Source organism: Lentzea miocenica (genome assembly GCF_033949945.1).
Taxonomy (GTDB): domain Bacteria; phylum Actinomycetota; class Actinomycetes; order Mycobacteriales; family Pseudonocardiaceae; genus Lentzea; species Lentzea miocenica.
The window spans coordinates 1-113561 of the sequence record NZ_JAXAVW010000008.1; the positions used below are offsets into that span (position 1 = coordinate 1).

General features: G+C 68.4%; 114 protein-coding genes (1 of these 114 running past the window's edge). 49 read left to right on the plus strand and 65 right to left on the minus strand.

The genetic code is table 11. The features are described 5' to 3' along the window. Positions 1 to 146 precede the first annotated feature (146 nt). The 6 genes from SK803_RS11090 to SK803_RS11115 form a co-directional block, all read right to left on the minus strand. Positions 147 to 2909, minus strand: a complete 2763-nt coding sequence (locus tag SK803_RS11090; protein ID WP_319965784.1) for an AfsR/SARP family transcriptional regulator — start codon at positions 2907 to 2909, stop codon at positions 147 to 149. A gap of 84 nt (positions 2910 to 2993) precedes the next feature. After that, complete coding sequence (locus tag SK803_RS11095; RefSeq protein WP_319965786.1) at positions 2994 to 3401, minus strand: hypothetical protein; 408 nt, start codon at positions 3399 to 3401, stop codon at positions 2994 to 2996. 372 nt (positions 3402 to 3773) lie between these two features. Beyond that, positions 3774 to 4037, minus strand: a complete 264-nt coding sequence (locus SK803_RS11100; RefSeq protein ID WP_319965787.1) for a DUF397 domain-containing protein — start codon at positions 4035 to 4037, stop codon at positions 3774 to 3776. A gap of 71 nt (positions 4038 to 4108) precedes the next feature. Continuing rightward, positions 4109 to 5122, minus strand: a complete 1014-nt coding sequence (gene ilvC / locus SK803_RS11105; protein WP_319965788.1) for a ketol-acid reductoisomerase — start codon at positions 5120 to 5122, stop codon at positions 4109 to 4111. Between the two features lie 22 nt (positions 5123 to 5144). Next, the gene (gene ilvN / locus SK803_RS11110; RefSeq protein WP_045310681.1) at positions 5145 to 5651 is read right to left on the minus strand and encodes an acetolactate synthase small subunit; all 507 of its coding nucleotides are present in this window, start codon (positions 5649 to 5651) and stop codon (positions 5145 to 5147) included. After that, positions 5651 to 7483, minus strand: coding sequence for an acetolactate synthase large subunit (locus SK803_RS11115; RefSeq protein WP_319965789.1), 1833 nt, complete (start codon positions 7481 to 7483; stop codon positions 5651 to 5653). Before SK803_RS11115 ends, ilvN begins: the two co-directional genes overlap by 1 nt. 232 nt (positions 7484 to 7715) lie before the next feature. Here SK803_RS11115 and SK803_RS11120 point away from each other — a divergent pair, with 232 nt between their 5' ends. From SK803_RS11120 to ilvD, 3 genes are all read left to right on the plus strand, one after another. Beyond that, positions 7716 to 8180, plus strand: coding sequence for a PH domain-containing protein (locus SK803_RS11120; protein WP_319965791.1), 465 nt, complete (start codon positions 7716 to 7718; stop codon positions 8178 to 8180). Further along, complete coding sequence (locus SK803_RS11125) at positions 8177 to 8602, plus strand: vitamin K epoxide reductase family protein (protein WP_319965792.1); 426 nt, start codon at positions 8177 to 8179, stop codon at positions 8600 to 8602. The genes SK803_RS11120 and SK803_RS11125 overlap by 4 nt, the downstream gene beginning before the upstream one ends. 77 nt (positions 8603 to 8679) lie before the next feature. After that, positions 8680 to 10524, plus strand: coding sequence for a dihydroxy-acid dehydratase (gene ilvD / locus SK803_RS11130; protein WP_319965793.1), 1845 nt, complete (start codon positions 8680 to 8682; stop codon positions 10522 to 10524). Here the strand turns inward: ilvD and SK803_RS11135 are convergent. The 3 genes from SK803_RS11135 to SK803_RS11145 all read right to left on the minus strand — a co-directional run bounded on the left by SK803_RS11135 (position 10521) and on the right by SK803_RS11145 (position 12535). Then, positions 10521 to 10763, minus strand: a complete 243-nt coding sequence (locus SK803_RS11135) for a hypothetical protein (protein ID WP_319965794.1) — start codon at positions 10761 to 10763, stop codon at positions 10521 to 10523. The two genes, ilvD and SK803_RS11135, sit on opposite strands and share 4 nt — an antisense overlap. 10 nt (positions 10764 to 10773) lie before the next feature. Beyond that, positions 10774 to 11511, minus strand: a complete 738-nt coding sequence (locus tag SK803_RS11140; protein ID WP_319965795.1) for a DoxX family protein — start codon at positions 11509 to 11511, stop codon at positions 10774 to 10776. 79 nt (positions 11512 to 11590) lie between these two features. Further along, complete coding sequence (locus SK803_RS11145; protein ID WP_319965796.1) at positions 11591 to 12535, minus strand: 2-hydroxyacid dehydrogenase; 945 nt, start codon at positions 12533 to 12535, stop codon at positions 11591 to 11593. On the opposite strand from SK803_RS11145, the gene SK803_RS11150 reads away from it, so the two are divergent. The 3 genes from SK803_RS11150 to SK803_RS11160 all read left to right on the plus strand — a co-directional run bounded on the left by SK803_RS11150 (position 12534) and on the right by SK803_RS11160 (position 15979). Further along, complete coding sequence (locus SK803_RS11150) at positions 12534 to 13427, plus strand: alpha/beta fold hydrolase (RefSeq protein ID WP_319965798.1); 894 nt, start codon at positions 12534 to 12536, stop codon at positions 13425 to 13427. The genes SK803_RS11145 and SK803_RS11150 overlap by 2 nt on opposite strands. 93 nt (positions 13428 to 13520) lie before the next feature. Continuing rightward, positions 13521 to 14678, plus strand: coding sequence for an RNA-guided endonuclease InsQ/TnpB family protein (locus tag SK803_RS11155; RefSeq protein WP_319965799.1), 1158 nt, complete (start codon positions 13521 to 13523; stop codon positions 14676 to 14678). Between the two features lie 137 nt (positions 14679 to 14815). After that, positions 14816 to 15979, plus strand: a complete 1164-nt coding sequence (locus SK803_RS11160; protein WP_319965800.1) for a PQQ-dependent sugar dehydrogenase — start codon at positions 14816 to 14818, stop codon at positions 15977 to 15979. Between the two features lie 5 nt (positions 15980 to 15984). Here SK803_RS11160 and SK803_RS11165 read toward each other — a convergent pair whose 3' ends face one another. Then, entirely contained in the window at positions 15985 to 16926 is a 942-nt protein-coding gene (locus tag SK803_RS11165; protein ID WP_319965801.1) for a LysR family transcriptional regulator, read from the minus strand. Between the two features lie 146 nt (positions 16927 to 17072). Here SK803_RS11165 and SK803_RS11170 point away from each other — a divergent pair, with 146 nt between their 5' ends. Genes SK803_RS11170 through SK803_RS11180 form a run of 3 tightly spaced genes read left to right on the plus strand, consistent with a single transcriptional unit; the run spans position 17073 to position 18327 of the window. Continuing rightward, positions 17073 to 17597: an MPN domain-containing protein gene (locus SK803_RS11170; RefSeq protein ID WP_319965803.1), complete on the plus strand. Its 525-nt coding sequence runs from the start codon at positions 17073 to 17075 to the stop codon at positions 17595 to 17597. Continuing rightward, on the plus strand, positions 17594 to 17962 hold the full coding sequence (locus SK803_RS11175) for an SgcJ/EcaC family oxidoreductase (RefSeq protein WP_319965804.1): 369 nt from the start codon (positions 17594 to 17596) through the stop codon (positions 17960 to 17962). The genes SK803_RS11170 and SK803_RS11175 overlap by 4 nt, the downstream gene beginning before the upstream one ends. Continuing rightward, a complete protein-coding gene (locus SK803_RS11180; protein ID WP_319965805.1) occupies positions 17959 to 18327 on the plus strand; it encodes a VOC family protein in 369 nt (122 codons plus the stop codon). The genes SK803_RS11175 and SK803_RS11180 overlap by 4 nt, the downstream gene beginning before the upstream one ends. 125 nt (positions 18328 to 18452) lie before the next feature. On the opposite strand, the gene SK803_RS11185 is transcribed toward SK803_RS11180, so the two are convergent. The 7 genes from SK803_RS11185 to gatC form a co-directional block, all read right to left on the minus strand. After that, positions 18453 to 20936: a M14 family zinc carboxypeptidase gene (locus tag SK803_RS11185; RefSeq protein ID WP_319965806.1), complete on the minus strand. Its 2484-nt coding sequence runs from the start codon at positions 20934 to 20936 to the stop codon at positions 18453 to 18455. A gap of 208 nt (positions 20937 to 21144) precedes the next feature. Next, complete coding sequence (locus SK803_RS11190; RefSeq protein ID WP_319965808.1) at positions 21145 to 23718, minus strand: CHAT domain-containing protein; 2574 nt, start codon at positions 23716 to 23718, stop codon at positions 21145 to 21147. 82 nt (positions 23719 to 23800) lie between these two features. After that, positions 23801 to 24052, minus strand: coding sequence for a hypothetical protein (locus tag SK803_RS11195; protein ID WP_319965809.1), 252 nt, complete (start codon positions 24050 to 24052; stop codon positions 23801 to 23803). A gap of 185 nt (positions 24053 to 24237) precedes the next feature. Further along, positions 24238 to 25740 carry an Asp-tRNA(Asn)/Glu-tRNA(Gln) amidotransferase subunit GatB gene (gene gatB, locus SK803_RS11200; RefSeq protein ID WP_319965810.1) on the minus strand — a complete coding sequence of 501 codons (1503 nt, stop codon included), beginning with the start codon at positions 25738 to 25740 and terminating at the stop codon, positions 24238 to 24240. Continuing rightward, positions 25737 to 25934 (minus strand): hypothetical protein, encoded by a 198-nt coding sequence (locus SK803_RS11205; RefSeq protein ID WP_319965812.1) that lies wholly within the window; start codon positions 25932 to 25934, stop codon positions 25737 to 25739. Before SK803_RS11205 ends, gatB begins: the two co-directional genes overlap by 4 nt. After that, entirely contained in the window at positions 25931 to 27415 is a 1485-nt protein-coding gene (gatA, locus tag SK803_RS11210) for an Asp-tRNA(Asn)/Glu-tRNA(Gln) amidotransferase subunit GatA (RefSeq protein WP_319965813.1), read from the minus strand. Before gatA ends, SK803_RS11205 begins: the two co-directional genes overlap by 4 nt. Next, positions 27412 to 27711 carry an Asp-tRNA(Asn)/Glu-tRNA(Gln) amidotransferase subunit GatC gene (gatC, locus tag SK803_RS11215; protein ID WP_319965814.1) on the minus strand — a complete coding sequence of 100 codons (300 nt, stop codon included), beginning with the start codon at positions 27709 to 27711 and terminating at the stop codon, positions 27412 to 27414. Before gatC ends, gatA begins: the two co-directional genes overlap by 4 nt. A gap of 218 nt (positions 27712 to 27929) precedes the next feature. On the opposite strand from gatC, the gene SK803_RS11220 reads away from it, so the two are divergent. After that, positions 27930 to 28583 carry an ACT domain-containing protein gene (locus SK803_RS11220; RefSeq protein WP_319966080.1) on the plus strand — a complete coding sequence of 218 codons (654 nt, stop codon included), beginning with the start codon at positions 27930 to 27932 and terminating at the stop codon, positions 28581 to 28583. Here SK803_RS11220 and SK803_RS11225 read toward each other — a convergent pair whose 3' ends face one another. Then, complete coding sequence (locus SK803_RS11225) at positions 28584 to 29267, minus strand: 3-keto-5-aminohexanoate cleavage protein (RefSeq protein ID WP_319965815.1); 684 nt, start codon at positions 29265 to 29267, stop codon at positions 28584 to 28586. It abuts the gene before it with no gap. A gap of 60 nt (positions 29268 to 29327) precedes the next feature. Here SK803_RS11225 and SK803_RS11230 point away from each other — a divergent pair, with 60 nt between their 5' ends. Both SK803_RS11230 and SK803_RS11235 read left to right on the plus strand, forming a co-directional pair. Further along, on the plus strand, positions 29328 to 29453 hold the full coding sequence (locus SK803_RS11230) for an LPXTG cell wall anchor domain-containing protein (RefSeq protein WP_319965816.1): 126 nt from the start codon (positions 29328 to 29330) through the stop codon (positions 29451 to 29453). An 80-nt stretch (positions 29454 to 29533) separates the two neighbouring features. Continuing rightward, on the plus strand, positions 29534 to 29758 hold the full coding sequence (locus tag SK803_RS11235) for a hypothetical protein (RefSeq protein ID WP_319965817.1): 225 nt from the start codon (positions 29534 to 29536) through the stop codon (positions 29756 to 29758). On the opposite strand, the gene SK803_RS11240 is transcribed toward SK803_RS11235, so the two are convergent. After that, positions 29755 to 30189, minus strand: coding sequence for a GNAT family N-acetyltransferase (locus SK803_RS11240; RefSeq protein ID WP_319965818.1), 435 nt, complete (start codon positions 30187 to 30189; stop codon positions 29755 to 29757). The two genes, SK803_RS11235 and SK803_RS11240, sit on opposite strands and share 4 nt — an antisense overlap. Before the next feature lie 38 nt (positions 30190 to 30227). Between SK803_RS11240 and SK803_RS11245 the strand changes: the two genes are divergently transcribed. Continuing rightward, the gene (locus tag SK803_RS11245; protein WP_319965819.1) at positions 30228 to 30644 is read left to right on the plus strand and encodes an SWIM zinc finger family protein; all 417 of its coding nucleotides are present in this window, start codon (positions 30228 to 30230) and stop codon (positions 30642 to 30644) included. Here SK803_RS11245 and SK803_RS11250 read toward each other — a convergent pair. The 6 genes from SK803_RS11250 to SK803_RS11275 are packed head-to-tail and all read right to left on the minus strand — an operon-like array spanning position 30633 to position 35575. Continuing rightward, positions 30633 to 31145, minus strand: coding sequence for a hypothetical protein (locus SK803_RS11250; protein ID WP_319965820.1), 513 nt, complete (start codon positions 31143 to 31145; stop codon positions 30633 to 30635). The genes SK803_RS11245 and SK803_RS11250 overlap by 12 nt on opposite strands. Before the next feature lie 57 nt (positions 31146 to 31202). Next, a complete protein-coding gene (locus tag SK803_RS11255) occupies positions 31203 to 31706 on the minus strand; it encodes a GNAT family N-acetyltransferase (protein WP_319965821.1) in 504 nt (167 codons plus the stop codon). Next, positions 31699 to 33807, minus strand: a complete 2109-nt coding sequence (gene ligA, locus SK803_RS11260) for an NAD-dependent DNA ligase LigA (RefSeq protein ID WP_406601517.1) — start codon at positions 33805 to 33807, stop codon at positions 31699 to 31701. Before ligA ends, SK803_RS11255 begins: the two co-directional genes overlap by 8 nt. Positions 33808 to 33840: 33 nt before the next feature. Then, positions 33841 to 34494: a hypothetical protein gene (locus SK803_RS11265; RefSeq protein WP_319965822.1), complete on the minus strand. Its 654-nt coding sequence runs from the start codon at positions 34492 to 34494 to the stop codon at positions 33841 to 33843. Between the two features lie 5 nt (positions 34495 to 34499). Beyond that, positions 34500 to 35057: a YdeI/OmpD-associated family protein gene (locus tag SK803_RS11270; RefSeq protein WP_319965824.1), complete on the minus strand. Its 558-nt coding sequence runs from the start codon at positions 35055 to 35057 to the stop codon at positions 34500 to 34502. Beyond that, positions 35054 to 35575 carry an LppU/SCO3897 family protein gene (locus tag SK803_RS11275; RefSeq protein ID WP_319965826.1) on the minus strand — a complete coding sequence of 174 codons (522 nt, stop codon included), beginning with the start codon at positions 35573 to 35575 and terminating at the stop codon, positions 35054 to 35056. The genes SK803_RS11270 and SK803_RS11275 overlap by 4 nt, the downstream gene beginning before the upstream one ends. Before the next feature lie 64 nt (positions 35576 to 35639). Between SK803_RS11275 and SK803_RS11280 the strand changes: the two genes are divergently transcribed. Then, positions 35640 to 36122, plus strand: coding sequence for a GNAT family N-acetyltransferase (locus tag SK803_RS11280; protein ID WP_319965827.1), 483 nt, complete (start codon positions 35640 to 35642; stop codon positions 36120 to 36122). Here SK803_RS11280 and SK803_RS11285 read toward each other — a convergent pair. From SK803_RS11285 to SK803_RS11295, 3 genes are all read right to left on the minus strand, one after another. Continuing rightward, entirely contained in the window at positions 36109 to 37476 is a 1368-nt protein-coding gene (locus SK803_RS11285; RefSeq protein WP_319965828.1) for a hypothetical protein, read from the minus strand. The two genes, SK803_RS11280 and SK803_RS11285, sit on opposite strands and share 14 nt — an antisense overlap. Positions 37477 to 37514: 38 nt before the next feature. After that, positions 37515 to 39368, minus strand: a complete 1854-nt coding sequence (locus SK803_RS11290; protein WP_319965829.1) for a glycoside hydrolase family 9 protein — start codon at positions 39366 to 39368, stop codon at positions 37515 to 37517. 91 nt (positions 39369 to 39459) lie between these two features. After that, positions 39460 to 40509: a uroporphyrinogen decarboxylase/cobalamine-independent methonine synthase family protein gene (locus tag SK803_RS11295; protein ID WP_406601518.1), complete on the minus strand. Its 1050-nt coding sequence runs from the start codon at positions 40507 to 40509 to the stop codon at positions 39460 to 39462. A 136-nt stretch (positions 40510 to 40645) separates the two neighbouring features. Here SK803_RS11295 and SK803_RS11300 point away from each other — a divergent pair, with 136 nt between their 5' ends. Both SK803_RS11300 and paaI read left to right on the plus strand, forming a co-directional pair. Continuing rightward, positions 40646 to 41968, plus strand: coding sequence for a cellulose binding domain-containing protein (locus SK803_RS11300; protein ID WP_319965831.1), 1323 nt, complete (start codon positions 40646 to 40648; stop codon positions 41966 to 41968). A 426-nt stretch (positions 41969 to 42394) separates the two neighbouring features. Then, on the plus strand, positions 42395 to 42781 hold the full coding sequence (gene paaI / locus SK803_RS11305; RefSeq protein ID WP_319965832.1) for a hydroxyphenylacetyl-CoA thioesterase PaaI: 387 nt from the start codon (positions 42395 to 42397) through the stop codon (positions 42779 to 42781). Here the strand turns inward: paaI and SK803_RS11310 are convergent. Then, positions 42720 to 43118 (minus strand): hypothetical protein, encoded by a 399-nt coding sequence (locus SK803_RS11310; protein ID WP_319965833.1) that lies wholly within the window; start codon positions 43116 to 43118, stop codon positions 42720 to 42722. The two genes, paaI and SK803_RS11310, sit on opposite strands and share 62 nt — an antisense overlap. A 38-nt stretch (positions 43119 to 43156) precedes the next feature. Next, positions 43157 to 44299, minus strand: coding sequence for an MFS transporter (locus SK803_RS11315; RefSeq protein WP_319965834.1), 1143 nt, complete (start codon positions 44297 to 44299; stop codon positions 43157 to 43159). 36 nt (positions 44300 to 44335) lie between these two features. On the opposite strand from SK803_RS11315, the gene SK803_RS11320 reads away from it, so the two are divergent. Together SK803_RS11320 and SK803_RS11325 are read left to right on the plus strand one after the other, a co-directional pair. Next, complete coding sequence (locus tag SK803_RS11320) at positions 44336 to 44839, plus strand: DUF6584 family protein (protein ID WP_319965835.1); 504 nt, start codon at positions 44336 to 44338, stop codon at positions 44837 to 44839. Beyond that, positions 44836 to 45687 (plus strand): serine/threonine dehydratase, encoded by an 852-nt coding sequence (locus SK803_RS11325; protein WP_319965836.1) that lies wholly within the window; start codon positions 44836 to 44838, stop codon positions 45685 to 45687. The genes SK803_RS11320 and SK803_RS11325 overlap by 4 nt, the downstream gene beginning before the upstream one ends. A gap of 158 nt (positions 45688 to 45845) precedes the next feature. On the opposite strand, the gene mnmA is transcribed toward SK803_RS11325, so the two are convergent. From mnmA to SK803_RS11365, 8 genes are all read right to left on the minus strand, one after another. Next, positions 45846 to 46928: a tRNA 2-thiouridine(34) synthase MnmA gene (gene mnmA, locus SK803_RS11330; RefSeq protein WP_319965837.1), complete on the minus strand. Its 1083-nt coding sequence runs from the start codon at positions 46926 to 46928 to the stop codon at positions 45846 to 45848. Next, positions 46925 to 48100: a cysteine desulfurase family protein gene (locus SK803_RS11335; RefSeq protein WP_319965838.1), complete on the minus strand. Its 1176-nt coding sequence runs from the start codon at positions 48098 to 48100 to the stop codon at positions 46925 to 46927. The genes mnmA and SK803_RS11335 overlap by 4 nt, the downstream gene beginning before the upstream one ends. Beyond that, positions 48100 to 49443 (minus strand): MFS transporter, encoded by a 1344-nt coding sequence (locus SK803_RS11340; protein WP_319965839.1) that lies wholly within the window; start codon positions 49441 to 49443, stop codon positions 48100 to 48102. The genes SK803_RS11335 and SK803_RS11340 overlap by 1 nt, the downstream gene beginning before the upstream one ends. Then, positions 49400 to 50272, minus strand: coding sequence for a lysophospholipid acyltransferase family protein (locus SK803_RS11345; protein ID WP_319965840.1), 873 nt, complete (start codon positions 50270 to 50272; stop codon positions 49400 to 49402). Before SK803_RS11345 ends, SK803_RS11340 begins: the two co-directional genes overlap by 44 nt. Next, entirely contained in the window at positions 50269 to 51042 is a 774-nt protein-coding gene (locus SK803_RS11350; protein WP_319965841.1) for a GNAT family N-acetyltransferase, read from the minus strand. The genes SK803_RS11345 and SK803_RS11350 overlap by 4 nt, the downstream gene beginning before the upstream one ends. Positions 51043 to 51292: 250 nt before the next feature. Continuing rightward, entirely contained in the window at positions 51293 to 51709 is a 417-nt protein-coding gene (locus tag SK803_RS11355) for an Imm50 family immunity protein (protein ID WP_319965842.1), read from the minus strand. Between the two features lie 81 nt (positions 51710 to 51790). Continuing rightward, positions 51791 to 52744 (minus strand): electron transfer flavoprotein subunit alpha/FixB family protein, encoded by a 954-nt coding sequence (locus SK803_RS11360; protein ID WP_319965843.1) that lies wholly within the window; start codon positions 52742 to 52744, stop codon positions 51791 to 51793. Between the two features lie 13 nt (positions 52745 to 52757). Then, positions 52758 to 53540 (minus strand): electron transfer flavoprotein subunit beta/FixA family protein, encoded by a 783-nt coding sequence (locus tag SK803_RS11365; RefSeq protein ID WP_319965844.1) that lies wholly within the window; start codon positions 53538 to 53540, stop codon positions 52758 to 52760. Between the two features lie 217 nt (positions 53541 to 53757). Here SK803_RS11365 and SK803_RS11370 point away from each other — a divergent pair, with 217 nt between their 5' ends. Both SK803_RS11370 and SK803_RS11375 read left to right on the plus strand, forming a co-directional pair. Continuing rightward, positions 53758 to 54600 (plus strand): DegV family protein, encoded by an 843-nt coding sequence (locus SK803_RS11370; protein WP_319965845.1) that lies wholly within the window; start codon positions 53758 to 53760, stop codon positions 54598 to 54600. A gap of 63 nt (positions 54601 to 54663) precedes the next feature. Further along, positions 54664 to 54813: a hypothetical protein gene (locus tag SK803_RS11375; protein WP_170176162.1), complete on the plus strand. Its 150-nt coding sequence runs from the start codon at positions 54664 to 54666 to the stop codon at positions 54811 to 54813. Between the two features lie 24 nt (positions 54814 to 54837). Here the strand turns inward: SK803_RS11375 and SK803_RS11380 are convergent, their stop codons facing one another. The 4 genes from SK803_RS11380 to SK803_RS11395 all read right to left on the minus strand — a co-directional run bounded on the left by SK803_RS11380 (position 54838) and on the right by SK803_RS11395 (position 57902). Then, positions 54838 to 55644: an isocitrate lyase/PEP mutase family protein gene (locus tag SK803_RS11380; protein WP_319965846.1), complete on the minus strand. Its 807-nt coding sequence runs from the start codon at positions 55642 to 55644 to the stop codon at positions 54838 to 54840. 77 nt (positions 55645 to 55721) lie between these two features. Next, on the minus strand, positions 55722 to 56387 hold the full coding sequence (locus tag SK803_RS11385) for a hypothetical protein (RefSeq protein WP_319965847.1): 666 nt from the start codon (positions 56385 to 56387) through the stop codon (positions 55722 to 55724). 10 nt (positions 56388 to 56397) lie between these two features. Then, positions 56398 to 56955, minus strand: a complete 558-nt coding sequence (locus tag SK803_RS11390; RefSeq protein ID WP_319965848.1) for an OmpA family protein — start codon at positions 56953 to 56955, stop codon at positions 56398 to 56400. After that, positions 56952 to 57902, minus strand: coding sequence for a coiled-coil domain-containing protein (locus SK803_RS11395; protein ID WP_319965849.1), 951 nt, complete (start codon positions 57900 to 57902; stop codon positions 56952 to 56954). Before SK803_RS11395 ends, SK803_RS11390 begins: the two co-directional genes overlap by 4 nt. Positions 57903 to 58217: 315 nt before the next feature. Between SK803_RS11395 and SK803_RS11400 the strand changes: the two genes are divergently transcribed. Next, entirely contained in the window at positions 58218 to 59060 is an 843-nt protein-coding gene (locus SK803_RS11400; protein WP_319965851.1) for a DegV family protein, read from the plus strand. On the opposite strand, the gene SK803_RS11405 is transcribed toward SK803_RS11400, so the two are convergent. Next, the gene (locus SK803_RS11405) at positions 59061 to 59693 is read right to left on the minus strand and encodes a TetR/AcrR family transcriptional regulator (protein ID WP_319965852.1); all 633 of its coding nucleotides are present in this window, start codon (positions 59691 to 59693) and stop codon (positions 59061 to 59063) included. A 119-nt stretch (positions 59694 to 59812) separates the two neighbouring features. On the opposite strand from SK803_RS11405, the gene SK803_RS11410 reads away from it, so the two are divergent. From SK803_RS11410 to SK803_RS11430, 5 genes are read left to right on the plus strand one after another with little or no spacing between them, the layout of a single operon-like run. Continuing rightward, entirely contained in the window at positions 59813 to 60160 is a 348-nt protein-coding gene (locus SK803_RS11410; protein ID WP_319965853.1) for a hypothetical protein, read from the plus strand. Position 60161: 1 nt separating this feature from the next. Further along, positions 60162 to 60899 (plus strand): class I SAM-dependent methyltransferase, encoded by a 738-nt coding sequence (locus tag SK803_RS11415; RefSeq protein ID WP_319966082.1) that lies wholly within the window; start codon positions 60162 to 60164, stop codon positions 60897 to 60899. After that, positions 60896 to 62374 carry a glycoside hydrolase family 57 protein gene (locus tag SK803_RS11420; RefSeq protein ID WP_319965855.1) on the plus strand — a complete coding sequence of 493 codons (1479 nt, stop codon included), beginning with the start codon at positions 60896 to 60898 and terminating at the stop codon, positions 62372 to 62374. The genes SK803_RS11415 and SK803_RS11420 overlap by 4 nt, the downstream gene beginning before the upstream one ends. 4 nt (positions 62375 to 62378) lie before the next feature. Continuing rightward, positions 62379 to 63626, plus strand: a complete 1248-nt coding sequence (locus tag SK803_RS11425) for a glycosyltransferase family 4 protein (RefSeq protein ID WP_319965856.1) — start codon at positions 62379 to 62381, stop codon at positions 63624 to 63626. Positions 63627 to 63674: 48 nt separating this feature from the next. Continuing rightward, complete coding sequence (locus SK803_RS11430; RefSeq protein WP_319965857.1) at positions 63675 to 64433, plus strand: SGNH/GDSL hydrolase family protein; 759 nt, start codon at positions 63675 to 63677, stop codon at positions 64431 to 64433. Here SK803_RS11430 and SK803_RS11435 read toward each other — a convergent pair. Next, positions 64396 to 65157, minus strand: a complete 762-nt coding sequence (locus tag SK803_RS11435) for an acyltransferase (RefSeq protein ID WP_319965858.1) — start codon at positions 65155 to 65157, stop codon at positions 64396 to 64398. The genes SK803_RS11430 and SK803_RS11435 overlap by 38 nt on opposite strands. A 55-nt stretch (positions 65158 to 65212) precedes the next feature. Between SK803_RS11435 and SK803_RS11440 the strand changes: the two genes are divergently transcribed. From SK803_RS11440 to SK803_RS11475, 8 genes are all read left to right on the plus strand, one after another. Beyond that, positions 65213 to 65497, plus strand: coding sequence for a hypothetical protein (locus tag SK803_RS11440; RefSeq protein WP_319965860.1), 285 nt, complete (start codon positions 65213 to 65215; stop codon positions 65495 to 65497). A 51-nt stretch (positions 65498 to 65548) separates the two neighbouring features. Continuing rightward, positions 65549 to 65824, plus strand: a complete 276-nt coding sequence (locus SK803_RS11445) for a hypothetical protein (protein WP_319965861.1) — start codon at positions 65549 to 65551, stop codon at positions 65822 to 65824. A 4-nt stretch (positions 65825 to 65828) separates the two neighbouring features. Further along, positions 65829 to 66683 (plus strand): nucleoside hydrolase, encoded by an 855-nt coding sequence (locus SK803_RS11450; RefSeq protein WP_319965862.1) that lies wholly within the window; start codon positions 65829 to 65831, stop codon positions 66681 to 66683. 58 nt (positions 66684 to 66741) lie between these two features. Continuing rightward, positions 66742 to 69999, plus strand: a complete 3258-nt coding sequence (locus tag SK803_RS11455; protein WP_319965863.1) for a GH92 family glycosyl hydrolase — start codon at positions 66742 to 66744, stop codon at positions 69997 to 69999. A gap of 119 nt (positions 70000 to 70118) precedes the next feature. Beyond that, positions 70119 to 70829: a response regulator transcription factor gene (locus SK803_RS11460; RefSeq protein WP_319965864.1), complete on the plus strand. Its 711-nt coding sequence runs from the start codon at positions 70119 to 70121 to the stop codon at positions 70827 to 70829. A gap of 25 nt (positions 70830 to 70854) precedes the next feature. Continuing rightward, the gene (locus tag SK803_RS11465) at positions 70855 to 72864 is read left to right on the plus strand and encodes a hypothetical protein (protein ID WP_319965865.1); all 2010 of its coding nucleotides are present in this window, start codon (positions 70855 to 70857) and stop codon (positions 72862 to 72864) included. A 98-nt stretch (positions 72865 to 72962) separates the two neighbouring features. Next, positions 72963 to 74480: a peroxidase family protein gene (locus SK803_RS11470; RefSeq protein WP_319965866.1), complete on the plus strand. Its 1518-nt coding sequence runs from the start codon at positions 72963 to 72965 to the stop codon at positions 74478 to 74480. Positions 74481 to 74489: 9 nt separating this feature from the next. Further along, positions 74490 to 75215 carry a nucleotidyltransferase domain-containing protein gene (locus tag SK803_RS11475; RefSeq protein WP_319965867.1) on the plus strand — a complete coding sequence of 242 codons (726 nt, stop codon included), beginning with the start codon at positions 74490 to 74492 and terminating at the stop codon, positions 75213 to 75215. Positions 75216 to 75761: 546 nt separating this feature from the next. On the opposite strand, the gene SK803_RS11480 is transcribed toward SK803_RS11475, so the two are convergent. Then, the gene (locus SK803_RS11480; RefSeq protein ID WP_319965869.1) at positions 75762 to 76151 is read right to left on the minus strand and encodes a DUF4267 domain-containing protein; all 390 of its coding nucleotides are present in this window, start codon (positions 76149 to 76151) and stop codon (positions 75762 to 75764) included. Between the two features lie 91 nt (positions 76152 to 76242). On the opposite strand from SK803_RS11480, the gene SK803_RS11485 reads away from it, so the two are divergent. Continuing rightward, entirely contained in the window at positions 76243 to 76830 is a 588-nt protein-coding gene (locus SK803_RS11485) for a TetR/AcrR family transcriptional regulator (protein ID WP_319965870.1), read from the plus strand. On the opposite strand, the gene SK803_RS11490 is transcribed toward SK803_RS11485, so the two are convergent. Genes SK803_RS11490 through SK803_RS11505 form a run of 4 tightly spaced genes read right to left on the minus strand, consistent with a single transcriptional unit; the run spans position 76789 to position 80573 of the window. Then, a complete protein-coding gene (locus SK803_RS11490) occupies positions 76789 to 77949 on the minus strand; it encodes a THUMP-like domain-containing protein (RefSeq protein WP_319965871.1) in 1161 nt (386 codons plus the stop codon). The two genes, SK803_RS11485 and SK803_RS11490, sit on opposite strands and share 42 nt — an antisense overlap. Position 77950: 1 nt before the next feature. Next, positions 77951 to 78907: a class I SAM-dependent methyltransferase gene (locus SK803_RS11495; RefSeq protein WP_319965873.1), complete on the minus strand. Its 957-nt coding sequence runs from the start codon at positions 78905 to 78907 to the stop codon at positions 77951 to 77953. Next, complete coding sequence (locus SK803_RS11500) at positions 78897 to 79676, minus strand: enoyl-CoA hydratase/isomerase family protein (RefSeq protein ID WP_319965874.1); 780 nt, start codon at positions 79674 to 79676, stop codon at positions 78897 to 78899. Before SK803_RS11500 ends, SK803_RS11495 begins: the two co-directional genes overlap by 11 nt. 54 nt (positions 79677 to 79730) lie before the next feature. Next, positions 79731 to 80573: an ABC transporter ATP-binding protein gene (locus tag SK803_RS11505; protein WP_319965875.1), complete on the minus strand. Its 843-nt coding sequence runs from the start codon at positions 80571 to 80573 to the stop codon at positions 79731 to 79733. An 89-nt stretch (positions 80574 to 80662) separates the two neighbouring features. Between SK803_RS11505 and glgX the strand changes: the two genes are divergently transcribed. After that, positions 80663 to 82777, plus strand: coding sequence for a glycogen debranching protein GlgX (glgX, locus tag SK803_RS11510; RefSeq protein ID WP_319965876.1), 2115 nt, complete (start codon positions 80663 to 80665; stop codon positions 82775 to 82777). Here the strand turns inward: glgX and SK803_RS11515 are convergent. After that, positions 82760 to 83605: a PIG-L deacetylase family protein gene (locus SK803_RS11515; protein WP_319965878.1), complete on the minus strand. Its 846-nt coding sequence runs from the start codon at positions 83603 to 83605 to the stop codon at positions 82760 to 82762. The two genes, glgX and SK803_RS11515, sit on opposite strands and share 18 nt — an antisense overlap. A gap of 258 nt (positions 83606 to 83863) precedes the next feature. Here SK803_RS11515 and SK803_RS11520 point away from each other — a divergent pair, with 258 nt between their 5' ends. The 3 genes from SK803_RS11520 to SK803_RS11530 all read left to right on the plus strand — a co-directional run bounded on the left by SK803_RS11520 (position 83864) and on the right by SK803_RS11530 (position 86030). After that, entirely contained in the window at positions 83864 to 84451 is a 588-nt protein-coding gene (locus SK803_RS11520; protein WP_319965880.1) for a cysteine dioxygenase, read from the plus strand. Further along, entirely contained in the window at positions 84448 to 84837 is a 390-nt protein-coding gene (locus SK803_RS11525) for a rhodanese-like domain-containing protein (protein WP_319965882.1), read from the plus strand. Before SK803_RS11520 ends, SK803_RS11525 begins: the two co-directional genes overlap by 4 nt. Positions 84838 to 84908: 71 nt before the next feature. Beyond that, a complete protein-coding gene (locus SK803_RS11530) occupies positions 84909 to 86030 on the plus strand; it encodes a tetratricopeptide repeat protein (protein ID WP_319965884.1) in 1122 nt (373 codons plus the stop codon). A 77-nt stretch (positions 86031 to 86107) separates the two neighbouring features. On the opposite strand, the gene SK803_RS11535 is transcribed toward SK803_RS11530, so the two are convergent. From SK803_RS11535 to glgP, 3 genes are all read right to left on the minus strand, one after another. After that, positions 86108 to 86431, minus strand: a complete 324-nt coding sequence (locus tag SK803_RS11535) for a hypothetical protein (protein ID WP_319965885.1) — start codon at positions 86429 to 86431, stop codon at positions 86108 to 86110. 242 nt (positions 86432 to 86673) lie between these two features. Then, complete coding sequence (locus SK803_RS11540) at positions 86674 to 87219, minus strand: hypothetical protein (protein ID WP_319965886.1); 546 nt, start codon at positions 87217 to 87219, stop codon at positions 86674 to 86676. Between the two features lie 299 nt (positions 87220 to 87518). Beyond that, positions 87519 to 90110, minus strand: coding sequence for an alpha-glucan family phosphorylase (gene glgP, locus SK803_RS11545; RefSeq protein ID WP_319965887.1), 2592 nt, complete (start codon positions 90108 to 90110; stop codon positions 87519 to 87521). A gap of 108 nt (positions 90111 to 90218) precedes the next feature. Here glgP and SK803_RS11550 point away from each other — a divergent pair, with 108 nt between their 5' ends. Then, positions 90219 to 90566 carry an Imm1 family immunity protein gene (locus SK803_RS11550; RefSeq protein WP_319966083.1) on the plus strand — a complete coding sequence of 116 codons (348 nt, stop codon included), beginning with the start codon at positions 90219 to 90221 and terminating at the stop codon, positions 90564 to 90566. Here SK803_RS11550 and SK803_RS11555 read toward each other — a convergent pair. Beyond that, positions 90544 to 92085, minus strand: a complete 1542-nt coding sequence (locus SK803_RS11555) for a serine/threonine-protein kinase (protein ID WP_319965888.1) — start codon at positions 92083 to 92085, stop codon at positions 90544 to 90546. The two genes, SK803_RS11550 and SK803_RS11555, sit on opposite strands and share 23 nt — an antisense overlap. 241 nt (positions 92086 to 92326) lie before the next feature. On the opposite strand from SK803_RS11555, the gene SK803_RS11560 reads away from it, so the two are divergent. The 4 genes from SK803_RS11560 to glgB are packed head-to-tail and all read left to right on the plus strand — an operon-like array spanning position 92327 to position 99842. After that, on the plus strand, positions 92327 to 94303 hold the full coding sequence (locus tag SK803_RS11560; RefSeq protein WP_319965889.1) for an alpha-1,4-glucan--maltose-1-phosphate maltosyltransferase: 1977 nt from the start codon (positions 92327 to 92329) through the stop codon (positions 94301 to 94303). Between the two features lie 51 nt (positions 94304 to 94354). After that, positions 94355 to 96163, plus strand: a complete 1809-nt coding sequence (gene treS / locus SK803_RS11565) for a maltose alpha-D-glucosyltransferase (protein WP_319965890.1) — start codon at positions 94355 to 94357, stop codon at positions 96161 to 96163. A 7-nt stretch (positions 96164 to 96170) separates the two neighbouring features. Beyond that, positions 96171 to 97481, plus strand: coding sequence for a maltokinase N-terminal cap-like domain-containing protein (locus SK803_RS11570; protein ID WP_319965891.1), 1311 nt, complete (start codon positions 96171 to 96173; stop codon positions 97479 to 97481). Positions 97482 to 97484: 3 nt separating this feature from the next. Then, positions 97485 to 99842, plus strand: a complete 2358-nt coding sequence (glgB, locus tag SK803_RS11575; protein WP_319965892.1) for a 1,4-alpha-glucan branching protein GlgB — start codon at positions 97485 to 97487, stop codon at positions 99840 to 99842. On the opposite strand, the gene SK803_RS11580 is transcribed toward glgB, so the two are convergent. Further along, positions 99829 to 100488, minus strand: a complete 660-nt coding sequence (locus SK803_RS11580) for a DUF7850 domain-containing protein (RefSeq protein WP_319965893.1) — start codon at positions 100486 to 100488, stop codon at positions 99829 to 99831. The genes glgB and SK803_RS11580 overlap by 14 nt on opposite strands. 133 nt (positions 100489 to 100621) lie before the next feature. Here SK803_RS11580 and SK803_RS11585 point away from each other — a divergent pair, with 133 nt between their 5' ends. Beyond that, positions 100622 to 101992: a neutral zinc metallopeptidase gene (locus tag SK803_RS11585; RefSeq protein WP_319965894.1), complete on the plus strand. Its 1371-nt coding sequence runs from the start codon at positions 100622 to 100624 to the stop codon at positions 101990 to 101992. A 47-nt stretch (positions 101993 to 102039) separates the two neighbouring features. Here the strand turns inward: SK803_RS11585 and SK803_RS11590 are convergent, their stop codons facing one another. Genes SK803_RS11590 through SK803_RS11600 form a run of 3 tightly spaced genes read right to left on the minus strand, consistent with a single transcriptional unit; the run spans position 102040 to position 103804 of the window. Then, positions 102040 to 102765, minus strand: coding sequence for a hypothetical protein (locus tag SK803_RS11590; protein ID WP_319965895.1), 726 nt, complete (start codon positions 102763 to 102765; stop codon positions 102040 to 102042). Then, positions 102762 to 103223, minus strand: a complete 462-nt coding sequence (locus SK803_RS11595) for a DUF6114 domain-containing protein (protein WP_319965896.1) — start codon at positions 103221 to 103223, stop codon at positions 102762 to 102764. Before SK803_RS11595 ends, SK803_RS11590 begins: the two co-directional genes overlap by 4 nt. After that, positions 103214 to 103804, minus strand: a complete 591-nt coding sequence (locus tag SK803_RS11600; RefSeq protein ID WP_319965897.1) for a DUF6230 family protein — start codon at positions 103802 to 103804, stop codon at positions 103214 to 103216. The genes SK803_RS11595 and SK803_RS11600 overlap by 10 nt, the downstream gene beginning before the upstream one ends. Before the next feature lie 181 nt (positions 103805 to 103985). On the opposite strand from SK803_RS11600, the gene SK803_RS11605 reads away from it, so the two are divergent. Further along, the gene (locus SK803_RS11605; RefSeq protein ID WP_319965898.1) at positions 103986 to 105428 is read left to right on the plus strand and encodes a neutral zinc metallopeptidase; all 1443 of its coding nucleotides are present in this window, start codon (positions 103986 to 103988) and stop codon (positions 105426 to 105428) included. Between the two features lie 31 nt (positions 105429 to 105459). Beyond that, positions 105460 to 106254, plus strand: a complete 795-nt coding sequence (locus SK803_RS11610; RefSeq protein ID WP_406601519.1) for a helix-turn-helix domain-containing GNAT family N-acetyltransferase — start codon at positions 105460 to 105462, stop codon at positions 106252 to 106254. Positions 106255 to 106270: 16 nt separating this feature from the next. On the opposite strand, the gene SK803_RS11615 is transcribed toward SK803_RS11610, so the two are convergent. The 3 genes from SK803_RS11615 to SK803_RS11625 are packed head-to-tail and all read right to left on the minus strand — an operon-like array spanning position 106271 to position 108002. Beyond that, positions 106271 to 106750 carry a YbaB/EbfC family nucleoid-associated protein gene (locus tag SK803_RS11615; RefSeq protein ID WP_319965899.1) on the minus strand — a complete coding sequence of 160 codons (480 nt, stop codon included), beginning with the start codon at positions 106748 to 106750 and terminating at the stop codon, positions 106271 to 106273. Next, entirely contained in the window at positions 106747 to 107685 is a 939-nt protein-coding gene (locus tag SK803_RS11620) for a hypothetical protein (RefSeq protein WP_319965901.1), read from the minus strand. The genes SK803_RS11615 and SK803_RS11620 overlap by 4 nt, the downstream gene beginning before the upstream one ends. Continuing rightward, entirely contained in the window at positions 107682 to 108002 is a 321-nt protein-coding gene (locus SK803_RS11625) for a hypothetical protein (protein ID WP_319965902.1), read from the minus strand. Before SK803_RS11625 ends, SK803_RS11620 begins: the two co-directional genes overlap by 4 nt. Before the next feature lie 129 nt (positions 108003 to 108131). Between SK803_RS11625 and SK803_RS11630 the strand changes: the two genes are divergently transcribed. Then, positions 108132 to 108674 (plus strand): hypothetical protein, encoded by a 543-nt coding sequence (locus SK803_RS11630; RefSeq protein WP_319965903.1) that lies wholly within the window; start codon positions 108132 to 108134, stop codon positions 108672 to 108674. Between the two features lie 11 nt (positions 108675 to 108685). Continuing rightward, positions 108686 to 109285, plus strand: coding sequence for a hypothetical protein (locus tag SK803_RS11635; RefSeq protein WP_319965905.1), 600 nt, complete (start codon positions 108686 to 108688; stop codon positions 109283 to 109285). Between the two features lie 67 nt (positions 109286 to 109352). Here SK803_RS11635 and SK803_RS11640 read toward each other — a convergent pair whose 3' ends face one another. The 4 genes from SK803_RS11640 to SK803_RS11655 form a co-directional block, all read right to left on the minus strand. After that, positions 109353 to 109988, minus strand: a complete 636-nt coding sequence (locus SK803_RS11640; RefSeq protein ID WP_319965906.1) for a class I SAM-dependent methyltransferase — start codon at positions 109986 to 109988, stop codon at positions 109353 to 109355. 304 nt (positions 109989 to 110292) lie between these two features. Further along, positions 110293 to 111270: a tetratricopeptide repeat protein gene (locus tag SK803_RS11645; RefSeq protein WP_319965907.1), complete on the minus strand. Its 978-nt coding sequence runs from the start codon at positions 111268 to 111270 to the stop codon at positions 110293 to 110295. Next, positions 111267 to 112091 (minus strand): SCO6745 family protein, encoded by an 825-nt coding sequence (locus SK803_RS11650; protein WP_319965908.1) that lies wholly within the window; start codon positions 112089 to 112091, stop codon positions 111267 to 111269. Before SK803_RS11650 ends, SK803_RS11645 begins: the two co-directional genes overlap by 4 nt. A gap of 10 nt (positions 112092 to 112101) precedes the next feature. Further along, positions 112102 to 113561, minus strand: partial view of a WD40/YVTN/BNR-like repeat-containing protein gene (locus tag SK803_RS11655; RefSeq protein ID WP_319965910.1) — the 3' portion only. 337 nt of this gene lie beyond the right edge of the window; the window shows 1460 of its 1797 coding nt (coding positions 338-1797); its start codon lies off the right edge, out of view; the stop codon is at positions 112102 to 112104.

Below are 113561 nucleotides of genomic sequence, written 5' to 3' on the forward strand. Positions count from 1 at the left end.
CCTTCGGGTGCAGCAAGAGCTGAGGCACGACTCGTGACGGGACCACCCACCGGAACCTCCCGTTCCAAGCGTTAAAGACGCCTCGGCTTCGCCATCGGGTCGCCTCGCCTGCGGCCTCGGCGTGGGCTCGCCTACGGCATCGCGTGCTAGGTGGCGCGGTCGAGGGCGTCTAGTTGGGCCTGGATGCGTTGTGCCTCTTCGGTTCGGCCCTGCTGTTGGTAGATCTCCAGTGCTTCTTGCCAGGCCGCGCGGGCCTCGTCGTGCTGGCCCAGGGCGGCGTGTGGGGCGCCTAGGCCTGCGAGGGCTTCGGCGATTGCGTAGTCGTAGATGAGTTCGCGTTGCAGGGCCAGGGATTCGCGGTAGTGGTCCACGGCTTCCTCGTGGTCGCCTGCGAGGTGGGCGATGTAGCCGAGGCTGTCGAGCGTGCCTGCTTCGCCGGAGGGGTCGTGGTGTGCGCGGTAGAGGGACAGGGCGGCTTGGCAGTGTTCGCGGGCCTGTTCGTGGTTGCCGAGGCGGGCGTAGAACCAGCCGACGCCGTTCAGGGCCCCTGCTTGCCAGACCGGGTTGTCCAGGGAGCGGCTGAGAGTTAAGGAGTGGAGGGAGTGTTCCAGGGCTTGCTGGTCGTTGCCCTGTTGTTCGTAGGCCCTGGCCAGGACTGTGTGGGTGTGGGTTTGGGCGGTTTCGTCGCCCTGTTGTTCGGCTAGGGACAGGGCCTGTTGCAGGTGGGTCATGGCTTGCTCGTGCTGGCCCAGTTCGGCGTGGACGAGGCCTAGCTGGCGGTGGCCCAGCACTAGGACGGCTGGGGCTGGGAGGTGTTCGGCGGCGGGGAGGGCGGTTTGCCAGGTGTTGATCTGGTCGCGGTGGTGGCCGCGTAGTTGGTGGTAGGTGGAGAGGGACCAGGCCAGTTGCCACACGGGCCGGTGCCACTCCTGGGTTGCGGCGGTGTGTTGGGCGGCCAGCAGGCAGAGGTGTTCGGTTTGGAACCAGTCCATGGCCGCCGCCGCGTCTGGGAGCGGGTGGGGTGGGGAGGTTGGTGGGTCCAGTTCGATGTCTACGCGGTGCAGGTGCACCAGGCGGTCGGCGGTGTGGGCTGTGTGCAGGTAGAAGTCGATCGCGCGGCGTAGTGCTGCTTCGCGTGCGTCTGGTGGCAGGGGTTGGGACGCGGCGTAGTGGCGGATCAGGTCGTGCATGCCGTAGCGGCCGGAGGTGTCCTGGGTGATCAGGGAGGCCTGCTCCAGGGCGCGGAGCACGGTTCGGGTTTGGGGTGGAGAGAGGGCGGTCAGGGATGCGGCGGCGGGGAGGGTGATGTCGGGGCCCGGGGCGATGGACAGCAGGCGGAAGACTGTGGACTGTTCGTCGGTGAGTGCGTTGTAGGACAAGGAGAGGACGGCGGGCAGGCTTGCCACTGGGTCGCCCTCGTCCAGGACGTCGAGCAGGCTTTCGCGTAGTTCGGTGGCGATCGCGGGGAGGGACGAGCGGGAGTAGGTGTGGACTCGGCCCGCGATGATGCTCAACGCAAGCGGGAAACCGCCGCACAGGCGTACTAGTTCGTCCACCGCAGCGGGTTCGGCGGCTACTGCGGTGGTGCCGAGCCGGGCGGCCAGGAGGTTGCGGGCTGCGGGCTCGTCGAGGACGTCCACGGACACGTGCCGGGCGTTGTGGCTGGTGATCAGGCCTGGCAGGCGGTTGCGGCTGGTCACCAGGACGGTGCAGGACCTGCTGCCTGGTAGCAGTGGGGTGATCTGGGTGGTGTCGGCGGCGTTGTCGAGCAGCAGGAGCATCCGTTTGTTCGCCATCAGGCTGCGGAACAGTGCTGTCTGGGCGTGTGGGTCGACCGGGATGCGGCCGGACTCGACTCCCAGGGCGTCCAGGAAACCGCGTACTGCCACCGTCGGGTGCAGCTGGTCGCCGTCGGGGCTGAAGCCGCGCAGGTCCACGTGGAGCTGGCCGTCGGGGAAGCGGTGGGCGTGCTGGTGGGCCCAGTGCAGGGCCAGCCAGGTCTTGCCCACGCCGCCCGAACCGGCGATGGCGGTGATGACCGTCGTGGCCGAGGGGTCCAGGGCGGTGTTCAGGGCGTCCAGTTCGTCCTGACGGCCTACGAACGGTGCGGGTGGCATCGGGAGCTGGCGGGGCACGACCGGTTCCGCGAGCGTGTTGCGGAACGCGCCGGCCAGGGCGGAGTCGGCGTTCAGCAGTTGCTGGTGCAGGTCCTGCAGTGCGGCGCCGGGTTCGGTGCCCAGTTCTTCGACCAGGCGTGCGCGGACCTGGCGGTAGTGCTCCAGGGCGTCGATGGTGCGGCCTGCCTGGTGCAGGGCGAGCATGTACTGGCCCGCCACCCGCTCGTCCAGCGGCTGGTCTGCGCTGCGCGCGGACAGCTCGCTCACCAGCTGACCGCCTTTTCCGAGACGCAGCAGGGCATCGGCCAGGTCGTGCTCGGCGGCCAGCCGTTCCTGGCACAGCCGGTCGCGTTCGGCTTCGGCCCACGCACCGTCGACGCCGGTCAGCGGTTGTCCCTGCCACAGCGCCAGTGCCTCGGTCCACGCCCGCACCGCCTGGCCGTCGTCACCTCGGGCGCGCGAGCACAGATCGCGGAACTGGTGCAGGTCCGTCACCGGTTCGGCCGTGTCGGTGATCAGGGCATAACCGCCGGAGCGGCGCACGATGTTCACGTTGTCGGCGGCGGCCAGCGCGCGGCGCAGGCGGGAGATGTAGCTCTGCAGCGTCGCCCGCGACCGTTGTGCCACATCGGCACCCGACACCCGCTCGACGAGGCGGTCCACCGGCACCACGCGGCCCGCGTCCACGGCCAGCGCGGCGAGCACGCAGCGCTGCTTGGGTGTGCCGAGGTCGACGCGCCGGCCGTCGATCTCCGTGCTGACCTCGCCCAGCAGGCGCACCACCACCGCCACGCAACACCGCCCCCTCGCCTTCGTCCATGACACCACAGACGAAGGCGAGGGACGCGGGCTTTCCCCCTGGCTGGTGAGCGGAGATCACCCGCACGCCACCTTGATGCTGTTGGACGTGCGGATCCACGCGTGGGTGCCGATGCCGCTCTTGATGAGCGCGCGGTACGTCTTCGTCTTCGTGCCGTTGCAGGTGTACGTGGTGACGGCGTACTGGTTGGTCTTCCACACGCCGGACCGGACCACGTGGTCCTTCCAGCTCAGCGTCGTCTTCTCCTGGACCATGATCGTGAAGCCGGTGGTCGCCTGGTCGCAGTTGAAGAACCCGCCGAGCCCGTCGATGAAGTTGCCGCGCTTCTGCACGTGGATGTTCACGTTCTTGTCCGGGTTGCACGCGGCCTGCACGCCCAGGTCCTGCGCCGACGCGCTTCCCGGCACGAGCAGCGCCGCCGCGGTGAGCGCGGCGGCCGTGGCGGTCACGAGAATCTTCCTCAAGGCTTTCTCCCCTTCTCGGCAGGTGTGAGGCCACCTTGACCGAGGGGTCGTGCAGGTTTCTTGCACGCTTTCTGCATTGCGCAGGTCATGAACCAGGCGGAAAACCGGCTGACCACGGGCTCGCGCCTTGCTAGCTTCCGCTCATGACGCGCCTGACAGAACTCAGGAACGGATTCCTCGACGGCCTCCACGGGAGGTCCGTCCGGCAGTTCTCCACCATCGAGGAGCTCCGGGCGGAACTCGGTGCGGAGAAGGTCGTCGCGTTGATCACGGCCACCGGTGCGCGGCGGCGCGCGGATCGCGTGCGGGAAGCGGACGTGCGCAGCAGCACCGGGCCGAGGTCACGCGATCGGTTCGCCGGCCTGGGGATGCTCACCAGGGCTCGTCGAACTCCCCGTCTTTGGCGCCCGCTACGAAAGCGTCCCACTCGGCCATCGTGAACACGAGGACCGGTTCGAGCTGCTTGGAGTTGCGCATGGCGACGTAGGTGGCGCCGTCGGTGTGCGGCACGAAGGCGATCTCGACGTGGCCGTCCTCCGGTTCGGGCTCCGGCGGGCGCTTCCACTCCGCGTCGCGGAGGTCCAGGTTTCCGCGCACATGGGCTTTGTCGTCGTAGATCGGCGCGCTGTCGGTCATGCGAAAGAAACTATCGGATATGAGCGAGGGGCCCGCAGCGGCATGCTGCGGGCCCCTCGCGGGAAAGAAGATCAGGCGGTCTCGGTGATCGGCCGGTCGACCCACGACATCATGTCGCGGAGCTTCTTGCCGGTCGCTTCGATGGGGTGGTTCTCACCCTCCTGCTGAAGCTTCTTGTAGTTCGCGCGGCCGTTGTCGTCTTCGGCCACCCACTCGTTGGCGAAGGTGCCGTCCTGGATCTCGCCCAGGATCTTCTTCATCTCCTCCTTCACCGCGGGGGTGATGACGCGCGGGCCGCGGGTCAGGTCACCGAACTCGGCGGTGTCGGAGATCGAGTAGCGCATGCGGGCGATGCCGCCCTCGTACATGAGGTCGACGATCAGCTTGAGCTCGTGGAGGCACTCGAAGTACGCGACCTCGGGGGCGTAGCCCGCCTCGGTCAGCACCTCGAAGCCCGCCTGGACGAGAGCCGACGCGCCACCGCACAGAACGGCCTGCTCGCCGAAGAGGTCGGTCTCGGTCTCTTCCTTGAACGTCGTCTTGATGACGCCGGCGCGGGTGCCGCCGATGCCCTTCGCGTAGGACAGGGCGAGGGCCTGCGCGTTGCCGGAGGCGTCCTGCTCGACCGCGATGAGAGCGGGCACACCCTTGCCGTCCACGAACTGGCGGCGGACCAGGTGACCGGGACCCTTCGGCGCGACCATCGCAACGTCCACACCGGACGGTGCGGTGATGAGGCCGTAGCGGATGTTGAAGCCGTGGCCGAAGAAGATCGCGTCGCCCTGCTTGAGGTTCGCGGCGATCTCGTTCGCGTAGATGTGGCGCTGCGCGGTGTCCGGCGCCAGGATCATGATGACGTCGGCCCACTCGGAGACCTCGGCCGGCGTACCGACCTCCAGGCCCTCTTCCTCGGCCTTGGCGCGGGACTTCGAGCCCTCCTGCAGGCCGATGCGGACCTCGACGCCCGAGTCGCGCAGGGACAGCGCGTGGGCGTGGCCCTGGCTGCCGTAGCCGATCACGGCCACCTTGCGGCCCTGGATGATGCTCAGGTCGGCATCGTCGTCGTAGAAGATCTCGACGCTCACTGTAATTCCCTACTCTCTGGATTTATCGAACCGCGGTGGCGGTGATGGAACGAGCGCCACGGCCGATGGCGACCATGCCGGACTGGACGATCTCGCGAAGCCCGTAGGGCTCCAGCATGCGCAACAACGCGTCGAGTTTTTCAGACGTGCCGGTGGCCTCGATCGTGACCGCCTCGGGCGACACGTCGACGACCTTCGCGCGGAAGAGCTGAACGGTCTCGAGGACCTGGGACCGCACCGTCGCGTCGGCCCGGACCTTGATCAGAACCAGTTGCCGCTGAACGGAAGCGGCCGGCTCCAGTTCAACGATCTTGATGACGTTGATGAGCTTGTTGAGCTGCTTGGTCACCTGCTCCAGCGGCAGCTCGTCGACCGACACCACGATGGTCATGCGGGAGATGTCGGGGTACTCGGTGCGGCCGACCGCCAGCGACTCGATGTTGAAGCCACGGCGGGAGAACAGGCCGGCGACGCGCGCGAGCACACCGGGCTTGTCCTCGACCAAAACGCTCAGCGTGTGCCTGGTCATCACAGATCCTCGTCGAACAGGGGGCGGATGCCGCGGGCGGCCATGATCTCGGAGTTGCCGGTGCCCGCCGCGACCATCGGCCACACCTGGGCGTCCTTGCCGACGACGAAGTCGATCACGACCGGCCGGTCGTTGATCTCCAGCGCCTTCGCGATCACCTCGTCCACCTCCTCGCGCGACTCGGCCCGCAGGCCGACGCACCCGAGTGCCTCCGCCAGGAGCTTGAAGTCTGGGATGCGGTGCTTGTGCGTCCCCAGATCCGTGTTGGAGTACCGCTCGCCGTAGAACAGCGTCTGCCACTGCCGGACCATGCCCAGGTTGCCGTTGTTGATCACGGCGATCTTCACCGGCAGGCCCTCGATGGCGCAGGTGGCGAGCTCCTGGTTGGTCATCTGGAAGCAGCCGTCGCCGTCGATGGCCCACACCGTGCGGTCCGGCACACCGGCCTTGATGCCCATCGCGGCGGGAACCGCGAAGCCCATCGTGCCGAGGCCGCCGGAGTTGATCCAGGTGCGCGGGTGCTCGTACTTCACGAACTGCGCGGCCCACATCTGGTGCTGGCCGACGCCCGCCGTGTAGATCGTGTCGGCCGGCGACAGCACGCCGATCCGTTCGATGGCGTACTGCGGCGACAGCGTGCCGTCCTCCGGCCAGTCGTAGCCGAGCGGGAACGTCTCGCGGATCGAGTTCAGCGTCGCCCACCACGGCGCGAGGTCGACCTTCGTCGCCGTCTCGCGCTCGGTGCGCAGCGCGTCGATCAGCTCGGTGATGATCTCCTTGCAGTCACCGACGATCGGCACGTCGGCGCGGCGGTTCTTGGAGATCTCGGCCGGGTCGATGTCCGCGTGGATGATCTGCGCGTCCGGCGCGAACGAGTTCAGCTGGCCGGTGACGCGGTCGTCGAAGCGGGCGCCCAGTGCGATCAGCAGGTCCGACTTCTGCATCGCCGCGACGGCCGCGACGGTGCCGTGCATGCCGGGCATGCCCATGTGCTGCTCGTGCGAGTCCGGGAACGCGCCGCGCGCCATCAGCGTCGTGACGACCGGAATGCCGCTCTCCTCGGCGAGGCGCAGCAGTTCGGCGTGGGCGTCCGCCTTGATCACGCCGCCGCCCACGTAGAGAACGGGCTTGTGGGCGTTGACGATCAGCTTGGCGGCTTCGCGGACCTGCTTGCCGTGCGGCCGGGTCGTCGGCCGGTAACCGGGCAGGCGCATGTCGGGCGGCCACGAGAAGCTGGTCTGCTCCTGCAGCACGTCCTTCGGGATGTCGACGAGGACCGGGCCGGGTCGGCCGGTCGACGCGATGTGGAACGCCTCCGCGATCGCCCGCGGGATGTCCGCCGGGTCGGTCACGAGGACGTTGTGCTTGGTGATCGGCATCGTGATGCCGCAGATGTCCGCCTCCTGGAAGGCGTCCGTGCCGATCAGCGGCCGCGACTGCTGGCCGGTGATCGCGACGATGGGCACGGAGTCCATGTTCGCGTCCGCGATCGGGGTGACGAGGTTGGTCGCACCCGGTCCCGAGGTCGCCATGCAGACCCCGACCTTGCCGGTGGCCTGCGCGTATCCGGTCGCCGCGTGTCCAGCGCCCTGCTCGTGGCGGACGAGGATGTGCCGGACCTTCGTGGAGTCCAGCAGCGGGTCGTACGCGGGAAGGATCGTCCCGCCGGGAATGCCGAACACCACTTCGCAGCCGACCGCCTCCAGCGATCGCACAAGCGACTGAGCACCGGTTACACGAATCGGTGCGCCACTGGGCGGGGCCGGTTTGGGCCGCGGACCTGGACGTGGCGACGTGGGCTCGGAAGCCTGTCGCGATGGTGCGCTGGTCATCTCATTGCCTCGTGGGTATCGGGGTCCGGACACGAAAAAACCCTCGACAACCCGAAGTTGGGTCGTGCGAGGGTCGCGCGTCGACGCAGGCTGTTCGGCTCAGGCGTCGACGCGCCTGAGAAGTACGAGAACGAGCGTGCGCTGCATGAAGCGGACGTTATCGCCTCGCGCAAGAGTGCGTCAACTCTGCGGGATGGAATTCCCGGATCGTGGACGTGGAACAATCGTCCGGGTGAAGAAGCTGGTCTTTCGCATCCCGGCGACAGCGCTGCTCGCAGCGGGTCTGATCGCCATCTGCGTGACCCCTGTGGCGTGGGTCGCTCCGGGACTGCAAGCGCTCTACGTTCTCCCCCTCGGGTACGCGTACTGGATCCTGCGCAACCGCACGACGGTCACGGAGGACACGCTCGTCGCACGTGGCGTCTTCGGCTCGACGACGCTGAAGTGGTCCGAGGTGAAGTCCATCCGCCTGGTGCGGAAGGGCTGGCTCAAGGCCGTCAAGGAGGACGACACCGAGGTGACGCTGCCCGCGGTGCGGTTCATGCACCTGCCGGCGCTGTCACTGGTGAGCGGTGGGCGGGTGCCGGACCCGACGATCAAAGAAGTGCCGGAAGCCGTCGCCGAGGACGTCACCGAAGACGCGGCCGACGAGGTTGCGGAAGAAGTCGTGGAAGAGTCCGTACAGTCGGAGAAGTGATCAAACGGGTTCCGCTGCTGAGCCTGCTGCTGTCCATCGCAGGCCTGCTGACCTCGGCTTATCTGACGTACACGCACTTCAACGCGAGTGCGCTGCTGTGCTCGGCGGACGCGGTCATCGACTGTGAGACCGTGACCACGAGCGATCAGTCGGAGCTGCTGGGCATCCCCGTCGCGTTCCTCGGTCTGGCGTTCTTCGCGTTCCTGACCGTCATCTGCCTCCCGTTCGCGTGGCGGATCGACGCGCTGAGGTGGGTGCGGCTGGGAGCGGTCGGCGTCGGCGTGCTGATGGTCGTGTACCTGGTCGCCGCCGAGATCCTCATCATCGGCAAGATCTGCCTGTGGTGCACCGTCGTGCACGTGATCACGCTCGCACTGGCCTATCTGCTGGTGGCCGCGAGTCTGCGCACAAGTAACCTTTGAGGCACCGCTCCCAGACTGATGGACGCCCTCACCCCCGCGTCCCGCGCGTTTTTTCTTGAACTGAATCTGGAGGAGCAGTGCCTCAGCTCCGCTCTCGCACCACCACTCACGGCCGCAACGCAGCGGGTGCCCGCGCCCTCTGGCGCGCGACCGGCATGACCGACAGCGACTTCGGCAAGCCCATCATCGCGATCGCCAACTCCTACACGCAGTTCGTGCCCGGCCACGTGCACCTGCGCGATCTCGGGGACATCGTGGCCGAGGCGGTGCGCGAGGCGGGTGGCGTGGCACGCGAGTTCCACACCATCGCGGTCGACGACGGCATCGCCATGGGCCACAGCGGAATGCTCTACTCGCTGCCCAGCCGCGAGATCATCGCCGACTCCGTCGAGTACATGGTCAACGCGCACCAGGCCGACGCGATCGTGTGCATCTCGAACTGCGACAAGATCACCCCCGGCATGCTGAACGCGGCGATGCGGCTCAACATCCCCGTCGTGTTCGTGTCCGGCGGGCCGATGGAGGCCGGCAAGGCCGTCGTCGTCGAGGGTGTCGCCGTCGCGCCGACCGACCTGATCACCGCGATCTCCGCCTCGGCCTCCCCCGCCGTGAGCGAGGACGGGCTCTCCGAGGTCGAGCGCTCCGCGTGCCCGACGTGCGGTTCCTGCTCCGGCATGTTCACCGCGAACTCGATGAACTGCCTCACCGAGGCCCTGGGCCTGTCGTTGCCGGGCAACGGTTCCACGCTCGCCACCCACGCCGCGCGCCGCGAGCTGTTCTCCGAGGCCGGCCGCGTCGTGGTGGAGCTGTGCAGGCGCTGGTACGGCGAGGACGACGAGTCGGCGCTGCCGCGGTCGATCGCGAACCGCAAGGCGTTCGAGAACGCGATGGCGCTCGACATGGCCATGGGCGGCTCGACGAACACCGTGCTGCACATCCTCGCCGCCGCGCAGGAGGGCGAGATCGAGTTCACGCTGCAGGACATCGACGACCTGTCCCGCCGCGTGCCGTGCCTGTCCAAGGTGTCGCCGAACTCCGACTACCACATGGAGGACGTGCACCGGGCCGGCGGAATTCCCGCACTGCTGGGCGAGCTCTACCGCGCCGGGCTGCTGCACGACGACGTCACCTCGGTGCACACGCCGACGATGGCCGAGTGGCTCGGCAAGTGGGACATCCGCGCGGAGAACCCGTCCGCGGAGGCTCTGGAACTGTTCCACGCGGCCCCTGGTGGCGTGCGCACCACCGAGGCGTTCTCCACGTCGAACCGCTGGTCCTCTTTGGACACCGACGCGGCCGGCGGCTGCATCCGCGACTTCGAGCACGCCTACACCCGTGACGGCGGCCTGGCCGTGCTGCGCGGCAACCTGGCCGAGCGCGGCGCGATCATCAAGGCCGCCGGCATCGACGAGGAGCTGTGGCACTTCGAGGGCCCGGCGCGCGTCGTCGAGTCCCAGGAGCAGGCCGTCTCGGCGATCCTGAACAAGGAGATCCAGGCAGGCGAGGTGCTGGTCGTGCGCTACGAGGGCCCGTCCGGCGGCCCCGGCATGCAGGAGATGCTGCACCCGACCGCGTTCCTGAAGGGCTCCGGCCTCGGCAAGAAGTGCGCGCTGATCACGGACGGCCGGTTCTCCGGCGGTTCGTCGGGCCTGTCGATCGGTCACATCTCGCCGGAGGCGGCGGGCGGCGGCACGATCGGTCTGGTCGAGAACGGCGACCGGATCCTGATCGACGTGCACGAGCGGCGCCTCGAGCTGCTGGTGGACGACGAGGTGCTGGCCGAGCGCCGCGCCAAGATGGAGGCCTCCGAACGGCCGTGGCAGCCGGTGGACCGCGTTCGTCCCGTCACGGCCGCGCTGCGGGCCTACGCGCGGATGGCGACCGACGCGTCGACCGGCGCGGTGCGCGACCCGAGCCGTTAAAGAACTGCCGCGAGCGCCAAGCAGGCGCCGAACACGAGCCAGCCCGTCAGCGGACCGCTGACGGGCTGGCTCGTTCTCTTGACCATGGCGCCGCCGACGATGAGGCCCGCGAGCAGACCCAGCGGCGGTAGCAGGGATTTGGCGGTGAGACCGAACGGGAACGCCACCAGGTAGACGATCGGAATCCCGATCACCAGCAGGGCGAGCTGGAGCACCGCTCCCGTCAGGTTCTTCCGCATTCAGCAGTTCTTACCGGAACACGAAGAAGGTCACCGCCGCACCACCGGCTCCGAGCAGGAGTGCGATGAAACCGGCCGCCAGCGGGTGGCGGAACCAGCTGCGGTTGTAGTCCAGTGCCGCCCGGCCGGGTCCGGCGAACAGCGCCGCGAACGCCATGCCCGCGAGCGCCAGTTCCAGCTCCACGCCGTTCGGGCCGAAGAAGCCGCCCTTGTACTGGAGCGCGATGACGTTGGCCATCACGGCCAGCAGGCCCGCCGCGGCCAGGGGCGTGAAGAGGCCGAGGACGAGCAGCCCGCCGCCGGCCAGTTCCGTGATGCCGGTGACCCAGGCGAGGACGACCGACTCGCGGTAGCCCATCTTCTCCAGCGACTGCGCGAAGCCGTTGATGCCGGGGCCGCCGAACAGACCGAACACCTTCTGCAGGCCGTGCAGCACGAAGATGCCGCCGAGCACGGCACGCAGCCCGAGCAGGCCGATGTCCGGCCCCGCCGTCCAGCCGAACTTCTTGCGGTCGTCGTCGAACGGGTCGTCGTCCGCGTACGCCGGGCTGTCCACAGTGGACTTGTCCAGTGGCGTGTAGCCCGTCGTGTCGAACGCCTTGGTCGACGAGTCGTACGGCGATCCGGCGCCTTCGCCGACTCTGGTGGTGCCGTCGTCGAAGTGGTGCACTCCCCCTCCGCTGCTCGAGTAGAACGAGTCGTCGGAGAAAGCGCTCGATGTGGTCGAGCCTTTGTCGTGAGTAGCCACGCCCGCACGCTAGGAGACCCCGCGCGGGCGCGCGAGGGCCGAACGGCAGCCCAGTTTCACCCAGATGGACTAGCGGCCGTCAGTAACTCCCGTTCACAAGATTGCGCGGACGCTCCCCCGCGGCGTAGCGAGCGACCTCCGACGCGACGATCGCGTAGGCGCGTTGTGCGTGTCCCGTGCAGGATCCGGCCACGTGCGGGGTCAGCAGCAGGCCCGGTGCGGTCCACAGTGGATGATCCGCCGGCAGTGGCTCGGGATCGGTCACGTCGAGGGCCGCGCGCAGTCGCCTGGAATTCAGCTCCGCGAGCAGTGCGTCGGTGTCCACGACCGGGCCGCGGGCGCCGTTGACCAAGATCGCGTCGTCCTTCATCGCGGCCAGGAACTTGGCGTCGACGAGGTGCCGGGTCTCCTCGGTCATCGGCGTGAAGATCACCACCGCGTCGAACTCCGGCAGCAGGTCCGGCAGCTCGTCGACGCCGTGCACGCCGTCACGGGCGGTGCGGCCGACCAGCACGGCGGTGGCGTCGAACGGTTCGAGGCGCCGCCGCAGCTGATCGCCGAGGTCGCCGGCGCCGACGATCAGAACCTTCTTGTCCTGCAAGGTGTCCGTCAGGTGGTAGTCCCAGTGGCCCTCGACGCGGGACTTTTCGAAAACGAGGAACTCCCGGTAGATCGCCAGCAACGCGCCGATGGCCCACTCCGCCGTGCTGCCGCCATGCGCGCCACGGCAAGTGGACAGCATCACACCGTCCGGCACCTTGCCGACGAAGTTCTCCGCGCCCGCGCTCAGCAACTGCACGAGTTTGAGATTCGGCAGCTGCGCGAAGACGTCGCGCGGATCGGTGCCGGCGAGGAACTTCGGCACCAGGACCTCGGCGTCGATCCCGTCTGACGGCAGCGGTTGCCCCGGCGTGTAGCGAACAGGCCGGACACCGTCCACCTGAGACAGCGCCTGAACTCCGAAATCATCTGGCACGAGCACGGTGAGCGTCACCAGTGCAAAGTACGTCAGAATGTCGACCATGCGGGAGCACGACGTCACCTCCTGGGACGGTACGAAGATCCGAACGTGGCAGGCGCCGGGCGAGGGCCCGCCGGTGCTGCTGTGTCCCGGCGTGGGTTCCGGCCCGGAGTCGTGGCCGTCGCTGTCCGAGCGCGGTGGCCTGCTCGGCTGGTACATGCGCGGCACGATGGGCTCGGACCGGCCGGTCGACGAGCGGAACATCTCGCTGGACGACCACGTGTCGGACGCGATCGCCGTGCTGGACGACGCGGGCATCGAGCGGTGCGTCGTCATGGGCTGGTCGATGGGCGTCACGATCGCGGCCGAACTGGCGTTGCGTCATCCCGAACGGGTGGCGGGCCTGCTGCTCGTCGCGGGCGCGCCGGGCGACTCGTTCGACGCGATGCTGCCGGTGATCCCGAAGAACGCGCGCCGGTTCGCCGGCCACCTGGCCACGCGGATGCTCAGGCAGGCCGGACCGTTGCTCGACAGGGTGCTGCACCGCGTCCCGGTGACCGACCTGACGACGTTCCTGCTGCGGCACAGCGGGGTGATCAAGCCGAGCAGCGACCCGAAGGCCGTGACGAACGCCGTCGCCCGGTTCCTGCAGCACGACTGGCGCTGGTACTTCACGCTGGCGCTCGCGCTCGGCGAGGCCGCGCGCCAGGACCTCAGCCCGATCGTGTGCCCGATCACACTGCTGGCCGGTCGCGACGACGTGCTGACGACCGCGGAGAGCATGTCCGGCCCCGTCGGCGCGCTGCCCCAGGCACGGCTGAGGGTGCTGCCGTGCAGCCACTACGTGCCGTTGGAGGCACCGGAGGTCGTGGCGGCCGAGCTGGACCTGTTGCTCGACCGGGTGCGTGCCGTCGACTTCGCGATCGAGACGACGGTCGGAGGGACGTTCACCTGATGGTGACCGGCGGAATCTCGGCCGATTCGCGGCCGAGAGGAAGCCGAAGCAGCGAAGGAACCTGGCGAACACACGTTCGATACGATCCTTCGCGTGAAGCTGGTGGTGCAGGTGAAGCTGCTACCGACGCCGGTCCAGGCGGCGGCGCTGGCGGCAACCCTGCATGCCTGCAACGAGGCCGCGGATTACACGTCAGGGGTGGCGTTCGAGCGGAACGTGAAGTCTCGCAACGAGTTGCAGAAACTCTGCTACCGCGAGATCAAGAATCGGTTCGGTCTGTCGGCGCAGCCCTCGGTGCGGGTGGTGAAGAAAGTCGTCGATGCCTACACCGCCCTGCATGCCACGATCCGGGCAGGAAACCTCGGCGGAGAGAAGTCCAAGCGCCGCATCAAGGCCGAGTCGAAGCCGATCGAGTACCGGGCGACGGCAGCGCAGCCGTTCGACGATCGGTGCCTGTCGTGGTGGCTGGACGCGCGGAGGGTAAGCATCTGGACGACCGCGGGCAGGTTGAAAGACATCCAGTTCGCCTGCTCGCCGGACCAGTTGACGACGCTGCACGCCCACCGCCGGGGTGAGTCGGACTTGCTGTTCCGCGACGGCATGTGGTTCCTGATCGCCACTTGCGAGATCCCAGAACCCGAGGTGTTCGAGCCTGCCGACTGGATCGGCGTCGACCGCGGCATCACCAACCTGGCCACCACCTCGGACCTGGACAACTTCCAAGGCCGCCGCCTGCAACGCTACCGCCGCTGGCACGCCCGCAAGCGCGCCGAACTCCAGGCCCAGCGGACGAAATCAGCGAACCGTCGCCTGAAGAGGCGGGCACGTAAAGAGGCCCGTCACGCCACCCACATCAACCACCGCATCGCCAAGCAGATCGTGGCTGTTGCCGAACGCACCGGCCGCGGCATCGCCCTGGAGGAACTCCACGGCATCCGCGGCCGGGTACGGCTCCACCGGCACCAGCGAGCCACACAGTCATCCTGGCCGTTCCACCAGCTCGAACAGCACATCACCTACAAGGCCCGCCGGGCTGGTGTACCGGTGCTGCTGGTCGACGCCCACCACACATCGCAAATGTGCCCCAGGTGCACGCACACATCCCGCTCGAACCGTCCCACCAGGGACACGTTCTCGTGTCGCCGATGCGGTCTCGCTGGACCCGCCGACGTCGTCGCCGCCGTGAACATCCGTGACCGCGCACGGCGCGCGTGGGTATTCGTCAACATGCCCTTACCCACAGCTGCCTGAGCAGTTGTGGGTAGATGCGGCCCCGCACGTCACAGCCAGTGGCGGACGAGGAACGCGACTTGGCTTGGAGGAATCGACCGCAAGCTCGTTTTCTTCGCTAACCAGGAGTTGACGGTCTCGCACCTAGCCTGGGCACCGTGGTTCGTTCCGTCGCGTTGTTGGCCGCCGCCTGCCTGCTGGCAGGGGGCTGCGCGAGCTTTCCTGACGAGCCGGCCCCCACGAGCTGGAGCGCACAACCACAGCTGACCCCGCAGGCGGGCCCGAAGCCCGAGCTGCCGGGCGAGTTCCGGCCGACGCCGGGCGAGCAGGGCCGCAACCCCGCCCCGACGAGCGTGCCGCCGCCGCAGGGCTGCAAGGACTTCAGCCCCCTGGTGATAGCCACGTGCCTCAACACCGTCACCGGGGTCGCCCCGATCGGCGCGGACGCCCAGGGCGGTGTCGCGGCGTACGCGACGGAACGCGGCGGACGCCTGGTCAAGGTCACCAAGGACGTCGACCCGGTCGTGATCGCCCAGCTGGAGGTCGACGCGACGACCGACGGCGGCCTGACCGGCCTCGCCTTGTCCGCCACGTTCGCCGAAGATCAGCTCGCCTACGTCTACGTGACGACCGCGACGGACAACCGGGTGCTGCGCATCGCGCCCGGTGACGCCCCGAAGCCCATCCTCACCGGCATCCCCAAGGGCCCTACCGGCAACCGCGGCGCGCTGGCCAGCGACCGCAAGGGCGCGATCCTCGTGGCCACCGGCGACGCGGGGAACCCGGCACTCGCTGCCGACCCGAACTCGCTCGCCGGCAAGGTGCTGCGCATCGACGGATCAGGCCAGCCCGCCCAGGGCAACCCCACGGCCGGCAGCGCCGTCGTCACCTCCGGCCTGCGGCTACCGGGCGGCCTGTGCGTGTCCGCGGACGCCGCGATGATCTGGGTGACGGACTGGTCGGCGAACGCCGACGCCATCTACAAGGTCACCCCCGGCAAGCTCGGTGACGCGGCGTGGACCTGGCCGGACCGGCCGGGCGTGATGGGCTGCGCGTCCCTGTCGAACGTGCTCTGGGTGAGCACGGCGAAGACTCCCGGCCTGCAGAACCTGCCGATGAACCCCACCGGCGCGTTCACGGGCAAGCCGACCGTCACCATGGACGAAGCCAACGGCCTCGGCAGGATGGGGCCGATGGAGCAGCTGAACGACTCGGCCGCGCTCGTCGGCACGATCAACAAGGTCGGCGGCCAGCCCGTGTCGTCGGACGACAGGGTGGCGATCGTGGTGCGTTCGGACAGCGAGATCCCGGGCAAGGACTAAGTCCCTCAGGTCGCGAACGCTTCGCCACCTGTGCGCCACCACCGCGCGTAGACGTCGCTCTCCTCCACCAGCTTCAGGTACCCGGCCGCGACCTGCTCGCACAGGTCGTCGATCTCCTCGGCGACCGGCGCGTCGCGACGCCAGGCCAGCACGACCTCGCGGACCAGCGGGTTCCCGGCGATCGGCAGCCGCGCGACGCCCGGCGGGGTGCCGCCGACCGGGTAGAGCGGGCACACCGCGCCGGACTCCCTGATCAACGTCAGCACGACGTGCGCCTCGCTGCTGAAGTGCGCGATCCGCTGCTCGAACCCGGCCGCCGCGCACTCGCGGGCGAAGTGGGCGTTCATGCCGCTGTCGTCCGGCTCCGGCATGACCCACTTGTCGCCGGCGAGTGCGCTGAGCCGGATCTCGGGCTCGGCCGCGTGCGGGTGGTGCTCTGGCACGCCGACGAACAGCGGCTCGCGGGTGAGCAGGCGATGTCCCACGTTCGGCGGCAATGTGAGCGGAGTACCGGGAAACTGACGCAGGACAGCTATGTCGAGTTCGCCGGTGGTGAGCAACGCGGTGAGCGTGCCGGTTTCCTTGACGGTGCGGCTCGTGACGTTGTCGCCTAAGGCGGCCACGAGTAGTCCGAAGTGATGAGCGGGGATTCCCGCGAGCCTGGTAGGAGCGCCGGAACTGTGCGCGTTACGGCGCGTTACGAGTTCCAGCGAGTGCAACTGCGCGAGCATCGACCGCGCTTCCCGCACGAAATCCTGACCGGTCGGCGTGAGCCTCGCACCATCGGCCGTGCGCAGGAACAGCGCCCCGCCCAGATGGTCCTCGATGCGTTTGAGCTGCGTCGTCACAGCGGGCTGGGTGAGGTGCAGGCGTGCGGCCGCCTTGCGCATGCTGCCGCAGTCGGCGATCGCCACGACCAGTTCGAGGTGCCGCACTTCGAGACGCATGCGCCCGATGTTATCGCTGAATGTAATAGCCCCAACACCCTCCGGAATCTCGCGTGAGACATCGCGGTCTCGATACGTTCGCCAGCGTGATGAAATTGGCCGAGCGCCCGACGCACACCGAGGCGGTGCTGTTTTCGGATCGCGCAGTGAAAACGTTTCTGGAGGCCGCGTCCGCCGAATACTCCTTCATCACCGAGGACGAACCGAGACCGTGTTTCGCGGTGTTGCTCGGCCGCTGCGCCGACGCGGAGGCCGTGGTCCAGGAGGTGGCGTTCGGCCGCAACGCGCGGCTGACCGACCCCTCCGCGCGTGAGGAGTTCGCGTCGACGATCGTGCCGCGGTTCGGCACGGCGTACGAGAACCCGGTGCGGGCGTGGTGGCTCGACCCCGCCGACCTGCTGGCGATCACGCGCTCGGCGGACTCACGGGACCTGGACGTTCTCGGCTCGATCCACCTGCACCCGGACTGGCACCGGCTGGGGCCCGAGTGCGAGCGCGACCGGCCGTTGAGCGACAACCCGACGCCGATGGACGAGCACATGTTCCGCAACAGCGGGTGGCCCGTGAACGTCGTCTGTTACCTCGAACGCCGCCATGGCGGTCTCTACTACTCGCTTGCCGCGTGGGACGCCGAGTGCCTGCGCCTGCCGTTGAGGATGAACCACGCATGAGCGAACAGATCTACTCGTTGTGGCAGCGCATGGAGCAGGGCTGGGCCAACGGCGACAGCGAGGCGTTCGCCGGTGTCTTCGCCGAGGACGTCGACTTCGTGACCGTGCGCGGTGAGGAGCTGTTCGGGCGGCGGGCCGTGGCTGCGGGCCACGCGCAACTGTTCGCCGGGCCGTACCGCGCCACCTTGCTCACCGCGGAGATCAGCCTGATCAGGCCGCTGACCGACGGGATCTCGGTCGTCCACGTGACGTCCTCCATCGCCCCGGCTGGCATCACCACCCACGCGCAGGCCGTCGTGGTGCAGCGTGCCGACGGGTGGGAGATCGCCGCGTTCCACAACATGATCCCGAAGGGAACGTCATGACCAGGCCTCGGTTGCGGCACATCGCGTTCGTCGTGCAGGACGCGAAGCAGATGGCGGACTTCTACACCTCGCGGTTCGGGATGGAGCTGTTCCACACCGACCCGGACGGCAGCCACTTCGTCACCGACGGATACCTCAACCTGGCGTTGATCCAGCAGCGGCTGGACGGTGACGTGCCGACCGGGTTCAACCACTTCGGGTTCCAGGTCGAGTCCGTCGAGCCGTACCTGGAGTCGCTGGAACCTCGTCCGGCGCTGCGTGGCGGTGACCGGCCGTTCGCGGAGTACCGGGCGATCGACCCCGAGGGCAACTGGTTCGATCTGTCCGCGCACGGCTTCCTGCCGCCGGGCGCCGGGGAGTCCTGAGGGGCGTTTTCGCTGCTCAGAGGCTTCGGTGTTTTGCCGGCCGGGAGCGGGGAACCCTGGCGCGGGGTACTGATGAGCAGGGCGGGGAAGGCTGTCGGGGCCTCCCCGCCCTGCTCTGTTCCGTGCTAGCGGGTGCCGGTCCAGAAGATGGCCCGCGCCACCTGCGCGTACAGGCCCTTCGGGTGGTTGCGGAACATCGGCTCGGTGCCGAACAGCACGACCTTCGCGCCGTTCGCCGACGTACCGGACACCACCGCCGCCTGACCCACAGCGGCGTCCTGACCACCCGTGCCGTCGTCACGTGGACGCCAGTGACCTGCGGCGATCACGGTGCTTCCGTAGCGCTGCTCGACCGTCACGCCCGTGCCGAGGTTCGTGAACCACTGCGGTGAGTAGACGAACGAGTGCGGCAGCGCGCCAGTGCCGATCGGGCCGGTGCCGTTGACCATGTTCACCACACCGTTGGCGTCCTCCCAGCCCGCGACCGGGGTGGCCTGCAGCAACTTGGCGTCGACGTTGAACTTGCCGCCCGTCGCGCCGCGGGTGACCACGCCACCGCGCTTCAGGAACTCGTCGAGCGCCGCCTTGGCCGTGGCGTTGAGCTGCGCGTAGTTCAGACCGGACGACACGAACAGCACGTCGATCCGCGACCAGTCGAAGCCCGCGTTGAGCACGTTCGTGGAGATCGTGCGGACGTCGAAACCGGACTCCCGCAGCACCTGCAGCTCGTCCGGGCCGACCGCGGCCGCGATCGTCTTGCGCTGCAACGCCGTTCCGCCCGGCTTGGCGGTGGTGAACCGGACGCCGTAGCGGTCGGCGACCTCCTTCGCGGCGAGCCGTTCGGCTGCCGGGACCACGATCGTGCCGTCGTCCTGGCGGCGCAAGACGATGCCACGGCCGAGGAGATCGTTGACGGCGTTGGCGTCCTTGGCGTCGTTCAACGTCAGGGCGAGGTCGGCACCGGGAACAGCGTCGACGTTGCCGGTCGGGGCCGCCGCGACGACGTCCTTGCCGTTGAAGTGGAACGCGCCGTTCTTGTAGATGTCGATCGACGCACCCCAGAGCAGGCGATGGCTCCAGCCGGAGATGTCGTACATGACCGGCACCTTGGCGCTGATGTCGCTGCCCTGCTCCAGCATCACGTTCGCGAGCGCGCGCTTCGGCTGGTGCATGTCGACCACGTACGACCCGGCCGAATAACGCTTACCGCCCAGCGTGAACGGCTTTTCCGCGCGTTCGACCCGGACGTCGTGCGAGACCAGGAGGTCGACGAGCCGGGCAGCGGCGGGCCCCGACCGGTCGTTCGTGATCACGTAGGCGCGCGGGAACTCCGTGCGGTAGCGGTCTTCCGGTCCGAATCCCGGCACGAACCCGTCCGGGATCTCGCGCTGCGGCTCACCGGCCTTGCCACGGCGGAACATCTCGACCTGGTTGGAGATCAGCTCACCGCGGTGGTCGTCCACGTAGTCGATCGTGGTCTTGATGGTGGACTCGACGACGTCGGTGTTGATCTTCGCCCGGCGCTGCAGCTCGGCCGCGGGCAACGTCTCGTACGCCTGCCGGTTGACCTGCTGCGGGATCTCGATCGTGTACGAGATGGCGCCGTGGTACATCGAGTACTGGGCGGTGTAGATCGGTGCCCAGCCGTCCCACACGCCGGGGTCGTAGTCGCGGAACGGGATCTCCGGCTTCGCCGCCTCCGGGTGCCCCAGCGACTGCACGCCCTTCTCCATCACGAGCCCGTTGGCCAGGCCGTGCTTGATGTAGAGGTCGAAGTCGTAGTTCTGGCCGTGCGGCGGCGTGGTCGGCTCGATGAGCGTGTTCTGCACATAGCCGTGCTCGTCCAGCATCATCAACGGCTGGGTGTTCTCGACCATCTCGCGCATGGCCCGGTTCTCCGGCTGCGAGCTCGTGACGAAGTCGCGGTTGAGGTCGAAACCCGCGTTGTTCTGCCGGGTGCCGGCCACGCGACCGTCCGGGTTCGCCGTGAGGTTGAAGTAGATCCTGCTGCGGCGCAACAGGTTCTGCGTCTCGCGGTCGTTGGACGTGGCGAGGTGCTCGATGACCCGGAGCGCGCCGTCGGTGCCCTCCCACTCGTCACCGTGGATGTTGTTGTTGATCCACACCGGCGCCTTGTACAGACCCGCGGGGACCTTGCGCCCCTCTTCGACGTTCGCCCGGAACTGTTCCTGCAGACGGGTTTCCGCCGGACTCTCGGGCGCGGTCAGCGTGACCAGGTACAGGTCGCGGCCGAGCCCCGACTGGCCGGCGACCTCGACCGAGATCCGGTTGCTCTTCTGCTGCAACGCGTTCAGCTTCGGCGCGAGCGAGTGGTACGGCGCCAGGTTGAGCTTGATGGTCTTGTCGGCGGGGTTCTCGGGATACGTCCGCAACTTCGTCCGGCGCGGATAGCCCTGGTAGCGGTCGGCCTGGTTCTCCCCCTGAGCCAGGACGAGGTTGGCGCCGACCGTGTCCACGGCCGCGATTTCGTTGCGCTCGGGCCCGTTTCCAGGCTCTCGATCGGGGTTCGGTGGTTGTGCCGTACCACTGACGGGCGCCGCCACCGCCGCGGTGACCGCCAGAAGCAAAGCGAGCAGAGTTCTGCGCATCGGTCGTTTCTCGCACAACGGCCCGCTCATCGACTAGAGCCGATAGGCGGGCCGTTGTTTCCCCTCGGTCAAGACCTGAACCAAGAGAGTGACACAGAACCGCGCAGGCGAACGAGAAAAGTTCACCAACCGCCGCCACAAGTGTGGATACAAATCACTACTGACCAGGCCGTTCATTTCACTGAACGCCCACAACCACTCGAACGGCCTAGCCAGACCCCAGACACAGGAACGGCCTGCGGAAAGGATCCTTCGCCATCGCCTCGGCCAGCGCGACCGCCGGCGCGGCCCCCGCGGCCAGCGCCCGGTGGTAGTCGGCCATGGCCGCCGCACTCGCCTCGTCCCCGACCTTGCTGGCCGCGGCGACCACCGTCCGCGTACCACCGGCCAGCATCGCACCGGCGAACCCGAGCGCCTCGTCACCAGGCCTGATGCGGTTCAACGCCAACGAACAGGCGGCCAGCACGACATGCGCCGGCGGCTTCCGGAGCCTGCCCAACTCATGCGCGAACAACGGCCCGTCAACCAGCTCGAGCCGGGAGAACAGCGCGTTCTCGTTCTCGTGCTCACCGTGCGCCGCAACGTGCACGAGGTCCGCCCCGTCGAGATGAGCGAGCACCTCCGCGGCTGTCGCGTCCTCACCCGAAAGCACTGTGGCCTTGTCGTGGTGCGCGGCCAGCCGGTCCAACTCGCTGTCCGGGAACTGCAGACTCGGCCCCCGCACCAGCAACACCCGGTCGGTCCGCGGGTTGTCCGACTGCGCGGCAGCCAGCCAGGCCGTGGCGCTGGGCGCCGTGACGACAGGCCTGCCGTGCAAGCTCGGGATGACGCCCCACGGCACCGCGTACAGCGTCCCAGTGGGTACCACGACCAACTCGCGCTCGCCGATGAGCGCCCTGAGCGGCTTGACCAACAAGTCGTCGAGGCGATCGGCCTGTCTACGCGCAGATGCACCGATGACCTGCACCAGGGGCGGTGGCAAGTGGTCGGGTGCCAAGGCGTTGAGATCGAAGTGCAGCTTCCTGGCACTTTCCAAGGCGTCGTGCGCATCTCCCAGCCGCACCATCCGCACCTTGGCACCGGCGATGACCACGGCCACCATCTCGCCGCCAGATACGACGAAACTAGCCATGGCCCGCTCACCGAGCTCGGTGATGACTTCGTTGATACGGGCCATCGGCCGAGGGCGGCCCCAACGCTGCGCGTTCCATCCGAGCCGGTTGGCCTCACGCTGCGCCTTCGCCAGCTTGGCCCGCAGTTCGGTGGTGGGCCTGCCGTCCAGACCGGCACGCATCAGGTCGCGGCCGAGACCACGAACCTCGATGATCCGTTCGGCCAGGTCCGGGTTCTCGACGTGTTCCAGTGGTTCGTAGCGATAGGTCTGGGCTCGTGTGCGCTCCAGCCACACGAACAACTGCCGCGCGTCGTTCCTCGCCAGTACCAAGCGGATGGCCAGCTCACCCAGTTCGCGGCTGTGCACGGCTGCCGCGGACACCAGTTCGAGACCGCCGAGCTGGTCCCGCACCTGACTCAGTTCGTCCAGACCCTTGCTCGTGTGCAACAGCGCGGCACGGCGATTTCCTTTGGCCAGAGCGAGTTCGGCCAACACGAGACGGCGTTGCATGCGGTGGTCGATCGGGGTGACCGCACGCGGGCCCGGCAGGTGCCGCAACAGCTCTTCGCTGTCGGCGAGGCGGCCTCGCCGGATCTCAAGCCGCGCGGCCAGCAACTTCGCCAGCCTGGCTTCGTCAATGAGGTGATTGGCAGCCAAATGATCAGAAAGGGCCAGTGCCTTCTGCACAAGCGAATTCGTCACGCGTTTCGCTTGCATGGCGTGAGCCCAGAGTTCGATCAAGGCAGCCATCATCCACCAGGTGCTGCCGCGCTTTTCCAGCTTGCGCATCGAGGCTTTCGCCATCCGGCGGGCGAGGTCGAACTGGTCGTCCAGCAAGGCGGCCGACGCGCGGAACATCTCGACCTCCGCGACGTCCTGCTTGCGCTTCTCCCTGCGCATCACCGGCAACGCCTCGTCCAGATGCCGACCGGCCTCATCGGACAGTCCGACCATCAGCATCAGCTCGGCCTGGTCGAGCTGAACGCCTGCGAGCAACGAGAACTGCTCGTCGGAACGGAGGATGCGCACCGTCTCCTCGTAGCGGCGCAACGCTTCGGCGAGATCTCCACTTTGCTTGTGAATGTTGGCGAGTGCGTGGACCGCGTACGGGCGGAGGTCATCCAGCTGATGTTCGCTGGACAGCGAGATGGCACGTTCGAGGTCGGCGATCGCGGGTTCACGCCTGCGGATCGCGGCGCAGGCGAACGCGCGAGCGATCAACGACGACGCGACCTTCATCCAGAACTCGGAGTCGATGCGCTCGGACGACTGCGCTATCTCCTGCTCGGCCCAGGTGATGTGGATGCTGAACCACTGGACGGCCTGCTCGGGCTGCCCCATGCGCATGATCACAACGCCCTGGCTGTAAGCGATGCTCCCGTTCAACTGGGCGCGCGTCCACAGGTCGGGCAACCGCTCGAGCTCCCGCCGAGCCTCGTCGAAGGCATCGACCGCGACCTCCATGCCGCTGGTCTCACCAAGGCAGCGGCCGAGGGTGTAAAGGATGCGAACCCGCAACTCCGACCGCTCCGGCGTATCGGGAGCGCGGTCAGCGTGCGCGAGTGCGCGCTTCAGCAGGCGGATGGCGGCTGGCAGGCGGTACCTGGAGTGGTCCGCCCATCCCCTTTTGAACAACTCGCGCGCTGTGTCCAATGCACGAGCGGGCATGTGATCATCACACCACATGCCTCCAAACGGCGCTGTCCGCCAACCAGGCGCAGACCTGGTCGACGGACACCGCAGAGTGTGACTAGCTGGCTACTTCTTCCTTCACCACGTTGTCCGGGTGGTTCGGGCAGTCGAGGTCGTGCTCGACCGGCCCTTCGGAGAGCAACCGCGGTTCGCCGACCAAGGGGTGACCGGGAGGCTGCCCGCAGCACTGCGGAGTCAGCGGCGGGTCTTCCTGCGGCGGCTTCGGATCCTTCTTGGGTTCGTCATCCGTGATCAGGTCCTTGACCTTGTCCAGGATGTCGCCCAAGAACCCTTCGCGCTGGCTGGTCATGAGGTTTCCCCCCTCGTTTGGACTATTTACTTCCCATCCCCCCAGATGGGTGCGTCAGAAAGAGTCGCACACACGGCTACAGGTATACGTCTCATTTAGCTAACAGCCACTCGGTCGGCCTAAGATCACAAAGGGCCACCTGCACAAACAGGTGACCCTTTGTGATTTTTATGGCGAATGTGTATCTACGAGCAGCGTTCGAGCACGATCTCGCGCACGCGGGCCGCGTCGGCCTGACCCTTCGTCGCCTTCATGACCGCGCCGACGATGGCGCCGGCGGCCTGGACCTTGCCGTCGCGGATCTTCTGCGCGACGTCCGGCTGGGCGGCGAGGGCCTCGTCGACAGCCTTCTCCAGGGACGAGTCGTCGGACACGACCTTGAGGCCGCGCTTCTCGACGACGTCGTCCGGGGAGCCTTCGCCCTCGAGGACGCCGTTGACGGCCTCGCGGGCGAGCTTGTTGGTCAGCGCGCCGGTGTTGACCAGCTCGATCACCCTGGCGACCTGGGCCGGGGTGATGGGCAGGTCGGTCAGCTCGACGCCGCGGGTGTTGGCCTGCTGGGCCAGGTACGACACCCACCAGGGGCGGGCCTCGTCCGGCTTCGCACCTGCCTCGACGGTCGCGATGATGAGGTCGAGCGCGCCCGCGTTGACCAGGTCGCGCAGGACCTCGTCGGTGAGGTTCCACTCCTTCTGGATGCGCGCGCGGCGCTCCCAGGGGAGTTCGGGCAGCGTGCCGCGGAGTTCCTCGACCCACTCGCGCGCCGGCGCGATCGGGACCAGGTCGGGCTCCGGGAAGTAGCGGTAGTCCTCCGCCGTCTCCTTCTTGCGGCCCGGCGACGTCGAACCCGAGGACTCGTCGAAGTGACGGGTCTCCTGGATGACCTCGCCGCCGGACTCGAGCACCGCGGCCTGGCGCGTCATCTCGAAGCGGACAGCGCGTTCGACGCTGCGCAGGGAGTTGACGTTCTTGGTCTCGGTGCGGGTGCCCAGCGCGCCGGTGGTCTTCGGCGAGAGCGAGACGTTCGCGTCGCAGCGCAGCGAGCCCTGGTCCATGCGGACGTCGGACACGTCGAGCGCCTTGAGCAGGTCGCGCAGCGCCGCCACGTACGCGCGGGCCACCTCGGGAGCGCGTTCCTTGGTGCCGGGGATCATCTTCGTGACGATCTCGATCAGCGGCACGCCGGCGCGGTTGTAGTCGAGCAGCGAGTGCTCCGCGCCGTGGATGCGACCGGTCGCGCCGCCGACGTGCAGCGACTTGCCCGTGTCCTCCTCCATGTGCGCGCGCTCGATCTCGATCCGCACGACCTCGCCGTCGTCCAGCGTCACGTCGAGCCAGCCGTTGAACGCGATCGGCTCGTCGTACTGCGACGTCTGGAAGTTCTTCGGCATGTCCGGGTAGAAGTAGTTCTTCCGCGCGAACCGGCACCACTCGGCGATCTCGCAGTTCAGCGCGAGGCCGATGCGGATCGCCGACTCGATCGCCTTGGCGTTCACCACCGGCAACGCGCCCGGCATGCCGAGGCAGGTCGGGCAGGTGTTCGTGTTCGGCTCGCCGCCGAAGATGTTGGCGCAGCCGCAGAACATCTTCGTGTTGGTGTGCAGCTCGACGTGCACCTCGAGGCCCAGGACGGGGTCGTACTTCTCGATGACCTCGTCGTAGTCCATCAGCTCAACCAGAGAGGTCATGCCAACTCGTCCTTCCGCAGAGCACGAACGGCCATCGCCGCACCGGTGATCGCCACGGCGATGCTCGCGATCGCGTTCGCCAGGGCCAGCTTGTCCTTCTTCTCCCGGGCGGCCCGGAAGCCGGAGAACGCGCCCACGGCTCCTGCCACGGCGCCGGCGAGACCGAGGAAGCCCCGTGCCTTCTTGATGTTCACAGCGACGGACCTCCGAACGCGCCACGCGCCGCCTCGTACGCGGCGGCCACGCGGTACATGCGGTGGTCCTGCAGCGCGGGAGCCATGATCTGCAGACCGACCGGCATTCCGTCCTCATCGGACAGACCGCTCGGCACGCTCATGGCAGGCGTGCCCGCGAGGTTCGCGGGAATGGTGCAGAGGTCGGCCTGGTACATGGCCATCGGGTCGTCCGTGCGCTCACCGATCTTGAACGCCGTGGTCGGCGTGGTCGGGGAGATGAGCACGTCGAACTTCTCGAACGCCTTCGCGAAGTCCTGCGTGATCAGCGTGCGGACCTTCTGGGCCGAGCCGTAGTACGCGTCGTAGTAGCCGGACGACAGCGCGTACGTGCCGATCATGATGCGGCGCTTGACCTCCGGGCCGAAACCGGCCTCGCGGGTCAGCGACATGACCTCCTCGGTGCTGCGCGTGCCGTCGTCGCCGACGCGCAGGCCGTAGCGCATGGCGTCGAACCGGGCGAGGTTCGACGAGCACTCGCTCGGCGCGATGAGGTAGTAGGCGGGCAGCGCGTAGTCGAAGCTCGGGCACGACACGTCCGCGATCTCCGCGCCGAGCTCCTTGAGCTGCGACACGGCGGCCTCGAAGCTGCGCGCCACGCCCTGCTGGTAGCCCTCACCGCTGAACTGCGTGACGACACCGATGCGCAGGCCGGACAGGTCGCCGTTCAGACCCTCGCGGGCGGCGGCGACGACCGGCGGCACCGGGGCGTTGATCGAGGTGGAGTCCATCTCGTCGTAGCCCGCGATGATCTCGTGCAGCAGCGCGGCGTCGAGCACCGTGCGCGCACACGGACCGGCCTGGTCGAGGCTCGACGAGAACGCGACGAGCCCGTAACGGCTGACACCGCCGTAGGTCGGCTTCACACCGACGGTGCCGGTGACCGCACCGGGCTGGCGGATCGAGCCACCGGTGTCGGTGCCGATCGCGAGCGGCGCCTGCAGGGAGGCCAGCGCGGCGGACGAGCCACCGCCGGAGCCACCGGGGATGCGGTCGAGGTCCCACGGGTTGTGCGTGGGGCCGTACGCCGAGTTCTCGGTCGACGAACCCATGGCGAACTCGTCCATGTTCGTCTTGCCGAGGATGACGACGCCGGCTTCCTTGAGCTTGCGCGTCACCGTGGCGTCGTACGGCGGGATCCAGCCTTCGAGGATCTTGGAACCGACCGTGGTCGGCACCCCCTCGGTCGTCATGACGTCCTTGAGCGCGAGCGGCACACCGGCGAGCGCGGAGACCTTCTCGCCCGCCTTGACGGCCTCGTCGACCTTGCGGGCCTGCGCGAGCGCGCCCTCGGTGTCGACGTGCAGGAAGGCGTGGACCTTGCCGTCGGTCTCGGCGATGCGGTTCAGGTGGGCCTGCGTGACCTCGACACTGGAGACCTCACCGCTGTGGATCTTCGCGGCGAGTTCGGCCGCGGTGGCGTGGATCAGGTCGTTGGTCATGCTTCCTCACCCAGGATGCGGGGCACGCGGAACCGGCCGTCCTCGGCTTCAGGAGCGCCTGAGAGCGCCTGCTGCTGACCGAGGCTCGGACGGACCACGTCCTCGCGGAAGACGTTGGTCAGCGGAACGGCGTGCGACGTCGGCGGGATGTCGGCCGTGGCGATGTCGCCAACCGAGGCCACCGACTGGAGGATCACGTCGAGCTGTCCGGCGAACAAGTCGAGCTCGTCGTCGGTAACAGCCAGCCTGGCGAGCTTCGCCAGGTGCGCGACCTCGTCGCGGGAGATGCTGGGCACTCCTGTCAACCCCCGTAGGGTCGGGATACGAATCGGGAACCCCGTGAGTCTATGGGCTGGTCAGTGCCGTCCTCGAACCGGTTACTGCCTGGCGAATCAACTTAACCGTTCCGCAACGCGGACAGCGGGTCATGAGTACAGGCTGCGTCTGCGAGAATCACCGACCGGCAACGGCGCAAGACGCGGGGTCTCGCGCACGAGCTATGGAGGCGTTCACCTTGTCGTTCCTGATCCGGGTCCAGCTCCCGGACCGTCCCGGCACCCTCGGCGCGGTCGCAACGGCTTTGGGCGCGATCGGGGCGGACATACTCAGCGTCGACGTGGTGGAACGCGGTTCCGGCCTGGCCATCGACGACCTCGTGGTGGAACTGCCCTCGGGCCGCCTGCCCGACACGTTGATCACCGCGGCCGAATCCGTCGAAGGCGTCGAGGTCGACGCCGTGCGGCCGTACGCAGGGATTTTGGACACCCACCGCGAGCTGGAACTCGTCGAGGAGATCGCCGACGACCCGCGCAAGGGCCTCGAGATCTTCACCGAGGGCGTCCCGAAGATCATCCGCGCCGGCTGGGCCGTCGTCGTAGGTCCGGAAGGCACCGGCATCAACCGGCTGACCGCCTCTTCCGCCGCCCCGGAGACCCGGATGGCCGACGTGCCGTGGTTCCCGCTGGAGCGCGCGACCGTGCTCGACGGCGAGGAGGAGTGGGTACCGGAGACCTGGCGCGAGCTGGGCACCGAACTCGCCGCGACGCCGCTGGGAAAGCCGGACCGCGTGCTGGTCGTCGGACGTCCCGGCGGACCGATGTTCCGCGCGGCAGAGGTGGCGCGCCTGGCTCATCTGGCCGGAATCGTCGCGGTCGTGCTGCCGGACTAGCTAGCTGGGGGCCTTGGCCCTGCGCTGCCGTCTGGCCATCGCGATCAGCTCGGCGTTGTTCCTGGCCCGGCGGCCGTCGGGCATCAGCAGGGTGTCTTCCAAACCCATGCGCACGTGGTGTTCGAGCGTCGCGGCGTACCCGAAGACCAACCAGGCGTCGTCGTCCTTGCCGTGCAACAGGATCGGCAGGCCGAGCGGTTCCACGTGCAGAAGCAGCTGTGCCGCGGCCTGACGGGTCGCGCTGACGGTGATCCTCGTGATGCCCAGCGGTAGTTCGGTCAGGTCCGCGGGCGATTCCACGACGAGTTCGACACCGACGTTGACCCGGTGCAGTGCTTCGGCCAGCTCACGCCAGCCAGGCTGGTTCACGTGCACGCCGGCGATGTCCGGCCGCCCCGCCGCGAGCGGTGCCCAGCTGCCGATCAACGTGGTGCGGTTGCCGGGAACGTTCGTCGACACGCTGATCTCGATGCCCGGCACCGCCGCCCGGACGGTGGCGATCGTGGTGGCGATCTCGGGACCGGCCAGCGTCAGCGCGCCGATGACGTCCCGCGGCTGGATGTGCACCGAGGTGACGCCGAGCGCGGCGACGTCGGCGGCGTCCTCGGCCAGGCGCTCGGGTGACAGCGGCAGGGCCGGGTGCTCCTCGGCTGTGCGGGAGCCGTTCAGACAGGCTTGCAGCACACTTCACACGGTCCCACACAAACCTCGCGGTCGCGTTGCTCCAACGGCTAGCTTGGGGACATGCGACTGGCCCTGGTGCTCGCCCAAGAGACGACTGGTCTGGCGATCGGCGATCTGGCGCTGGGTGTGGCCGGGGTGATCGCGGTCGCGGCGGTGATCGTGGTCGCGCTCAAGCGGAAGCGGTGAGCGTCGCCGTTCTGCGGGCTCGCTGATCTGCCACCAGAATCGTCCGTGATCGCCCCCACCTTTCTGGAGGTAAGAAGATCATGGCCGTGACCGTGAACCTCGACATGCTCCTCGACAAGGCTTACGAGAACCTCCCGCTCAGCGAGATCCTGGACGCCCCCGTCGACGCGCTGCAGGGCGTGAGCGCGGGTGACGCGGAGAAGCTGAAGTCCGCGTTCAACATCAAGACGGTGCGCGACCTGGGCACCAACAAGTTCTTCCGCGCTGCCGTGACGTTGCTCGACCTGGAGGCGACGGCTCGTTAGAGCACGATGCGGTAGTGGACGAACGGCGTCTTCTCCGCGACCTGGTCGTAGAGCTTGCGGGCGGTTTCGTTCCACTCGCTGGTGTGCCAGTAGACGCGGGCGCAGTCCTGTTCGCGAGCCCACTCCGTCACCGCCTCGATGAGCGCGCGGCCGGCACCACGGCCGCGCGCCTCGGGTGCGGTGAAGAGGTCCTGCAGGTAGCAGACGTCCGGGCCGGACGTGCTGGGGTGTTTGAAGAAGTGGGTGATGCCGACGATGTTGCTCTCGTCGCGGGCGCATAGGGCGTGGATGCTTTTGCCCGCCTGGAACGCTTCCCACTTCTCGTCGTAGGTTTCCGCTGGCAGCGTGCGTTCGTAGAAGGTGTTGTAGCCCTCGAAGAGCTCCTGCCACCTGGCGCGGTCCTCTGGTTCCAGTGGGCCGATCGCGATCATGTTGATCCTTTCTGGTGTCACCCGGTTGGATGACCCCCGTGTCGACGACCCTCACCACCGAGCTGCTGCTGCACCGCGCGGGCACCAAGTCGTACTGGCGCGGGCTCACCTACCGCGACTCCGTGCAGTCCTTGCGGGTGCACAGCAGGCACGTGGCGGCGCGGGTGCGGGGCGGTGACGACGCGGCGTACGTGGTGCAGCTTTCGTGGTCGGGCACGCATCTGGTGGGCGCCTGCAGTTGTCCGCACGGGTCCGAGGGGTTCTTCTGCAAGCACTGCGTGGCCGTTGGGCTGGTGTTGCTGGACCGCGGTGAGACGGTGCCGCCGCCGGACGCGGAGGACCTGGAGCTCAAGGACGCGCTGAGATCGCTGCCCGCGGAGGTCCTGCGCGACCTGCTGTACGAGCAGGCGGCTGGTGATTCCAAACTGCGGGGGCGGATCATCTCAGCACTCTGACGGTTGCTGGGTTTCCGGCAGCAGCGCGCAGTGCTTGTAGTGCCCCAATGCCACGTCGGCGAGCACCCAGCCCTCGTTGGTGCGGTTGAAGGTCAGCAGGTGTGGCAGGCCGTAGCCGGTGTACTGGGTCGTGCCGGCATCGGTGAAGTTCAGCTCGGCGTGCTCGTGGACGCGTGCCACGACGACCCTGCGGTTCTGGTCGACGTCGAACCGGTCCACGCGCGTCTTGATCTCCGCGGACCGGTAACGCGTGCGAGCCGGGGACCTCCTGGCGGCGTCCAGCTTCGCCTCGTGGACGTCGAGTTTCGCGGCCAGAGCCGGCGTGACCGGCACGCCGAAGCCAGGAGTCTGCGGGCCGGTGGTGACTTTCCGGGCCCGGTTCTCCAGGTAGCGCTGGGCGATGCCGGCGATCTGGCGCTGGTCCGGGCCGGCCAGGACGATCGGGCCGGCCGAGGCTCCCAGCGCCAACGCCGGCACGAGCAGGACCACGGCCCATCTCATCTCGCGAACCCCCATTCGCCGGCTGTCCGGTGGACGCGCGGCTCGCGACGTGGTTGCTCAGAGCGGCATTCCGTAGGCGTAGGCGACCAGGTTGACGCCGGGCAACGGGGTCCAGTCGCGGTCCGGCAGGCGCGTGAACCCGAGCCGCTCGTACAACCGGTGCGCCGCCAGCATCTTCTCCGACGACGACAGCACCACCTGGCCGATGCCGGCGGCCCGCGCCCGGTCGATCACCACGCGCACCAGGGCCTCGCCCACGCCTCGGCCGCGCGCCGAGGACGCGACCGAGAGCATGCGGAACTCCAGCTCGCCCGGCTGCGAGATCTCCGCGTAGGGCGTCGCGGGACGCACGACCGTGACGGAGCCGAGGATCTCGCCGGTGGCGCTGTCGACGGCGACCAGGAGTTCGGCGTCGCGGAAGCGGGACGCGGCGTCGGCGAGGGTCTTGGCGTAGTCGTCGTGCGCGTCCACGAAGCCGTCGACGCTGTACGCCTCGACGGTGATCGCTCCGACCGCCGGCAGGTCGGCCTCGCGAGCCGGGCGGATGATCAGGTCAGCCATCTGAGCCTTCTTCCCCGGTGAGGGCCACCTCCCTCGCCGCGTCCGGGCCCTGTTCCAGCAGGACGCGGAAGCCCGCCTCGTCGAGAACCGGGACCTTCAGGGAGATGGCCTTGTCGTACTTGGATCCTGGTGAGTCGCCGACCACCACGAAAGCGGTTTTCTTGGAGACCGAACCCGCCGCCTTGCCGCCGCGGGCCAGGATCGACTCCTTGGCGGAGTCGCGGGAGTACTCGGTCAGCGAGCCGGTGACCACGATCGACAGGCCTTCGAGGTTGCGGGTGATGGACGCGTCTCGCTCGTCCTCCATGCGCACGCCCGCGGCCCGCCAGCGCTCCACGACTCCTTGGCGCCACTCCGTTTCCCGCCATTCGACCACCGCCGTCGCGATGGTCGGGCCGACGCCCTCTGCGCTGGCCAGCACGTCTTCCTCAGCGGCGATGATCGCGTCCATCGAACCGAACTGGAGCGCCAGCGCGCGGGCGGCGGTCGGGCCCACGTGCCGGATCGACAGCGCGACCAGCACCCTCCACAGAGGACGGGACTTGGCGGCTACCAGGTTGTCCAGCAGCTTCACCGCGTTCGCTGAGAGCTCGCCGTTCTTGGTCTTGAAGCGCTCGATCTGCTGCAGGTCCTCGGCGTCGAGGTCGAACAGGTCGGCCTCGTTCGTGTACACCGTGGACTCGGTGATCGCGGCGGCGGCCTCGTAGCCGAGCACCTCGATGTCGAGCGCGGAACGGGAAGCCAGGTACGCCAGGCGTTCGCGCAGCTGGCCGGGGCACGTCTCCGCGTTGGGGCAGCGGATGTCGACGTCGCCCTCCTTCATGGCACGCAACTCGGCGTTGCACTCCGGGCAACGGGTCGGCATCACGAACTCGCGCGCGTCGGCCGGCCGTGCGGCCAGCACCGGGCCCAGCACCTCGGGGATCACGTCGCCCGCCTTGCGGATGACGATGCGATCGCCGATCAGCACGCCCTTGCGCTTGACCTCGGAGCCGTTGTGCAGCGTGGCCCGGGCCACCGTCGATCCGGCCACCTTCACCGGTTCCATCAGGGCGAACGGCGTGACGCGGCCCGTGCGGCCCACCTGGACCTGGATGTCCAGCAACGTGGTGGTGGCTTCCTCCGGCGGGTACTTGTACGCGATCGCCCACCGCGGGGCGCGCGACGTGGTCCCGAGGCGGCGTTGCAGCGACACCTCGTCGACCTTGATGACCAGGCCGTCGATCTCGTGGACCGCGTCGTGCCGGTGCTCGCCCCAGTACTCGACCTTCTCGCGGATCTCCACCGGGTCGGTCAGCACGGCGGTGTGCGGGGAGGTCGGGAGGCCCCACGACTTCAGCGCCTCATAAGCGAGCGACTGGCGCGCCACTTCGAAGCCCGCGGTCTTGCCGATGCCGTGGCAGATCATCCGCAGCTTGCGCGCCGCGGTGACCTTCGGATCCTTCTGCCGCAACGAGCCCGCGGCGGTGTTGCGCGGGTTCGCGAACGGCGGTTTGCCCTGCTCGACCAGCGAAGCGTTCAACGCCAGGAAGTCCTCGACCGCGAAGAAGACCTCGCCGCGCACCTCGACCAGATCCGGCACCGGGTACTCGTCGGAGCCCTTCAGGACCTCCGGCACGTCCGCGATCGTGCGGACGTTCAACGTCACGTCCTCGCCCGTGCGGCCGTCGCCACGGGTCAACGCGCGCGTGAGCCTGCCCTTCTCGTACAGCAGGTTGATCGCCAGGCCGTCGATCTTCAGCTCGCACAGGAAGTGCGTGCCCGCGCCGATGTCCTTCTGGACGCGCTCGAACCACGCCGTCAGCTCGTCCTGGGCGAAGACGTTGTCCAGGCTGAGCATGCGCTCCAGGTGGTCGACCGCCTTGAACTCGGTCGAGAACGTGCCACCGACGAGCTGCGTCGGTGAGTCCGGTGTGGCCAGACCCGGATGCTCGGCCTCGAGCGCCTCCAGCGACTTGAGCAACGCGTCGAACTCACCATCGGTGACGATCGGGTCGTCCAGCACGTAGTAGCGGAACTGGTGCGAGCGCAGCTCTTCCGCGAGCAAGGCATGCCGCTCGCGGACCTCTGCGGGAACGTCTTCAAGGCCTTCGCTGGTCACGTCACACAGCTTAGTGACCAGGTCCGACAGTTTTCAGCCGTCCGAAACCCCGGCGAGTTCCCGGACGAGCGAGCGCAGCTCCAGCAGGCTGATCGTGCCCTCCGGCTCCAGCTGCGCGGTCTCCACGCGCCGCAACCGCTCCCCCGCCAGCCGCTCGCCGAGAGTGACGTCCAGCGGCAGGAACGTCATCGTCTGGCGCTGCTGGTCGCTCAGCTCCGCGAGGGCCGGGTGGTAGACCGCGACGTCCACCACGTCACCGTCCACCTGGGCCACCACGCGGTAGTCGCCGAGCCGCATGCGCACCTCGCCGAGGTTGACGATCACCTCGGTCGGGTCCGGCACCGGCGGCACCGAGTCGTGGAACTCCCACACCATGTCCGACGGCGGCGCGGCCTTGATCCACGCGTCGGTGTACGGCCGCAGCCGCGGGTCCTCCTGGCCGGTGATCACCAGCGCGTAGATCGCCATGTGGCCCTGTTCGAGCGAGAACATCAGGTCCGGGTGCAACGCCTGCACCAGGTCCTTCAGCTCGTCCTCGACCCGGTGCGGTTCCCCGTCACCGAGCGCCGCGCTCACCACCGGCACCAGCTCGAACCACCGCTCCCAGAAGCGCTGCGCGGCCTCCTCGGCGTTCGGCAGATGGGTGGGCGTGACGTCTTCGGCTTTGCGGCGGCGGAACCACTTCATGATGTTCAAGCGTAGAGCTTGCGTCCGTCGGCCAGCATGTCGACGAACTGGGCGATGCGCCTCTGCCGCGTCTCCGCGCGCTTGGCGTCGTGGATGCGCAGCAGGATCGCGTACCTGTTCTGGCTGTTCAGCGTCTCGAAGAACGCGGCGGCCTTCGGGTTCGCCTTGAGCGCCTCGACGAGGTCGTCCGGCACCTCGATCGTCGCCGGGCCCGCGTACGCCGCCTCCCAGCGCCCGTCCGCCTTCGCCTTCTCGATCTCGGCGAGCCCCGCCGGCAGCATCTTGCCGGCCGCGATCAGCTCCTCGACCTTGGCGCAGTTGCGCTTCGACCACTTGCTGCGGGGGCGCCGAGGCGTCCACCGTTGCGAGTAGTAGGAGTCGTCCACGGACCGTGTGAGCCCGTCAATCCATCCGTGGCACAACGCGATGTCCAGCGCCTCGGCGTAGGTGATCGACTTCAGCCCCGAGCCCTTCTTGGCGTACTTGATCCAGAGCTCGGTCTCCTTCGCACCGTTCTCGTGCAGCCACGCGTCGAACTGCGCGGGTTCCTCGAAGACGATCAACGCACCCTCCTCAGGCAGAGCGTCATGTCCTCATAGGGAACACCGAGTTCGGCCTCCTCGGGGCAACTTTCCCGCACTATGCCGACGACCTGCACGTTCACCCGTGGCGCCGCGCAGTCGAACTTGGACACCACGGACCGTTGGAGATCCTCGGTGTCCAGCTCGAAGCAGTCGCCCCGCTCGGCGTTGGGCAGCAGGCACAGCGCCGCGTTGTGCCTGGTGTCGCGCAACACCTTGTACTCACCGCGCGGGCATTGCGCACTCGTCTCGGTGAGCACGGTCCCGATCTTCAACGCCGCCCGCTCGCCCTTGCAGTCGATGACCGTCAGGCCCAGGTCGTTCTCGCCGGGGCCGGTGAACTTGACGCAGCTGCCCTTCGCCGCCTTCGAGTAGTCCGTGAGGAACAGGGATTCCGGTGCCGCTGGCGCTGGTTCGTCCGCTTCGCTGAACGCCCACCACAGTCCGAGGTAGGCCAACACGGCGAGTACGCACACCATCACGGTCTGTCTGACGACCACGCAGCGGATTATGGCGGCGAAAACTGGGTGGCGCGCGACGACTTACCGGGACACAGTGCGCGTCATGCTGATCCGGCGGGAGACGCCCGCAGACATCGACGCCATCCGCACCGTCACGAACCTCGCGTTCAAGAACGGACCCGAGGCCCCGCTGGTCGACCGGCTGCGCGCCGACGAGGGCTGGATCCCGGAGTTCTCCCTGGTCGCCGACGGCGTGATCGGGCACGTGGTCGGCACTCGCGGGTACATCGGCGACGATTTCCCCGCGCTCGGGATCGGGCCGCTCAGCGTGCACCCCGACCACCAGCGCAGCGGCGTCGGCAAAGCGCTGATGCACGCCGTTCTGGGCGCGGCGGAGGCTCGTGGCGAACGCGCCGTCATCCTGTTGGGCGACCCGAACTACTACTCGCGGTTCGGTTTCCGGCTCGCGGCGGAGTTCGGGATCACGCCGCCTGTTCCGGAGTGGGCGCCGCACTTCCAGGCCCGGCTGTTCGGTGACGTGCCGGCGGGGGCGTTCCGGTACGCGGAGCCGTTCAACCGACTTTGAGCACGTCGCCGTCGGCCGTGCGCGCGTGGACCGTGCCGTCTGGATGAGCTGACACGGTGTCGATGAACCTGGCCTCGCTCAACGGTTCCCAGGCCGTGCCGAGGCGGTGCACGCGTCCGCCGATCAGGGTGTGGACGCCGACCGTCCCATCAGGACGGAGAACCGCCTCGGGCGAGGCTTCCAGGCCTTGGGCGATCTCGCGCCACGCACCCGCGCCGCCTGCCACGAGCGTGGTGCCGGAGCGGAGGTACAGGGTGATGGACCCGTCCGGGTAGGTGATCGCGGACGGCTTGCCGGTGGCGAATCCGGGCGGGCTGAGCGCCTGCCAACTCGAAATCGTTTCGGTTTCGCCATTGGGATGGAAGGGCGCCGCGGGGTTCCCGCAGAGCCGGCCGTTGGCGTCTGCAAGTACCGCCAACTCAACATCACCTGGCGTTTTCCTACTACCAACATGACCTTCGCGGTCGAGCGGGCTCACAGGTCGGGTGTGGTTGGCGGCGGTTTGATCACGAGTTGGTGGTACTTGCACACGCCGATCAGCAGGAGCGACTTCGTTGGAGCACTGCGGAGCGCCCGAGGCTTCCGCTCCGATCATCGCAGAGGGGTCTGACAGTTTCGCCACGCTGCCATCGGCCAGCACGGCGTAGAGATCGACCGTCCCATCAGGACGAACCACGGCCTCGGGGTCACCACCCACGCCTGACGCCACCAACCGCCACACCTCGTTGGCCAGCACCATGACCTCACCGCGAACAGTCCGCGCATAGACGAACCGGCCCGCCACCGAAGGACGTCCGACGAAGTCACCAGAAGTGCTCAACCGCGTGCGATCAACCCGGACATCGCCGTCCTCCACCACGTACACGCCACCGGCCACCACCTCCGGTCCACCCTGCCAAGCCTGGCGGAGCATGGACGAGGCCCGATCCAACGCCTGGTCGTAGCGCTCCGGACAGCAGGACCGCTGCACCGCGTCGGCGAGCATCCCGGCGGAGAGATCCGGCCGGTCCACCTTCACCGCGTACTCGAAGAACCGGCGCGCGGCGTACGAGACGTCCATGATCTCGGCGGGCGTGCCCCACCCCATCGAGGGCCGCTGCTGGAACACGCCCAGTGAGTCCGCGTCGCCGCAGTCCAGGTTGTTCATGTGCGACTCGACCCACCCGGCCTCGAAGCCGGCGAGCATCACCTTCTCGCTGACCTTCAGAGACAAGCCGACGGCGTGCACGACGCGGATCACGTCCGCGTCGTGCACGCCGGGAACCCGGCAGGCCACGTTCACCGGCAGCGCGTGAGCGGCACCAGCCGTACCAGCCGAAACGAGCAGCGAGAAGACCAGCGCGAGCCTGAGCACAAGTCCGAATTGGACACCCGGGCTCGCGCCGGCGCCACTCAGGAGTTGGCGATCAGCGAGAAGCCCAGCACGCCCGTCGCCGTGAAGTCGATGGCGGGCTCGGAGCTCGGCCACGACCGGAGGTCGTCGGCGAACACGGACTTCGCGGAGTCGAACTCCTTGGTGTACGGCTTGGTGCAGTCCACCGCGCCCGGCGGCATCTCGCCGAGGTCACCGAACAGGGAGGCGTCGTTCGGGCCGTTGATCACGGCGCCGACCAGCACCTTCGAGCCACCGTTCGGCGAGCCGGAGAGGTTCGCGGCCTGGTGGTGCGGGCACTCGGGGAACCTCGCGCCGACGCCGACGATCAGCGAGGTGCCCCAGGCGTTCGTGCCGAGAGCGAAGCCGCGCTGCTGCGTGCCGAAGGTTTCGTACTTCTTGTCGCCGGTCAGCTTCTGGTACAGCGCCGCGGTGGTGATGAAGCCGAACGTGCGCGAGCCGACGTCCCAGGTCTCGACGTTGGCGGCGGTGCGGAACGGCGAGGTCTGCGCGGCGACCGCGCCCTTCTCCAGCTGGCGCTGGATGTCGCCGACGACCTGCTTCTCGGTCACCTCGGCGCCGGGGACGCCCTTCTTCAGCAATGGAGCAAGGTCGGCGTGGCCGAGCGCGGAGATGTTGTAGACGTTCAACGTGTCGGGGTCACCGGTGGCCAGGAACTCCTTGGCCCAGTGCGCGGCCGCGCGAGCGAACTGGTTGTAGCGCTTGTCGTTCAACGCCTTCGCGGCCAGCGCGAGCTGGGTGGCGCCGAACTCCAGGTCGTCGGTCCACGACTCTTCCGGGTAGTACGCGTGCGGGAACGCCGTCACGAGCTCGCCGGGGTTCTCGGTCTTGGCCAGCGCGAACAGCTGAGCGGCCTTGTTCAGGTACTCGCACGCGAGACGCGGGTTGCGACGAGCCTCGATCTGCGCGGCCAGTGCGAACGAGCCCGCGACGCGGCCGACCAGGTTCGGGCTGATCTTCTCGCCGGCCTTGTTCGCGCTGAACACCGGCCGGTACTTGATGTAGTACTCGCTGTCGCCCGGCTTCACGTTCAGCTTGTCGTCGGCCTCCGGCAGGCGCCACACGTCGTGGTCGCCGACGAAGCCGAACTCCTCGGAGCCGGTGCCGATGCCGACCTGGGCGTACAGCACCCCGGTCTTCTCGTCCCACGCCTTGTCGAGCCACTTGAGGCCGAACTTGGCCTCCTCGTACAGCGCGTCGTTGTGCTTGTTGCGCAACGCCAGCAGCATCGAGGCGGTCGAGTAGGACGAGGCGTGCGTGAACTTCACGAAGTCACCGGCGTCGAACCAGCCGCCTTCGAGGTCGACCTGCACACCCGTGGGCTTCAGCGGCGCCGCGATCTCGTCGCCGCCCTCGCCCTTGAACACCGGCGTCTCGTAGACCGCGGCCGAGCGGTCGGTGAGGTGCGCGGGCTTGCGGTTCAGGCGGCCGGGGATGACGTTCGCGCCGTCGCGCTGCGCCTGGAAGAACTCGACGGTGTTGTTCGCGACCGGCTGGAACAGCTTGGTCAGCGAGTCGACCTTGAACGCCGTCGAGGTCGTCGAGCCGACCTTGATCCGGTACGTGCCGGACTTCTTCAAGGCGGAGAAGTCGATCGGGTGCACCGCGGGGAACGTGTCGCTCCACGAGCCCGTCGAGGCGCCCGTCCTCCCGGTCAGCACGGTGCTGCCGCGGCTGTCGACAACCGTGAACTTGGTGTTCGCGGCCCCACCGAGCACGTACGCGTGCTTCGCCTCGGTGGTGCCGAAACCGACCTGATCCAGCCTGATCTGCCCGGTGGGGGCGGCCTGAGCGGGCGCCACGACCACACCGGAAAGCACTGCGGCGACTAGGACTGCACGTCTGATGCGCATGAGGGGGAACTCCCGATCCAGGCCCGGCGGAAGCCTACGGTTAAGAAAGTTTCCTAATAGTTCGCAGCAGACTAGCCGCCCAAACCGGACATCACCAGCCCTCAGGCGGTTCCAGAAAGGACGAGGAGAGATCACGGGTCAACGACAGCGCGCGCTTCACCCAACCGGACGTCGCACCGGCTAGTCCGCACGTCGGAGTGGCCATCGCCTTCTCCGCGAGAATCGACCGCGGGAAGCCGAGGCGGTCGACCAGGCCGAACGCCCGCTGCCCCACGTCCTTCAACGTCACGGGTGTGCCGGGATCGGTGCTGGGCACCAGACCAAGCGCGAGCGTCGTGCCCGCCTCCCACGTCTCGCCGATCTCGTCGAGCGCCGCTGCCCCCTTGATCAGCGTCGCGTCGAACGCGATCGCCGCCGCGCCCGCCTCCCTGAGCAGCGTCAACGGCGGGTGCGGCGCACAGCAGTGGACGATCACCTCGTGGTCCTTCAAGGCCTCGATCACGACGGCCAGCACGCCGCGGGCGTCCGGTTCGGGCACGGCGGCCACGGTGCCGAGCTTCGACGGCGTCGGCAGCAGGCCCTGCAGCACGGCGGGCAGCCCCGGTTCGTCGAGCTGCACCACGACCTTCGCCTTGGTGCGCTTGGCGACCTCGGCGGCGTGCAGCTTGAGGCCCTCGGCGAGCGACTCGGAGAACTCCTTCACCGCGCCGCGGTCCGTGAGCACCCGATGGCCGCGCATCAGCTCGATGTTCGACATCAACGTCCACGGCCCGACGGCCTGCACCTTGACGGTCTCCGGCTGCGCACCCGCACGTTCCAACGCCTCGTCGAACGCGTCCAGGTCGCCCCGCAGCAGATCGACGGCCAGGCGGTGGTCCCGGCCGGGGCGCGGGTTCACGCGGTAGCCGGAGGTGATGACCTCGATCGCGAGGTCGACGAGCAGGCCGGCGGTACGGCCGATCATGTCCGCGCCAACTCCCCGGGCAGGCAGCTCCGGTACGTGCGGCAGGTCCGGCAGCTCGCCGACGACGATCTTCGCCGCCTCGTCGATGTCGGTTCCGGGCAGCGATCCGATTCCAGTGGCTCCATGCACCCACCGAATTGTTCCACTGTCCGCCGGACAGAAGAGGTCTAGACCCATTGACGCTGTGGTCTAGGCCACTTAACGTGATTGAGCAGGCGCTCTCAGTACGAAGCGCCCACAGTCGTGGTGTGGGAACGCGACGCGCCCCGTGTTCCCACACCACCCCTTCCTCCCCTGCCGGAAGGACCACCCGATGGCCCGCTTCGCCCTTTTCGCCGCCGGGGCCGCCACCGCCCTGGTGGCCGGACTCGTCGCCATCGCTCCCGCTTCCGCCGCCGGCGAATCCGCGGTGTTCAGCCAGGACTCGGCCTGGGGCTCCGGCTACCAGGGCAAGTACACGATCACCGCGGGCACCACCGCACTCGCCGGCTGGAAGCTCGAGTTCGACCTCCCAGGAGCCACCATGGGCTCCTTCTGGGACGCCACGCTGACCAGCAGCGGCAACCACCACACGTTCACCAACCGCGAGTACAACGGCAACGTCTCCGCCGGCGCCTCGACGAGCTTCGGCTTCCTGGTGAGCGGCTCCGCGGTGCCGTCCAACTGCAAGCTCAACGGCGTTCCGTGCGGCGGTGGCACGCCACCAACGTCGACCACCACCACAACGCCCACCACCACTACGACGTCCGACGTGCCACCCACGCCCGGTAGCGCACGCGTCGCGCCGTACATCGACATCACGATGCCTACGCCGTCACTGCTCGACGTAGCCAACGCGACCGGCCAGAAGCACTTCACGCTCGCGTTCGCCCTGGGCTCCTCCGCCGGCTGCGCACCCGCGTGGGGCGGCACGGTCCCGTTGAACGACAGCCGCATCGTGAACGACGCCAAAGCGCTGAAAGCACAGGGCGGCAGCGTCATCGTGGCGACCGGCGGCGCGATGGGCCCGTACCTGGAGCACGTCTGCTCGACGGCTGACTCCCTGTACAACGCCTACGTCGCCGTGCTGGACGCCGTGGGGTCGAACAGCATCGACGTCGACGTGGAAGCAACGATCCCGCAGGCGATCGTGAACACGGCGCTGAAGAAGCTGCAGACCACCCGCGGCACCACCGTCAGCTACACGATGCGCATCCAGGGCCAGGACTACGGGATGGACCCGTACTCGGTCGACGTTCTGAAGGACGCGGCCGCCAAGGGCCTCGACGTGCTGGTGAACCCGATGCTGATGAACTTCGGCTACACGGGCAACTGGGGCGACGCGATGGTCGCCGCCTCCAACGCCACCCTCGGACAGATGCGCGCCATCTGGCCGTCGAAGTCCGACGCGCAGTTGAAGGCCTCACTCGGCCTCACGCCGATGATCGGACGCAACGACACGGGCCCGACGACGACCCAGGCCGACGCACGCAAGGTCGTCGACTACGCGAAGGCCAACCACGTCGGGCGGATCGCGTTCTGGTCCGCCGGCCGTGACAACGGTTCGTGCCCCGGCGGCGGAGTTTCGCCCACGTGCAGTGGAATCTCGCAGGCCAACTGGGAATTCACGAACCTGTTCAAGACCTACACGGGCTGATTCACCCTGCGGAGCAAAGGCCGGCGCGGGATCTTCCGTCCCCGCACCGGCCTTTGCTCGTTCGCCCGAGGCTTCTAACAGCCGCTGCAGCACCCGCAGCCCGGACCCGTGCACGAGCCGCAGCAAGAGCATCCAGCCATGATGACCACCTCCGATTTTGAGCGATCAAGCTCTCGGACAGTAAGGCGCGCTCAACTCGGCGTGACACCACCTTCAGAGTGATTGCGCTGCCACGATTGGCTTGTCTTCCGGCCAAAGGCCCACGACCGAGCGACAGGCGCGTGGTGATCGACGCGGCGGCCGGGACCACACGACCGCCAACGGCTCGGTCGGAGCGCCGATCTGGTGTACTCCGCTGATGCGCGAGCCTTCTTGCGCGACTTGAAACGGGGATGCTGTGCACGGTTGTCGTGCTTGGAGTGGCGAATGAACGGTCCTGCTGAGATGTTGGCCGCCGACAAGGCCTCGACCGCGCTCGGCATCGCGCCGATCGAGTTGCGCGACGGCTATGCGTTGCTGCGGATGACGGTCGTGGAAAACATGATCAACGGCCACGGCATCGCGCACGGCGGTTACGTCTTCCTGCTGGCGGACACGGCGTTCGCGTGCGCCTGCAACCGAGCCGGGTCCGTCACCGTCGCCGCCACGGCCGAGATCGACTTCATCAAGCCCGTGCACGAGGGCGACGAGCTGGTGGCGGAGGCGGTGGAACGGACCCGGTTCGGCCGCAGCGGGATCTACGACATCACGGTCAGGCGAGGGACCGAGATCGTGGCTGAGTTCCGCGGTCGCTCGCGGACCCTGCGCGCTTGAGGCCGATGAACTGCAGCACCGCGAAGCCGATCACGGCCAGCCCCTGCGCGAGGACCATCGCGACGCCGGCGTCGGTGAGCGGGAACCACTTCAGCTCGGCCGTGAGAATGCTGTCCAGGCCCCAGACCAGGTTGCCGATGATGACCAGCAGCACAATTCGGCGGTCCGGGGTGGCGCGGGTGCCCAAGGCGAAGACGAGCACGCCGTAGACCACGCAGAAAAGGCCGAGGCCGATCTGCCAGCCCGTCGGCATGCCGACTTCCGGGCGAATGAGCACGGTCAGCAGACCCAGTGCGAACGAAGCGACACCGTCGAGTTTCAAGGCGAATTTCAACATGGCCCGACCATCACCGGTTCAACGCTGCCAGAACCACGTCAAGCGCTGCCAACTCCTGCCATCAGGTCGGCCGCGACCAGCCGTGCGGCGGCGTTCTGCCAGTTGTGCAGCGTCCGCTCCGGCACCTGTGTCACAAACCACTGCAGCGCGCGGCGATCCTCGGCGTCCAGGTCCTCGCGCTTGGTCCGGACCGAATACGGCCGGATGCCCTTGACGTAATAGAAGTACAGCGCGTTGTAGTAGCGCCATTCATCGCTGGTGCCGAAATCGCCATCCGCGGGCTTCAGCCGTTGAATGCTGACGAACAGCATTCTTTTCAACTGCGCGGCGCGATCAAGCGGCGGGGCCTCGTCCGTGAGCGCGATCAACGGACTGGCCACGAGCTTCCCGAGATCCCCGTAGTGACTCAACGCCTTGCGCGTCAGCCGAGCGAACTCCGCCTCGTCCTCGGTGACCAGCGCCCGCCGCCTGGGCAACGACTCGGCGGCGTCCCGCAACTCGGCCCGCTCGGCGGCGACCGCGGGCACCGCGAGCCGGTCGACCACAGCCGCCAGCGGGTTCGCCAGCACCTGAACCGCGATAGCCGCCGCCACGGTCGTATAAGCCAGCAGGTCCGGCCCACCGAACAACACCACCTGCGACCCGAACAGCACCGCCGTGAAGCCCGCGATCACGAGCGACCGCAGCATGTCCGCCCGGATCGCCTCGCCCTCCTCGACCGCGTCCGTGACGGCCACCAGCACCCCGAACACCACGAGGTCGAAGCCGATCATCGGCAGCGTCACCGCGTCTGGCAGAAGTTGCAGCAGGAAGGCAGCGGCCGACAGGCCGAACATCACTCCAACGAGTGAAAAGTAGACGCGTTTCCTTATGGCTAGGACTGTCGACACGGCCAAAGGAACCAACACGATCCACGGCACCCACCACGAAGCAACGAAGATCAGTGGGAGCGCGACCAGCCACCACCTGATCAACTCGGGCCGTGAGAGCAACAGGATCGCACCCGTCCAGGCCAGCGCGGGTACCCCGAGCAGCACGGGATGCGGCACGACGACCGCCGCCGAATAGCCGATCATCCCCGCGCCCGCGAACCACAACAGCGGCTTGCGCGGATCGCGAGCCAACAGGTACAGCCCGAGCCACCAGGCGAGGCCGGAGACCAGCAGCGATAGGCCAAACACGGGTCAAAGCTAGCCCTACCTGCAAAACTAATCTTCATGCCGGTAGAGCTGACGCTCCACAAAGCGGCCGAGGAGTTGCGACGAGGCGACCTCGCGAGCGTGCTTCGCGCACGTCAGCGCGTCGCCGGGCTGGTAGGCACCTACCCGCACCGCCTCGATCTGCGCGAGCGCCTCGCCGAGGTCTACCGAACCCTCGGCCAACCAGCCCAAGCCGGCCGCTGGACGTACCTCTCCGAAGAACGCGACCCAGAAGAAACCCTGGCCTTCGAACGCGCCTACCGCAAAGCAGAGTCCCGCCTGGTGGCCCTCAGCTGGCAGGGCCGCGTGGACGAGGCCCCCACCGAAGCCGCACGAACCCGCCTGGCGTCCCTCTACCTGGAAGCCCGCATAGAGCTCCAGCACGACCTCGACGCCACCCCGAACGAGGAAACGTCCTGGGGCGCCTGCCTGATCGTCATGGTCGGCGGCACCTTCGTCCTGGTGTGTTTCATCCTGGGCATCGTGACTCTCGTCCAGTTCTTGTGGAAGCTGGTCACATGAGAACGCTGTCGCAGTACGTCCGCCGCACCCCGACCATGCACGCCACTGTCGACGGCCGACCCCTGGTGCTCAAACTCGAACACCTCCAGCTGACCGGCTCGTTCAAGATCCGCGGAGCCGTCAACAAGCTCCTCTCCCTGAACGTCTCCGAAGTGGTCACAGCCTCCGGCGGCAACCACGGCATCGCAGTGGCCCAAGCCGCGCAACTACTGGGCGCCCACGCCACCGTCTTCGTCCCCGTGACCGCCCCGGAAACCAAGACCAAGCGCATCGAAGCCCTGGGCGCCAAGCTGATCCGCCACGGCACCACCTACGCGGAAGCCGCCCTGGCCGCCCGCGACTTCGGCCCGGCCTACATCGAGGCCTACAACGACCGAACCGTGATCGAAGGCCAGTCCACAGTCACCCAGGAAATCGTCGAAGACGCCCCCGAAGTCGACACCATCTACGTCGCGGTAGGCGGCGGAGGCCTGATCGCCGGTGCCGCACTGGCCTCAGGCGGCCGCCACATCATCGCCGTGGAACCAGAAACCTGCTGCGCCATGCACAACGCCCTGGCCGCCGGTGAGCCAGTCGACTCCGAGGTGAAGTCAGTAGCAGCCGACGCACTGGGCGCCACCCGAGCAGGCGAACTGTCGCTGGAAATCCTTCAGCAGCACAACGTCACGTCAGCCCTGGTCTCCGACGAGGAGATCCTCGCGGCCCGAGACCGCCTGTGGGCAGACTTCCGCCTGGCCGTGGAACCAGCGGGCGCAGCGGCGTTCGCGTCATTCCTCAAGGGAGACAAGCAAAGCGAGCTCCCCTGCGTAATCCTCTGCGGTGCAAACTCGGAGTGGCAACCCCGCTAACCCATGAGCGAGCGTTTCCGGTGGTGTGGTCCCGTCACGAGTCGTGCCACGGCTATTGCTGCCTCGCTCCTGGTACGGCTTGTGACGAGACCACACCACCGACGCAACTACCTACGCGCGCCGCCGCCCAACGTCAGGCGTGCCGCCGAAAGCCCAGATCAGGAAGTAGCGTCGATCGTCGCGCTGGCCAGCACCAGATCCCCCGCCACGTCCTCGCGGTAAATCGCCACAGCCTGCCCCGGCGCGACACCCTTCAACGGCTCCCGCAGCTGCACCTGCAACACCCCGTCAACCAGCTCCGCGACAGCAGGAGCCGTCCCCCCATGCGCCCGAACCTGAGCCACACACTCAACCGGCCCGTCCAGCACCACGTGCGCAACCGGGTCAGACGCGGAAATCCCAGTCACAGCAAGCTTCTCCACGGCCCCGACCCGGACGTTCCCAGAAACCGGCTCCAACGCCAGCACGTACCGAGGCCGCCCATCAGCAGCCGGCCCGTCAATCCCGAGCCCCTTCCGCTGCCCCACAGTGAATTCGTGCACCCCAGCATGCCGCCCCAGCACAGCACCGGTCTCATCGTCGATCAGCAACCCAGGCCGAGTCTCCATCCGCCCAGCCAGGAACTTCTGCGTGTCCCCATCCGGAATGAAGCAGATGTCGTGGCTGTCCGGCTTCTTGGCCACCGACAACCCACGCGAAGCAGCCTCGACCCGCACGTCGTCCTTCATGGTGTCCCCCAACGGGAACATCGCATGAGCCAACTGGTCCGCCGTCAAGGAAGCCAGCACGTACGACTGGTCCTTCCCGAGGTCGACCGAACGACGCAACTCCGGCCGCCCGTCAACAACCTCAAGCCGTGCATAGTGCCCAGTGCAGACCGCGTCGAACCCCAGCGCGATCGCCTTGTCCAGCAACGCCTCGAACTTGATCCGCTCGTTGCACCGCAGGCAGGGGTTGGGCGTCCGCCCAGCCGCGTACTCCGCGACGAAGTCCTCGACGACCTCTTCGGTGAACCGCTCAGCGAAGTCCCAGACGTAGAACGGGATCCCCATCAGATCCGCGGCACGACGAGCGTCGTGCGAGTCCTCAATGGTGCAACACCCACGAGCACCGGTGCGCAATGTGCCGGGCTTGGCCGACAACGCGAGGTGCACGCCCGTCACGTCGTGTCCCGCTTCGACGGCTCGTGCCGCCGCCACCGCGGAATCGACACCACCGCTCATCGCCGCGAGGACCTTCACTGCTTGACCACCTTCCGAGAACGCCTCATACCTGCCAGCCCCGCCGTGCGAGCCCTCTCCACCACCGGCCCGATGGCCGACACCAACTGCTCAACGTCCGCGAGCGTCGACGTATGCCCGAGCGAGAACCGCAGTGATCCGCGGGCCAGGGCCGGTTCGACGTCCATCGCCAGCAGCACGTGGCTCGGTTGCGCGACTCCGGCGGTGCACGCGGAACCCGTCGAGCACTCGATGCCGCGCGCGTCGAGCAGCATCAGCAGGCTGTCGCCCTCGCAGCCGGGGAACGTCAGGTGCGCGTTGCCGGGCAGGCGGTCGACCGGGTCGCCGTTCACGATCACGTCCGGTACCACCGAACGCACCGACGCGATCAGTTCCTCGCGCAACGCGGTCAACTCCACGGCACGAGTGGCCTGCTCCTCGACCGCGATCCGCACCGCGCTGGCCAGACCGACGATCGACGGCGCGTCCAGCGTGCCGGACCGCACGTCCCGCTCCTGGCCGCCGCCGTGCAGCAGCGGCGCGCACTTCACGTCGCGTGCCAGCAGCAGCACGCCCACGCCGTACGGGCCGCCGACCTTGTGGCCGGTCATGGTCAACGCGGAAGCGCCGGAAGCGGCGAAATCAACGGGCACGGCGCCCACGGCCTGCACGGCGTCCGTGTGGAACGGCACACCGCGTTCCGCACACACGCGTGCGATGTCGTGCACCGGGTTGATGGTGCCGACCTCGTTGTTCGCCCACATCGTCGTGACGAGCGCGACGTCGTCGGAGGAGCCCAAAGCCTCGGAAACGGACTCCGCCGACACACGGCCGTAGGAGTCGGTCGGCAGCCACGTGACGTCCGCGCCCTGCTGCTCCAGCCACTCGACGGCGTCCAGCACGGCGTGGTGCTCGACGGCGGAGGCCAGGACGCGGCGCTTGCCGCTCGCCCAGTAGATGCCCTTGACCGCGAGGTTGTCGCTCTCCGTGCCGCCGCCGGTGAAGAGCACCTCGGACGGCCGGGCGCCGAGGGCGTCGGCGATGTTCTCGCGGGCCTCTTCGATCGCCCGCCGCGCTCGCCTGCCGGAGGTGTGCAGCGACGAGGCGTTGCCCGTGGTGGACAACGCCTCGGTCATGGCCGCGATCGCCTGCGGGTGCATGGGGGTCGTGGCGGCATGGTCGAGATAAGCCATCAGGGCTCAAGGGTAGCCCGCATGCGGGGTCCGGTCAGAATCGCTCCCACCACGGCCAACGCGGCCATCGACAGGTTCAGCACCACCACGCCCGCGGTCGGCGCGGTCGCCACCACGAGCACGCCGCCGATCCCGATCATGGTCGCGGAGAAGAGCATGTCGGAGATCTGCAGCGCCGCCGAGTTGAACCCGCGGTCGGCCTCGGGTGACGCGGCCATCATCAGCACGCCGACGCTGGACGTCGCCATGCCCATGCCCGCGCCGGCGACGGCCCACAGCACCGGGGTGAGGAAGGCGGGGCCCCACGTGGGTGCGATGAGCGTCACGGCCGCGATACCGGTCGCCGTGAACAGGAAGCCGGTCCGCACGAGCGTGTGGCGCTCGATCTCCGGGTGCCGCGACGCCCACATCGAGGCGCCGGCCCAGCCGAGCGCGCTCAGCGTCAGCGGAATGCCCGCCTCCAGGGGCGAGTAGCCGTGCACGACGGTCAGCGTGAGCGGGATGAAGCCCTCAACCGCGAAGAACGTGCCGGCCAGCAGACCACGCGCGAGGATCGTGACGGGCAGGCCGCGCCGGGCGATCAGCGTGCCCTTCGGCAGCAGGATGCGCAGTGCGGGCGCCAGCAGCAGCAACGCCACCGCGATCAACCACCACGTGCGGTGTTGCAACCCCCAGCTCAGACCCGCCACGCCCAGACCGATCGCCACCGCTGCCAACGGCAGGTACTTGCGTTGTGGCGGCGTCGCGGCGTGTGGAGGCAGCTTCCTGAGCACCGGGATGAGCAACACGCTGCCGACGAGCACCAACGGCACGATCGCGAGGAACACCCACCGCCAGCTCAGGTGCTCGGTCGCCCAGCCCGCGACCGCCGGACCCACCAGCGACGGCACCACCCACGCCGCCGACAGCGCGCCGAACACCGCGGGCCGGTCGCTCTCCGGGTACGCGAGCGCGATCAGCACGTAGATCGCGACGATCAGGAAGCCCGCGCCGAAACCCTGCAGCACCCGCCCGACCAGCAACACCGTCATGGTCTCCGCCACGCCCGCGACGACCAGCCCGGCGAGGAACAGCACCACGCCGATCAGCACCGCGGGCCTCGGTCCGCGCCGGTCGGAGAGCCGTCCGGAGAAGACCGTCGCGATGACGCTCGCCGCGAGGTTCGCGAGGAACGGCCACGCGTACAGCGCCTCGCCCTCGAGCTCGCTGACCATGGTGGGCATCGCCGTGCCGACACCCATCGCCTCGAAGGCGAGGAGGGTGACCAGCAGGAGGATGCCCGTCGTGGGCCAGCGGCGGTCAGGCGACCAGAGGCGTGATGGAACGGGCGCGGTGAGAGTCACCTGTAGATGGTGCAAGCTCCAGCTCGGTCGAGGTCAAGCGGTTTGATTGCTCTTCGGCAAGTTTTGCCAGTTCCCTGCGGGTCGCCGCACGGCCGGGAGCGATCTCGTCGAGCACGTGCACCTCGACCACGAGGTCCCTGATTCTCAGCACGCGGCGGATCGAGTCGACGAGCGTGTCGCTGCCGATGAACGCCGGCTGCGTGGTCAGGTGGTCGCCGATCCGGTAGCGCAGCACGATCGGCCGCACCGGCACACCGGCGTCAAGCGCGGCCTGGAACAGCGCCGGCTTGTAGTGCCCGGACGCCATCCCGCACCACGTCGTGCCCTCGGCGTGGATGCCGACCGCGCTGCCGTTGCGCAACGACGTGGCCAGCTCGTTCACGGCCTGAGGCAGCTCGCGGAGCTTCTCGCGGTCGAGGTAGACCGTGCCCGCCGCCGTGATGATCCTGCCGAGCACCGGCCAGCTCTTGATGTCCTTCTTGGCCACGAGCCGGATCGGCTGCACCGAGTCGATCGCGAGCTCGTCCAGCCACGACACGTGGTTGCTCACGACGAGCACGCCGCGCTTGGGGATCTCCTGGAACTTCCGGGCGCCGTGCACCCGCAGCCGGACCCCGAACGCCCGCAGGACCGCGTGGAACCAGAGGCGGATGGCGCTCTCCCGCTGCCTGGCCGGCAGCAGGAGCGCGACCGCGATCCACACACCGCAGAGGAGGGCCGTGAGGGCCGTGACCGCCCGCCAGGTCTGCCTGAACGCGCTGACCTGGCCCGGCGTACCGCTGACGCACCCGTCACCGCAGGGCGAGGCGGGCATCCAGGCGTGACTCATGCTGTCTCCCCCAGGAAGAACTTGAGGTAGCGCTGGTCCACGTGGTCCATGCCGAGCAGGATGAACAGGTCGGCGACCCCGAAGTCCGCGTCGAGCGCGGGCCGGCCGCAGATCTTGGCGCCGAGCCGCAGGTACCCCTTGAGCAGCGGCGGCATCACCGTCCTGGCCGGCCGCTCGATCTCGTCGACGTTCCACGGCGTGTGCGGCGTGACGCGGTACTGCTCGGGCGCGTAGTGCTTGGCGTGCACCGTGTCCCACACACCGGCCGCGAGGCTTCCGCCGTCCTGCAACGGAATCGACGCGCACCCGACGAGCCACTTGTGACCGCTCAGCAGCATGTACCGCGCGATGCCCGCCCACACGAGGCTGACGACGGCGCCGTTGCGGTGGTCGGGGTGCACGCACGAGCGTCCGGTCTCGACAGTGGTGTGCCGGATGCCGGCGAGGTTGGTCAGGTCGAACTCGCCGTCGCTGTAGAGCCGGCCGGCTTCCTTGGCGCGCTCCGGCGGCAGCATGCGGTAGCCGCCGACGATCTGGCCCGTGCGGTCGTCGCGCACCACGAGGTGGTCGCAGTGCTGGTCGAACTCGTCGACGTCGTGGCCGGGCACGCCGGTGTGCAGCGTCGCCCCCATCTCACCGGCGAACACCTCGTAGCGCAGTCTCTGCGCGGCGACGACTTCTTCGCTGTCACGGGCGACGAGGAGGGAGTAGCGGGGAGCGTCCTCGCCCTGCTGGGCGGGGGTGCTGACAAGCAGTTCCGGCTGCGTCATGCGAACCAGGGTGAAGCCGGGTTGGCGAATGACAGCAGGTCAAACCGATGACGCCTCAGTGGCAGTCGGGTTAACCCACGGTGGTGCTACCTCGGGCCGCGTTGTTTCAGCCTTGCGAGATACCGGCGCAGGTACTCGTGGACCGTCCCGGCGCATCCGGCATCGTCAGGCGATGCGTGCAGCCGCTGGACTCTCCTTCACTGGTGCTGAAGCCAGTAGCGCTCTTCGGTCATGGCGTCGAGCCTAACGCTCAGATCGAGTTCGGGTTGTGGATGTACGCGCTGATCTTCGACAACATCGGCTCCCGCCAGCACCGGAACGTGATGTCCGTGGTGGGCCCGTGCACGTGGACGGCGAGCTTCTCGTCGTCCACGAGGTCCATGTCGATGGACACGTCGTTGGTGAAGCCGAAACCGCGGATCACCAGGTCCTCGACGAAGTCGAACCGGAGCCTGACCTGGACCCGGTTCATGCCCGCGGCGACCCACTCCTGGCGCGGGCGGTCCGCGAACTCGGCGAGGTTGAACCGCAGGGCGACGCTCGGGCTGTCCCGGCTCACGACGACCTCGTGCAGGTCGGCGCCGGCCAGGGACGGTGGAGTCGAGTACAGCTCGTCGACGGCTCTCCGCCCGGGGCCGGGGAGAGCGAGGTGATCAAGCCAGCTCATGCCGTTCTCCTCGTAAGACTCCGGAACAGGCGAACGGCCGCCCCATCGAGGTGGGACGGCCGTTCGGGAGAGCCGAAGTGCTCAGCCCTTGCGCTTCTTGACCTCTTCGGTCAGCTGCGGCGCGACGTTGAACAGGTCGCCCACCACGCCGAAGTCGGCGATCTCGAAGATCGGGGCCTCGGGGTCCTTGTTGACCGCGACGATCGTCTTCGAGGTCTGCATGCCCGCGCGGTGCTGGATGGCACCGGAGATGCCCAGCGCCACGTACAGCTGCGGCGAGACCGTCTTACCGGTCTGGCCGACCTGGAACTGGTGCGGGTAGTAGCCGGAGTCGACCGCGGCGCGCGAGGCACCGACGGCGGCACCCAGCGAGTCCGCGAGCTCCTCGACGGTGGAGAACTTCTCCGCCGAGCCGACGCCGCGGCCGCCGGAGACGACGACGGAGGCCTCGGTCAGCTCCGGGCGGTCGCCGCCGACGATGGCCTCACGCGAGGTCACGCGGGCGGACTTGGCGGTGTCCACGGAGATGGAGACCGACTCGTCCAGCACGGCGTCCGCGGCGGACTCCTCGGCCTCTACGCCGCCGGGGCGGACGGTGATGACCGGGGTGCCGGTGCCGACCTTGGACTTGACGACGAACGCGCCACCGAAGATGGACTGCACGCCGGTGCCGTCCGCGTCGATGTCCACGACGTCCACGAGCAGACCGCCGCCGAGGCGCACGGCGAGACGGCCCGCGACCTCCTTGCCCTCGACGGTCGCGGAGACGAGCACCGCGGACGCGTTCGGGGCCAGTGCGGCGAGGGCGTCGACCTTCGGGGTCACCAGGAAGTTGACCGCGTCGTCCGACTCGATCGCGTAGACCTTCGCGGCGCCGAAGCGGCCGAGCGACTCGCGGATCTTCGAGGCGGTGCCGGGCGCGCCCACGACCACGGCGGCCGGGGTGCCAAGGCGCCCCGCGGCCGTCAGCAGCTCGTAGCTGACCTTCTTGACCTCGCCGTCGACGTGGTCGACCAGAACCAGAACTTCAGACATGATTTCCCCTCCCTCAGATGAGCTTCTGGCCGACGAGGAACTCGGCGATCTTCTGACCGCCGTCGCCACCGTCCTCGACGCGCTGACCCGCGCTGCGCGGCGGCTTCGGGGCCGCCTCGAGCACCTGGGACCACGCACCGGACAGGCCGACCTCGGACGCGTCGATGCCCAGGTCCGCCACGGTGAGCGTGGAGACGGGCTTCTTCTTCGCGGCCATGATGCCCTTGAAGGACGGGTAACGCGGCTCGTTGATCTTCTCGGTCACCGAGACCACGGCCGGGAGCGACGCCTCGAGGAACGCGACGCCCTCGTCGGTCTCGCGCTCGCCCTTGATCGTGGAGCCCTCGACCGTGACCTTGCGCAGCTGGGTGACCTGCGGCAGGCCGAGCAGCTCGGCGACGATGGCCGGGACAGCGCCCGCGCGGCCGTCGGTCGCCTCGTTGCCGGCGATGACCAGGTCGACGTTCTCGACCGTGCCGATCGCCTTCGCGAGGACCTTCGCCGTGGCGAGCACGTCCGAGCCGTGCAACGCCTCGTCGCTCACGTGGATGGCCTTGTCGGCACCCATCGAGAGCGCCTTGCGAATGGCGTCGGTGGCGCGGTCGGGACCCATCGCGATCACGGTGACCTCACCGCCGTGGGCTTCCTGCAGCAGCAGGGCCTCTTCGACGGCGCGCTCGTTGATCTCGTCGAGCACTGCATCCGCAGATTCGCGGTCAAGGGTGTGGTCGGCGTCGGTGAGCTTGCGCTCGGACCAGGTGTCAGGCACCTGCTTGACCAGGACAACAATGTTCATAGGTCCTCTTCGACCTCCTGCGGACGGGCGGCGACGCTTACGCGGAGGACTCTAGGGATTGCGCCGCCGGGTGTTCACGACCCTGCCATCTATCCGGATGTTACCCGCCAGTAGCACCACTGCAAACGCCAGCAAGCACCCCGCAAGCGTGATGGTTCTCACCCGGTGGCGCCACCTTTTGAGACGTAACCCATTCGGGGGACTAGGCTGCGCCGACATGTACCGGCGAGTAGCTATCGTTACCGACAGCACGGCCTGCCTCCCGGCGCAGCTGACTGATCAACTCGGCATCGAGGTGGTCCAGATCCAGGTGCGGATCGGTGACCACACCGACGACGAGTCCCGCATCCCGGTCCCCGACCTGGTCTCGGCCATGCGTGCCAACGTGCCCGTGGCGACGATTCCGCCCGATCCCGGCGCGTTCTTCTGGACCTACAACGAACTGGCCGCGCAGGGCGTCCGCTCGATCGTGTCCGTGCACGTGTCGGGCCGGCAGTCCGCGACCGTCGAGGCGGCCCGTACCGCCGCCGCCCAGGTCCGCGTGCCCGTGCACGTCGTCGACACCCACACCTGCGGGATGAGCATCGGCTACGCCGTCCAGGCCGCCGCGAAGGTGGCCGAAGCAGGCTGCAACGTGGAGAAAGTGCTCGCGACCGCGCAGCGCCGGTTCGACAGATCCACCGAGCTGATCTACGTGGACACGCTCGAGTACCTGCGCCGCGGCGGTCGCATCGGCGCCGCGGCCGCACTGGTCGGCGGCGTGCTGTCGATGAAGCCGCTGCTGACCATGGCGGACGGCCAGATCACGCCGCTGGACAAGGTGATCGGCGCCGACCGCGCGCTCAACCGGATGCTGGACATCGCGATCAAGCGCGCGGGCACCGACACCGTCGACGTCGCCGTGGAGCACTTCGACGCACCGGAGAAGGCCCAGCGACTGCTGCGCAAGCTCCGGACCGGTGTGCCCAACGTCCGCCAGTTCATGTTGACGCAGGTCAGCTCGGCCATCGGGGCGCACGTGGGCCCCGGAGCGCTGGGCATCACAGTTTCGCCGGTCTGACTCCGGGAACTCCAAGTGCTGTTCCGTCCGTTGAACTGGACGTAACGGACACCTGGAGGACCGATGGCCGGTTTCATGGACAAGATCACCAGGTTCCTGCGCAGTCCGCAGGGCCACAAGCTTCAGGCCAAGGCACGGCAGATGGCCCAGGACCCGCGCAAACGTGCGCAGGCAGAGCAGCTGCTGCGCAAGTTCCGCGGCAAGAAGCACTAGAAGTTTCGAAGCGCTGGTTCAGCACTACTTGCTGAACAACGCGTTCAGCTCGCCGTAGCCCAAACCCTCGTTGGTGCTGTCGTAGGTGCCCTTCGTCAGCAACTCCTCAGCCGCCTTCTTGGCCACCGCGTACGCCGCTGAGGCGAGCGCGGTGCCCACGCTGATCCTGGCCGCGCCCGCGGTCGCCAGTTCGTGGACCGCGGGTGCGCCCGGACCTGCCAGCACGTTGAGCGGGGCGTCGATGTTCTCGGCGAGCGTCTTGATGACGTCGAGGTCGTACACGCCGGGCACGAAGATGCCGCTGGCGCCGGCCTCGAGATAGGCCTTGGCGCGGTCGATCGCCAGCTGCAGGCGGTCCTCGGGCGCGCCGACGCCCCGCAGGTACACGTCGGTCCTGGCGTTGATGAAGAGCTCCGGGGCGGCTTCCCTTGCCGCCGCAAGACGTTCCTTCTGCTCCTGCACGTCCCGGATCGAGCCGCCGTGGCCGTCCTCGATGTTCACACCGGACGCACCCGCTGCCACGACCGCCCTCGCGGTCTCGCCGACTTCCTTCGCGTCCTCGCCGAAGCCCGACTCGATGTCCGCGGTCACCGGGATGCTGACCGCCTTCGCGATCCGGGCGACGAGATCGATCGCGAGCTCGCGGTCCAGCGCGTCGCCGTCCGGGGCGCCGAGACTCCACGCGACGCCGGCGCTCGTGGTGGCGACGGCCTTGGCACCGGCGGCCTCGACGATGAGGGCCGAGGCGACGTCCCAGGCGTTGGGGAGGGCGAGCGGGGGCTGCTGGTGGAGGGCGTGGAAGAGCGTGGTGCGGTCAGCGGTGGAAGTCATGATCTGAGTGATATCAGCAGGCACCGACGAAGTCCGGCCAGTTTCGGACGTGAACCGCCGACTTCCGGACACGCCCGTCAGTTGCTGCCCGCCTTGCGGCGCACCTCTTCGAACGTCCGCAGGTACCGCTGCCGGAAGTCCTCCCGCTCCACCCACGTCGTGTGCTCGACGGGCTGGGGCGCGGCAGGCGGCGGCAACGTGGTCTCCACTACCGGCTCAGGAACAGGTTCGGGCTCAGGCTCGGGTTCGACCTCGGCGACCGGTTCCGGCTCAACGGCGACAGGTTCCGGTTCCAGCTCGGCAGCGACTGGTTCCGGTTCCACCGCAACGGGTTCCGGCTCGGGTTCCAGCTCGGCGACCGGCTCCGGCTCGGGTTCCAGCTCGACGACCGGCTCCGGCTCGGGTTCCAGCTCGACGACCGGCTCCGGCTCGACGACCTCCGCTTCGACGATCTCCGGTTCCGGCTCCACCACGGGCTCGGCCAGCACGGCCAGCGCCGGCTCCAGCTGCGGCAGCCCCATCACCGGATTGCGGTGGATCGGCCGCGTGTCGTAGTCGTCCGGCACGGGCTCGACGGCCGCGGGCTTCTCCACCCACGTCCGCTCGACCGGTTCGTCCGACGGCGAAGACGCCGAAAGCGCAGCAGCGTCCTCGCGGCGTCGAAGCACCACGTACATGAGGGCTGCCCCCAACGTGAAGGACAGCACGCACAACCCGAAGACGATTCCGATCGCCCCTGCCATGCGAAGGCTCCTAGCTGACGAGGACGTCGACCTGGGGGCCGAAGTCCGAGGGCGGGCCCCAGACGGGGTCCACGATCACCTTCGTGGTGATGACGCTGTCCACCCCTTGCTCGGCCAGGTACTGCCGCACCAGGCCGGCCCTCTCCATCGCGAGCACGTCGCAGCGGTGCGACGCCGTCTCGCCGTTCCACGCGTGCGACACCAACGTCACCGCGCCACCGGTGACGTTGCGCAGCACGCTGGCCAGCCCCCGCCGCACGTCCTCGCCGCGGCCCACCAGCGAGGCCGTGCCCGGTGCGAACGTGACGCCCTTGACCGCGTGCGAGGAGAACAGTTCGCGCACGTTCCGCTGGGCGATGTCCGCCGGCACCTGGAACGGTGCCGGGGGTTCCATCCGCAGCGGTGCCACGAAGTCCGACACCGGCACCGGGCCCTCGTGCCGCACGGGCACGGCGGGCGACGACGACAACGCCGTCTCCAGCTCGTCGCCGTACACGGAGAACCCGAACGCCGTCACCGAGGCCGGCACCATCAACGCACCGACTACCAGCGGAATCCAGCGCTTCACGACGCGGCCACCTGTTCCGGGATGTGCACCGGGGCAACGCGATCAGCGGCCACCGACAACGCCGCGCGAGCCGCGGACAGTTGCGAGTGGACGGCGCGGCGAAGCTCGTGCAGCTCGTCCGTCCGGTTGGCGACCTCCGCCAGCCTGCGGTTCGCCTCGCGGCAAGCCACCTTCACCACGAACTCGGCTCGTGCCTTGGCCAGCGCCTCCTGCTCCTGCAGGTGCTGCGCGGCCTCGTTGCGGCGCCGGGTCATGCTGAGCTCGAAGAACTGCTGGGCCTTCTCGCGCTTGCGCTCGGAGTCGGCTTCCAGGGAGTTGCACTGCAACGCGGTCTCGCGCAGCAACCGGTCGGCGTCGGCCTGGGCCTGGGCGACCGCCTCGCTGCACTCGCGCTCGACCTCGTCGGCGCGCTGGCGGTGCTGGGCCTCGAGGTCGGTGCAGCGGCGCTCCATCTCGACCTCCAGCCGCTCGACGGCGGCGGCGCGGGAGGCGCAGTCCTGGCGGGTCGCGTAGAGCTCGGACTCCGCCTCCGAACGCATCGCGGCCGCTTCGCGTTCGGCGTCGGCGCGCAGCGCGGCGACCTCGACGTCGGTGCGGGCGCGGAGGTCGGTGCACTCACGTTCGGCCTGCAGGTGCATCTCCGCCGCTTCGTCCTCGGCGAGGCGCAGCATGCGGTGCATCCGTTCGGTGGCGCTCGCGTGCGAACCGGAGGTCGACTCCAGGCGTTCGATCCTGGCGCGGGCGTCCTCCAGATCCTGGCGCGTCATTTCCAGGAGCTTGCGCAAATCGGCGGCCTGCGCCAGCGCCTCGGCCCGGTCGAGGCTCGTGAAGCGCAGCTGCTCCTCGAGATTCTCGATGTGGTCGATGACCTGACGCCGATGAAAACCACGGTAGACAACGTCGAAAGCGGCGTGCAGCGGAACTAGTTCCTGCTCTTTTGCACCCATGGTCACCTACTCACTCAACCAGGCTGAAGATTGTGCGAGCTTACCCACGCCAGGTGACCCCAACCAGCGTCGACAGTGGACAGAACGGGTGCGTGTAACACGTGGAATAACGCCGATTTGCAGGGCAAACGAGACACTCGTAGATCAACTCCAAAGAACGGTCAGTCACCCGATTGTGTCAAGCTGGACGCCTTTCCGAGGGGTTCACTCCGTGCGTTCGCCGTGCACGGAAAGCGACCGTCCAGGCGTAGATCACACGAATTGCCTTCGATCGTTGGTGGCTACTGCGATCACCCTTCGTTAACCTTCTCGTTCGTGCCCTCACGAGTAGCCGTCGTCACCGACTCGACAGCGTCACTTCCGGCCCGTTTGGCGGAGCGGTTCAACATCATCACGGTCCCGATGCAGCTGAAGATCGGGTCGGAGCTGATCGACGAGGCCTACGTACCGACCGACAGGCTGCTGCAGGCGATGGCGGCGCAGATCCCGATCACGACCCAGCCGCCGGCGCCCGACGCGTTCTTCTGGGCCTACCAGGACGCGTGGGCGAAGGGCGCGGAGACGATCGTGTCGGTCCACGTGACGCCGAAGCTCTCTCCCGCCACGGACGCGGCGAGGGCCGCGGCGTCCAAGTCGCGCGTGCCGGTGTTCATCGTGGACTCGCACTCGTCGGGCATGACGCTCGGTTTCGCCGCGCTCGCGGCCGCGCGGATCGTGCAGACCGGCGGCAACGTCCAGAACGCGCGCAGCGTCGCCGAGCAGCGGGGCCGCAACGCCCACGTGCTGATCTACGTCGACACGCTGCACTACCTGCGCCAGGCGGGCCGGGTGAGTGCGGCGGCGAAGCTCTTCGGCGACGCGCTGTCGGTCAAGCCGCTGCTCACCGTCGTGAACGGCGAGGTGGAGCCGTTCGACAAGGTCGTCGGCCGCGACAGAGCGCTCGGCAAGCTCGTCGAAAAGGCCGTGGCACTCGCTTACGGCCGCGACGTGGACCTCGCGGTCGAGCACTTCGCCGCCGAGAAGGAGGGCCACCTGCTGCTGCAGGAGTTGCAGAAGCGGATCCCTCACGCGCGTGACGTCGTCCTGACTCAGGTCAGTGCGGCCATCGGCGCGAACGTGGGCCCTGGCGCGCTCGCCGTCACGGTCTCGCCGTACTGATCAGAGCCGCTCCACTTCCTCCGCGAGGAGAAGTCCCGCGTCGAACCCCATGGGCGCGAAGTGCCCGGCCAGTTCGAGCGAGAGCACACCCTGCAGCCTCGTCCAGAACGACAGCGCGCGATGCACCGTCGCCGACGGCGCCGGAAGCGCACCCGCCCACTCGCGGTTCATGCCCAGAACGACGTCGAACGGCGTCTTCGGCGCGCCGTCCGACGCATCGGCGCACACCTCCAGCAGCACCGCCAGGATCTCGTCCGAGATCGCGGTGATCTCGTCCGGCGCGTGATAGCCGGGCACGGGCGTGCCGTAGATGAGCAGGTACCGGTGCGGGTCGCTCAGCGCCCACTCCCTGATGACCCCGGCGAGCGCCACGACGGTGGTGCCGGCCTCGAACGCGGCGCGCACGGTGTCGGCCAGGCTGCGGTAGGCGTCCTTGATCAGCGCGGTGATCAGCTCGTCGCGGCCCGCGAAGTACCGGTACAGGGCGGGCCCGCTCATGCCCATCTCCTTGGCGATGGCGTTGAGCGACAACGCCGTCACCCCGGCCGCGGCGATCTGCTCCCACGCGTGCCGCTTGACCTCTTCCCGCACCTGGGCCCGATAGCGCTCCCGGGGGCTCTGCACCGTCTCCATGGTTAGACCCTCTCACGTTCGCTATTGACAGTCACCCACGCCTCACTCTAGCTTCAGCATGTCACTCCAGTTAGAGGTTATAACTACCGCGACTTACCCTAACGAACGAAGGGCTCGTCATGACCGCCAAGACCCGCACCGCTGCTCACCCGTCGACGTCCGTGCTGGTGGCGGCGTGGGCCGTACCCGTCATGGTGATCGGCCAGTTCGGCCTGCTCTCGGGGATTCCGATCGCCGTCGTGCTCGTCGCGAGCCTGCGCGACCGCCGTTCCCCGGTCCTGCGGTGGTGGACAGGGGCGCTCGCGCTGGCCTACGCCACGCCGTTGACGCTCTGGCTCACCGGGCCGAGCGAGGCGCCGAGCCTGTCGAAGTACATGAGCCCCGCGATGACCGCGGCGCTCACGGCGGCCGGAGTCGCGGTCGCCATCGCGCACCAGGTAGTTCGCAGGAGGTCTACTGGCAAGTAACCTGACGGGCGTGACCCTCCCCCTGACCGGCGAACGCACGGTGCCCGGTATCGCGGAAGAGAACTACTGGTTCCGGCGGCACGAGGCGGCGTATCTGCACCTCATCGGCCACTGCGCGGACGCGGTCGTACTGGAGGCGGGCTGCGGCGAGGGCTACGGCGCCCAGCTGATCCGCACGGTCGCGCGGCGGGTGATCGCGCTCGACTACGACGAACTGACCTCGCAGCACGTCGCCCGCGCCTACCCGCAGCTCGACGTGCTGCGCGGGAACCTCGCGACGCTGCCGTTGCGCGACGGCAGCGTCGACGTCGTGGCGAACCTGCAGGTCATCGAGCACCTGTGGGACCAGGAGGGGTTCCTGGCGGAGTGTCTGCGGGTGCTGCGTCCCGGCGGCACGCTCATCGTCACGACGCCGAACAGGCTGACGTTCTCGCCGGGCCAGGACACCCCGCTGAACCCGTTCCACACCAGGGAACTCGCACCGTCCGAACTGGACGAGATGCTGCGTGAAGCTGGTTTCCGCGTTGACGAACTGACGGGACTGCGTCACGGACGAAGGCTTGACACCCTCCTGAACGGACAGATCATCAACGCACAGGTCGAAGTCGCCCTGTCCGGCGCGCCGTGGCCCGCCGAGCTGAAGGAGGCGGTGGAGTCGGTGACGGTGCGGGACTTCGACATCACCTCTGACGACATGGACACCTGCCTCGACCTCGTGGCAGTGGCGGTGCGCGCGTGACCGGGAGGACCACCGCCGGGAAGGCTTCCGAGGGCACGTTCTGCCTGGTCCTGCACAGCCATCTGCCCTGGCTAGCGCACCACGGCGCGTGGCCGGTCGGCGAGGAGTGGCTCTACCAGGCGTGGGCGCACTCGTACCTGCCCGTCGTGGACATGCTGCGGCGTTTCGCCGACGAGGGCCGTTCCGACGTGCTGACGCTCGGTGTCACGCCGATCCTGGCCGCGCAACTCGACGACCCGTACTCGTTGCGGGGCGCGCACGACTGGCTCGGCAACTGGCACCTGCGGTCGCACTACGCCGGGGAACGGCTGCGCGAGCTGTCCGCGTACGAGCACCGCGCGTCGTCGTGGGCGCTGGACCAGTTCGAAACCCATTGGCGGCACGGGTTCTCACCGATCCTGCGGTCCCTTGTGGACTCTTCGACGATCGAGCTGCTCGGCGGGCCTGCCACGCATCCCTTTCAGCCGCTGCTGGTTCCTCGGGTGCGGTCGTTCGCGCTGCGGACCGGCCTGGACGACACGGCGCTGCGCGTCGGCAAGGCCCCGGAGGGCATCTGGGCGCCGGAATGCGGTTACTCGCCGGGCATGGAGGCGGGGTACGCGGCGGCGGGCGTGCGGCGGTTCATGGTCGACGGGCCCGCGCTGCACGGCGACACCTCGTCCGCGCACCCGGTCGGCTCTTCGGACGTGCTGGCGTTCGGGCGTGATCTGGAGGTCTCGTACCGCGTCTGGTCGCCGAAGGTCGGCTATCCGGGCGATGCCGCGTACCGGGATTTTCACACCTACGACCACCCGACGGGCCTGAAGCCGTCACGGGTGACCGGCAAGAACATCGCGCCCGAGGACAAACGGCCGTACGACCCGTTGCTCGCGCGTGAGGCCGTTTCACGCCACGTCGACGACTTCGTCGAGACGGTCGTGCGCAGGCTGCGGGCGATCGACGGCGGTCTGGTCGTGGCGGCGTACGACACTGAGCTTTACGGACACTGGTGGCACGAAGGTCCCTTGTGGCTGGAGGGTGTGCTGCGCGCGCTGCCGGAAGCGGGCGTGCACGTGACGACGTTGCGCGGCGCGGTCGAGGCGGGGCACGTGGGCGCGCCGGTCGAGCTGCCGGCCTCGTCGTGGGGCAGCGGCAAGGACTGGCGGGTGTGGGACGGCGCGCAGGTGTCGGACATCGTGTCGTTGAACGAGTCGGTGCAGAAGGAACTGCTGGACCTGGACTTCTCGTCCGACGTGCGGGATCCGGTGCTGGACCAGGCGGTGCGCGAGGCGTTGCTGGCGTTGTCGAGCGACTGGGCCTTCATGGTCACCAAGGACTCGGCCGCCGACTACGCCCGCTACCGCGCGAAGATTCACAGCGATCGTTTCAGCGAGCTCGCGGCTCTGGTTCGCGGCGGTCGTGGTCATGCACGAGCGGCGGAGCTCCGCGCGGCAGACGGCCCGTTCGGGCATCTGGACGCGCGAGGAATGAGGTAACGGAATGCGCGTGCTGATGTTGTCGTGGGAGTACCCGCCGGTGGTCGTCGGCGGGCTGGGCAGGCACGTCCACGCGCTCGCGACACAGCTGGCCGCGCAAGGGCACGACGTCGTCGTGCTGTGCCGTCAACCTTCCGGCACCGACGCGATCACGCACCCCACGGTGGACGTGGTGAGCGAGGGCGTGCGGCTGATCCGCGTCGCCGAGGATCCCGCGCACTTCGTGTTCGAGAAGGACCTCCTGGCGTGGACGCTCGCGATGGGTCACGCGATGACACGCGCCGGTCTGGCGTTGAGCTCGTGGCGCCCCGACGTCGTGCACGCGCACGATTGGCTGGTCGCGCACCCGGCTGTCGCCCTGGCCGAGGCTTTCGGCGTCCCGCTGGTGGCCACGATCCACGCGACCGAGGCCGGGCGGCACTCCGGCTGGCTCTCGCACCCGTTGAACCAGCAGGTGCACTCGGTGGAGTGGTGGCTGGCGAACCGGGCCGACTCGCTGATCACCTGTTCGTCCGCGATGCGAGGCGAGGTCGCGCACCTGTTCGATGTGGACACTGCCGACGTCTCCGTGCTGCACAACGGCATCGAGCCTGGTGGGTGGAAGGTGCGGGCCAAGGACGTCGGCGCTGCCCGACGGGCGTACTCGCCGCACGGCGATCCGTTGCTGCTCTTCTTCGGCCGCATCGAGTGGGAGAAGGGCATCCAGGACCTGATCGCCGCACTCCCCCGGATCCGCCGCTTCCACCGGGGCACGCGCGTCGTCGTGGCCGGTGGCGGTTCGCAGACCGAGTGGCTGCGGGAACAGGCGCGCAAGCACCGGGTGCTGCGGGCCGTGGAGTTCGTCGGACACCTCTCCGACAGGTCCTTGGCGGCGTTGCTCACGGCCGCGAACGCCGTCGTGCTGCCGTCCCGCTACGAGCCGTTCGGGATCGTCGCCCTGGAAGCCGCCGCCGCCGGAACGCCCCTGGTCGCGTCGACCGCGGGCGGGCTCGGCGAGGTCGTGCTGGACGGGGTGACGGGTCTGTCGTTCGCACCTGGTGACGTGGACGGACTCACACGCGCCGTGCGTGCCGTGCTGTCCGATCCGGCCAGCGCTGCCGTGCGTGCGCGCGCAGCGAAAGAGCGTCTGAGCACCGACTTCGACTGGGCCAAGATCGCCGCTTCCACGGCCTCGGTCTACGCGGACGCCGTCGTGCGCGAGCCACGCGTCCTGGGACGTCCCAAGATCGCTACGGGCAATCTGTTCACCTGAGTCGGCTACAGTCGCCGGTCCCGTTAACAAGAGGTGACCGAGGACTGAATGAAATACCAACGCTTCGTGGCGCTCGGGGACAGTTGCACCGAGGGCCTGGACGACCTGTTGCCCGACGGCCGGTACCGGGGCTGGGCGGACCGCGTCGCGTCCGTGCTGGACGCGCCGGGGTTCCGCTACGCCAACCTGGGCGTGCGCGGCCGTCGTCTCGACCAGATGCTGGTGGAGCAGGTCCCGTCCGCATCGGCGTTGCGGCCAGACCTGGTCGCGATCTTCGGCGGCGGCAACGACGTGATGTCCGGTGCCTCCACCGCTCAGATCGCGCGCCGGGTCGATGCGCTGGTGAGCGCCGTGACGTCGTTCGCGCCGACCGTCGCCGTCTTCACGTTGAGCGACGTCTCACAACGGATGCCGTTCGGCTGGCGCATGCGTCCACGCATCGAGGCCCTGAACGACGCCGTGCGCGTTGCAGCAGTGCGTTACGGCGCGATCCTGGTCGACGTGTGGGACGACAACACGTGCGTGCAGGACTCACGCTACTTCGGCCCGGACCGCCTGCACCTGTCGTCGTTGGGACACAGGCGGTTGGCCGGCCACCTGCTGTCAGCGCTCGACATCCCGTTCGACGCTTCGTGGATGGCGCCCCTGGAGGGTTCGGCCGCACCCTCGTCGATGCTGGACCATCTGCGGTGGCTGCGCGATCAGGTGCTGCCCGTCGCGTACTCGCGGTCGCGCAACAAGCTGATCGGCCGCCAGCCGGGCGACGGCTTCAGGCCGAAGCGTCCGACGCTTCTTCCGTTCGCTTAGCCAGCGCCTCCTTGGCCTTGCGGGCCATGTCCGCGATGTCCGCCCGCCGCTGAGCGTCCGCCTCGTAGTCGGCGCGCCGATCCCGCACGACCCGTGCCGGCGCGCCCACCGCGATCTTGAAGTCAGGGAAGTCCCCGCGCACCACCGCGTGCGCACCGAGCACACACCCTCGCCCGACCCGCGTGCCGCGCAGCACCGTCACCTTGACCCCGAGCCAGCAGTCCGGCCCGATGCGCACCGGCGACTTCACGATGCCCTGGTCCTTGATCGGCAGGGTGATGTCCTCGGTCTTGTGGTCGAAGTCGCAGATGTAGACCCAGTCCGCGACGAGCGACGACGCGCCGATCTCGATGTCGAGGTAGCAGTTGACCGTGTTGTCCTTGCCGAACACGACCTTGTCGCCGATGCGCAGCGACCCCTCGTGGCAGCGGATGGCGTTGCCGTCGCCGATGTGCACCCAGCGCCCGATCTCCATGCGGCCGTAGCCGGGGCGGGCCATCACGTCGACCCGCTTGCCGAAGAACACCATGCCGCGCAGCACCACGTGGGGGTTGAGCAGGCGGAACTTCAGCAGCCGCCAGTACCGGACCAGGTACCACGGGCTGTAGGCGCGGTGGCGCAGGACCCAGCGCAGGGAGGCCATCGTGAGGAAGCGTGCCTGGGCGGGGTCTCGTCGCGACCTGGCCCAACGAGTCCACACCGGAGCGCCCCACATCGAAGTCATGGACGGCACTTTAACTATTCGCGAACACCGTGCCCGGCAAGGCATCGTCTGACCGGTGAACGAGGTGACGGGCTGGATCTTCGCGGAGAACCTGACGAAAGTCGTCGAGTACGTCGCGGGGCTCGTCGGCTACCGCTGGGACGACCTCGACGCCGGGGCGCTGGACGCCGGACTTCCCGCGACCGACGACGACAAGGGGCTGTGGTTCGAGTACCCGATGGCGCACCTGACCCTGCGGATCGCCAACACGGACGAAAGCGCGCACGTCGTGTTCCGGATCAGCGGCGATTTCGACGAGGTGTTCGCCGCCCGTCTCGAGACCCTCCTGGACCTGTGCTGACGAGCCGAAACGGCCCTGGAGTGTCGTGACCACGGCGAACAGAGGTGCGGCATGTGGGCGGTCATAGGCGTCTGGGAGCTCAGTCCGGAAATGCACGACGAGTGGCGGGCTCAAGTGCCGTTGATGGCGTCGAGCAAGGTGGAGCTACCGGGATTCGTGCACGGGACGTGGACGCTGGACGGCCACGCGATCCAGGTGTACGACAACGAGGGCGATGCGCGTCGCTACCACGCGGACATGCGGGAGAAGGGCTACCTCGAACGGCCGGGCTTGCGGAACGTCGTGTGGGACGTGGCCGAGGTGGGCGCCGAGTCTCAGGCACCCTAGAGGCATGGCGATTCCTCTCATCATCGACACCGACCCCGGCGTCGACGACGCGTTCGCGATCGCGCTCGCGGCCCGCAGCCCCGAGGTCGACCTCGTCGGCCTCACCACCGTCTTCGGCAACGTCGGGCTCGATCTCACGACGGCGAACGCCCTGCGCCTGCTCGCCCACCTCGGTCGCACCGACGTGCCGGTGGTACGGGGGTTCGAGGGACCGGGCGGTGCGGCGGACGTGCACGGCGAGGACGGGCTCGGCGGGCAGGCGCACACGTTGCCGGAGAACCCCAAGGGCCTCTACGGAGACGACCCTGTCCGCTTCTTCGCCGACAACCTGACGCCGGACACCGTGGTCGCCGCGATCGGGCCGCTCACCAACATCGCCGCCGCGCTCGACGGGGGCATCACGTTTCCCCGGCTGATCGTCATGGGCGGCGGGCTCGACGTCGGCAACATGACCGCGCGGGCCGAGTTCAACTTCTGGGCCGACGCGGAGGCCGCGCAGACGGTGATCCGCCGGGGCAACCCGATCATCGTGCCGCTCAACCTCACCCAGCGGTGCATCGCCGACACCGAGTTCCTCGCGAACGTCGACCCGGTGCTGAGCAACCTCACCGGCACCTACCGGGAGTACCTCGCCCGGCACTCCGAGCAGAACCTCTCGCACCGCGAGGAGGGCATCCTGGTCCACGACGCCGTCGCCGTGGCGGAGGCGATCGTCCCCGGCACGTTGCGCACCAAGCTCCACCACCTCGACATCGACGACGAGGGTGCGCTCGTCGAGGGAAAGCACCAGGTAGAGGTCGCGGAGGACACCGATTGGCCCGCGTTGAGGGCCTTCATGGAGCAGCGCTTGTCCGTTTGACGACAACTTCGCGTCGCTCTCTGGGGTTGGGCGGGCACGGAAAGTAGGGTCCGCGACCATGCAGCGAAGAGTCCTCACGACAGCTGCGGTGGCGGTGGCCATGACGTTCGGAGTGGTCCCTGCCTCCGCTCAGCCCCAGATTCAGGTGGTGCCGGATCCGGCGGCACACGTGAACCCGTTCATCGGCACGACCAACCTCGGGAACACCTTTCCCGGCGCGGTCGTGCCGTTCGGCATGTTCTCCTTCAGCCCGGAGGCGTCCCGCGGCAACACCCTGCGCGCCGCGGCGCCCGGCGGCTACCGGTACGACGCCACGAAGATCCGCGGCTTCAGCCTCACCCACATGTCCGGGACCGGGTGCGCGGGCGGAAGTGGTGACATCCCGATCTTCCCGCACGTCGGGACCGTCACGACGTCGCCGACCACGGACGCGACGGACGCGGTCTACGCCAGCGAGTTCGCGCACACGGACGAGGTGGCCAAGCCCGGCCGCTACGACGTGACGCTGAAGTCGGGTGCGAAGGCCGAACTGTCCGCCACCGAACGCACCGGCGCGGCGCGGTTCAGCTTCCCTGCCGACAAGCCGGCGACGGTGCTGATCAACACGTCGAAGTCGCAGGTCGGCAGCAGTGACGCGCAGACCGTGATCGACAAGGACAAGCGGACGATCACCGGCTCCGTGACGTCGGGCAACTTCTGCGGCTACATCAACCAGGTCGGCCGCCGCAGCTACTACACGCTGCACTTCGTGGCGGAGTTCGACCAGGACTTCACCGACGTCGGCACGTACCAGGACAACGTTGTCACGCCCGGAAGCGTCACCTCCAAGGGCGGCACGACGTACGGAACGAACGGCTGGCCGGTGCTGGGCAAGGGTTCCGGGGCCTACCTCGGCTTCGCGCCCGGCTCGCAGGTCGGCGTCAAGGTCGGCATCTCCTACGTCAGCCTGGACAACGCGCGGGCCAACCTCAGGGCCGAGAACAAGGGTCAGTCCATTGAGGACATGAGGGACAACGCGTACATCGCGTGGCAGAAGCAGCTCAAGCGCATCGAGGTCGGCGGCGGCTCCGATGACGAGCGGACCAAGTTCTACACCGCGCTGTACCACTCGCTGTTGCACCCCAACCTGTTCAGCGACGTCAACGGCGAGTACGCCGGGTTCGACGGTAAGACCCACAAGATCGACAAGAGCAGGCAGAAGGCCCAGTACGGCACTTTCTCCGGCTGGGACATCTACCGCTCGCAGCTCCAACTCGTGACGATGCTGGAACCGCAGATCGGTTCGGACATCGCGCAGTCGCTGCTCAACCAGGCCGAGCAGAACAACGGCGTGTGGGACCGCTGGACGCACAACGGCGGCGGCACGCACGTGATGAACGGCGACCCCGCGCCCATCGCGCTGGCCGCGATCTCGGCGTTCGGCGGCGACAAGTACGACATCAGGTCGTCGCTCAAGTCGTTGGTGAAGGCCGCGACCGTGCCGACGGCGCTGGACCTGAGCAAGGACGGCTGGGCCGTGATGTCCGTCGGGCAACGGCCGTCGCTCGACAAGTACCTGAAGAACAAGTTCATGCCGTCCGTGTCGAACGCGTGGGGTGGCGCGGCGGAGACCCTGGAGATCTCCGCGGCGGACTTCGCGATCAGCCAGCTGGCCGAGCGCACGGGTGACAGGAAGACCGCCAAGGCGTTCGCCGAGCGCGCACAGTGGTGGCAGAACAACTTCGACCCGGTGGCGGACAGGACCGGCGGCTACATCCGCAACCGCAACGCGGACGGCACGTGGGTCAAGGACTTCACGCCGGACACCGGCAACGGCTTCGTCGAGGGCAGCAGCGCCCAGTACACGTGGATGGTCACGCACAACGTCGCCGGGCTCGTCGAGTCGCTGGGCGGTCGCGAGCGCGCCAACAAACGGCTGGACGACTTCTTCCACAACGCCGACGGCAGCTGGGCTCTGACGGGCAAGGGCGGTGCCAAGTCCGAACTGGACAACGAGCCGTCGGTGAACGTGCCGTGGCTCTACAACTACACGGGCCAGCCGGCGAAGACGCAGGAGACGCTGCGCGAGACGATCGGCACGCTGTGGAAGAACGCCCCCGGCGGCATTCCCGGCAACGACGACCTCGGCGCGATGTCGTCGTGGTTCGTCTTCACCTCGATGGGCATCTACCCGCAGGTGCCGTCGCGCGCCGAGCTGGTGCTGAGCAGCCCGCTGTTCACGTCGGTGAAGATCAACCGCGGTGGCGGAAAGGACATCACGATCAACGCGCCCGCCGCGAACACCGCCACGAAGTACGTGCAGTCGCTGAAGGTCAACGGCCGCAGCACGTCCAAGACCTGGCTGCCCGAGTCGTTCGTGGCACGCGGCGGCAAGCTGGACTTCGTGCTCGGCAAGACGCCTTCCTCCTGGGGCACCGGTGCTTCCGACGCCCCGCCGTCGTTCCGCGACGGTGAACAGCCGATCAGGCACGACCAGCCGTACTACCTCACGGTCGAGCCGCGTCAACTCGTCGTGGAGCCCGGCAAGTCGGTCACGGCGAAAGTCAACTCGGTCAAGCTGTACGACGGCGACCCGAAGGCGACCTACACGATCACCGGCACGGACGCGTTGAAGTTCACGCCCACCAACGGTTCCGTGCCCGCGGAGTTCACCGTCTCGGCCGACCCCGCTACCCCGCAGGGGTTCTACGACTTCACCGTGACGGTGACCGTCGAGGGCGCCGCGAAGCCGGTGGTGCTGCCGCAGACGGTGAAGGTCGCGCCGGCGGGCAGCATGCTCGCCGCCGTGAACAACGTCGGCGCCTCCGCCGACGCCGACGGAGAGGGTGACTTCGACGGCGGCGGCTACAGCTTCTCGCGAGAGGCGCTGGCCAAGGCCGGCCTTCCGCCGGGCGGCACCAGCACCGTCGACGGCCTGACGTTCACCTGGCCGTCGTCGCCTCCCGGCCGTCCGGACAACGCGACCGCAGCGAAGCAAACGCTTGCACTGTCCGGAACGCGGCTCGCGTTCGTGGGTTCGGCGGCCAACGGGGCGCGCACCAAGCCGGCCACGGTGACGTTCACGGACGGCACCACGGCCACCGTCGACATCGGCTTCAGCGACTGGACGCTGGGCGGCGGCGGGGCGACCCCGAGCTTCGGCAACGTGATCATCGCGAACACGCCGTACCGCAACCAGTCCGGCGGCGGCAGCGAACAGGTCGCGACGCACATCTTCGCGACGAAGACGTACGTGGCCCCGGAAGGCAAGACGCTCGCTTCCGTGGTGCTGCCAGACGATGTGAACATGCACGTTTTTGCGGTCGCACTCGGCTAGTTCGTCAATCGTGGATGGTTTCTGTCGCCCTGGTGACAGAAACCATCCACGCCCTATCGTGTGGCATAAGCCCAAGCGCCGCCGCATCGCTGTGAGCGTGAGGCGCCATGCCCAACTGCGTGCGGTCAACGAGGATCGCGGTGCATTCGTGGGAACCCCTGGTCAGCGATGCCGTCGCGAACTGGCTGGACGCGTTGCCCGGCTGGATCGTGGTGGGTACCGCCTGCACGCGCGAAGACCTGTTGCTGCTGTGCAGTTTGCGCCCGCCGGACGTCGTGGTGGGGCAACTTTCCCCGGAACTGGTACCGGGATTTCCACTCGTGGCCCTCTCCCCGGCCTGTGGCCTCGCCTCGCTGCGGGCTTCGCTGGAGCACGTGCCGCTGACCTCGCTGCGCCGCGTCGCGCCGGGCGCGTTGACCGACCGCGAGATGGAAGTGCTCGCCCACGTCTGCTCCGGACTGTCGGCGGTGTCCGTCGCGTCCGTCCTGCGGCTCTCACCGCACACGGTGGTCAACTACAAGCGGCGGATCTTCGCCAAGCTCGGCGTGCAGAGCCGGGCGCAGGCGGCGGCGGTGGTGACCCGGCTCGGGCTTGTGCGGGTTTCCTGCCGTGACGCTGTGTTGCATGACAACGTTCCCACGCTCACTCACCGGGAGAACGACATCCTGGCCTCGATCGCCCGGGGTGAGTCGGTGCGGCAGACGGCTTCGGCGCTGGGGATCGCGGTGAAGACCGTGGAGTCCGAGCAGCGGCAGCTGTTCTTCAAGCTGCGGGTGCACAACCGGGCCCAGGCTCTTTCGGAGGCACAACGGCTCGGATTGCTAACGTAGCGCCCCCACCAGCGGATTTCAGAGTGTGACCGAGTTCGAGAAACGGCTCGTCACCGCGGCCCAGCGCGGTGAGCTGCTGGTGTGCCCGAAGTCAGCTCCCGCGGTGCGCGCCGAGCTGATCAGGGAGCTGCTGCTCGGCCGTCACGGCCAGCTGGACCCGCGAGGCGTGCAGATCGAGGGTGCGCGCATCAAGGGCGTGCTCGACCTGGACAACGTGACGGCCTCCGTCGGCCTGTACCTGTACGACTGCACCATCGACGAGCCGATCGACGCGCGCGACGCACACCTGCGGGCGTTGGTGCTCAGGGGTGGCCGGTGCGCCGGGTTGCAGGCCGACGGCGTCCACATCGACGCCGATCTGTTCCTGCAGGACGGTCTGCAGGTCGAGGGCGACCAGAAGGACGGGCTGATCAGACTGATCGGTGGCCGCATCGACGGTGACCTGAGTCTGGGCAAGGTGCAGATCACCAACGCGGCCGGTCCTGCCATCGACGCCAACCGGGTTCGCATCGGCGGCTCCGTCTTCGCCCGGCGCAGGGTCCGGATCACCGGACACGGCCGATGGGGTGCGTTCGTCCTGCTCAGCGCCCACATCGACGGAGACCTCCAGTTGGACGAGGACGTGACGATCACGAACCTCGGCGGACCGGCTCTGGACGCCGGCGACATCCGCGTTCAGGGTTCGGTGCTGCTGACGGACGGCTTCCGGGCCACCGGGCACGGCAAGGAGGGCGCGGTCTCGCTCGAAAACGCCAACGTGGTCCTGAACGTCAAAGCGGAGAAGGCGGAAATCACCAACAACCTCGGCCCCTGCCTCGACGCCACGAGCGCCCGCATCGGCGGTGACGTGCTGGTGTGGAAAGGGGTCCAGATCGCCGGGCGCGGGCCGACCGGCGCGATCGTCCTGGCAGGTGGTCACCTCGGCGGGCTTGTCGTGCTGGAGGACGCGGTGATCACCAACGAACGCGGTGCGGCGGTGAACGCGAACGGCGTCGACATCAGCGGAAGCCTGTTCCTGCGAACGGGTACCCGGTTGACCGCGCGCCATCCCGGCGGCGCGATCGACCTGATCAGCGGCCACCTCACGGGAGATCTCGACATCTCGGACGCGGTCGTCACCAACGCGCTTGGTCCGGCGGTGTCCGCCGACCAGGTCCAGATCGACGGGCGCCTGTTCCTCCTGGGACGGACGTCGCTGACCGGCGCCGGCAGATTCGGCGCGGTGAGCTTGCACGGAGCGCACATCGGCGGCCAGTTCCACGGCGAAGGCGAGGTCGCGCTCAAGATGCAGGGCGGGCGTGGCCCGGTGCTGAACCTCCAGGAGCTGGTGGTCGGGACCTCCGTGACGCTGCCGCCCACCCTGATGTGTCGTCCTCGCGGGCGTGACTGGACCTGCGCGCACAGGAACTGGGTGCGGCTGGACGGGCTCTCCTACGCCTCGCTCGGTGAGGGATGGGACTGGCAGCAGTGGCTGCATCTGATCCGCCGCCACACTCCCGCGTACCACGCGTCCGCCTACCAGCGCCTCGCCGCCGTCGAGCGGGCCGCCGGGCACGACGGCACCGTGCGCAGGATCCTCATGGCACAGCAGACCGATCTCCGGCGCCGCAACCCGCAGGCTCTGGGCGGTCCCCTGACCCAGTGGTTCCACTGGGTGTGGGGCGTGCTGGCCGGGTACGGCTACCGGGCCCGCCGCACCGCCGCGGCGCTGTTGCTGGTGCTGGTGATCGCGGGGTTCCTCGGCTGGTGGGCGGGCCAGGTCTCCACGCGTCCAGGGCATCTCGCCGCCGAACGCGTGGCGAGTGCGACCGCCGCGGCCGGAATGCCATGTTCCACAGTGGAACTCGTGGGGCTGGGGCTTGATCGCGGACTGCCGCTGGCGATGACCGGCATGCGGACCAGGTGCGATCTGGACAGCGCGGCGCTGGCGGGACAGGCGTTCACGGCGGCCATCTGGTTGGTGCAACTGGCCGTGTGGGGACTGGCGACGCTGGCGTTGGCCGGGTACACGAACCTGGTGCGCAAGCCCGGCTGAGGCCCGGCCGACCCGCAGATCGGCGTAAGAGATTTGTGTCCCCTGCATGGTTCTTCGTCCGTGCGGCAACGGGTGATCTTGCAGAACACTGCGCTGACATGGGCAATCTCACCAGACGAGGATTTCTGGGAGGCGTCGCGGGCGCCGGCGCCGTGACGCTGGCTCCCTCCCCTGCCGCCGCGCAGGTGGCCGCTGCCGACACGGCGGCCACCTCGCCCCGGTTCTTCGGGCGGATGTTTCCAGGGCTGCCACCGTTCGCCGAGAACACGCCGCGCGTGCAGGACGCGTTGCGTGCGATGGGCGCACCGGGCGGGCCGCTGGACGCCAAGGATCCGTTGCACGAAGGACCTGTCCGACTCATCACCAATCCGGAACTGAGTCCTGGCAACCTCGACAACCCCTTCAACACCGCGGGAACGACGTTCGTCGGGCAGTTCATCGATCACGACTTCACGTTCGACCTCCACTCGCGGCTCGCGGTGCCCGCCGTGCCCGAGCAGAGCCCGAACACGCGGAATCCGACCCTGTCACTGGATTCCGTGTACGGCGGCGGGCCCGTCCTGTCGCCGCAGCTGTACGACTCCGGCGACCGGGCCAAGTTCCGGGTGGAGAACGGCGGGTTGTTCGAGGACCTGCCCCGGCGCGCCGACGGCGTGGCGATCATCGGGGACCCGCGCAACGACGAGAACCTGATGATCTCCGGGCTGCACGCGGCGTTCCTGTTGTTCCACAACCGGATCGTGGATCGGCTGCGTGCAGCGGGCGTGCCGGCCGACCGAATTTTCGCGGACGCGCAAAGAACCGTTGTGTGGCACTACCAGTGGATCGTGGTGCACGAGTTCCTGCCGCAGATCATCGGCTTCGGGCTCACGCAGGACATCCTGGCGCACGGGCGGCGCTTCTACCGGCCGGCGGAGGGGCAGCACTTCATGCCGGTGGAGTTCCAGGGCGCGTGTTACCGGTTCGGGCACAGCCAGGTGCGGCCGTCCTACCGGGCGAACCTGAAGGGGGACAACGGTCAGCCGTTCTTCGGCTTCGTCTTCGACCCTGCCGCCGAGGGGCAGAGCGATCCGGTGGACCTGCGCGGCGGGCGGCGGGCGCGCCGGAGGTTCATCGGCTGGCAGACGTTCTTCGACTTCGGGGACGGCCAGGTGCGGCCGAACAAGCGGATCGACACGCACATCTCGACACCGCTGTTCCGGTTGCCGCTCGGGGCGATCGCAGACGGTTCGCCGCCTGTCTCGCTGCCACAGCGCAACCTGCTGCGGCACCTCACGTGGTCGCTGCCGTCCGGGCAGGCGGTGGCGCGGGCCATGGGCATCCCGGTGCTGGACTCGGTGCCGGAGCTGCGGGAGTTCGGCTTCGACCGCTCGACGCCGCTCTGGTACTACACGCTGCGCGAAGCCGAGACGCTCGGCGACGGCATCACACTCGCGGGCGCGAGCGCCCGGCTGATCGGTGAGGTGTTCGTCGGGCTGCTTCAGCTGGATCCCGAGTCGTACCTGAGGCAGCAACCCCAGTGGAAGCCGACGCTGCCGTCCCGCGTTGGCGGCCAGTTCGGCATGGTCGACCTGCTCAAGTTCGCCCGCGTCGATCCCGCGAGCCGAGGCCAATAAAATCAGGCGGTGTTCACAGTTTCCGAGCGCGAACAGCTGCGCCGCGACCTCGCCAACGCCGCCGACACCGACCCGCGCGTGGTCGGGGCGGCGTTGACGGGTTCGGTGGCCGTGGGCAAGGAAGACCGCTGGTCCGACATCGACTTCGCGTTGTCGATCGACCGCGAACTGGACGCGGTGATCACCGACTGGACCGCGCTGATGTACGCGTGCGGCGCGGTCAGCCACCTCGACGTGCGGCACGGCAAGGTCCTGTTCCGCGTCTACCTGATGCGCTCGACCCTGCAGGTGGACATCGCGTTCTGGCCCTCGACCGAGTTCGGCGCGACCGGTCCGACCTTCCGGCTGCTCTTCGGCGAGACCAACTCGCTGCCGCAGTCCCGGCAACCCGACCGCGCCGAACTCATCGGACTCGCCTGGCTGTACGGCCTGCACGCGCGGTCGTCCATCGCACGCGGCCGCAGCTGGCAGGCGCTCTACATGGTCAACGCCATGCGCGACCAGGTGATGGCGCTGTGGTGCGTGCGCGAGGGGGTCAACGCGGTGCAGGGGCGGGGGCTGGACGACCTGGCTGATGCCGACGCGTTCGCTGGGACGCTCGTGTTGTCCACGCACCCTGATGAGTTGCGGCGGGCGTTTCACGTGCTGACCGGGTTGTTGTTGGGGGAGATCGAGGACTCGGGGCTGGCTGAGGCTGTGCGGGCGTTGTCGCCTGGGGTTGGGGTGAAGGGGTGAGCGGGGGCGGGGCGGTCGTTGACGGCGGCCTCCACGTCGGATGAGGCTGTGCGGGCGCTGTCGCCGGGGGCGGTGCGGCGGTGAGCGGGGATGTGGGGCGGATGGGCTCGGTCGAGGACTCCGCGCTGGCTGAAGCTGGGTGAGTGCTGCCCCCTGGGGTTGTGATGCAGCCGCGAGCGGGACGGAGCCGTCGTTGACGGCGGCGGACTCCGCGTCGGCTCAGGCTGCCGGGGCCGCTGTCGCCTGGGGTGCGATGCAGCAAGAAGCAGGACGGGCCGGTCGATGACGGCGGGCACTCGGCGTGGGCCGAGGCCGTCCGGGCGCTGCCGCCTGGGGTGCGGTGCAACGGGTGAGCGGGACGAGGCGGTCGTTGACTGCGCAGGAGCCCCGCGTTGGCGGAAGCCGTGGGCGTTGCCGCGCAGCCGCGCCGAGCAGCGGCAGGGCCGATGGAGCAGTTGTTGGCCGGGATCGAGGGCTCGGGGCCGGCTGAGGCAGTGCGGGCGTTGTCTCCCGCGACTGCCCAGCCGTGGGCCGCATCGGCGCCGCTCAGTGGCTCAAGGCTGGTTGGGGCTTCGCGGGTGTTGTCTCCCGCAGCAGGAGGCCCGCCGTGAGCAGCACCAGTACGGCTGCCGAGCCGTGCACGGCTAGTGCGAAGCCGACGGTGCCGCCGTGGGTCATCACGGCCAGGCAGTCGCCGATCGGGATGATCGCGTCTGCCAGGACCACCCAGCCGAGGGCTCGGCGTTGCTTCATCAGCAGCAGGATCAGGGCTGTCAGGGCGTAGGCGATGTCGCGGACGCCCTTCACGATGTAGTAGCCGGCTGGGTCGACGATGCCGAAGCCCGCGGCCGCGCCGTGGCCGTTGAGCAGGTAGTTCAGGCCGAAGCAGAGGCCCGCCAGCACTACGAGCCAGGCCATGATCGTGGTCAAGCGCATTGCATCCTCCACAAGAATCTAGCGGTGCTAGGTACTGGAGCGACGCTAACATTAGAGGCGCTCGGATGTCTAGCGGTGCTAGATTCCGTGGGTGACCATTCAGAACAGGCGCGAGCGTGAACGCGCTGAGCGGCATCAGCTGATCATCGACGCGGCGCGGGAGTTGGCCGAGGCAGAAGGCTGGGACGCGGTCACCACGCGCCGGCTCGCGGAGAAGGTCGAGTACAGCCAGCCGGTGCTCTACAGCCACTTCAAGGGCAAGGACGCGATCGTGCGCGCGGTCGCGATCGAAGGGTGCGGCGTGCTGGCCAGGCAGTTGCGCCAAGCGCGTTCCGCACAGGGGAAGTCACGGCTGCGGGCCGCGGCGGAGGCGTACCTGGAGTTCGCGGAGACCAGGCCCGCGCTCTACGACGCGATGTTCGTGCAGCAGGTCGACATCCCATTCGGCACCGACGACGTGCCGCAGGAGTTGCGAGACGCGTTCGGAGAGCTCGTTGCGGCGGTGGAACCTGTCGTGGGGGAACGGGATCTGGAGACGCTCACCGAGGTGTTCTGGAGTGCGATGCACGGGATCGCGACGCTCACGCACGGCAAGAGGCTGCGGCCGGACCACCACGAGGCCCGGCTCGAGCTGGTGCTAGGTGCGCTCAGCCTGGCCGAGCAGAAAAACGGGCTTTGAGCCGACGCGGGTCAGCACGACCGAGGCCTCCGCGGCACCGGAGAGCTTCAGGCGCTTGCGCAACGTGTTCGGGTCGACGTCCAGGCCGCGCACCAGGATCTCCAGCCGGCCGACTCCGCGCGTCTTCAGCAGCGACTTGAGCGCTTTCTCCGTGTAGTGGCCGTGTTCGAGCACGCGGAACGCGCGGACACCGGCGGGAGGCTTGTCACCGCTCAGGTACGCGATGCGTTCGTCGAGCTGCCACAAGCCGTGTCGCGCCGCGTAGTGCCGCACCAGACCGGCACGCACGACAGCGCCGTCCGGGTCGATGATCCACGAGCCGGGGGCGAGCACCGGGCAGTCGTCGGGCTCGGCATCGGTGATCGTCCACGAGTCCGAACCGTGAAGAACCGTCGCACGGCGCGAAACACCGGGTGTGGCAAGGCCTCGCGTCCACAGGCAGGCTTCGCGGACCGCGCCGCCCAACGACACGACCTCGATCTCGTCGGCCCACGGCGCGACTGCGAAGTCGATGCCGGGAGCGCATTTCACCGCGAGATCGACACCGGCGTACACGACAGACAACTCGTCCAGCGGCGGCACGAAGTCGGAGGGATTCCACTTGCGACGCCCGGACGAGTCGCGGCGGGCCGGATCAGCGGTGACGGCCGTAGCCCGAGACACCGGCCGCAGCGCGTCGGCGACCACGACCAGCTGGCCCGGAACGTTGTTGCGCGCCATGGCAAGCCGGACCGGATCGAGGTCCGAGCCGATGCACCGCGCGGCGACCGCGCTCAAAGCGAAGAGATCCGCGCCAACGGAACACGTCACGTCGTGGACATCGCGGCCGGCGAACCGCAACGCCCGATGGCGGGCAACAGCAGAAGCGGTGGCCTGCTGCAAGGCGTCGTCGGTGAAGAGCCAGCCGCCGGAAGAGTCCAGTTTGGACGCTGCACGGCGGCGCAGCAGCACGGTTTCCACGACCGGGGCGAAGGAGGAACCGAGCAACCGACGTGCCGCCTCGACGTCACGGACACGAGAAGAGTCCGAGAAGGGCAGCGCGTCCACCTCGGCCAACGCGGCGATCCCTGCGGCAGAGCGCAAGAACGCCACGTCGGAAGAGGTGAACGCGTAGCCCAACTCAGGAAGTCTTCTTGCCGGTGATCGACACGTTGTAGAAAACCTCGCGCGGCAGCACCTTCGACAGCACGTTCTGGTCCACCCACGAGAGGTTCTGCCAGGTGCGGTAGGCGAACATCGCCCACCCGAAGCCCAGCTTCTCGCGCGGCACGGCGGACTCGAACGTGCGCACCGGCCAGCCGAACAACGCGGCCGAGAGCTCGTCGGTCGCCGCGTGCACGCCCACCGCACCCGCGCGCCGGGCCGTGGCCTCCAGCTGGTCCGGGTCGAACGTGTGCAGGTCGACGACGGCCTCGAGAGCGGCCGCACGGGAGGACTCGTCGAGCTCCTCCTGCGGACGGCGCCACCCGCCCAGCGCCGGCACGGCCTTGGTGAGGTTGGTGGTCAGCCACCACGTCGCCTGGCCGAGCTTGCGGGCGTAGAAGTTGCCGATGTTCGTCGGGTCGCCCGCGAACACGAACTTGCCGCCCGGCTTCAGCACGCGCAGCACCTCGCGCATCGCCGCCTCCACGTCCGGGATGTGGTGCAGCACCGCGTGGCCGACGACGAGGTCGAACGTGTTGTCGTCGTACGGGATGCGCTCGGCGTCGGCGACCCGGCCGTCCACGTCGAGACCGAGGTGCGAGGCATTGCGCAGCGCGACCTCGACCATGCCGGGCGAGAGGTCGGTGACCGAGCCCTTCTTGATCACGTCGCCCTGCATGAGGTTCAGCAGGAAGAAGCCCGTGCCGCAGCCCAGTTCCAGCGCGTGCTCGTACGGGCCGACGTCACCGGCGACGGCCTTGAAGCGATCCACGGCGTAAGTGATGCAACGGTCGTCGTACGAGATGGACCACTTCTCGTCGTACGTGCCGGCTTCCCAGTCGTGGTAGAGCACGTTCGCGAGCTTGGCGTCCTTGTAGGCCGCCTCGACCTCTTCGGCAGAAGCGTGCGGGTTCGGTGCCGGATCAGTTGCCACTGAACTTCGCCTTTCCGGGACCGTTCGCGATGAACGACTCCACGCCGTTCTTCTTGTCCTCCGTCGCGAACAGCGCCGCGAAGAGGTGGCTTTCGAGCTTCAGGCCCGACTCGAGGTCGGTGTCGAGACCACCGTCGACGGCGGCCTTCGTCGCGGCCAGCGCGAGCACCGGCCCACCGACGAACTGCTTGGCCCACCGAACTGCCGCGGCGTACACGTCGTCAGGCGCGACGACCTCGTCGACCATGCCGATCTCCAACGCCTCCTGGGCGCCGACGAACCGGCCGGTGTAGAGCAGGTCCTTGGTCTTCGACGGTCCGATCAACCGGGCGAGGCGCTGCGTGCCGCCACCACCGGGGATCAGGCCGAGCAGGATCTCGGGCTGGCCGACCTTCGCGTTGTCACCGGCGATCCGGCGGTCGCAGCCCAGCGCGACCTCGAAGCCGCCGCCCAGCGCGTACCCGGTGATCGCGGCGACGGTCGGCTTCGGCACCGAGGCCAGCGCGCCGAGAGCGTCCGACAGGCTCTTGGCCCGCAGCGTCATCTCGGCGTGGGAGATCTGCGCGAACTCCTTGACGTCCGCACCGGCCGCGAAGACCTTCTCGCCGCCGTAGACGATGACCGCGTAGACGTCCGAACGCTCCGAGGCCTCCTTCGCGGCGGCCTGGAGCTCGGTCTGCACCTGCCGGTTCAGGGCGTTCATCGGCGGCCGCTCCAGGCGGATCGTCCCGATCCCGTCCTCGACTTCCAGCCTCACGAACTCAGCCACGCAGCCCTCCATTTTCGTCGCGACGGCGATGTCACGTTACCCGGCGGTAGCTTCTCAGACCTTGCGGCGGGCGAAGAACCGCTCCCCCGACTTTTGCAGTTCGAGGTCCTGGCCGAACGTCTTTGAGAGGTTTTCCTCAGTGAGCACGTCGTCGAGCAGGCCCTGGGCGACGACCGAGCCCTCACGCAGCAACAACGCGTGCGTGAAGCCGGGCGGGATCTCCTCGACGTGGTGCGTGACCAGCACCATCGCCGGCGCGTCCGGGTCGAGGGCCAGCTCGGACAGCTTCGCCACGAGGTCCTCGCGGCCGCCCAGGTCGAGGCCCGCGGCGGGCTCGTCGAGCAGCAGCATCTCGGGGTCGGTCATCAACGCGCGGGCGATCAGCGTGCGCTTGCGCTCGCCCTCGCTCAACGTCCCGTACAGGCGGTCGGCCAGGTGGGCGATGCCCAGCGTGCCGAGCAGCTCGCGCGCACGGTCGGTGTCTTCCTTGCCGTAGTCCTCGCGCCACCGGCCCAGCACCGCGTAACCGGCGGACACGACCAGGTCGACGACCTTCTCGTCGCCGGGGACACGGCCGTTCAGCGCCGCGGAGCACAGCCCGATCCGAGGCTTGAGCTCCTGGACGTCCGTCTTGCCCAGACGTTCACCCAGGAGGTGGACCTTGCCCTTGGTCGGATGCAGTTCGGCACTGGAGAGCCGTAGCAGGGTCGTCTTGCCGGCTCCGTTGGGGCCGAGGACCACCCAGCGCTCATCCAGCTCCACGCTCCAGTCGATGTTGCCGACCAGCACGTTCTTCCCACGGCGGACCGACACGCCCGCCATGTGCACGACCAGATCTGTCACGTCGACGTCCGCCACGAGCCCATTGTTCCGAACGGCCTTGCACCGACCACTCATCGGGGTGGTCGACGTGATGGGCGCGCCCACTGCGCCGCCGGTGTGAACTCTCAAGTTTTTTGTCGGTCCCGGATGCCAAGATCGGAGGTATGGCTACGCGACCCGAGTCCGAGGTGCTGGCAGGCCGTCCGTTCCCACTGGGGGCACACGCCGAAGCAGGCGGTGTCCGGTTCGCGGTGACCTCGCACGTCGCCGATGCGGTCGAGGTCTGTCTCATCGACGACGACGGGGCGGAGAAGCGGGTCGAACTGACCGAGCGGACCTTCGGCGTCTGGCACGGGCTGGTGCCGGGCGTCACGCCTGGCCAGCGGTACGGGTTCCGGGTGCACGGGCCGTACGACGCGGGGCGCGGACTGCGGTGCAACCCGGCGAAACTGCTGGTCGACCCGTACGCGCGGCAGATCACCGGCAGGATCACGGACCTCGAGGCGTCGCTCGGCTACGTGGGCGACCCGATGCACGGCCCGCCGTCGGCCGTCGACTCGCTCGGCAGCGTGCCCCTCAGCGTCGTCAGCTCACCGGGCGGCGCGGACACCGGCGTGAAGCCCGAGGTGCCGTTCGAAGAGGCGGTCATCTACGAGATGCACGTCAAGGGCTTCACGAAGAACCACCCGGACATCCCGGAGAAGCTGCGCGGCACGTACCTCGGGCTGGCGCACCCGGCGGCGATCGAGCACCTCTCCCGGCTCGGCGTCACCAGCGTCGAACTGCTGCCGGTCCAGGCGTTCCAGGACGAGCCGTCGCTGCTGAGCAGGGGCGCGAGCAACTACTGGGGCTACTCGCCGCTCGGCTACTGCGCACCGCACGCGGCGTATGCGAGCGAGCCCGGCAACGAGATCCAGGAGTTCCGGACGATGGTGGCCGCGATGCACGCGGCGAACATCGAGGTGCTGATCGACGTCGTCTACAACCACACCTGCGAGGGCGGGCCGGACGGGCCGACGCTCTGCTTCCGCGGCTACGACGCGCCGGGCTACTACCTGCACACGGGCGGTGGCAGCACCGTCGACATCACCGGCTGCGGCAACACGCTGGACGCCGGGTCGCCGCAGGTCGTGCGGCTGGTCACGGACTCGCTGCGGTACTGGGCGGACGAGATGGGCGTGGACGGGTTCCGGTTCGACCTCGCCTCCACGATGGGGCGACCGGGCGGCGGGTTCTTCGACCGCGACAGCGCCCTGCTGACCGCGATCACGACGGACCCGGTGCTGTGCCGGTCGAAGCTGATCGCCGAACCGTGGGACGCGACGGGCGACGGCTACCGCGTCGGTGACTTCGGCGTGCAGTGGGCCGAGTGGAACGGCCGTTATCGCGACACGGTCCGCGACTTCTGGCGCGGCCACACGTCCGTGCGCGACCTCGCGTACCGGCTCTCCGGGTCGTCAGATCTCTACGCGGACGACCTGCGCCGGCCGTGGCAGTCGATCAACTTCATCACCGCGCACGACGGGTTCACGTTGCGCGATCTGGTGTCGTACAACGACAAGCACAACGAGGAGAACGGCGAGGAGAACCGCGACGGCACGAACGACAACCGCTCGTGGAACTGCGGGGTCGAAGGCGAGACGACGGATCCCGAGGTCCTCACGCTGCGGGCCAAGCAGGCGCGGAACCTGCTCGCCACGCTGGTGCTGTCGACCGGCACGCCGATGATGACCGCGGGCGACGAGATGTGGCGCGGTCAGGGCGGCAACAACAACCCCTACTGCCTCGACAACGCGGTGTCGTGGGTCGACTGGACGGAGACCGACGCCGGCAACGCGCTCCTCGGGTTCACCCAGCGGCTGATCGACCTGCGCTCGTCGTCGCCGGCGCTGCGGCAGCCCGAGTTCTTCGAGGGCCGCACCACGCCCAGCGGCAACCCGGACCTGGTGTGGTTCCGGCCGGACGGGCAGGAGATGGCCGAGACCGACTGGTTCGACGAGGGCCGCCGCACGCTCGGGATGTTCATCGACGGCTCGAACTGCCTGTCACGCACGCGCGACGGCGAGCTGGTGTCGGACGACTCGTGGCTGTTGCTGATGCACGCCGGTGCGGACCCGATCACCGTGACGCTGCCGCACGAGCGCTACGGGCCGTCGTACGAGCCGTACCTGGACACCACGACGGCGGACGGCTCCCCCGCCGCCCCTGGCGCGTTCGGGCCCAAGGCGAAGCTGACGGTCGAGGGGCGCTCGCTGCTGTTGCTACGCGTGCCGCAGTGATCCGGGCGGCAGTGATCTGGGCAGGTCGATGTACTCGTGCGGATCCGCCGCCGCTGGGTCGATCATGAACTTCACGCTGTGCAGACCGAGTGCGTACCTGCCGCGCCTCGGGTCCCAGCGGCCGTACTCGGCCAGCGCCTGCCGCTTGCGCGCGAACTGCTTGTCCGACAACGGAAGCACGTAGTCGGCCGTCCGCTGGTCCTGCGGCCAGGTGTAGCCGTAGACCCAGTAGTAGCGGAAGTCGCGGATCTGGCCTTCCAGCCCTTCCGCCGCCTCACGGCACGCTTTGTGGGTCAGGTTCGCGTCGCCGGGCGGGTAGCCGTAGATCACGTCGCGGTAGCCGTTGACCAGCTTGTGCGAGGCGCCCGGATACCGCGCCTCGAACTCCAGGATCGTGCTCCTGACCTCCTGCACGAAACCGGCGTAGTCACCCCACGCGGCGTCCGGCCGGTCCCTGATCACCACCCGGTCGACGCCGAGGCGCTGGGCGGCGGCTTTGAACTCCGCGGTGCGTCCCCGGACGATGTCGTCCTGCACGAGGCCGAAGCCGTGTGAACCACCGCCGGGGCAGTCCTGCCCGAGCGGACAGTCCGCCGCGCCGTTCATGATGTCGAGCAGCCCGCCGTTCTCGCCGCGGGTGAGCAGCACCAGGATCACCTGCCGGCCGGCCTCCTTGTGTTCGCGGATCGAGCCGGCCATCGCGAGCGACTCGTCGTCCTGGTGCGGCGAGTAGAAGATCGCGGGCGGCGCGGCGGAGGCGTGTGCCGTGCCTGGTAGCAACGTTGCGGCGGCACCGAGTGCGAGCGCCTTCCGGCGACTGAGCTCCATGCTCTGCTGCGTACCGGGTCCCAGCAGGTGGACGCAACCACTGGTGAAGACCACAGACCAGGCAGTGGACGCTCTAGCCACTCTCCGAGTGCGTCTGGCAACATCACGGCTGTGGTCGTCTATTGCTGGACTGACCGCACGATCGACCTCTTGCTCGTGGCGTCGTGCGGGTGTAGCTCGACGCGACGCGTGCGCTGAGGCGCCCTGCGTCGCGTCTTGATCGCTACCCCGTACCGACGTGGCATCAGGAGCGAGTACGTGACTTCGACGTTCGCCGATCAAGATCAATTCGACCTGCACCCCGAGCTGGACGGCCGGCTGCTGCGGGACGTGATCCATCCGTCCCGTTCTCTGTGGACGCCGCGCGAGCTGCGCGATCTGACCTCCTTCGTGGCCGGCGAGCTGACCACCGGCCTGCTCTCGATCCTCGACTACTCGACCGAACGCCGCTGGTGGGCGCGGCTGGGACTGACCGAGGGCGTGGAGCTGTGGCTGCTGTCGTGGCTGCCCGGCCAGGGCACCGAGCCGCACGACCACGGTGGGTCGGCGGGGTCGTTCACCGTGCTGACGGGCTCGTTGCGGGAGGACTACCGCTACCCGGCCGGTCCGATCAGGTCCGCCGTCCGCGGCACCGGTGACGCGCTGGGCTTCGGCTCCGGGCGGGCGCACCAGGTGACGAACCCGTTCGAGGCGCCGGCCGCGACCGTGCACGCCTACTCGCCGCCGCTCGTGCCGACCCGCGAGTACGCGTCGCTGCTCGACATCCCCGACTCGATCCCGCCGCTGCCCGCACAGCGCCTCCCCCTGTCCGAGCTGCGTCAGCTGGCCGACCAGGAGGGCCCGTGAGCACCGTCGACACCATCCTCGAAGAGGCCAGGTCACACCTGAAGCGGCTCGAACCGCACGAGCTGCACCAGTTGGAGAACGCTCTCGTCGTGGACATCAGGCCGATCCACAACCGGCTGGCCGAGGGCGAGATCGAGAACTCCGTCGCGGTCGAGCGGATCGTGCTGGAGTGGCGGCTCGACCCGACCGGCGACTGGCGGCTGCCCGGCTTCACCGCGGACACCACCGTCGTCGTGGTCTGCAACGAGGGGTGGGCCTCGTCGCTCGCCGCCCGTGACCTGCAGCGGATCGGGCTCGCGAACGCCACTGACCTCGTCGGCGGGTACCGCAACTGGCGCGCGGCGGGGCTGCCGATCAGGGAGGGCGGCTCCCAGGCCGTTGTGTGATGTGCCCTGTGTGGCGTGCACTGGGTGAAGTGCGCGTGGAACCGCTGTCACGCCGGTAGCGTCTGGAGACCGTGACAGTTGTGCGCTGGGCCGTGACCGCTCTGGTCGTGGCCGGAACGATCGCCTGGACCCTTTCGGAGTTCTACCTCGGACTGGCAGGGGCCCTGGCCGGGCTGTTGCTGGAGATGGCGGTGGCCCAGGCAGGTCTGGCGCTCGGCGCCGTCCTCTTCGGACTCCGGGTCACGCACGTGATCATCGGTGTCGGCAGCGAGCTCAAGTCGTGGACCAGCGCGCATCGGCGGGTCGTGCTGCGGAACATCCCCGTGCTCGTCTCGATCGGCGTCTCCGGCCTCAAGCCCGGTGTGCGCAGGCGGACCGTCCTGGCCGCGGCGTTCGCGATCGTCCTCTGCGCGGCGGTGGCGGCGGCCACCTGGCTCGCGACCGGCGCGGCGTTCGGCAAGGGCATGGCACTGGCCGCGACGGCGGTCTTCCTGTTGCAACTCGTGCCGGTCCGCAAGACCGCCTACACGACCCTGGGCTGGTTCGCGTTCGCGCTGCCGGGGCTGACCGGACGGCCGCTCAGCGAACTGGAGGCGCGGCCGCAGGTCATGGCCGGCATGGACGCGTACCACCGCGGCGACGTCGACGAGGCCGAGCGGATCTACGAGGAGCTGGTGCGGGACCACCCCGACCTGCTCACCGTGGCCGGACTCAAGGTCATGATCACGTGCGCCCGCGAGAAGTACCTGGACGCGCTGCAGACGGTGGTCGGGCTGAGCGGGCGATCCGACATCGTCGAACGCGAGCTGGCGTCCATCATGGCCACCACGGCCGGGGTCGCGGTGTACGCGGTCGAGGCCGGGCAGTTCCCCGCCGAGGTCGGTCTGCAGACGGCGCGCAGCATGCTCGGCAACGCCTACGAGGCGGGCTATCCGAAGCACCGCGCGAACGGGACGCTGGCGATCATGGCGTTGCTGGAGGGCGACACGACGACGGCCAGGCAGCTCGCGGGCTACGCCGCGGAGTCGAGCGAGAGCGGGACGGACCGAGCTGACGACCTGATCACGATCGCACGGGCGTGGATGGCGGACGGCGACAACGCGAAGGCCCGCGAGCTCGCGGCCGAGGCGCACGAGCTCGCGGGCTGGCATCCGCGGGTGGCGGCGACCCGCGCCCGTCTGGAGATCAGCTGACCTGAGGAAGGTCGGCCGGTCCGGCTGGAAGATCAGCCGCACCGGCCGGAGATCAGCTCGACGGAGATCTCGGCGGATCAGCCGGGGAAACCGGGCGAATTGTTGCCGTTCCCGCCCGTGTTGCCGGCGCCGACGTTGTTGCCGCCGCCACCATTGCTGTTGCCGTTACCTCCGTTGTTGTTGTTTCCGACGTTGTTGCCATTGCCTCCGATGTTGCCCGATCCGGTGACGTTGCCGTTGCCGGGAGTCCAGGGGTTGTGCGACAGAGCGGTGATCGAGATGGGACCGACGAGCTGCGTGTCCAGCACATCCCGGCTCTGCGCGGGAGCGGCCTGTGCGGTGGACGCGAACAGGCCCATGCCTGCGAGTGCGACTCCGAGGACGATTGCTTTCTTGATCATCTGCAGTTTTTCCGATCTGAGAGCAGCGGATCGAGCAATCGCAGGTTAACCACACCTTCTGACCGAAAACGAATCAGTCGCACCATTGTGTGCATTCAGGAAAAGCACTTGAACTGCGGCAAATGGGTGACCGTGCAGGTGGTCACGGCTATTCCGCGTTGAACGGAATACTACGCACCGCACACAGGGAAAGGGCCCGTCACCGAGACCGGTGACGGGCCCTTTCCCACCCCGCGTGGAGATCAGCTGTTCTCGACCGGCAGCGGCAGGCCGGGGAGCGCCGGCAGGCCACCCGGAGGTGCCGGCAGACCGCACTTGCTCAGCAGGTCGGTGACGGTCTTCAGCAACGTGGTCAGCAATCCGGTGATCTTGCCGACGTCCGGCAGAGCGCCGCTGGCGGCGCCGAGGATCGTGCCGCCGAGGCCCGCGATGGTCGAGATCAGGTTCAGCACGACCGGCAGGCACTGGTCGACGGGGCCGCTGTACTCGACAGCCTTCGCGGGCAGCGGTACGCCGGGCACGCTCACGGGCGGTGTCGGGAGACACCCGGAACTCTGCAACGCGGTCACCAGACCGAGCAGATCACCGATCAACGGTGTCACGGCGCCGACGTTCGGAATGGGCAACAGGCTGCCGACGACTTTCGTGAGCTTCCCGGCGAGATCAGTCACGAGACCGGCGCAGGCGGCTGGGAGTTCTGGCGCGGCAGGCGTCGCACTGGCAGCCGGGACCGATGAAGCGGTGAACAGAGCTGCGACGAGCGAGAGTGCGGTAATCGTTTTCCTCACGGCTACCTTCTTCCTCAATGCGCAATTCATTGGAGCCGCGCCGGAAAAGCCATACGGAATTCTGGTGCGGTTCATTCCATGTGGCAGAGCGTATGCCTGCACACCAGCCCCTACCAGCGGAGATCGTGAATTCACCCACTCGAAAAAGGGCTCATTCGATTGAGGGAGGGCCTGAACCGGGTATGCGCCTGGAACAGGTCACGAGCAGTGAACAGGAAACAAAGAAGACGAACACATCAGGGCATCCAGCCCGCCGTTTGAAGGCGAACTGGATGCCCTGTGTCGATCTCGTAAAACGATCAACCAGCCAGAACGACCCTGCCAAGTTCCGCAGAAGTCGCCAACAGGCCGTGACGCGGCAGCACGCGCACGGTGTAGCCGAGCGCACCGGCGTGCGGCAGCGGCACCTCTGCCTCGTAGTTGCCGTTGCCCGCGTAGTTCATCGGCGCGGACACGATGTCCTTCAGCTCGTCGGAGTCGTGGGACACCTTGCCCAGCACGACCTGGACGTCCACTTCGGACGGCTCCAGCCCGGCCAGCTCGACCCGCGCCCGCACGATGACCGGCGCACCGAGCACCGGCACCGACGAACCGCCGAGCACCAGGTCGCTGTCGAGCACCCGCACCCGCGTCCACGACGCGCGCAGCCGGTGCCGGTACGCGGACAGCTCCTTCGCGCCGCGGTAGCCCTCACCGACGACTGTCTGCGCGGACGCGGCGGCCGGCGCGTAGTAGGTCTCGACGTACTCGCGGACCATGCGGGAGGCCTGCACGACCGGGCCGAGCGAGGCCAGCGTGTGCCGGACCATCGACATCCAGCGGGTCGGCACGCCGTCCTCACCGCGGTCGTAGAACAGCGGCGCGACCTGCGAGCCGAGCAGGTCGTACAGCGCGTTGGCCTCCAGGTCGTCCCGGCGGACCGGGTCGTTGACGCCGTCCGCGGTCGGGATCGCCCAGCCGTTGGACCCGTCGTAGAGCTCGTCCCACCAACCGTCACGAATGGACAGGTTGAGGCCACCGTTGAGGGCGGCCTTCATGCCGGACGTGCCGCACGCCTCGAGGGGACGCATCGGGTTGTTCAGCCACACGTCGCAGCCCCAGTACAGGTACCGGGCCATGGACATGTCGTAGTCCGGCAGGAACACGATCCGGTGCCGCACGCCTGCCTCGTCGGCGTAGCGCACGATCTGCTGGATCAACGCCTTGCCGCCGTCGTCGGCCGGGTGCGACTTGCCCGCGACCACGAGCTGCACGGGCCGTTCGGGGTGCAGGAGGAGGGACCGCAGCCTCTCCGGGTCGCGCAGCATGAGCGTGAGGCGCTTGTACGTCGGCACGCGCCGTGCGAACCCGACGGTCAGCACGTTCGGGTCGAACACGGAGTCCGTCCAGCCCAGCTCCAACGCCGACGCGCCGCGTTGCAGCCACGACTCCCGGAGCCGGCGCCGGACCTCGGTGACCAGCCGGCCGCGCAGGGTGCTGCGCAGCTCCCACAGGCCCGCGTCGGTGACCGGCTCGAACGCGCCGATGCCCAGGCCATGGCGACTGTCTACTGTGTCCGCCTCGGACGCGCCGAGCAGCTTGCTCATCTCGGTCGCGGCCCACGTCGGCCCGTGCACGCCGTTGGTGACCGACCCGATCGGCACCTCGGTGGTGTCGAAGCCCGGCCAAAGGCCGCGGAACATGTCCCGGCTGACCTCACCGTGCAGTTTGGACACGCCGTTCGCGCGCTGGGCGAGCCGCAGACCCATGTGGGCCATGTTGAACATGCCGGGGTTGTCCTCGGCACCGAGCGCGAGGATGCGCTGCGTGTTGACGCCGGGCACGAGGTTCTCGGCGCCGAAGTAGTGCTGGACCAGGTCGACGGGGAACCTGTCGATGCCGGCGGGCACGGGCGTGTGCGTGGTGAACACCGCACCGGCGCGTGCGGCCGTGAGCGCCTGGTCGAAGTCGAGCCCGTCGTTGGTGATGTACTCGCGGATCCGCTCGAGGCCGAGGAAGCCCGCGTGGCCCTCGTTCGTGTGGAAGACCTCGGGCTGCGCGTGCCCGGTGAGCTCGCAGAACGTCCGCACGGCCCGCACGCCGCCGATGCCGGCGAGGATCTCCTGCCGGATGCGGTGGTTCTGGTCGCCGCCGTAGAGCCGGTCGGTGACGCCGCGCAGGTCCTCGTCGTTCTGCTCCACGTCGGAGTCGAGCAGCAGCAACGGGATGCGCCCGACCTGCGCCTTCCAGATCTTCGCGCGCAACATCCGGTCGCCAGGCATGGCGACGTGGACGAGCAGCGGCAACCCGGACGGCTCGGTCAGCAACTCGAGCGGCAGCCCGCGCGGGTCGAGCACCGGGTAGTGCTCGATCTGCCAGCCGTCGAGCGACAGCGACTGCCGGAAGTACCCGGACCGGTAGAGCAGGCCGACCGCGATCAACGGCACGCCGAGGTCGCTGGCCGCCTTGAGGTGGTCGCCGGCGAGGATGCCGAGACCGCCCGAGTAGTTCGGCAGCGCCTCGTGCACGCCGAACTCCATCGAGAAGTACGCGACGCTGGTCGGCAACGGTGTGTCGGGTGCTCCGTGCTCGCGGCGCTGGACGATCTCCTCCTGACGCCGCTGGTACCACCGCGGCCCCTGGACGTACCGCTCCAGGTCACTCGCGAGCGCGTGGAGCTTGAGCAGGAACTGTTCGTCTCTGGCCAGCGACTCCAGCTTCCCCGCATCGACGACGGAGAGCAGGCGCAACGCGTCGCCACCCACCTCGGACCAGACGCGGGGGTCGATCGAGGCGAAGAGTTCCTGCGTGGGCGGATGCCACGTCCAGCGCAGGTTGGTGGCGAGCGTGCTCAGCGCGGACAGGGGCTCCGGCAGGCTGGCTCGGACGGTGAACCGGCGAAGTGCTCGCATGACGAGCGAACTTACCTGCCACCCCTGAGTGCCTGACAACGTTCCCGGTCACACCTGCAACGACTTGCAGAACCGGTCAAGACGGGGACGGCCCGTGAACAGCCGATACTGGACCCATGTCCGAATTGGCGCGGGAGTTCGTCGAGCACGTCCACGAGCGCGCCGCGGACCGCGACGGCCACCGCGAGTGCTGGCACGCGCGGCGAGATGACCCTGACCGTCGGCCTCGGGCCCGGCGTGGGGTTCGCGGTGTGGACGGACGCGTGGATCACTTCGGGCGGGGTCAACGAATCGCCTGTTGAGTACGAAACGGACGAAGGAGTCACCGGGGAGTTCCCGGTGGGCTGTGAGCATCCGATCGAGGTGGTCGTCGGGGTGCTGGAGCGGTTCGTCGAGCACGGGGACCGCTCCAGCGCCGTCGGATGGGAGCCGTTCAGCCCCGCTCCTCACCCGTGATCAGCAGCTTCTCGCCCTTCCCCGAGATCGTGAGCGTGTGCTCCTCGGTCGTGACCTTGTTCGTCTCGGCCTCGGTGAGCTCCAGCGCCGTCACGACCGTGAACGTGCCGTCCTCGGCGGGCGTCACCACCGGGTTGCCCTTGACGACGACCTTCGAGTAGGCCTTCCAGTACTCGTCGTCGGCGTAGTCCTGCGGCGCGTCGTCCGGATTCCAGTCCTGGCGCGCGGACGCCGGGTTCTTCGGCAGCTTCGCGTAGTGCTGCTTCACGAACGTGACGACCTGGGCCGGGGTGAACTTGGTCGCGGGCGGCTTCGTCGACGGCGGCGGGCTCGGCTTGGTCTGCGTCGGCTTGTTCGAGGTGGGCGCCGGGGTGTTCTGGGCCGGCTTCTCCGAGGTCTCCGCCGGGGTCTCGGACGTGGTGACCGGGGTCGAGCTGGGGTCGGCCGTGTTGTTCTCGCTCTTGTTGCCCTGGACGATCGCGTAGGCGATGCCGGCGATCAGGAGCACCGCGAGGATCGAGGCGGCGATCGCGAGGCCGCGGTTCTTCGAGGAGGGCTCGGGTTCGGGTTCGGGGTCCGGCAGCGGGACGGGCGGGCGCGTGCGCGGGGGTGGGGTGCGCGGGCCTTGCGTGCCCGGTCCCGAGGACGGCATCACGGCGGTGCCGGAGCGGGGTGGCGGGCCTGGTGGGATCACGCGCGTCACCGTGGCGACGGCGCCGGACGCGATCGCCTTCAGTTCCTGGGCCGCCTGGGTGGCGGTGGGGCGTTGCGACGGCTCGTTGGAGAGCATCCGCACCAGCAGGCCCGTCAGCGGGCCCGAGCGCACCGGCGGGCGGGTCTCGCCGCGGGCGACCTTGTAGAGCAGGCCCAGGTCGTTGGTGCTCTTGCCGAACGGCGGTTCGCCCTCGGTCATCGCGTAGATCGTCGCACCCAGCGAGAACATGTCCGACGGCGGCGCGGGGTCGGCACCGCGGGCGAGTTCGGGCGCGAGGTAGGCGGGCGTGCCGGCGAGCATGCCGGTCTTGGTCACCGCGACGTCGCCGAGGGCGCGCGAGATGCCGAAGTCAGTGATCTTGACGGCGCCGTCACGTCCAATGAGGACGTTGCCGGGCTTGATGTCGCGGTGCACGATGCCCGCCTCGTGCGCGGCGGCCAGCGCCGAGGCGGCCAATGAGCCGATCCTGGCGGCTTCCTGCGGAGGCAGCGGGCCGCGCTCGTCCAGGATCGCGGAGAGGTTCTTGGACGGCAGGTACTCCATGACCAGGCACGGTTTGCCGGCCTCGACCACGACGTCGTACACGGCGATCGCGTTCGGGTGCTGCAGGCGCGCGGCGATGCGGCCCTCGCGCATGGCGCGCTGGACGGCCTCGTGCGACTCGTGCGGCTGCACGTCGTTGAGGAGCAGCTGCTTGACCGCGACGTCCCGGTGCAGGAGCTCATCACGTGCGCGCCACACGACGCCCATCGCACCCGCACCCAACTGATCGAGCAGCACGTAGCGGTCGCCAAGCTTGTTCACGCGCGGCACGGTACCCGTAGCACCCTTGTAACACCGTGAGTTGAACGGGAAGGGTCCACTGGAGATGACGTGAAGTGCCCACATCGTGGCGAGAGACCCTGGACACATGCGGCGCTCAAGGTGTGCGATCGACATCGGCGGGGTACGGATCTAGATGGGGTAACCCGCTGTCAGACGGCTTGATCGAGCAAGGCAGGATTACGAAGCGACACGGAGTGACACGGCGGAAGGGCGCTGCCGGATGAGCGGACGACTCGGTATCGACGACGTATCCCCGGTGGTGTCGGCTGGTAGGTATCCAGCCAAAGCCGTTGTGGGAGAACACATCCCGGTGGAAGCCACGGTGTGGCGCGAGGGGCACGACAAACTCGCGGCGACAGTCTCGTGGCGCGGGCCGAAGGACCGAGTCGCCAGGCAGACCAGAATGCACGAGGTCGGCATCGGCCTCGATCGCTGGGGCGCGACCATCGTTCCGGACGCGGAAGGCGCGTGGACCTTCCGGATCGATGCGTGGAGTGACCCCTGGGGCACCTGGAACCACGCAGTTGAGGTGAAGATCGCGGCCGGGCAAGGTCCCGGTGATCTCGCGAATGATCTCGAAATGGGCGCGCTGCTACTCGATCGAGTGGCAAGGCGACCCGATCGAAGGCAAGAGCGAGCACTGCTCACTTCCGCGGCGACCGCACTCCGCGACGAAGACCGGCCGTTGAACGAACGCGTCGCGCCGGCCTTCGCCGACGACGTCCAGCGGATCATGTTCGAGCACCCCGTGCGCGAGCTGATCACCAAGGGCAAGACGCACAAGATCTGGTGCGACCGCAAGAAGGCCGCGTTCGGCTCCTGGTACGAGTTCTTCCCGCGCAGCACCGGCGGGATCGACGAGACCGGCCAGGCGGTGCACGGCACGTTCGCCACCGCGACCAAGGAACTCGACCGGGTCGCGGCGATGGGCTTCGACGTCGTCTACTTCCCGCCGATCCACCCGGTCGGCCGGGTGAACCGGAAGGGCCCCAACAACACACTCGTCGCGACGCCAGAGGACTGCGGCTCGCCGTGGGCCATCGGCGCGGACGAGGGCGGGCACGACGCCATCGCGCCGGAGCTCGGCACGATCGAGGACTTCGACGCGCTCGTGGAGCGTGCCCACCAGCTCGGCCTGGAAGTGGCGCTGGACTTCGCACTGCAGTGCGCGCCGGACCACCCGTGGGTGCTCAAGCACCCGGAGTGGTTCACCACCCGGCCGGACGGCACGATCGCGTACGCGGAGAACCCGCCCAAGAAGTACCAGGACATCTACCCGATCAACTTCGACCTCGACCCGCAGGGCCTCTACCACGAGGTGCTGCGCGTGGTCCTGTACTGGGCCGAGCACGGGGTGCGGATCTTCCGGGTCGACAACCCGCACACCAAGCCGCCGGACTTCTGGCAGTGGCTGATCTGGAAGGTGAAGGAGGTCTACCCGGACACGCTGTTCCTCGCGGAGGCCTTCACCCGGCCAGCCCGCCTCTACGGCCTGGCCAAGCTCGGGTTCACCCAGTCCTACACGTACTTCACGTGGCGGACGGGCAAGCAGGAGCTGATCGAGTTCGGTGAGGACGTCCGCGACCACTGGGACGAGGCGCGGCCGAACCTCTTCGTGAACACCCCGGACATCCTGCACGAGTCGCTGCAGCACGGCGGCCCGGCGATGTTCGGGCTTCGCGCGGCGCTCGCGGCCACGCTCTCCCCCACGTGGGGCGTGTACAGCGGCTACGAGCTGTTCGAGCACGAGGCCGTGAAGCCCGGCAGCGAGGAGTACCTCAACTCCGAGAAGTACCAGTTGCGGCCGCGCGACTACGCCCGTGCACTGGCGGACGGGCGAAGTCTCGAACCGTGGCTGCGCAAGCTCAACCACATCCGCAAGGCGCATCCCGCACTCCAGCAGATGCGCACGCTGAAGTTCCAGCACATCGAGAACGACGCGTTGGTCGCCTACTCCAAGCGTGACCCGGAGACCGGCGACACCGTCGTGGTCGTCGTCAGCCTCGACCCGCACAACGCGCAGGAGGGGACTCTCTACCTCGACCTGCCGGGGCTCGGGTTCGACTGGCACGAGCGCGTGATCGCGCACGACGAGGTCACCGGCGAGACCTGGGACTGGGGTCAGGCCAACTTCGTCCGCCTCGAGCCGTGGCGTGCCACCGCGCACGTCGTGAGCCTCCAGCGACGTTTTTCTTAGGGCGTGCGCTTCAGCCCGCTCAACCGCACAACCCCCGACGAGGTGGGAACCATGGCCGACGACTCCCGTCCCGACGCTGCACTCGGGTTGGAAGGAACACCGCACACCGGCGAAGCCATCGACGACGACGGCTTCCTGGTCGAACCGCAGGCAGAGGACTTCAAGTCAGCCAAACCGGCGTCGGCGAACCCGAGCTGGTTCAAGGGCGCCGTCTTCTACGAGGTCCTCGTCCGCGCGTTCAGCGACTCCAACGGCGACGGAACGGGTGACCTCAGAGGACTCGCCTCCCGACTCGACTACCTGGAGTGGCTCGGCGTCGACTGCCTCTGGCTGCCGCCGTTCTACGCGTCGCCGTTGCGCGACGGCGGGTACGACATCAGCGACTTCCGCGCGGTGCTGCCGGAGTTCGGCACCGTCGAGGACTTCGTGTACCTGCTGGAGGAGGCCCACCGGCGCGGGATCCGGGTGATCACCGACCTGGTGCTCAACCACACGTCCGACGCGCATCCGTGGTTCCAGGAGTCGCGGCAGAACCCGGACGGCCCGTACGGCGACTACTACGTGTGGAGCGACGACGACTCGCGCTACAGCGACGCGCGGATCATCTTCGTCGACACGGAGTCGTCGAACTGGACGTACGACCCGGTGCGCGGGCAGTTCTTCTGGCACCGCTTCTTCAGCCACCAGCCGGACCTCAACTACGAGAACCCGGAAGTGCAGGAGGCGATGCTCGACATCCTGCGGTTCTGGCTCGACCTGGGCATCGACGGGTTCCGCCTCGACGCCGTGCCGTACCTCTTCGAAGAGGAGGGCACGATCTGCGAGAACCTGCCGCGCACGCACGAGTTCCTGAAGAAGTGCCGCAAGGTCGTCGACGACGAGTTCCCCGGCAGGGTGCTGCTCGCCGAGGCGAACCAGTGGCCGTCGGACGTGGTCGAGTACTTCGGTGACCCGGAGATCGGCGGCGACGAGTGCCACATGGCGTTCCACTTCCCGCTGATGCCGCGCATCTTCATGGCGGTGCGGCGCGAGTCGCGGTTCCCGATCTCGGAGATCCTCGCGCAGACGCCGGCGATCCCCGAGAACGCCCAGTGGGGCATCTTCCTGCGCAACCACGACGAGCTCACGCTCGAGATGGTCACGGACGAAGAGCGCGACTACATGTACTCCGAGTACGCCAAAGACCCGCGGATGAAGGCGAACATCGGCATCCGCCGCCGCCTCGCCCCGTTGCTGGAGAACGACCGCAACCAGCACGAACTCTTCACCGCGATGCTGCTGTCCCTGCCCGGATCGCCCGTTCTCTACTACGGCGACGAGATCGGCATGGGCGACAACATCTGGCTGCAGGACCGCGACGCCGTCCGCACGCCGATGCAGTGGACCCCGGACCGCAACGCGGGCTTCTCGAGCTGCGACCCCGGCCGGATCTACCTGCCGGTGATCATGGACCCGGTCTACGGCTACCAGGGCCTGAACGTCGAGGCGCAGCTCAACAACACGTCGTCGCTGCTCAACTGGACCCGGCACATGATCGAGGTGCGCAAGCAGCACCACGCGTTCGCCGAGGGCGACTTCACCGAGCTGGGCGGGTCGAACCCGAGCGTGCTGGCGTTCAAGCGGCAGTGGAAGCGCCCGGACGGCCGCGAGGACATCGTGCTCTGCGTGAACAACCTGTCACGCTTCCCCCAACCCGTCGAGCTGGACCTCTCCGAGCACCGCGACTCCGCGCCCATGGAGCTCACCGGAGGTGTCAAATTCCCCGCGATCGGGGAACTCCCGTACCTGCTGACCCTTCCCGGTCACGGTTTCTACTGGTTCCAGCTGGTAGAGGCGGGCGACGACAGCGAGATGAGGTGAATCGCGCATGACCGATCCCCACGAGCTCGTCGAGAAACTGGTCGCCTCACTGCCTGATCTGCTCCCGGCCGCCAGGTGGTTCGGCGGCAAGGACAAGCCGATCACGGCCGTCCGTCCACTTCGGACGACAGTGGTCGACGGCGACCTGGTGCACGTGATCTTCGAGGTGGAGCAGCCCGGCCGCACCGAGTGCTACCAGGGCGCACTCAGCCTGAGCACCGGTGCGTGGGACGTGCTGCTGGACCCCGAGCACAACGGGGTGCTGCTGGACCGGATCGCGTCCGGGCACAGCACCGACGGCATCACGTTCGCGCACGAGCCCGGCGCGGAACTGCGCTCCGGCCTGCGCGGGCGGCCGATCGGCGTCGAGCAGTCCAACACGTCGCTGATCTACGGCCAGCAGTACATCCTGAAGATCTTCCGCAAGCTCGCCAGCGGCGAGAACCGCGACCTGACGATGCACCGCGCGCTGCGGTCGGTCGGCTGCGAGCACATCGCGCAGCCGCTGGGGTCGATCTCCACCGAGCTGGACGGAGAGCAGGTCACTCTCGCGATGCTGCAGGAGTTCCTGCCGGACGCGGTCGAGGGCTGGGACATGGCCAAGACCTCGGTCCGCGACCTGATGGCAGAGGCCGACCTGCACGCGTTCGAGGTCGGCGGCGACTTCGCCGGTGAGGCGCAACGCCTCGGCCACGCCGTAGCGAAGGTGCACGCCGATCTCGCCGAAGCGCTCGGCACGCGGATCGCGGACGACGACGCGATCGACCGCGCCATCGCGGGCATGCAGCGGCGTCTTGGCGTCGTGCTGGAGGCGGTGCCGGAGCTCGGCAGGTACGAGGAGCCGTTGCGCGCCGCGTTCGAGGAGGCGCGCCGGCACATCGGCGCGATCCCGATCCAGCACGTCCACGGCGACCTGCACCTGGGCCAGGTGCTGCGGACCGTGCACGGCTGGCTGCTGATCGACTTCGAGGGCGAGCCGGCGGCGGACGTCGCCGAACGCAACGCGCTGAGGTCGCCGTTGCGCGACGTGGCGGGGATGCTGAGGTCGTTCGACTACGCGGCACGGCAGCTGCTCATCGGTCAACCCGACGACGACCAGCTCGCCTACCGCGCGATGGAGTGGACGAAGCGCAACCGGGCGGCGTTCTGCGACGGGTACGCCGAGGTGGCGGCCGATCCGCGGGACAACGCGCACCTGCTGCGCGCGTTCGAGCTGGACAAGGCGGTCTACGAGGTCGCTTACGAGCACGCCAACAGGCCGGAGTGGTTGACGGTTCCGCTTTCGTCGATCGCCCGGATGACCAGCGGAGGAGAGTAAGCCGTGAAGGCCGACCTGGACCGGCTCCTGTCAGGTGCGCACCACGATCCGCACTCGGTGCTGGGTGTGCACACCATCGGCGACCAGGTGATCGCGCGGGCCCTGCGGCCAGGCGCGACCTCGGTGGCGGTGGCGTGGGGAGACAAGCAGGTCGAGCTGCCACGCATCGCCGACGCCCTGTTCGAGGGCGAGCTGCCCGAGGCGCCCGGCGACTACCGGTTGCTGGTCAAGTACAACGGCGGGCCCGCGGTCGAGGTCGACGACCCGTACCGGTGGCTGCCGACGGTCGGCGAGCTGGACCTGCACCTGATCGGTGAAGGCCGGCACGAACGGCTGTGGGACGTGCTGGGCGCGCATGTTCGTTGCTACGAAACGGCTTCCGGCGACATCACCGGTGTCTCGTTCGCGGTGTGGGCGCCGAACGCGCGCGGTGTGCGCGTGACCGGTGACTTCGACGGCTGGGACGGGCGCGCGAACCCGTTGCGCTCCATGGGTTCCAGCGGCGTGTGGGAGGTCTTCCTGCCGAACGTCGCGGTGGGCTCGCGGTACAAGTTCCGCATTCTCGGCCAGGACGGCGTGTGGCACGAGAAGGCCGACCCGATGGCGTTCGCCACCGAGGTCCCGCCGCAGACGGCCTCGGTCGTCACGCGGTCCGAGTACCAGTGGGGCGACGCGGAGTGGGAGGCCCGGCGCGAGGCCACGCAGTGGGCGAACGCGCCGATGTCGACCTACGAGGTGCATCTCGGCTCGTGGAAGCCGGGTCTCGGCTACCGCGAGCTGGCCGTCGAGCTCGCGGACTACTGCGAGGACATGGGCTTCACGCACATCGAGATGCTGCCCGTGGCCGAGCACCCGTTCGGCGGTTCGTGGGGCTACCAGGTCACCTCGTACTACGCGCCGACCTCGCGGTTCGGCTCGCCGGACGACTTCCGGTACTTCGTGGACACGTTGCACCAGCGCGGCATCGGCGTGCTGGTCGACTGGGTGCCCGCGCACTTCCCGAAGGACAGCTGGGCGCTGGCGAAGTTCGACGGCACGCCGTTGTACGAGCACGCCGACCCGCGCCGCGGCGAGCAGCTCGACTGGGGCACGTACGTCTTCGACTTCGGGCGCAACGAGGTCCGCAACTTCCTGGTGGCGAACGCGCTGTACTGGATCGAGGAGTTCCACCTCGACGGTCTGCGCGTGGACGCCGTCGCGTCGATGCTCTACCTCGACTACTCGCGGCCGGCGGGCCAGTGGCTGCCGAACGAGTACGGCGGCCGCGAGAACCTCGACGCGGTGCGGTTCCTGCAGGAGCTGAACGCGACCGTCTACCGGCGGCACCCCGGCGTGGTGATGATCGCCGAGGAGTCGACGGCGTGGCCGGGCGTGACGCGGCCGACGCACCTGGGCGGGCTCGGGTTCGGGTTCAAGTGGAACATGGGCTGGATGCACGACTCGCTGCACTACCTGTCGCGCGAGCCGATCCACCGGTCGTTCCACCACAACGAGATGACGTTCTCGCTGGTGTACGCGTGGAGTGAGAACTTCGTGCTGCCGCTCTCGCACGACGAGGTGGTGCACGGCAAGGGCTCGCTGTGGCAGCGGATGCCGGGCGACGACTGGAACAAGGCCGCGGGCGTGCGGTCGTTGCTGGCCTTCATGTGGGCGCATCCGGGCAAGCAGTTGCTGTTCATGGGCGGCGAGTTCGGGCAGCGGCAGGAGTGGTCGGAGTCGCGGTCGCTGGACTGGCACCTGGTCGAGCAGGAGCCGTTGCACCAGGGCATCCAGTCGCTGATGCGTGACCTGAACTCGGTGTACAAGACGGCGGCGGCGCTGTACTCGCACGACGTCACGCCGGAGGGGTTCCAGTGGATCGACGCGAACGACTCCGCGGGCAACGTGCTGTCGTTCCTGCGGATCGGTGAGGACGGCTCGCAGCTGGTCTGCGTGGCGAACTTCGCCGGGATGCCGCATTACGACTACCGCGTCGGCCTGCCCACCGCGGGCCGGTGGAAGGAACTCGTGAACACCGACGCGTCGGTGTACGGCGGTTCCGGCGTGGGCAACCTCGGCGGCGTCGAGGCCGAGAACAGGCCGTGGCACGGCCGGCCGTACTCGGCGTTGTTGCAGCTGCCGCCCGCGGGTGTGCTGTGGCTGGTGCCCGACCCCGCCTCCGAGCCGGACGAGGTCGTCGCGGAGGCCGAGGCGGTCACGGAGAACGAGGCTGCCGCCGAGGTGGTGACCGCGGCGGAGATCGAGCCGGTCACCGAGGTGGAGACCACCACGGAGATCAAGCCGGTCGTCGAGGCCGCGCCGATCGTCGAGCCGAAGCCGGTCGGGGACACCAAGGCCGCCGCGCCGATCAAGACCGACTGAGACTGACCGACCTGTCCGGCAGCGCTCCGTTCCAGTAGAGCGCGCCGGACACCGTCGCGGTGGCAGGAACCGCCCCCGTGCAGGTGCGCACGACCTGGTCTTTCAGGTCGAACGGCTCGGTGTCCAGGTCCGCACAGGCCGGGACGCCGAGCCGGAGCCCGCTCAGCGGCTGGCTGCCGGTGTTCGTGACGGTGATCTTCAGCGTCTTCCCGGCCGATTCGAGTTCGAGCGAGTACGCAGAGACCCTGAGGAACACGCAATCCCAGTGGATTTCCGTGGTCGTGGTCGCGAAGAACCGCACCGTACTGGCGTTCGGCGGCGCGATCATGCCGTAGCTGTTGTAGCGCTTCGGCTGCTGCTGGAGCGGCCGGCGGGCGTAGATCCGGCCGGTCTGGGCGCCGGTGTGGTCGAGGAACTGGAGCCCGACCGCGGTCGCCGGCCCAGGCCTGGTGCTGCCCGCCCAGACGGACAGGTCGTAGATGCCCTGGGGGATCGCCCGAAGTGACGTGACGACGGTGCCCGGTCCCACGATCACGCCGTTGGGTTTCGGGTCGGGCACGATGCCGCCGGTGCAGCCGGGCATCGTCGGATCGGCCCCGGTAGGAGGGCCGAGAAGGAGCAACGCGGCGAACAGCAATTCGCGCACAGGTGGAAATGTAGGTCGATCCGCGGACTCCGGCCCGGTGAACCTGATCAGCCCGCCGCACGTTGGCTTCTGTATGCGGCTGAGTTCGACGAGTAGGACGCCCCTCGAGCCGACCGGCAGGCACAATGGGTTCATGCGGCACCGGAGCATCGCGCTGATCGTGGCCACCGCCCTGCTCGCGGTGGGCTGCACCGCTGAGATCCCTGGGCGCCCGCGTGCCGCCAAGGTGGTGAAGAAAGAGGCCTCCACCCAGACCATCCAGGTGCGCGGCTCGGACAACGGCCCGATCGACAAGCTGGCCGCGACCGCTCTCACCGACATCGACGAGTTCTGGCAGCAGTCGTTCCAGCAGACGTTCAACAAGCCCTGGAAGCAGCTGAGCGGCGGTTACTACTCGGTCGACACGGCCGACGCCACCGCGAAGCCGCCGCCGTGCACGCAGAAGGCCGCGGACGTGGAGGGCAACGCGTTCTACTGCCCGGCCGCCGACGCGATCGCCTGGGACCGCGCGTCCCTGCTGCCGGTGCTGCAGGACCGCTTCGGCGAGGCCGCGGTGGTCGTGGTGCTGGCGCACGAGATCGGTCACGCGGTGCAGAACCGCATGGGCATCACGCCGGAGGCCGAGCGCCGCGAGCCGGAGAAGTACCCGACGATCCTCACCGAGGCCCAGGCCGACTGCTTCGCGGGCTCGTTCGTCCGCAACGTCGCCGACGGCAAGTCCGGGCGACTCGACATCGGCGCGGACGCCCTGGACAAGGCCCTGGGCGCGCTGATCACGTTCCGCGACCCGGTCGGCACCTCCCCTGAGGACGAGCAGGCGCACGGCAGCGCGTTCGACCGCGTGGCGGCGTTCCAGGACGGCTACGAGCAGGGCACCAAGTTCTGCGCGCAGATGAGCGTCCAGAACCGCCAGTTCACCCAGCGCGCGTTCACCACGGTCAAGGACCGCGCGAACGGCGGCAACCTGCCGTTCTCGGAGATGCTCGAGTCGGTGACGCCGGACCTCGACGGTTACTTCAAGGGCCTGGCCACCGCCGCGGGCAAGACCTGGCCGTCCCCGAAAGCCGAGGCCGCGCAGAGCGAGCCGACCTGCTCCGGCGACCAGGGACCCGTCGCGTACTGCCCGTCGGACAAGACGATCAAGATCGACACCAAGGACGAGCTACCGGCCCTGCACAAGGAACTCGGCGACTACGCGACCGGCACGTTGATCGCGACCAGGTACGCGCTGGCCGAGCTGGCCGTGCAGGGCAAGCCGACGGAGGGCGAGGGCGCGTCGAAGGCGGCGTTGTGCCTGGCCGGCGCGTACACGGGCGCGGTGTTCCAGCGCCAGGACGGGTTCGGGCTCTCGCCGGGTGACTTCGACGAGGCCGTGACCGTGCTGCTGCGCTTCGACTACGCCGCGCGTGACGCGAAGGGCGAGGACGCGGTGGATCCGGGGTTCGAGCGGGTGGCCCGGTTCCGCGAGGGCGTGTTCGAGGGCCCGAAGAAGTGCGGTCTCTGACCTGAACGAGCGGAAACCCGCACCGGCTCGGTGGCCTGGTGCGGGCTTCAGCGTCTGTTGACCGGCGCCTGGTCGGACACGACGGAGATCCGCGCGCCCGGAATCGTCAGGTTGCCACCGATCAGGTCGGTGTTGCGCACCGTCACCTCGGTGAACGTCACGAACGGCACGTTCAGCGGCGGCGGGTGGGCGGCCGTGTAGTCGACCGGGATCTTGATGCCGAGGATGTCCAGGTTGCCCTTGAGCTGCACCGTGAACAGCTCGATCAGCGGCGGCGACTGCCCCTGGCCGGGCAGCCTCACCCGGTTCACCGTGGACGTGCTGCCCGCGCGCGCCGCGGTGACGAGCTTGATCCCCGGCGACACCTCGGCCGACTGCACCAGGTCCCTGATCTTCATGTCGGTCGTCGTGAACTTCAGGACCTTGAGGACCTTGCCGTTCACCACCGCGTCGACCACCCCGACGAAGTTCAGTCCGCCGAGATCCAGCCGGGACGCGGTGAGCGTCCACTCCCGCCCTCCCGCCGCCACCGGGGCAGGGGCCGGTGGCGGGGGCGCCGGTGTCGTAGGAGGCATCGTGATCGACGGAGGCGTCGGCACGGTGGACGACACCGGCGGTGGTTCGGAGGGCTTGCTGGAGACAGGTGGTGGCTCGGAGCTCGTCGTCGGAGCCGGGGAGCTGCTGCTGGAAGGCGGCGGCTCCGAACTCGACGGCGGTTGCAGCGCCAGGACCGCGGCCATCGCGACCGCCGCCATCGGCTGTGTTCGGATCATGTGGGGTGAACCCTCTGGGTCGGCTCAGGCTCCGGCTCGGACTCCAGCTCCGCGCTGTCCTCGCGCTTCGCCTTCCTCGACTTCTTGGGTTCCTTGGGCTCGTTCGTCCACGCCACCGCGAGCGCACCGCCGAGCAGGCTGAGGATGGTGCCGAAGAGGAACCCGCCCATGTTGGTCACGACGAGCGCGACCAGCGACAACAGCACCGTGACGATGCCCGCCGCGAGCCGGAACTTCGGCGCCACCCACAACGACACCGCGCAGATGGCCAGCAACGAGCCGATCATCAGCGCGGACACGCCGCCGAGCGTCTGGATCGAGATGACGATGTCGCCGAGCTTCACGCCGAAGAACGGCGGGAACATGATGATGAACGCACCGCCGGCCACGAACAGGCCGGCCCAGAAGGGCCGGCCACGTCGCCACGCGGTGAATGCGCGCCAGATCCTCAGAAGCACTCTTGCTTCCCCTGGCGAATGGTCAGGTTCATGCCCTTGAACCTGATCGTCTGAGCCGTCGTGGCCCAGGCGGTCTGCTTCAGCCCGGAGATGTTCGCCGAGTCAGCCTGCAGACCGAACGAACCAGGGAGACCTTTGAGGTTCTCCGGCCCCTTGGTCACCTTGCCCGCGTCGACACCGATCTCGGGGTTGCCCAGCGTCAGGTCACCCGAGAGGTCGGTGAGGTTGACGACCAGGTTGTCGGCCGACATACCCCCCACGCCGTCCGCGGTGATGCGCATCGTGACGTCACCGACGATCGGCATGTTGGCGACGAACACCGACTGGCAGAACTTGTTGAGCGTCGCCGTCTTGAAGCCGCTGACCGCGACGACGTGCACCTTGCCGGCACCCGCGTCCACGCCGCCGAACTGGACGAATCCCTGGCCCGTCAAGCTGTCGGCGGAGACCTTGAAATTGGTGCCGGACACCGCGAACGAGGCGGCCAGCGCTCCCTGGGACATGCCGACGAGGAGTGCACCGGCACCCACGGCACCGATTCCGAGGACTCCTACGAATCGTGCCCAGCGCGTTCTACCCATACCGCCAAACTCCTTCCACACCGAAGGCTTGCGTGGGGGACTGTGCGCTCCGAAACATCGGCGAGACAACGAAAACGAGTCCGTGCAGTCTTGAAATCACCCCGGGGGGTGAGACCGTTTCACGTTTGGCCGCAGGTCCTTGCCACACGGCCTCGAAACGCCCTTAGTACTGTTCCGGTCCATGGGGATCGGACGAATCGCCGTCGCGCTGGCCGCGACCGCAGCCCTGACCGCCTGCGCTTCCGTGGTCGAGGGCGACCCGAAGGGCGAGCGCCCCGACCCCACGAAGGTCGCGGGCCTGGAGATCTCCAACGGTCCGTCCGGCCCCAAGGCGGGCGTGCCGGACGCGGACCTGAGCGTGGAGAACGGCGACGGCGGCGAGATGGACCGGCTGGCCATCAACACCCTCGCCGACGTGCAGGAGTTCTGGAAGTCGGAGTTCCCCGCCTCGTTCCCCGGCAAGACCTTCGAGCCGGTGAAGCGTTTGATCTCCTACGACTCCAACGGCAAGGGCGTCCAGGTCTGCAAGCTCGACACCACCGGCGTCGCCAACGCCTTCTACTGCGCGCTCGACGACAGCATCACCTGGGACCGGGGCGAGCTCCTCCCGATGCTCGAGGACTCCTTCGGCCCGATGGCCGTGGTGACCGTCCTGGCCCATGAGATGGGCCACGCCGTGCAGTACAAACTCGGCCCCGCCTCGAACATCGGCGCCAACACCCCGTCGATCGTCAAGGAGCAGCAGGCCGACTGCTACACCGGCGTCTTCATGCGCTGGATCGCCGAGAACAAGTCGAAGCACTTCGAACTGTCCACCGGCGAAGGCCTCAACCAGGTCCTGCAGACGATGTTCTTCATCCGCGACTCGGCCGGCACGTCCTTCGAGAAGCAGGGCGCCCACGGCAGCGCGTTCGACCGCGTCTCCGCCTTCCAGTTCGGCTTCACCCGAGGCGCCGCGAGGTGCGCCGAGATCAACGAGGCAGAGATCAACAAGCGCATCACCGAACGCCCCTTCGACCTCTCCGACACCGACCAGGGCCAGGGCCGCGGCAACGCCAAGATCAGCGAGGACAAGTACCTCAAGGCTCTGGAAGAGTCCCTGCGCGACGCCTACAAGTCGAGCGGCGCGGCCTTCCCCGCCTTCGACAAGGGCGGCATCAAGTCCTGCAACGACGCCCAGACCACCTCACCGGCCTCCTACTGCCCGGCGGTCAACCAGGTCCAGCTCGACCTCCCCGCCCTGGTCAAGATCGGCACTCCCCCGAAGAAGGGCAGCAAGGGCGGCATCGGCGACTTCGCGGCCTTCGCCGTGATCGCCAGCCGCTTCTCGCTCTCCATCCAGCACGCCACCGGCTTCAAACTCGACGACGAAGCCGCGGGCCAGCGCACCGCCTGCCTCACCGGCGCCTGGGCAGGCCTCACCAACCGCCCCGACCCTCCGGCCGGCCTGCGCCTGTCCCCCGGCGACCTGGACGAAGCGGTGGCCGAGCTCCTGGCCGACGACAGCCTCATCGCCTCCGACGTGAACGGCAAAGCCGTCCCCTCCGGCTTCGCCCGCGTGGAAGCCTTCGGTGACGGCTTCTTCCGAGGCTCCTCGTTCTGCGTGAAGAAGTATTCGATTTGATCCTTCATCGACGCTCGTCGATACTTGCCGGGTGCTGACCGACGAAGCCACGACCTACGCCAGCTGGTTCGCGACCCTGTCCGACCCCACCCGCGTCCGCCTGCTCCACCACGTGGCCTCAGCGCCGGGCGCGGTCACCGTCGGCGAGTTGACCACCCTCCTGGGCGTGAGCCAGTCCACCTGCTCGCACCACGTCCGCAAACTGGCCGAGGTCGGCTTCGTCCACGTCCAACGCGAGGGCACCACCACCCTCGTGCGGGTGAACCCGGCCTGCTGCACAGGCCTCCCCCACGCCGCGGACGCGGTCATGGGCGCCCTGACCACGGGCGACGTCCGCCCGGTGCCAGGCGTGACCATGCGCCCGATGACCGCCGCGGACTGGCCGGACGTCCGCCGCATCTACGGCGAAGGCATCGCTTCGGGCAACGCCACCTTCGAAACCGACGTCCCGTCCCGCCGCACCCTGGAGTCCAAATGGCTCCCGGACCACCGCTGGATCGCCGTGGTGGACGGCGAAGTCGCCGGTTGGGCCGCCGCCACCCCGGTCTCCGCCCGCGAGTGCTACTCCGGGGTGGTCGAGACCTCGATCTACGTGGCCGACGCCTCCCAGGGCCGCGGCGTGGGCAAAACCCTGCTGCACCACCAGGTTTCGGCAGCCGACGCCGACGGCCTGTGGACCCTGCAGGCAGTGATCTTCCCGGAGAACCGGGCAAGCATCGCGCTGCACCACAAAGCGGGGTTCCGCACGGTGGGCGTGCGCGAACGAATCGCGCAGCACCACGGCGAATGGCGGGACACCGTCCTTTTGGAACGCCGCCGCCCCTAGTGCCGCGGCTCCCGGCTCACCACGGTTCCTCCTTGAGCCAGCTGTCCGGTGGTCCCACTTCCGCCTGGTCACCCGCCCGCTTCGACGGCGAGTTGCCGCGCACGGGCAGCGCCAGCGTCACCGCGCCGACCTCGGGTGCGGGCAGCAGGAACGGTGGCAGAGCCCGGATCACGCCCTCGTTCTGCAGCCGCACGTACACCTCGCGCACCTGGTTCCGCGCGTCGGCCGTCGCCTGGCGCACGACGGCGGTGATCGCGTGCGCCAGGTCCTCGTGCTTGGCCTGCTTGGTGAGAGGCGACAGTTCGAGCCGCAGCAGCAGGCCGGAGTGGTCGACGGTCGCGCGCACGTCACCGTGCTCGGACCCCGCGGTGCCGCGGACCGCGGCGACCTGCTTCTCGGCCCACTCCCGCGCCTGCTGACGGCGGTCGAGGGTCGTGGCACCTTCCTCGGACTGGGCGCGCAGCCGAGCCGCGCGCGCCTCCGCGTCCTCCGTCACAGGCCCGGCCGAGCGGGACCGCTGTCCGCTTCCTTCGGCTCCTTCACCAGGTCGTCGTGGCTGATCTTGCCCGACGGCTTGCGGCCGTCCTGGTGGAACTCGTCAGGGTTGAACTTGTCGTCGGTGACCAGGCGTGGCCGCGGCGGGTTGACCTCGGGCACACCGGCACCCGCCATGGTCTCGGCCACGGCGCGAAAGCCCATGCGGACCTTCTCCATCTGCCTGCGACCGGTCTCGAGGATGTCCTCGCCCTTCTCCGGCAGCTTGCCGATGACCTCCTCCACGCTGCTCGCCTCGAGCACGGTGGAGTTGACCCCGGACGCACCGGTCTGCAGCGCGTCGCCGACCGCGAGCGTGGCGACGAACGCCGCACCGGTACCAGCGGTCACGGCCGCGACACCGATCGACACCGCCGCGGACGCGAGCGTGATCATGATCTTGGCTTCCCTGACCTCGCCGGCCTCGACGCCCTTGTGCCCGGTCTCGACCAAGGACAGCACGTCGTCGCGGAAGCTCGTGATCGCCTTCTCGTAGGCCTGCATCGCGTACTTCGCGGCACGAACGATGTCCCGCTTGCGGGCGAGCGCACCCTCGATGCTCGGCTGGCCACGCAGGTACGAGCGGAAGCCGTCGGCGGCGTCGCCCTCCCAGTTCTCCAGGTAGAGGTCGATGTCGTTGAGCACGCCCTCGCAGAAGTCCTGGTCGATGTCGTCCGCCGCCTTGGACAGCAACGAGATCTCCTCGCGCACGCCCCCGAGCGCCACCTCGACGTCGATGAACCGGCCGAACTTGGCGAAGAGGAGCTGAACGTCCTGCTTCGCCGTTGGGTAGCTCGCGTTCTTCTCCAGGTGGTCCGGGAAGAACCAGTCCTCCTGCTCGTCGAACTTCTTGCAGAAGTAGTCGGCGTGCTTCTGCATGTCATTGGCCCAGCTCACGACAGGAACCCTCCGAACGCCCGCTCGTTGTCGGAGTCCACGGCGATGTAGCGCTCGGCGACCTCGATGAGAGCCTCCTGCGCCAGCCCGAGGTTCTCCTCGTTCTTGCCGAACACCCCCAGCAGCATCGACCGCGCGCCGTACCACTCGCCATGCGCCTCGTAGACCTCGACGTCCCCCGCGAACGCCCGGCCGTCGATCTGCTCGGTCTGCGCGATCTTGCTCCGCGCGGTGTGCGTGTGGTCGATGAGCTTGCCGATGTCGTGCGTCGCCGTGTACTTCAAACCCTCTGGTTCGGCGTGGAACCCCGAGCCCATCTCTCTCCCTGGCCAGTCTCAATTGGATCCGACGACGTCAGGCTATGTCACCCGTTCGGGTGAAGATCACACAGTCGTCGTCACACTAGGTGTCACCAATCTGTCAGCGCCCGCTGACAAGTTGGTGACATGGGGAAACAGCGAACCTTCGCAGTGCTGCTCTCCGCACTGGTTCTGCTGGTAGCGGCGCCACTGACGGCAGCCGCCAACAGCTTCAGCCCGCACGCGGACAACAAGGCACACAGCTTCTTCTTCGACGACGACCTCAGCTCGGCGCAGAAGTCCGGCGTCGACTGGGCGCGCAAGAACTCACTCGCGCCCACAGACATGACCACAAGCGTGAACACCACCTACAACACCAAGGTCGACGTGTGGGTCTACTCGACCTGGAACCCACCAGCGGACCTGAGGAACGCCTACGCGTGGGCGGGCTGCATCAAGCGCGTCAACGCGTCCAAGTGCGACCAGCACGAGCTAGTGATCAACAACAGGAAGCCGCACAGCAACTACAAGTCCCTCGGCTGCCACGAGATCGGCCACACCGTCGGCCTCGGCCACGCGTCGGGCAAGAACAGCTCGTACACCACGCCGAACCGCTCGTGCATGCGCGGAAACCCCGACCACAACTACTACTCCACGCACGACAAGAACCACATCAACGGCGCCTACTGATGAGGACTCCCATGCGCACCTTGCTGTTGGTGGGCGCAGCCGCACTGGCGCTCACCGCATGTTCGTCCACACCCGCTGCCAGCCCTGGTTTCTGGGACGCACACACCGTCCAGGGCTCGATGCCGGACGAACCCGAAACCATTGAGCAACTGGCCTCCCAGTCACAACTGGTGGTGCTGGGCACCATCAACGGCGTCACGGAAGGCAAGGAGTACACCGACCCCGGCAAGCCGGCCCACCGCACGTCGAACGTGGCGATCCAGGTGGAGAAGTCGAGCAACCCCAACATCTCCAAGGCCGTGGTGGAGTTCTCCCGGCAACCCGAGACAACCCTCACGGACGTGGCTTCGGGCCTGCCCCAAGGCAAGTACGTCTTCTACCTGCAGCACTGGTACGACGGCCCAGACGGCCCCGTGTACGGCTGCACGTCCGTAGGCATGTGCGCCGTAGGCATCGACGGCGGCTCCATCTCAACCCCGCGCGACCCCGGCCTGGCCGAGGACATGCGCTCCGAGGGACGCGTGCCGATGAAGAACCAGGCCCCGTCCCCAGACGGCCTGACGGTGGACCAGATCTTCACCACCAGCGCGGCAGCGGTCCCGGCTTCCTGACCGACTGGCCGGGGTGACCACGCGGTCACCCCGGCCCGTGCATCCGGCGCGCGGCTCCCAGACGCGTCTATGCGGCACGTGCGTGCACGAGCACCGTCCCTGGCTTGCCCAGCTCGGGAGCATCGATGGTCTCCGCCACGATTTCCCTGAACCCTGTCGCGGTGAGTTGTTCGATCCACTGGTGAACAGGAAGGTGCCGCTGCCGGACGATCTGGCCGGTCTCGTTCTCCTGCGCAGTGGCGGGCGACTGAGAGAAGGCGAAGACACCGCCGTGGCTCATCCTCATGCGCACCAGAGGAAAGAGAGCTTCCGGGTCGGTGAACCAAACCGCGCCGAAGATCGAGTAGACAACGTCGAACATGATGTTCGTGTCGGTGAGATAACCGAGCACGTCGGCGGTGACGAACTCCAACCGCCCGAGGTGTCCCCAGGCCTGGCGAGCAAGGCCAGCACGACTGGGAGCGATGTCGATGCCCGTGCAGACCGCGCCCAGGGTGGCGAGGTGGGCGAGGTTGGCCCCGGCGCCGGACCCGAGTTCGAGCACTCTCTTCCCGCGAAGGTCACCGAGGACTGTCTCGTCGGGGCCGTGGTCAGGGTATTGGGTCCAGTTGAGCCACGTCGTAGCGCCGGCCGCGTTGACGGCGCGACGCGGCGTGTACTTCGCGGCGTACCGCTCCCAGATCTCTGCTTGGGCGCCGCTCACCAGCGATCCCTTCGTGTGGAGAGTCCCTCGTTCCCGCTCTCAGACACCACGCGGTCAAACAGCGATGGCGAAGCCGAGCCGCCTTCCGGAGCGCAAGCTCCCGGCGGTGGGGTCCCGTCACCGCCAACGCAACCACCTACGCAACCGGCAGCCGCCCAACGTCAGGCGTGCCATCAACCCGCCGGTGGCGCGGTATCCCCAGATCAGATTGCCGGGGGTCTGGGGGCAGCGCCCAGGGGAAGCACTCAACAGGAACTCGCCGCCCGCAACCCAACCACCCTCAAAGCCAGCGACTCTCAAACCCTCAGTACAACGCCGAAGCCAGATTCCGCCGAGCCGCGGCAACGCGAGGATCATCCGCCGGGAACAACTCGAACAGCCCGACCAAATGCTGCCGAACCCGATCCCGATCATCCCCGTAAACCCGGCGCACGGTATCGACCAACCGCCGGAATGCCTCCTCAACCTGCTGCAACGCCACCTGCGCGTCAGCAGCAGCCAGCTGAGCGTCGACATCGTCAACCGCGGCATCGGCCTTGGCGATCACCGCAGGGTCGACCCCTTCGGCCCGCTCAGCGAACCGAGCCTGCGCCAGCCCTTCCTTGGCCAGCTCATTCCCCGGCTCAGCGGCGAGAATCTGCGAGTAATACCCCTGAGCAGCAACATAATCGCCGCGCTCGAAAGCCTCCTCAGCAGCAACGATCAAAGGATCCTCAATCAGATCCTCCTCAGCGACAACGGGAGCCCCAGCCCGAGCCTCCCCAGCCCGAATCCCCGGCAGCCGCTCCCGCAACGCGTCCAGCAACCGAGCGATCCACGCGGACAACTCCGCGTCGGCCAACGGCCCGGCAAAAGCATCGATGGGCTGACCAGCGGCAACAGCCACCACGGTCGGCACGGACTGCACCCCGAACGCCTGCCCGATCCGAGGCGCCGCCTCCAGATCGACCCGCGCCAGAATCCACGAACCACCAGAGGCGGACGCGAACCGGGTCAGCGAGGTGGCCAGCTGCTGGGACTCTGGGCTGTAGGAGGCACCCAGCAGCACCACGACGGGCACTTGCAGGGACTGCTCGACCACAGCCTGGAAAGACGCCTCGGTGACGTCCACGATCCACGGCGCGGAGCCGTTCTCGGCGCCGGCGGCCGGAGAACCGGCGGCGGCGGGCGTGGCGGCGGCGGTGCGGGCGGCGTCGGCGCGCGCCTTCAGGGCACCGAGGTCGACGGCGCCCGAGAGCGCGGCGGACAGTGCGGCGGTCTTGCGAGGATCAGGCCTTGTCACGTGTTCCATCCTGGCACGGCTAGTTCCCGGACCGGGTCCAGGGCCATCGGGTTGACGCGCATCGCCTCGTTGGCCGAAGCGATGCGTAGAGCGAGCGGTGTCATCAGGTCGATGAACCGCGACGTCGGACCTTCGCCCAACGCCTCCCACGGGGTCAGAGCAGCGGCATCGGTTGCTCGCTCCACCGCGGGAAGATCACCGGGCAGGTCCGAAACCGCTTCCCATTCCTCGACGGTCCAACCACGCGCGGCTCGCATGTATGCCGGATCGAGGGAATGTTCACGCGCGTACAGCGCAAGCGCCTGGCACGGTCCCACATCATGTGCCACTAGCGCAGCCACATGGCCATCTCCGCGTGCCTCACGCAAAATCGTGCAGGCGTGCCAAAGCGCCAAATGCGGTTCAACCGGCCACGGCAACGCACGGTTCGCGGCGGCCAACGGACGTCCCGCGATGGGAGCGGCCAGAGCAGCCGCACGGGCCAATGAAGCGGCTTCCTCCACAACGGGCGTGTCGACGTCGCCCAGCAACCGCCGCAACGCCCCGTCCACGCCCTCAAGCCGTGCGCGCAGGAATTCCTCGGGAGATGCGATCTCCCACGCGTCCGGAAGGGCGCGCGACACCATGCGCGGGGCGAAGTTGTAGAAGACGGCCGTCACCAACTCCGGGGAGGCCGCACCCAAAGGCGCCGCGCGCATGCCGAAGTAGCCCATCCACCCGCCCTTGCAGCCCAGCGCGTCGGTTGCCGCGCGGGATTCGGGCGTGAAGTACGTGACGTCGTGGTAAGGCTCGAACCTCAACCACAGCTGCCTCGCGTCCACGCCCGACACGCTAACCCAGTGAACGCCGGTGCACGGATCCACTCACCGTGCCGGCGTAGAGCGTTCGGCCATCCGAGGAGACGAGCAGCGCCTCCACACCACGCTCCACGTCCGGGCCGCCGAACACAGTCCATGAACGGCCGCCATCAGAGGACCGCAGCACTCCCTTGCTGGACCCCTCGAACGAGATCGAGCCGAGGTACAGCACACCGTCAGGGGCAATCGCGATCGTGGACAGCTGTTCGGTCGAAACCTTGGGCACCTCGGTGAAGGAAGCCCCGTCGAACGACACGAACACCGAGTTCTGCCCCACCGCCACGACGTGCCGCGGATCGCGCGGATCCACCAGCACCGAATTCATCCGTCCGGGCAACACCTGCCGCAACGACACACCGGCGTCCGTCGACCGGTAGAGGCCACCGGCGTCCGCGAGCCAGATGCCACCAGGATCAGCCGCGATGGTCTTGATCCCGCGCAACGGACCGTGCACCCGCTGCACAAAGGACAGCCCGCCATCCAATGACACGTAGAACGCGTTGATCAGGTACGCGCCCAAATACACGCGACCAGGCAAGACCGGGTCGAACACCAGCGAACGCGTGTTGCCCGGCATCTCCGCGGTGATCGCCCACGAGCGGCCGCCGTCCAGCGACCGCTCGACGAAGATCGCGTCCATCGACCCGCGGTAGCCGTTCCGCCCCCGCAGCACGACCCCGTCGCGAGCCGCCAGCGCGCCGACCCGGTTGCCGATGGCCGGCGGCGCGGACCCGTCGAAGTCCCACTCCTGCGACGCCACGGGCAGATCGGTCCGATAGGACCCCTGCATCGTCCCTGCGATGATCGACCGCCCGGACACGGCCAGCGACAGCACGTGCGCCCCCGGCACGCCGACCCGCTTGAAGTGCTCGTGATCAGCAGTCGCGTAGACCCCGCCGGACCCGTAGACCCACTGCCAGTCCGGCATGTCGGGGAAACTGCCGATCTCGGTGTAGACGTCGACCTGCTCCACCGCGTCGGTCCGCTTCCAGGTGACTCCCTGGTCCGCACTGATGAAGTGCCCGTCCAACGTCTGCACCTGGATCCAGCCGTTGGCCGTGATCCCGCCGTACAAGATCCACGACGCCGTCCACGGCCCCGTCACCGCACGCCACGAAACCCCGCGGTCGGCAGACAGGTGCACCCCACCGCTGAACTTGCGCGCCACCACGACGTCGCCACGCGAGCTGATCTTGTCGGCCGGCACGTCGGACGCCGACCACTTCCCGGCCCGCAGCACGTGCACCACGCCACCCGCGGCGACGACGAGATCCGGTCCCACGACGTGCACGTCCTCAGCAGCGGCAGGCGATCCGGGCAGCAACGACCAGCCCAGCCCGCCGACCCCGCGATAGACGCCCTCCGCGGAGGCCGCGTACGACACACCCGCAGCCCCGAACGCGACGTCCTGCACCTCAGAAGGTGTCCGCAACG

Excerpts from the sequence above, each read along its gene's own strand:
- SK803_RS11100 (WP_319965787.1), bottom strand. The coding sequence starts at position 4,037 with ATGACCGACAGCGCGCCGATCTACGACGACAAAGCCCATGTGCGCGGA.
- ilvN (WP_045310681.1), bottom strand. The coding sequence starts at position 5,651 with ATGACCAGGCACACGCTGAGCGTTTTGGTCGAGGACAAGCCCGGTGTG.
- SK803_RS11115 (WP_319965789.1), bottom strand. The coding sequence starts at position 7,483 with ATGACCAGCGCACCATCGCGACAGGCTTCCGAGCCCACGTCGCCACGT.
- SK803_RS11135 (WP_319965794.1), bottom strand. The coding sequence starts at position 10,763 with ATGCGGAAGAACCTGACGGGAGCGGTGCTCCAGCTCGCCCTGCTGGTG.
- SK803_RS11150 (WP_319965798.1), top strand. The coding sequence starts at position 12,534 with ATGCGGGAGCACGACGTCACCTCCTGGGACGGTACGAAGATCCGAACG.
- SK803_RS11145 (WP_319965796.1), bottom strand. The coding sequence starts at position 12,535 with ATGGTCGACATTCTGACGTACTTTGCACTGGTGACGCTCACCGTGCTC.
- SK803_RS11165 (WP_319965801.1), bottom strand. The coding sequence starts at position 16,926 with ATGCGTCTCGAAGTGCGGCACCTCGAACTGGTCGTGGCGATCGCCGAC.
- SK803_RS11175 (WP_319965804.1), top strand. The coding sequence starts at position 17,594 with ATGAGCGAACAGATCTACTCGTTGTGGCAGCGCATGGAGCAGGGCTGG.
- SK803_RS11180 (WP_319965805.1), top strand. The coding sequence starts at position 17,959 with ATGACCAGGCCTCGGTTGCGGCACATCGCGTTCGTCGTGCAGGACGCG.
- SK803_RS11185 (WP_319965806.1), bottom strand. The coding sequence starts at position 20,936 with ATGCGCAGAACTCTGCTCGCTTTGCTTCTGGCGGTCACCGCGGCGGTG.
- SK803_RS11190 (WP_319965808.1), bottom strand. The coding sequence starts at position 23,718 with ATGCCCGCTCGTGCATTGGACACAGCGCGCGAGTTGTTCAAAAGGGGA.
- SK803_RS11195 (WP_319965809.1), bottom strand. The coding sequence starts at position 24,052 with ATGACCAGCCAGCGCGAAGGGTTCTTGGGCGACATCCTGGACAAGGTC.
- gatB (WP_319965810.1), bottom strand. The coding sequence starts at position 25,740 with ATGACCTCTCTGGTTGAGCTGATGGACTACGACGAGGTCATCGAGAAG.
- gatA (WP_319965813.1), bottom strand. The coding sequence starts at position 27,415 with ATGACCAACGACCTGATCCACGCCACCGCGGCCGAACTCGCCGCGAAG.
- SK803_RS11230 (WP_319965816.1), top strand. The coding sequence starts at position 29,328 with ATGCGACTGGCCCTGGTGCTCGCCCAAGAGACGACTGGTCTGGCGATC.
- SK803_RS11235 (WP_319965817.1), top strand. The coding sequence starts at position 29,534 with ATGGCCGTGACCGTGAACCTCGACATGCTCCTCGACAAGGCTTACGAG.
- SK803_RS11240 (WP_319965818.1), bottom strand. The coding sequence starts at position 30,189 with ATGATCGCGATCGGCCCACTGGAACCAGAGGACCGCGCCAGGTGGCAG.
- SK803_RS11250 (WP_319965820.1), bottom strand. The coding sequence starts at position 31,145 with ATGAGATGGGCCGTGGTCCTGCTCGTGCCGGCGTTGGCGCTGGGAGCC.
- SK803_RS11255 (WP_319965821.1), bottom strand. The coding sequence starts at position 31,706 with ATGGCTGACCTGATCATCCGCCCGGCTCGCGAGGCCGACCTGCCGGCG.
- SK803_RS11265 (WP_319965822.1), bottom strand. The coding sequence starts at position 34,494 with ATGAAGTGGTTCCGCCGCCGCAAAGCCGAAGACGTCACGCCCACCCAT.
- SK803_RS11280 (WP_319965827.1), top strand. The coding sequence starts at position 35,640 with ATGCTGATCCGGCGGGAGACGCCCGCAGACATCGACGCCATCCGCACC.
- SK803_RS11290 (WP_319965829.1), bottom strand. The coding sequence starts at position 39,368 with ATGCGCATCAGACGTGCAGTCCTAGTCGCCGCAGTGCTTTCCGGTGTG.
- SK803_RS11295 (WP_406601518.1), bottom strand. The coding sequence starts at position 40,509 with ATGGGTCTAGACCTCTTCTGTCCGGCGGACAGTGGAACAATTCGGTGG.
- SK803_RS11300 (WP_319965831.1), top strand. The coding sequence starts at position 40,646 with ATGGCCCGCTTCGCCCTTTTCGCCGCCGGGGCCGCCACCGCCCTGGTG.
- paaI (WP_319965832.1), top strand. The coding sequence starts at position 42,395 with ATGAACGGTCCTGCTGAGATGTTGGCCGCCGACAAGGCCTCGACCGCG.
- SK803_RS11310 (WP_319965833.1), bottom strand. The coding sequence starts at position 43,118 with ATGTTGAAATTCGCCTTGAAACTCGACGGTGTCGCTTCGTTCGCACTG.
- SK803_RS11320 (WP_319965835.1), top strand. The coding sequence starts at position 44,336 with ATGCCGGTAGAGCTGACGCTCCACAAAGCGGCCGAGGAGTTGCGACGA.
- SK803_RS11325 (WP_319965836.1), top strand. The coding sequence starts at position 44,836 with ATGAGAACGCTGTCGCAGTACGTCCGCCGCACCCCGACCATGCACGCC.
- SK803_RS11335 (WP_319965838.1), bottom strand. The coding sequence starts at position 48,100 with ATGGCTTATCTCGACCATGCCGCCACGACCCCCATGCACCCGCAGGCG.
- SK803_RS11345 (WP_319965840.1), bottom strand. The coding sequence starts at position 50,272 with ATGAGTCACGCCTGGATGCCCGCCTCGCCCTGCGGTGACGGGTGCGTC.
- SK803_RS11350 (WP_319965841.1), bottom strand. The coding sequence starts at position 51,042 with ATGACGCAGCCGGAACTGCTTGTCAGCACCCCCGCCCAGCAGGGCGAG.
- SK803_RS11355 (WP_319965842.1), bottom strand. The coding sequence starts at position 51,709 with ATGAGCTGGCTTGATCACCTCGCTCTCCCCGGCCCCGGGCGGAGAGCC.
- SK803_RS11360 (WP_319965843.1), bottom strand. The coding sequence starts at position 52,744 with ATGTCTGAAGTTCTGGTTCTGGTCGACCACGTCGACGGCGAGGTCAAG.
- SK803_RS11365 (WP_319965844.1), bottom strand. The coding sequence starts at position 53,540 with ATGAACATTGTTGTCCTGGTCAAGCAGGTGCCTGACACCTGGTCCGAG.
- SK803_RS11370 (WP_319965845.1), top strand. The coding sequence starts at position 53,758 with ATGTACCGGCGAGTAGCTATCGTTACCGACAGCACGGCCTGCCTCCCG.
- SK803_RS11375 (WP_170176162.1), top strand. The coding sequence starts at position 54,664 with ATGGCCGGTTTCATGGACAAGATCACCAGGTTCCTGCGCAGTCCGCAG.
- SK803_RS11380 (WP_319965846.1), bottom strand. The coding sequence starts at position 55,644 with ATGACTTCCACCGCTGACCGCACCACGCTCTTCCACGCCCTCCACCAG.
- SK803_RS11385 (WP_319965847.1), bottom strand. The coding sequence starts at position 56,387 with ATGGCAGGGGCGATCGGAATCGTCTTCGGGTTGTGCGTGCTGTCCTTC.
- SK803_RS11395 (WP_319965849.1), bottom strand. The coding sequence starts at position 57,902 with ATGGGTGCAAAAGAGCAGGAACTAGTTCCGCTGCACGCCGCTTTCGAC.
- SK803_RS11405 (WP_319965852.1), bottom strand. The coding sequence starts at position 59,693 with ATGGAGACGGTGCAGAGCCCCCGGGAGCGCTATCGGGCCCAGGTGCGG.
- SK803_RS11410 (WP_319965853.1), top strand. The coding sequence starts at position 59,813 with ATGACCGCCAAGACCCGCACCGCTGCTCACCCGTCGACGTCCGTGCTG.
- SK803_RS11425 (WP_319965856.1), top strand. The coding sequence starts at position 62,379 with ATGCGCGTGCTGATGTTGTCGTGGGAGTACCCGCCGGTGGTCGTCGGC.
- SK803_RS11430 (WP_319965857.1), top strand. The coding sequence starts at position 63,675 with ATGAAATACCAACGCTTCGTGGCGCTCGGGGACAGTTGCACCGAGGGC.
- SK803_RS11435 (WP_319965858.1), bottom strand. The coding sequence starts at position 65,157 with ATGACTTCGATGTGGGGCGCTCCGGTGTGGACTCGTTGGGCCAGGTCG.
- SK803_RS11445 (WP_319965861.1), top strand. The coding sequence starts at position 65,549 with ATGTGGGCGGTCATAGGCGTCTGGGAGCTCAGTCCGGAAATGCACGAC.
- SK803_RS11450 (WP_319965862.1), top strand. The coding sequence starts at position 65,829 with ATGGCGATTCCTCTCATCATCGACACCGACCCCGGCGTCGACGACGCG.
- SK803_RS11455 (WP_319965863.1), top strand. The coding sequence starts at position 66,742 with ATGCAGCGAAGAGTCCTCACGACAGCTGCGGTGGCGGTGGCCATGACG.
- SK803_RS11470 (WP_319965866.1), top strand. The coding sequence starts at position 72,963 with ATGGGCAATCTCACCAGACGAGGATTTCTGGGAGGCGTCGCGGGCGCC.
- SK803_RS11480 (WP_319965869.1), bottom strand. The coding sequence starts at position 76,151 with ATGCGCTTGACCACGATCATGGCCTGGCTCGTAGTGCTGGCGGGCCTC.
- SK803_RS11505 (WP_319965875.1), bottom strand. The coding sequence starts at position 80,573 with ATGAGTGGTCGGTGCAAGGCCGTTCGGAACAATGGGCTCGTGGCGGAC.
- glgX (WP_319965876.1), top strand. The coding sequence starts at position 80,663 with ATGGCTACGCGACCCGAGTCCGAGGTGCTGGCAGGCCGTCCGTTCCCA.
- SK803_RS11515 (WP_319965878.1), bottom strand. The coding sequence starts at position 83,605 with ATGGAGCTCAGTCGCCGGAAGGCGCTCGCACTCGGTGCCGCCGCAACG.
- SK803_RS11535 (WP_319965885.1), bottom strand. The coding sequence starts at position 86,431 with ATGATCAAGAAAGCAATCGTCCTCGGAGTCGCACTCGCAGGCATGGGC.
- glgP (WP_319965887.1), bottom strand. The coding sequence starts at position 90,110 with ATGCGAGCACTTCGCCGGTTCACCGTCCGAGCCAGCCTGCCGGAGCCC.
- SK803_RS11560 (WP_319965889.1), top strand. The coding sequence starts at position 92,327 with ATGAGCGGACGACTCGGTATCGACGACGTATCCCCGGTGGTGTCGGCT.
- treS (WP_319965890.1), top strand. The coding sequence starts at position 94,355 with ATGGCCGACGACTCCCGTCCCGACGCTGCACTCGGGTTGGAAGGAACA.
- SK803_RS11570 (WP_319965891.1), top strand. The coding sequence starts at position 96,171 with ATGACCGATCCCCACGAGCTCGTCGAGAAACTGGTCGCCTCACTGCCT.
- SK803_RS11585 (WP_319965894.1), top strand. The coding sequence starts at position 100,622 with ATGCGGCACCGGAGCATCGCGCTGATCGTGGCCACCGCCCTGCTCGCG.
- SK803_RS11590 (WP_319965895.1), bottom strand. The coding sequence starts at position 102,765 with ATGATCCGAACACAGCCGATGGCGGCGGTCGCGATGGCCGCGGTCCTG.
- SK803_RS11600 (WP_319965897.1), bottom strand. The coding sequence starts at position 103,804 with ATGGGTAGAACGCGCTGGGCACGATTCGTAGGAGTCCTCGGAATCGGT.
- SK803_RS11605 (WP_319965898.1), top strand. The coding sequence starts at position 103,986 with ATGGGGATCGGACGAATCGCCGTCGCGCTGGCCGCGACCGCAGCCCTG.
- SK803_RS11625 (WP_319965902.1), bottom strand. The coding sequence starts at position 108,002 with ATGGGCTCGGGGTTCCACGCCGAACCAGAGGGTTTGAAGTACACGGCG.
- SK803_RS11630 (WP_319965903.1), top strand. The coding sequence starts at position 108,132 with ATGGGGAAACAGCGAACCTTCGCAGTGCTGCTCTCCGCACTGGTTCTG.
- SK803_RS11635 (WP_319965905.1), top strand. The coding sequence starts at position 108,686 with ATGCGCACCTTGCTGTTGGTGGGCGCAGCCGCACTGGCGCTCACCGCA.